The organism is Pseudomonas sp. GV105, from assembly GCF_003058185.1.
Classification (GTDB): Bacteria; Pseudomonadota; Gammaproteobacteria; order Pseudomonadales; family Pseudomonadaceae; genus Aquipseudomonas; species Aquipseudomonas veronii.
Genome location: NZ_QBUF01000017.1, coordinates 1 through 115343, shown reverse-complemented (window position 1 = coordinate 115343; position 115343 = coordinate 1). Strand labels below are relative to the sequence as shown.

The following is a 115343-nucleotide window of genomic DNA, read 5'->3' as shown; positions in this document are numbered from 1 at the left end:
AAGTGTGGGCGCCTTGGAATCTCGAGCTGGGTGACCATGTCGGCATTGCCGATGACACCAATATTTACAACATGGCGCTGATTTCTATCGGGCGTTACAGCGTGATTTCCCAGGGCGCGCATTTGTGCGGCGGGTCGCATGACTACAACAGTCGCAACTTTCAACTCTACGCCAAACCGATCGTGCTCGGAGAGCACGTATGGGTGTGTGCCGATGCCTTTATCACGCTGGGCGTGTGTATTGCCGATGGCGTCGTCGTGGGCGCCCGCGCGCTCGTCATCAAAAACATCGCGCAAGCGTGGACCGTGCATGCCGGGCATCCGACCCGGCTTATCGGCCAGCGTACCCAGCATCTGCAAGAGCCTGCACCACGACAAGGGAGTCAAGCCTGATGACCGCACCGCATAACCTGCCTCACCTGCACGGTGGCTGACATGAAACGCGAAACCGTCAGTGTGATCATCCTCACCTACAACGAAAGCCTGCATATCGCCCGCGCGATCGAGTCGGTGCGCGCCTTCAGCGACGAAGTGCTGGTGGTCGACTCGTTCTCCAGCGACGACACCTGCGAGATCGCCCGGCGCCACGGCGCCCTGGTGGTACAGCACGCGTTCGTCAACCAGGCCAAGCAGTTCCAGTGGGCGTTGGATAATTTGCCGATCACCGGTAACTGGACGATGCGCCTGGACGCCGATGAAATCATCGAGGCCGACCTGGCGGCGCAGATCAACACGCGGCTGCCGACGCTGGACCAGGGCATCACCGGCATCAACTTCAAGCGCAAGCATATTTTCATGGGCCGCTGGGTGCGCCATGGCGGCCGCTACCCGTTGAAGATGCTGCGGCTGTGGCGCACGGGGCAGGGGCGCATCGAAGATCGCTGGATGGACGAGCACATCTCGGTGGCCGAGGGTCGCACCATCACCCTGGAGGGCGGGTTTGCCGATCACAACCTGCACGACTTGACGTTCTTCACCCACAAGCACAACCAGTACGCGACCCGTGAAGCGATTGAGATCATCAACTCGCGCCTGGGGTTGTTTGCGGTGCGCCATGAATTGAATGAGGGCCACAGTTCGTTCCAGGCCAAGCTCAAGCGCCTGGTTAAAAACCGGGTGTATAACCGCGTGCCGTTTACCTTGAGTTCGACGGCGTACTTCCTCTGGCGCTACATCGTTCAACTGGGTTTTCTCGATGGCCGCAGCGGCCTGGTTTATCACTTGCTGCAAGGTTACTGGTACCGCTTTCTGGTGGGCGCCAAGGTGCTTGAACTGGAAACCGCGATCGCTCACTTAGACGATAAGGACTCAATCGTCCGCGAACTTTCAAAGTTGACCGGACATAACTTGACGCTGCCCATACCGAAATAACTGACCGTTTTTAACAAACACCCAAGTTCGGGTGTCGGCCTTCGCTCGCCTATTATTTGGGAGATAGACATGAAAAAAGTCGCGCTTATTACCGGGATTACCGGGCAGGATGGTTCTTACCTGGCGGAACTGTTGCTGGAAAAAGGCTACGTCGTGCATGGCTTGAAACGCCGCTCTTCGTCGTTCAATACCCAGCGCATCGATCACATTTACCAAGACCCCCAAGCCCTGCATAAAAACCTGATCCTGCATTATGGCGACCTGGCGGATTCGTCCAACCTGACGCGCATCATCCAGCAGATCCAGCCGGACGAGATCTATAACCTCGGCGCCCAATCCCACGTGGCCGTCAGCTTCGATTCGCCGGAATACACCGCCGACGTAGACGCCCTCGGCACCTTGCGCATCCTCGAGGCCATCCGTCTGCTTGGCCTGGAAAAGAAGACCCGCTTCTACCAGGCCTCCACGTCCGAGTTGTACGGGCTGGTGCAGGAAACCCCGCAAAAGGAAACCACGCCGTTCTATCCGCGCTCGCCCTATGCCGTGGCCAAGCTGTATGCCTACTGGATCACCGTGAATTTCCGCGAAGCCTACGGGCTGTATGCCTGCAACGGCATCCTGTTCAACCACGAGTCGCCCCGTCGTGGCGAAACCTTCGTCACCCGCAAGATCACCCGCGCCTTGACCAACATCGCCCTGGGCCTGGAGCAATGCCTGTACATGGGCAATATGGACGCCTTGCGCGACTGGGGCCATGCCAAGGACTACGTTCGCATGCAGTGGATGATGCTGCAGCAGGACAGTCCCGAAGACTTCGTGATTGCCACCGGGGTGCAGTATTCGGTGCGCGATTTCATTCGCTGGTCGGCGGCGGAACTGGGGCTGCGCTTGCGCTTTGTCGGCGAGGGCGTGGAGGAAGTCGGGGTGGTCGAGCACATCGACGGCGACCTGGCGCCCGGCATGCTGGTGGGTGACGTGATTGTGCGGGTGGACCCGCGCTACTTCCGCCCGGCGGAAGTCGAGACGCTGTTGGGCGACCCGTCCAAGGCCAAGCAGAAGCTGGGCTGGGTGCCGGAAATCAGCGCCCAGCAGATGTGTGCGGAGATGGTCCGCGAAGACCTGCAAATCGCGCGGCGCCACGCGTTGCTGCGCCTGCACGGCCACGATGCGCCGATTGCCGTGGAGAACTGAGCATGGCACGTGATCTGAACGCACGGATCTTTGTCGCCGGCCATCGCGGTATGGTCGGCTCGGCCATCGTGCGCCGCCTCTGGGCCTTGGGCTATACCCAGATCCTCACCGCCGGCCGCGATCGACTGGACCTGTTGGACCCCGCGGCCGTGCACGCGTATTTCGCCGAACAACGGGTCGACCAGGTGTACCTGGCGGCGGCCAGGGTCGGTGGGATTCACGCCAACGCCACGTACCCCGCCGATTTCATCTACCAGAACCTGATGATCCAGGCCAATGTGATCCACGCCGCCCACACTCATGGGGTGTTCAAGTTGTTGTTCCTCGGATCGTCGTGCATCTACCCGGTGCTCGCCGCCCAGCCGATGACCGAGCAGGCGCTGCTTGCCGGCTCGCTGGAACCGACCAACGAGCCCTACGCCGTGGCCAAGATCGCCGGCATCAAGTTGTGCGAAAGCTACAACCGCCAGCACGGGCGCGATTACCGCAGTGTGATGCCGACCAACCTGTACGGCCCGGGCGACAACTACCACCCGCACAACAGCCATGTGATCGCCGGCTTGCTGCGCCGTTTTCATGAGGCGGTACAGCGCGGTGACGAAGAAGTGCTGATCTGGGGCAGCGGCGCGCCACGGCGCGAGTTCCTGCATGTGGATGACATGGCGGCCGCCAGCGTGCATGTGATGGAACTCAGCCAGGAGGGCTATGGCGAACACACCGAGCCCATGCGTTCCCACGTCAACGTCGGCACCGGCGTGGATTGCACCATCCGCGAACTGGCCGAGGCGCTGGCCCGGGTCACGGGCTTCAAGGGCCGTTTGCGGTTCGATACCAGCAAACCCGACGGTGCGCCGCGCAAGTTGCTCGATGTCAGCCGTATCAACGCCCTCGGCTGGGAAGCCTACGTGCCGTTGGAGGAGGGGCTGCGCGATGCCTACAACGCGTATCTCGCGGCCCTCGAACAGCCTCGGGGCCATTAATGAAGATCCTTTTGTATGGCATCAACTACAGCCCCGAGCTGACCGGCATCGGCAAGTACAGCGGTGAACAGGCGCGCTGGCTCGCCAGCAAGGGCCACGCGGTGCGGGTAGTCACGGCGCCGCCGTATTACCCGCAATGGCAGGTCGGCGAGGGCTACTCGGCGTGGCGTTTTCGCACCGAACAGGTCGACGGCGTGACGGTGGTGCGCTGCCCGTTGTACGTGCCGCGCAAGCCCACGGCGCTGAAGCGCTTGCTGCACCTGATCAGCTTTTCCGCCAGCTCGTGCCTGGCGGTATTGGGGCAACTGCGCTGGAAGCCGGACCTGGTCATCCTGGTGGTGCCGACCTTGTTCTGCGCGCCCCAGGCCTTGTTGTTGGCCAGGCTGTGTGGCGCCAAGTCCGTGCTGCATATCCAGGATTATGAAGTCGATGCGATGTTCGGCCTGGGCCTGGGCGGCAGCCCGTTACTGCGGCGACTCGCGTGGGGTGTGGAGCGCGGCTTGCTGCGGCGCTTTGACCGGGTCTCGACGATATCCAGCGGCATGCTGGAGAAGGCGGCCGGCAAAGGCGTCGAGGCGCAGCGCCTGCTGTTCTTTCCCAACTGGTCGGAGACCGAGCGTTTCCTCGATGTACCGCGCAACAGCGGGCTGCTGGAACGGCTCGGCGTGCCGGCGGGAAAGCGGGTGCTGTTGTACTCGGGCAACATCGGCGAGAAGCAGGGGCTCGAACTGATCCTCGATGCCGCCCAGGCTCACGTCCATCGCCCGGAGCTGGTGTTTCTGATCGTCGGCCAGGGCGCCGGCCAGGCCCGCCTGCTGCAGCGCGCGCACAGCGAGGGCCTGCACAACGTGGTCTTCGCCCCGTTGCAGGCCTATGAAGACTTGCCTGCGCTGTTGGCCTCGGCGGACGTCCACCTGGTGATCCAGAAACGCGGCGCGGCGGATTCGGTATTGCCCTCCAAGTTGACCAACATTCTGGCCGTCGGCGGCAATGCGATCATCACCGCTGACCCCGACACCACCCTTGGCCGGCTGTGCGACGAGCATCCGGGCATTGCCGTGCGGGTCGAACCCGAATCGGTCAGCGCCCTGAATGCAGGGATCGAGCGGGTGCTGGCATTGCCTGTGCGCAACAGGGTGGCGTTGAACTACGCCGCGGATTTTCTCGATAAAGAGCGTGTCCTCCAACGCTTTATGGCACAGGTCTGACGCTTATGTGGCTTGATTTACCGACCTTCAATACGGTCGTGACGTCGACGCCGTTGGTGGCCATCGACTTGATCGTGAGGAAACCCAACGGCGATACGCTGCTGGGCTTGCGGATCAACCGGCCGGCCTATGGCTTCTGGTTCGTCCCCGGCGGGCGCATCCAGAAAAACGAAACCCTGGACGACGCCTTCCGCCGCCTGACCCACGAAGAACTCGGCCACACCTTCGAACGCGCCGATGCGCAGCTGCTGGGTGTGTTCGAGCACTTCTACGACGACAGCGTCTTCGCCAACGCCGGGAACGGCCCGGACACCCACTACGTGGTGCTGGGTTATTGCCTGACCCTTGCCGAGAATCAGGTCCTGGAACCGCCCACCGAGCAGCATCGGCATTACCGCTGGTGGCCGCTGGATGAGCTGCGCTACAGCCCACGTGTACACGAGAACACCCGTGCCTATTTCTGACCCTCTATCGAAGGACGCGTTCATGTTATTACCGGTGATCTTGGCGGGCGGTTCGGGTTCGCGCCTGTGGCCGCTCTCGCGGCAACTGAACCCCAAACAGTTCTTACGCCTGACCCATAAAAGCCTGTCGATGTTGCAGCAGACCATCGGTCGACTGGAGGGCGCGGATGTCGCCTTGCCGCAAGTGATCTGCAATGAGCAGCACCGTTTTCTGGTGGCCGAACAATTGCGTCAATTGGGCATGGAGCAGGCGAGCATCCTGCTCGAACCCATGGGGCGCAATACCGCGCCGGCGATTGCGCTGGCGGCCTGCAAGGCGCTCGACGAGTCCCGCGACCCGATCCTGCTGGTGCTGGCGGCGGATCATCTGATTGAAGATGTTCCCGCGTTTCATGCCAGCCTCGCGGTGGCGCTGCCGCTGGCCGAGGCCGGCAAGCTGGTGACGTTCGGCATCACGCCGACCAGCGCGCACACCGGGTACGGCTATATCGAGCAGGGCGAGGCGGTGGGCGAGGGCGGGTATGCGGTGAAGCGTTTCGTCGAGAAGCCGGATGCCGCCACCGCTGCCGACTACGTGGCGCGGGGCGATCATTACTGGAACAGCGGCATGTTCATGTTCCGTGCCAGCCGTTACCTGGACGCCTTGGCACGCTTGCAGCCGGCGATTCTCACGGCCTGCCGCGCGGCGTTGGCCGCGGGTAGCCAGGATCAGTTGTTCACCCGGGTCGATGAGGCGCTATTCGCCGCCTGCCCGGACGACTCCATCGATTATGCGGTGATGGAAAAAACCAGCGACGCGATCATGGTGCCGTTGCAGGCCGGTTGGAGTGATATCGGTTCCTGGTCGGCGTTATGGGAAGCCAGCGAGAAAACCGACGGCGGCAACGTGCTGCAGGGCGATGTGCTGCAACTGGATACCCGCGATACCTACGTGAACGCCGACAGCCGCCTGGTCGCCACGGTGGGCGTGCAGGACCTGATCATCGTCGAAACCAAGGACGCGGTGCTGGTGGCGCACAAGGACCAGGTGCAGCAGGTCAAGGGCATTGTCGACCAACTCAAGCGCGACGGGCGTCATGAGCACCTCAACCATCGTGAGGTCTACCGGCCCTGGGGCATGTATGACGCCATCGACAGCGGCCACCGCTACCAGGTCAAACGCATCACCGTGAAGCCCGGCGCCAAGCTGTCGGTGCAGATGCATCATCACCGTGCGGAGCACTGGATCGTGGTCAGCGGTACGGCCAAGGTCACCAATGGCGAACAGACGTACCTGGTCTCGGAGAACCAATCGACCTACATCCCCATTGGCCAGGTGCATGCCTTGGAGAACCCTGGCGTGATTGCACTGGAATTGATCGAAGTGCAGTCGGGTTCTTATCTGGGCGAGGACGATATTGTGCGTTTCGAAGACAAGTACGGCCGGGCCTGAGGTTTTCCGACAATTAATAACATTTGCTCCGATGTTAAACCGCCAGCCTTGTTAGTTTCGCGGCCTCAACGTGTTGATACACGGGGGCTGGCTTCGAGAAATGTTATTTTCGAACGAATACGTTCAACTTTCCGGGTAATGTCCGGGCTGGTGCGTTGTTTACTTGAGTGGCACTATCAAGGTGTATTTCAGCGGCACCCGCTCGTTTGCTAAATGCTCACTATCGATAAGGAGTCTGATATGAGAAAACAACTGGCTATTATTGTGCTCAGTCTCTTGAGTACTTCTGCCATGGCTGCCGAGTTGCCGCTTGGCCTGAGTACCGCGGTGGTCGGCTCTGTGACGGTGGGGGAAACCCTGCTGGTCGGCGCGGCCCTGGTCGCGGGCGTCGCCGCCGCGTCCAGCAGCGGTGGCAGCGCCAATGGAGGCACCACCACAGGCACCACTGGCACCACGGGTACCACCGGTACCGGCAACTAACAGAACGCCTTCCGCTTTATAAGACTGCTTGGAAACCCCTCCCAAGTAGTCTTTTTTTCTTGTCGTTTATCGCGAGTGTCTTAGCACTATGATGCGTATTTTTTCTGTGGCGGTCGTGGCCTCCGCATTGTTACAAGGCTGCATGTTTGCGCCCGGTCAATATATGGATACCGAGGCAATGACCAAGGAGGGCGGTGCTGAAAGCAGTCGCGTGGAGTTGATCCCGATTACTCCAAAGTTGCTGGCCATGGACGCGGCGACTCAAGTCTCTTATGCGCTTCCCAAAGAACTGCTCGATTATAAACCCGGGCCCTATTTGATCGGCCCAAATGATGCGTTGTACATCACGGTCTGGGACCATCCGGAATTGACTGCGCCTTCCGGTCCGCAGCAGCAAATCGATGCCAACGGGCGCCTGGTCAACCCCGACGGCAACCTGTTCTACCCCTACGTGGGCGAAGTGGTTGCCAAGGGCCGCACCCTCGCGGCGCTGCGCAGTGAAATCACCGATAAGCTCCGTCAGTACATCGACAGCCCCCAGGTGGATATCAGTGTGCTGCGTTTTGCCAGCCAGCGAGTGGTGATCACCGGGGCAGTGCTCAAGGCTGGGCCTGTACCGATCACCACCACCCCGATGAGCGTCATGGAGGCCATCGGTGCTTCCGGCGTCGATCCGATCAATGCCGACCTCTCGAACCTCACGCTGACCCGCGGCGGCAAGCGCTACACACTCGACCTGGACACGTTCAATCTCAACCCGTCGCGCTTGAACGATATCTACCTCAAGGACGGTGACCAGTTGTACCTGCCCTACAACGACCGCAAGCGCATCTATGTGATGGGCGAGGTCATGCAGCCCCGCGCATTGAGTTTCAAGACACGCAGCATGAACCTCACGGATGTGTTGGGCTCGGTGGGCGGCATCAACCAGAACACCTCGAACGCCGATGCGATCTACGTGATCCGCGGCGCACAGAACCTGGACACGCAACCGGCCAAGGTCTTCCATCTGCAAGCCGGCTCCCCGGCAGCCATGGCCCTGGCCACGCGCTTCGACGTGCAGCCCCAGGACGTGGTGTTCGTCGGCCCCGCCAATATCACCCGCTGGAACCGGGTCATCAGTCAGTTGATACCTTCCGCCTCGATCATCGGCACCGGTGCTTCCACCCAAAACAACCTGAGCGAAGCCAACAGCCGATAAGGGTGGAACCTGCGTGAACAGTGTGAAAACCGGTATTTACGTGTGCCTTGCGTGGCTGTTGTGCGGCTGTAATCCACTGATGCAGGCCTCGCTCGATACCTTCAAGGCGGCCGTCGTCGGACCTGCGCCATTGGTGCTGAGCCAGGCCCAGGTGGACGCCGTGCCGTTTCCCCAGATCAAAGTGACCACGGTGTCCAGCGAAGGCGTGATGGCGTTGATTCGTCAGCGCGACGACCTGCAGTTCTGGGTCGCCTCCGGCAAACAGGTGCTATTGATGCGCGATGGCCTGGTGGTGCGTACCGTTGGCCTCGGCACTGATCTGGATGGCACGCGCTGGCAAGGGCAGTCGCCGTTCCAGCAGGGGCTGCACCGCGTGCCGGACGGCTACCGCAGCAGCCGGCAGATCGACCTGGTGGATGGCTATCGCGTCGGCATCACCGTCACCAGCCGTCTGACCCGCGAGGGCATGGAGACGCTCGAGATCCTCGACAAGCCTTACACCTTGTTGCGCGTCGATGAGGACATCGAAGCCGAGGCCCTGGGGTTTCGTGCGCGCAACCGCTATTGGGTCGACCCCACTGACGGCTTCATTGTGCAAAGCGAACAGCACCTCAGCCCGCGCCTCACGTTGAAAATCACCCAACTGCAACCCGCCCGCAAGGAGGCCCGATGACCGCCCGCAAACGATGGGCGCTGGCGCTGTTGTGGAGTTGTGCCAGTGCATGCCACGCCGCCCTGACGGTGAGCGGCCAAGTCCTGCACCCCGGGCCGATCGCCCTGCCGCCCGAGGCGCGCTTGCTCGACGCGATCATTGCGTCACAACCGGATGCCCAGGGCTATTGGCTGGCGGCGGCTTGGCTGCACCAGCCATTGATCGAGCCCCAGGCCCGGCTCAAAGCCGGTGTGCTGTTTGACCTGGATACGTTGCGCCAGGCTGCCTTGGCCGCCGGGTACGACAGCCGGGCCGACTTGGCGGCGCGCGTTTATCGACAGGTGCAGGCCTTGCCGGTGACCGGCCGGCAACGCGCGATGCTGGACCCGGTGGCGGTGGAGGTCGGTTTTGCGCCCAATCTGCGGGTCAGCGACGGCGATCGACTGATCTACCCGCCCAGGCCGGCAGGTGTGCGCGTCCTGGGCGCGGTCGCGCAGCCTTGCACCCTGGCGTTCCTGCCGATGCGGGCGGCACGCGATTATCTCGACGAATGCCCGGCGGTGGCGGGGGCCGACGTCGACTACCTGTGGCTGATCCAGCCCGACGGCCTGGTCACGCGCCTGGGCATTGCCCCCTGGAACCGCGAGACGGCGGCCGCGCCTGCACCGGGCAGCACGCTGCTGGTGCCGCTGCGCAGCGACGACCTGGAACCGCCCACCCCTGAGCTGAACCAACAACTGGCCGAGTTTCTTGCCACCCAACCCCTGGCTGAGGTCACGCCTTGAAATTATGTATTGCAGCCGTGCTGCTGGTGCCCTGTGGCGTCGCGCACGGCGATCCGCGTTACACCCAGAGTGATTTTGGCGGGGTCGGGCTGTTGCAAACCCCGACCGCACGCATGGCCCCGGCCGGCGAACTCAGCGTCAATGCCAACCGCACCGAACCTTACAGTCGCTACAGTTTTTCCGCGCAACCGCTGGACTGGCTCGAAGGCACCTTTCGCTACACCGCCATCACCAACCGCCCCTATGGCCCCGAATCGTTCAGTGGCAGCCAGAGCTACAAGGACAAGGCCGTCGACGCCAAAGTGCGTCTCTACGAGGAAAGCCACTGGTTGCCCCAGGTCGCGCTGGGGATGCTCGACCTGGGCGGCACCGGGCTGTTTTCCAGCGAGTACCTGGTGGCCAACAAGCGTTATGGCGAATTCGATTTCAGTGCGGGCATCGCCTGGGGTTACCTGGGCAGCCGGGGCGATTTCGGCAACCCGCTGGGCGCGCTGAGTGATCGCTTCAACGAGCGGCCCACCGCCGAAGGTTCCGGCAATTTCTCCAACGGTTACTTCCGCGGCCGGCCCGCGCTGTTTGGCGGCGTCGCCTACCAGACACCCTGGGCGCCGTTGAGCCTCAAGCTGGAATACGAGGGCAACGACTACCAAAACGAGCCTCGAAACAACCATCTGCGCCAGGACTCGCCGGTCAACCTCGGGCTGGTTTACAAGGTGGCCGACTCCGTCGACCTGAGTGCCGCGTGGGAGCGCGGCAACACGGCGATGTTCGGTATCACCCTGCACACCAATTTCGTCAGCCGCAAGGCGCCGGTCAAAACCTACGACCCGCCGGCCCCCAAGCTGCCCGCCCAGGCGCCGAGCGTCGCGATGGATCAAGTGGATTGGGCCGCGGTGTCCAAGCGTTTGCAGGACAATGCCGGCTATAACGTGCAGCGGATTGCCCAGCGCGGCCCTGAGTTATTGGTGTATGGCGAGCAGCAGCGCTATCTCTACAGCGCCAAGGCCGTGGGGCGCGCCAGCCGTATCCTGGACGACAGCGTCAATGACCAGATCAGCTGGTTCACCCTGGTGAGCGAGCGGTACGCCATGCCGATCGAAGAAACCAGCGTGCCCCGCGAGACGTTCCGCGAGGTGGTCAACCAACGCGAGCCCCTGCAGACCCTGCATCGCCAGACCGAAGTCAACCCGCCCAGCGCCCAGGCGCAAACGCTGCTTTACACCCAAGCGCCCAAGCCCCTGAGCTACGGCGTCGGGCTGGGTTACAAGCAGAACGTCGGCGGGCCGGATGGCCTGCTGTATCAGATTTCCGCCGACCTCGACGCCGAATACCGCTTCACCCGCAACACCTGGTGGAGCGGCCTGCTCAGCGTCAACCTGCTGAACAACTACGATGGCTTCACCTACGACGCGCCCAGCGGCTTGCCGCGCGTGCGTACCGATCTGCGCAAGTACATGACCAGCTCTGACGTGACCGTGCCGACGTTCCAGCTCAACCACGCGGTGCGACTGGATCAGGACCTGTATGGCATGGTCTACGGCGGGTTGCTGGAATCGATGTACGCCGGTGTCGGCAGTGAGGTGCTGTACCGGCCGATGGGCCAGCGCTGGGCCTTGGGCGCCGACCTGAACTACGTGCGCCAGCGCGGGTTCGAACAGGACTTCAGCCTGCGCGACTACCGCACGGTCACGGGGCATATCACCGGCTACACCGACTTGCCGTTCAACACACAGGGTGCGCTGAGTGTCGGTCGCTACCTGGCCCGGGACTGGGGCGCCACCCTGGACTTGTCGCGCGAGTTCAACAATGGCGTGCGGATTGGCGCCTGGGTCACCCGCACCACCGCGTCAAAAGAAGCCTTTGGCGAAGGCAGCTTCGACAAAGGCCTTTACCTGTCAATTCCCTTTGATGAGCTGATGAGCCTGTCGACGATGCGCCGCGCCAATCTGGTGTGGGCGCCGCTGACCCGCGATGGCGGCGCGCGCCTCAATCGCGCGTATTCGCTGCATACGATGACCGATGGCCGTGACAGTGATCTGTTCTATCGGAACTTCGAGAAGATCACTGAATAGACAAGGAAAGGGGGACGTGAAGTCCCCCTTTGTTTGCCTCAGTAAATGTCTTTGGACAGCAGTGTGAACGGCGTTTTCAGCAGGATCTTGATGTCCAGCCACAGTGACCAGGTGTTGATGTAGCGCAGGTCGATGTCGACGCGCTTTTGCATCTTCTCCAGGGTCTCGGTCTCGCCCCGGCACCCATTGATCTGCGCCAGCCCCGTGATACCGGGCTTGATACGGTGGCGCGCCATGTACGCGTGAATCTTCCCTGAGTAGTAGTCGTTGTGCGCAACCGCATGGGGCCTTGGACCGACCAGGGCCATGTGCCCTTGCAGCACGTTGAACAACTGCGGCAGTTCATCGATGGACGTGCGGCGCATGAAACGCCCCACGGGGGTGATGCGTGAATCGTGGCGGCTGGCCTGGCGTACTTCGTGGTCGTCATGCACGCGCATCGAGCGGAACTTCCAGACCTTGATCACCTGACCGTTCCAGCCGTGACGGTCCTGCTTGAAGATCACCGGGCCGGGGGAGGTCAGTTTGATCAGCACGGCGAACAGCAACAGCAGCGGGCTCAGCAGGATGAGCGCGAGCAAGGCCACGCTTTTGTCCAGCAGCGACTTGCTCAGTGCGGCGGTCGGACGGCTGGTCAGCGGGCTTTCATTGAGGAAAATTGCCGGCAGGCCGTCCACCTCGGCCACGCAGTGATTGAGCAGCAGCATGTTGTTGAGGTCGGGGACCCAGATGACGTCGACGCTGATCTCCAGCAGGTTGATGTACAGCGCCTCGATATGGGTGGCTTCCTGCAGCGAATGGGTGATGTACAGCCTGCGGATGCCGTGCTGCCGGATCAACTGCGGGAGGTCCGGTAGCTCGCCGAGTATCTGCGATTGCACGCCCGGGGCTGCAGTCGCCGTGGCGCCGACGAGGCCGACCAACGGTGAGCGTTTTTGCCGGGAAAGTGTTTTCGCCAGGTCGGCAGCAAGTTTACCGGTACCCACGATCAGCGATTTATGTCGCTCGTGAAGTTGCCCGTGGTAATAGCGGGAAAGACTGTGGACCGGGATGTAACAGAGCGCCAGCACGGCATAACTAATCGCCGCCCACAGTAGCAGGATTTCGAGGGGGAACAACGCGTTAGCATTGCAGGCAATACCCACCGCAACCAGTATCAGCAGGGTAAGTAACCAACCCATGAAGAGTCGGCCCAGTCCCACCGCGTAATCATCTTTCTTGCTGTAGACGTCACATAACATATAGGCCGGGATCGAGGCCAATATGCTAAAGGCAGCCAATACCCGGTAGGGATATTCCAGCTGGCCAGTCTTTAAAATAACCAATGCAAATAACAGTGTGACGACCAAACTTGACGCCAGCGTCCACTGCCCCCAAAAGGTCAGACCTTTGGGTGTTAGGTTACGATGCATTCTCCGGTTATTCAGCATACTACTGCTCCCAGTGGTGACCACTCATGGTGGCAGGCTTAAGCGAGGCGTGGCATTGAAACAGCCAAATAGACAGGCACGCGTAGGCGCGCACAGATTGATATTAATCAACGGCAGGGGGCAGTAGCTGACGAGTTATAACAGGCACATAGCGATAGTTAAGTGGCTGTTGGGTGAGACGGATTGTTATAAAAAGGCAGAGAGTGGAGCGTGATCAACGCCAAGATTAACGACTCTGGAATTATTATATTTTTTTCAGCGAAGCTGCTGGGCGAGTTCCAGGGGGTTTTTTATCCTCTGGGTCAAGCAATAGCCCCGATTTCTCACCGAACGGAACAAACGCTCGCCATCGTTGACGCGCTTGAATTTTTCCTGAAGTCGGCTGAGGCACATTTCCAGGCCGCGATACAACTCGGGTTCGCGACCAATATTGCGAATAAGTTCTTCTTTACTCACCACGCGTTCTTCATGGTGTAACATTTTTTTGATAAGTGCTGACTCAATCGTGGTCAAGGAAATGCGTAAACCACCCTTGACCAGCATTCGATCATGTTGTGTAAAGGTCCAGTAGTCGGGTGCCTGTAGCGGAGGTTTTTCAGTGAGGGTTGCCAGCGCTTTTTGAGGCCTGTCGGTGCTGTGGAGTTGAACATTTAGTTCCAGTTTATTGTAGGGTTGCAATGTTTTGTAAATGACCGGCGTTGATGCGTTATTGGCGCTGTCGGGTTTTTCGATCGTTGAATTGTTAGTGTAGTGCGAATTGAAATACTGGTTGCCAAACAATGGCGTGCTGGTTGCCTGGGTTTCTGCTGTCTTGGTTCGCGGCGGGCAAGCGATATCGCCATAGAGTAACTCCGCATGCGACGCAAAGTCGGGCAGCGGAATAAAGGTGGGCGTAGTGGTGGATAGGTGTTTTTTGAGTGAGCTCATAGTGGTTACCATGGTCCTATGGGTTGAGTTTTATACATTTTCGGCCGGCGAGTAATAACCGCCCTGAAAGTAATTGAAAGGCAAGCGCTTAGCGAGTGTTGCACTGTCAGAGAATTCAACTTTGTCTGCAATGAATGAGGCTCGGCTGGTGCTTATCAGTTCTAACATGCGGTCGTAGAGCCGGTCGAACAGATCCGAGCGTATATTCAGGCTGAGTCTCAGGAGCACATCCGGAAATGGCATTTTTATATAGTCATAGAGTTTCAGTTCGATCAGCAGGTCAGTCTGCTTTGTATCCAGTGTGTAGTTATTGTAGGCAAGCTTGATACTGCTGCGGTCTTTGAGGTTATACAGTTGGCGCACCATCGCGCGGCGTTCTGTGGGGCCGGGAAGTGCGTCCAAGGGGTTTTCTATAGTGATAACGAGTTGCTGCTTATAGCTTTCCAAGACATGCGCGACCTGGATAAGTTCCTTGAGCGTGTCTTCGGACATAAGCGCTGATTGCTCGATGCGCAGAAATTTATGAGTCACCGGCTGTGCAGAAGCAAGTGGTAAATGGCTGAAATCGGCAGTCATGCGTGGGTCGATGCGCGACAGGGCGTCACGGTAGGCGCATTTAAGTTGAGCGCGATACAAAGGCTGCGAATGCTCTGGGAGATTGAGCAGATTATGTGCGCTGGTTACGCGAATCTCATTGCCCCAAAGTGCGCAACTGCGCTCAACTATCGCTTGTCTGAAGAGCTTGGGTTGGGCTATTGTGACAGGCGATATTTTCTCGTTATTCACGATGCTATCTCTCCTGGGTTGGGTGCAAATACTGGGCGGAAATAATCCCACGGCTCAACTTGTAACCGTAGCCACGGATGTTCTGAATGATATTTTCGCCATAGCGCGCCTTGATTTTGCTGCGCAGGCGGCTGATGGATTTTTCCAGGGCTCGGGAGTCGTAGAATTTGGTGTTGAGCCCCATAACATTGGCGATTTCATCGTGACTGAGCAGTCGGTTATAGATCAGCGCCTCGAGAACTTTCATTTCGATGAAGGAAATCTCAAGTTTCTGACCGTTGCCGTAAATGCACATCCGGTCCTGATCGAGAATAAGTTTGCAGCAGTCCAAGCGATACGTTTCATTGAGAAACGCCTCGACTAAACTCAACTTTTCTTCAGGGGAGGTTTCGGTGACTTTTAGGCAGTAGTCCGCGCCGGCCAAATAATATTTGGTTTTACTTTGAGTAGAGGCGAACGTGATGAAGACAACTATTAGGCCAGTCGGGTTTTTATGCCTGGTTTTTTTTATGATGTCCAGGGTTTGACTGCTGGCAGAAGGCGTGTCGATTTCTATGACGATGGCGCGATAATCGGCGTGATCTTCATGGTGACCGACTAGTTGACCGTAGCTGCGTGTATCGACTTTTAAATCATTCGGTACAGTGCGAACTATAAGTGCTCTGAAATCCTCAGTTTTAGACGTAGTCCGTGCAATAGCGAGGACGTTGGAAAAATGCATCACCTACTCCCTTTTCTGGCATGCAAGGCCGACAGTTCAATCGCTGCTAGCGTTAGATACTAATCGAATTGATTCCGCCAAAACGTGACAAATTTTAACATTCGTAGCTTTATTCTAAAGGCTGCAGCGGGGTGCGAGGGAGGTGTTGCGGGTGCGGCGTTTGCATGGGTGTACACATATGCTAGTGCAGATTGTTAGTGTGCGATAAGTATCTTAGGTCAATTGGTTTTTAGGCCAATGGCGATTTAATTTTTTCTATAAATGAGGCCAGGTGACGGGGCGACTAATTGCCTTAAATCGCCAGCAATTTGCCACCGACGCCTGCCCGGTGCTGTCGATTCTGCGCTTTACCTGCGCGGTCCTCCCGGATCCGACGACGGCTTAAGCTAATTCTAAAAAGGTATTTATTACCGTTTTTTAAGATCGTTTAGCTTGGTCGCTCCCCCAAGACGTTCATGGAGTGAGCCGCCGATGCTGCAATCAATCACCGCCTTGCCGCTGCTGGACCTGTCGCTGCTCGATGGCAGCCCGGCGCAGCGCAGCGCGTTTCTCGATGAGCTGCGTTTTGCCGCGCGGCATGTCGGCTTCTTCTACCTCACCGGTCACGGTATCGCCCCGGCGTTGCTGGCCGAGGTGCAGCAGCAGGCGCGGGCTTTTTTCGCCTTGCCCGAGGCAGACAAGCTGGCCGTCGGGATGATCAACTCTCCGCACTTTCGCGGCTATAACCGCGCGGCCTCGGAAATCACCCGGGGCCAGCCGGACCTGCGTGAGCAGTTCGACGTCGGTGCCGAGCGCGAACCCTTGGCCGTCGCGCAACACCCCGCGGCCTGGGCGCGCCTGCAAGGCCCCAATCAATGGCCGGCGGCGCTGCCCGAGCTCAAACCTCGGGTGTTGGCCTGGCAGCACGCGATGACCCGGATGTCGTTGCGCCTGCTGCGCGCGTTCGCCCAGGCCTTGTCCCTGCCCGAAAATGCGTTCGACGCGCTGTACGGCGACAAGCCCAACGAACATATCAAGCTGATCCGCTACCCCGGTCGCCACGCCGGGCAGAGTCGCCAGGGCGTTGGCGCGCACAAGGACTCCGGCTTCCTGAGTTTCCTGCTGCAAGACCAGCAGGCCGGTTTGCAGGTGGAAGTGGAGGAGGGGCGCTGGATCGACGCCGCGCCGCGGCCCGACACGCTGGTGGTGAACATCGGCGAATTGCTCGAGCTGGCCAGTAACGGCTATCTGCGCGCCACGGTCCACCGCGTGGTGTCGCCGCCGGTGGGCCGCGAGCGCGTGTCCCTGGCGTTTTTCCTCGGCGCGCAGCTGGATGCGGTGGTGCCGGTGTACCCGCTGGCGCCCGAACTGCTGCGCGATGCCCACGGCCCCACCAGCGACCCGCGCAACCCGTTGCTGCGCGACGTCGGCTGGAACTACCTCAAGGGCCGCCTGCGTTCCCACCCGGATGTGGCCCAGCGTTTCTACGCCGACGCCACACTGCCCCATGCACTGTCCGCCTGATCAGGAGATCACTCTGTTGAAGACCTTCACACTAACCCTGGCGGCCTTGCTGAGCGCTTTCAATGTGGCGGCCGCCGATGCCTTGCGCGTCGCCGCCGACCCGATTCCCCATGCGCAAATCCTCGAATACGTGCAGAAGCTCGACCCGGACCTGAAGCTGAACATCATCGAGATCCCCAGCGGCGTGAACTCCAATGAGTTGCTGGCCCATGGCGATGTCGACGCCAATTACTTCCAGCACCTGCCGTATCTCAAGGCCCAGGAACAGGCGCTCGGCCAGACGTTCGCGGTAGCCGCCACCGTGCATATCGAACCGTTGGGGATCTATTCGCACCGCCACACCCGCTTCGACCAGGTGCCGGACAAAGGCACCGTCGCCGTGCCGAATAACGTCACCAACCTCAGCCGCGCCCTGTACCTGTTGCAAGCCAATGGCCTGATCACCCTCAAGCCGGGCTTCAACGATGCGTCCAAGGACCAGGCCACCCCCAAGGATATCGCCGAGAACCCCAAGCACCTGAAGATCCTGGAAATCGAATCGCCGCAGATTCCCCGGGCGCTGGAGGATGTCGACCTGGCAGTGATCAATGGCAACTTCGCCCTGGAAGCCGGGCTGCAACCGGCCAAGGATGCGCTGGGGCTGGAGAAGGCTCAGGGCAACCCTTACGCAAATATTCTGGTGACCACGCCCAAACTGGCGCAGGACCCGCGCATCCAGCAACTGGCCAAAGACCTGCGCTCGCCGGCGGTGGCCAAGTTCATCAGCGAGAAATATGCCGGTTCGGTGATCCCGGTGGCGCTCGAATGATCGTCGTCGAGGGTGTCAGCAAAACCTACGCCGACGGCCAGCCGGCGGCGCTGGACAACGTGTCGTTGCAGATCGCCGATGGTTCGATCTTTGGCATCGTCGGCCGCAGCGGCGCCGGTAAAAGCACGTTGCTGCGCTGCCTTAATCTGTTGGAGCGGCCGACGTCCGGGCGCATCCTCATGGATGGCCAGGACCTGACCCGGTTAACCGGCAAGGCGCTGCGCCAGCAACGCCAGCGCATCGGCATGATCTTCCAGGGGTTCAACCTGCTGCACTCGCGCAACGTGGCGGATAACGTCGCGGTGCCGTTGGAGATTGCCGGGGTGCCCAAGGCCGAGCGCGTCGCGCGGGTGGCACAGTTGCTGGCGTTGGTTGGCTTGAGCGACAAGGCGGCGGCGTTTCCGTCGCAACTCTCCGGTGGGCAGAAGCAGCGTGTCGGCATCGCTCGCGCACTGGCCGCGCGCCCGGCGTATTTATTGTCGGATGAAGCCACCAGCGCCCTGGACCCGGAAACCACCGCTTCGATCCTGGCGCTGTTGCGCGATATCAACCGGCAACTGGGGGTGACCATCGTGTTGATCACCCATGAGCTGGACGTGGTCAAGGCGATCTGCGACAGCGCGGTTTCCCTGGCGGCGGGGCGCGTGGTGGAAAGCGGCACGCTGCTGCAACTGCAGGCCGACCCGTCCTCGCGCCTGGGCCGTGCGCTGGCGCCCAACCTGCAGGTGGTGAGGGCGGGATGAAAACCGACTGGGATGAAGTTCTCCAACTGCTGCTCAACGCCACCGGCGAAACCCTGTACATGGTGCTGCTGGCGGGGCTGTTCACCTTGTTGATCGGCCTGCCGTTGGGCGTGCTGCTGTTTATCAGCCGCGCGGGTGGGCTGTTCCCGCTGCCAAGGCTCAACCGTGCGTTGGGTGCGGTGATCAACCTCGGGCGTTCGCTGCCGTTTGTGGTGATGCTGATCGCGCTGATTCCGCTGACCCGCCTGATTGTCGGCACCACCCTGGGCAGCACGGCGGCGGTGGTGCCGATCACCATCGGTGCTTTTCCGTTTTTCGCACGCATCGTCGAGACCGCCCTGGATGACGTGGACAAGGGCCGCATCGAGGCGATCGTGGCCATGGGCGGCGATATCCGCCATGTGATTTTCAAGGTGCTGCTGCCCGAAGCCTTGCCGGCGCTGGTGGCCGGGGTCACGTTGACCCTGGTGATGCTGATCGGCTTTTCCTCCATGGCCGGGGTGATCGGCGGCGGTGGGTTGGGCGACTTGGCGATTCGCTACGGCTACCAGCGTTTCAACAACCAGATCATGGTGGTGACGGTGGTGGTGTTGGTGGTGCTCGTGCAGGGCGTGCAAAGCCTGGGCGATCGCTGCGTCAGGTCGTTGGCGCATCGCCGATGAGCCTTTATGTCGATAGTGATCGCGGCTCGCGCACAGCCTTGAGCAACAGCGTTTCGAAGGCTTGTTGCACCCCGGGCCCGTCACTGTGGGCCACATTGAAGCGCATCGAATCAGGCAGCGCCGGGTCGTAGCCGAACAATGCCCCCGGCGCCAGCACCATGTTCTGCTTCAACGCCTCCTGGGCCAACTGTTCGCCGTTCACCCCCGGCGGCAGGCGGGCCCAGATGAACATGCCGCCTTCATACGCCATCGGCAATTGGCAGCCGCAGCGCTTGAGCCATTGTTCGACACGCGCACCGGCTTCCAGCAAGCGCTGCACCATGCGCTTGCGGTGCCGGGCGTAACTGCCTTCGCTGAGCATGCGGTAGACGATCTGCTCGAACAGCTCCGAGGTCACGCCGCCGCTCATCAACTTCATATGGGTCAGGTTGGCCGCCAGTTGCGGCGCGGCCACCACGTAGCTGACGCGGGTGTTGGCGCTGAGGATTTTCGAGAAGCCCGACAGGTAGGTGACCTGGTCCAGGCCGGCGATGGTGGCCAGGCGCGGCGGCGGGTTGGGATGCAGGTCGCCGTAGAGGTCATCCTCGACGATATGGCAGTGGTACTGGCGGGTCAGTTGCAGCAGACGAAACGCCTGGCTGGGGCTGAAAGAGTGCCCGGTGGGGTTATGCAACACACTGGTAGTGAGGTACAGGCTGGGGCGATGTTCGGCCAGCAACTGTTCGAGGGCGTCGAAATCGAAGCCATCCGGGCGCCGCTCGATCGTCACCACCTTGACCCCGTGCAGAGCCAGATTGGCGTGGAAGTTGAAGTAGCAGGGCGCGTCGAGCAGCACCGTGTCGCCGGGGCGGGCGAGCAGGCGCATGAGCATGTCCAGGCCTTGCAGGGTGTTGGGCGTGGTGATGATTTGCTCCACCGGCACCGACAACCCTTCGGCATGCAGTTTGTGTTGCAATGCCTGGCGCAACGGCAGGAACCCGGCCGGCGTGCCCATCCCGGCAAGGCGCAGCGACGGCGCGCGCACCACGCTACGCATGGCTTGGCGAAGCGCCTCGCTGTTCAGCCACTCCTCCGGCAAATGCCCGCCACCGGGGCGCAGATCTCCATTGACGGTGACCAACGGCCGGCGTAACACGCTGAGCAAGTCCTGGGGCAACAGGTCGACCCAGCTCGTCGAGGCGGCGCGGATGATGTCTGTTGTCACAAAGTGGCCAAGGCCCTGGCTCGAGGTCAACAGGTTGCGCCCGCGCAGGCGGTCCAGCGCTTCGTTGAGGGTGAACTTGCTCACGCCCAGGGTCTGGGTCAGTTCACGCACCGACGGCAACTTGCTGCCGGGCGCCCATTCGCCGTTCTCGATGGCCTGGCTGAACGCCTCGACGATCTGTTGCACCTTGGGTGCGCCAGCCCGAAAGGCGATGGCGGATACAAACATGCGGCTTCCTTGTCTTTGCTGGTGATTTTACCGGTGAAGTAGGGCCGGATTAGGCCTTACTTTACCTGCCCTGCGCAATGCCGCGGCCCTAGACTGCCGGCTATCCCGCCACTTTTCGGCTGTCTTCCCAAGGTCCAAGGCTATGACAAGCGCGTTGACGCTCTCTTCGTTTCTCTACTTTCTGCTGTTTTGCGCCACCGTGACGTTCAGCCCCGGCCCCATGACCTTGCTGCTGTTGAGCCTGGGCTTGAAGGACGGCTTGCGCGGCTCGATCCCGGCGCAGCTCGGCGCCAGTGTGTCGTACCTGGTCTCTATTCTGATCTTTGCCGTGGGTTTCTCGGAATTGATCAAAGGCAACCTCGCCATCACCCAGGGTATCCAGATGGTCGGCGTCGCCTACATTCTTTACCTGGCCTACAAACAGTGGACCGGCAGCGGCGTGTCCATCGACGGGGTCGTTGCCGTGGAAGGCGCACGCAGTCTGTTCGGCAAGGGCTTGCTGACCGGGTTTTCCAACCCCAAGGCGATCATTATGTTCAGCGCCGTGTTCCCACAATTCGCCGGGGCCGGGGAGCACAACTCGATGGCGGACATCGCTATCCTCGGGCTGACCTTTCTGGTGCTGCAGTTCGCCAGCGGCTGCCTGTATGGCTATTTCGGCCAGCGCATCAAGCCGGTACTGGAAAACCCCCGGCGGCGGGTCTGGTTGCAACGGATCACGGCATTGTTGTTGCTGGGCGTCGCCGGGATGCTGGCGCGGGGCTTTTCCCACTGACGGCGCTGAGCTTACAAGGGGTAGTGGCGATATGCTGTTGCCCTGATAGACTCCAGGCACCTACCCAGGATCGCACCTCACCATGCCAGCCGCCGGAGGAAATGGAGTTCCGCTCGCTACCCGCTTGTACAAAACCCGCACGTTGGGGCTGACACTTGGCTTTGCCTGCGTGGCCTTCGGCATGTCTGCGTTGAACCCACCGCTTTGGGTGTGGGCGTTGATGCTGATCAACGGCTTTGTCTGGCCGCACCTGGCTTATCAATGGGCACGCCGCACCGCCAACACATTGCGTTGCGAGCGCCACAACCTGCTGTTCGATTCGTTTTGCGGTGGCTTCTGGGTCGGTGCCATGCACTTCAACCCACTGCCCAGCGTCACCACGTTGTCGATGATGACCATGAACAATGTGGCCATCGGTGGTCCCCGTTTCATGCTGGCGGGCTGGGTGGCGCAGGCGTTGGGCGTCGGCGTGTCGCTGCTGATCTTCACCCCGGCCTTCATCGGCATGACCAGCCAGGCGCAGTTGTATGCCTGTTTACCGATCCTGATGCTGTATCCGCTGGCCTTGGGCTGGATTTGCTATCGCCAGGCGGTGTCCCTGGCCGGGCACAAGCGTGAGCTGCTGGCCCTGAGTCGCACCGACAGCTTGTCCGGCTTGCTCAACCATGGCGCGTGGAAGGACCATCTGGACATCGAGTTCCAGCGCTGCCACGGCGGGCAGCAGGGCGCGGTGATTGCCCTGATCGACATCGATCATTTCAAAGTGATCAACGACACCTACGGCCATGTCACCGGCGATCTCGTCCTGCGCCAGCTCAGTAAAGTGCTGCGCCAGAACCTGCGCGCCACCGACCTGGCCGGACGCTACGGCGGTGACGAGTTCTGCGTGATCCTGCCGGACGTGCCGCTCAACCGCGCCACGCAAGTGATGGATACCCTGCGCGATCGCTTCAATGCGCTGGCCTATGCCCAGGACCCGACCCTGCGTGTCAGCTTGAGCATCGGCCTGGCGCCTTATCGGGTCGGGCATAGCGATTCGACCAGTTGGCTCAACGATGCCGACCAGGCGTTATATGACGCCAAGAGCAGCGGGCGCAATCGGGTCAGCGCGGTGCAGGGGCCTTGGTTGAGGTCGGTCTAGTGGGACGGCGTCCCCAGCCAGCAAAAACAAACTGAGGACGTGCTGATTGTCCTATGCATAGAACGAACAACGCCGCGTTTGCCGGCTAGTCCCCAAGGCCCGTGGGACTTATGGTGTAGGCACTTTGGAGGTACACCATGAAAAAACTCATCGGCATCTACACCAGCCCCCGCGCCCACTGGGTCGGCGACGGTTTTCCGGTACGCACGCTGTTTTCCTACGACACCCTGGGCAAGCACATCAGCCCCTTCCTGTTGTTGGACCACGCGGGCCCGGCCGATTTCACCCCGACCACACAGCGTCGCGGTGTCGGCCAGCACCCGCATCGCGGCTTTGAAACCGTGACCATCGTCTACGACGGCGAAGTCGAGCACCGCGACTCCACCGGGGCTGGCGGCACGATCGGCCCCGGCGACGTGCAATGGATGACCGCCGCCAAGGGCATCCTCCACGAAGAGTTCCACTCCGAAGCCTTCGCCCGTAGCGGCGGGGTGCTGGAGATGGTGCAACTGTGGGTCAACCTGCCGGCCAAGGACAAAATGGCCGACGCCGGTTACCAGACGATTGTCGACAGCGATATTCCGCTGCTGCCGCTGGCCAATGAGGCTGGCCAGCTGCGCCTGATTGCCGGTGAGTTCGCAGGCACCAAAGGCCCGGCGCGCACCTTCACGCCGATCGACGTGTGGGACCTGCGCCTCAACGCCGGCAAGGCGCTGACCCTGGACCTGCACGCCGGGCGGAACACGGCGCTGGTGATCTTGCGCGGCACGGTGCTGGTCAATGGCGCAGAAATCGCGCGCCAGGGGCAATTGGCACTGTTTGAGCGCGACGGCACGCAACTGTCTCTGGAGCCCAGCGACGACGCCAGGGTGCTGTTGCTCAGTGGCGAGCCGATCGACGAGCCGATCATCGGCCATGGTCCGTTCGTGATGAATACTGAGCAGGAAATCCATCAGGCGTTTGCTGATTTCCACTCCGGTCATTTCGGGCAGATGCAGCACTGAAAGGTTGACGCCAAGCCTAATGTGGGAGCGGGCAAGCCCCCACATGCGTAATTGCATGGACTTGACCCGTGAGGCCGAGAGTGGTCGTTATGCTGTAAACGTTCGGCGGCGATCATGAGTTCGAACCGGCAGACTCTTCTTTGCGGACATGATCCGTGTGCTTCCTTGGAAAATGCTTACAAGCCTGCCGACGCAACTTTCTTTTTTCCGGTTTCTTGGTCAGCTTCGAGAATCAAGCTCGGGGATGGGCCGCGAGCCTTTGCGAACCACCACAGGGCAAATGCCCCAAGAATAGTCGTTAACACGGCCAAAATCAGGATTACGGTCTGGGTGCCCAAGGGCGCAGCTAACAAAGCCACCAGTAAACCTGCCAGAGGCTGGGACATGTTGTTCAGCAGCGTGATCACACCTACCGTCTTACCGAAGTCCTGAGGCGGTATCACCCGCTGCCGGATAGTGCGTATGTAGACGTTGAACATTTTGTCGAAGCCTGCGATCAACAGGAAACCCAGCACATAGCCGAGCAGACTCGGACTCAGGGCGCTGATGAATGCCCCCGTTGCGATCATCGAATATCCGACACCCCCGAGGACTCGCAGAGGCAGCACCACCCGAGCGAGAAGGAACAGGATCACGATTGTTGTCACCGCACTCGCCGCCTGAAGCCCTGCATAGCTATCCTTGCCGGCGCTGTACTGGCCGATCACCATGGCCGCCGAAGTTGCCAAGGTGACACCAACGATCAGGTTGACGCCTACCGCCAGAATGATGATTTTTTTCAATTCCGCCAGGCTACGGATATGCCCAAAAGCGATCCTCAAGGGCTGCAGCCAGATGTCTTGATGCTGCTCGAACACCTCTAGCGTCATACGGCTAAGACGTTGCCACGCCAGCATGCTCATGTCTGCCAGCAGGAACAATCCGGCGATCCAAAGCACCACCCAGTGCCAAGCCCAAACCTCAAGCATCAGTGCCGCCACCAGAGGCCCGAGGACCAGTCCCGCCTGGTCGGCGATCTGGGAGTAGGACAACGTCTTGGTGTAGCTGTAGTGCTGGAAGATATGCGGCATCAGCACTTCGCGAGCCATGATGCCTTGAGTGGTCAGCACTCCGCACAGTGCCGACAGCACCACTACCCAACCGATGCCACCAAAGATTCCGTAGAGCACCACCCCCAGCACACAGAGCAATGCCCGGTAGACCTGACTGATATGCAGGATCTTAATAGGCGGGTACTTGTCGCACAGCGCGCCGCACAGCGGGAACGCGAGAAATCGCGGCAGCGATTCGACGAAAAACGCTAGCCCTGCCCATGAAGCGCTATTGGTGGTCTGGAACACCACCAGCGGCACAATAAACAACAGGATCTGATCCGCCAGCCTCGATAGAAAGAGCGAGATAAAAAAGGCGAGGTAATCCTTACGCATAGGGAACTCCTTTGTGTAAGCGACGAGGCATAGCGGTCTGAAGAAACATCAGTATGAGTTTACAAGGTGTCTAGATAATCCGGCGCGCTGCAAACGCCTGGTCGGTGCTGATGCAATCAGGTGCTCAGATACGGTGCAATTTCCCACCCGCATTTTGCTCCGCGCTATACCCCCACATCCCCATTTCATGCGATCTTCTCGGCATTCACCCTGGAGTCGCCTGGATGCCCTCATTTATCGCTGATCACCCCATGTTGTGCGCCCTGGCGCTGATCTTTATCGACATCGGTGTGTGGCGCTTGATTTCCGCTGAGCTGGCCAATTGGAAGCTGGCGGCGCGGTTGGTGATTTTTGCGGTGTTCAGCGCCGTGTTGTTCAACGACGGCATGAACCCGATGCTCGTCGCGCCGTATGCCGACAACACCGCGCTGCACCTGGCCGCCACCGCGTTGCAGATCGGTTGGTGGCTGTTCGCGGCGCGGACCCTGACAGTGTTGCTCGGCGCGGTGATGATGCAGCGCGTGGGCCACACCGGTCGGCTGTTGCAGGACCTGCTGGGCGCGGTGATTTTCCTGATTGCGATCATCGCCGCCATGGCCTACGTGCTCGACCTGCCGGTCAAGGGCGTGCTCGCCACCTCCGGTGCGGTGGCGATCATCGTCGGCCTGGCGCTGCAAAGCACCCTCAGCGATGTGTTTTCCGGGATCGTGCTTAACACCACCAAGCCGTACCAGCTCGATGACTGGATTTCCATCGACGGCACCGAGGGGCGCGTCACCGATATCGATTGGCGCGCTACGCGGTTGCAGACCTCCCAGGGCAGCATGGCGGTGATCCCCAATTCGTTGGCGGCCAAGGCCAAGATCGTCAACTTTTCGCGCCCGGCGGATATGTTCGGCCTGTCGGTCTGCCTGCAAGTCAGCCCCCACGCCCGCCCGCAGACGGTGATCGAGGCGCTGGAGCGGGCGATGCAAGGGTGCCGGCCGCTGCTGGCCAAACCGGCGCCGAGCGTGGCGTTCAAAACCTCGGCCAGCGACGGCGTGGAGTATGAAATCAGCGGCTTTGTGCCGTCGATGCCGCTCAAGCGCGAAGTGCGCAACCAGCTGTACGACCTGGCTTTCCGGCACTTGCAGGCGGCGGGCGTCGGTTTGCTGTCTGCCACCGAAAGCAGCGCGCCGCCGGCGCTGTCGGGGGCGCGGGCGTTGCTGGAGCGCTCGTCGATTTTCTCCACCTTGCGCCAGGAAGAGAAAGACACCTTCAGCCAGAACATGACCCTGCACAGCTACCGTGCCGGCGCGGTGATCCTGCCGGCGGGGGAGGTCAGCGATCATTTGTTTATCGTCGAATCCGGCGTGGTCTCGGTGATGCTGGACAAGGCTGGGCACATGTTCGAAGCCGGGCGCATGGGGCCGGGGGAGGTGATCGGCGAGGCTGGGATCTTGTCCGACGAGGCCACGCTGGCGGACTTTCGCGCCAAGACCTTCTGCACCCTCTATCGCATCGAGAAGGAATACCTCAAGCCGTGCCTGGATGCGCGGCATGACATCGGCGAAGCGATGAAAGCGCTGCTGGATTTCCGCATACATGCGGCGCAGACCCTGACCCAGGAAGCACCGGTGGTGCCGGTGAAGAAGGGGTTCCTGCAGTGGTTGCGCAAGCGCCGGCTGTAGTGCGATCAGGGTGCCGGGGCGAGGCGGCAACGCTCGTCGAAATCCTCGGCCAACTGCGCCAGCGTCACATCCCCCAGCCGCGCCAGTAACAGTGCCTGGGCCTGGTCGAACGCGTCGCTCAGTGCCGCGTTCACTGCCTGTTCCACCAGGCATTGCGGGTGGTCGGTGGACAAGCCGATGGCGAATATCGACGGCGTGCCCAAGGCATTGTGGATATCCAGCAAGGTGATTTCACTCAAGGGTTTGCCCAGGGTCCAGCCGCCCTGATGACCTTTTTCCGAGCGGACATAGCCTTTTTCCTTGAGCAGCCCCAGTGTGCGCCGCACCACCACCGGGTTGGTGCCGAGCATCTGCGCGATGGTCTCCGAGGTGGCGCGCGCTTCATGGCGGTCCATATGGATCAGCACGTGCAGCATGCGCGAGAGGCGGGTGTCGTTTCTCATCAAAAAACCTCAAGTCGATTCGGTCGAAAGTATCCTTCGTAACCCAAAAAGTTGCGAGACACTTGACGTGCTATTTTTACGTAACTTATGGTGTGTCGTGAAAGCGCGCGGATAACCGCGCGCACCTGACAAGGGGCACTTTCATGATGCATGACGTCATTATCGTGGGCGGCAGCTATGCCGGCTTGTCCGCCGGCCTGCAATTGGCGCGGGCGCGACGCAAGGTTCTGGTGATCGACGCGGGGCAGCGGCGCAATCGGTTTGCCGCCACCGCCCATGGCTTTCTCGGCCAGGACGGCCAGGCGCCGGACGTCATTGCCGCCGAAGGTCGCAGCCAACTGATGGAGTATCCGAGCGTCACCTGGGTGCAGGACAGCGTATTACAGGCGGCTACGGCGCCGGGCGGTTTCAGGGTGCACACGCAATACAACGGCGGATTCGAGGGGCGACGCCTGATCCTCGCCACCGGGGTGGTGGATGAATTGCCCGCCCTCGAAGGCTTGGCGGAGCGCTGGGGCAAGCACGTGTTTCATTGCCCTTACTGCCACGGCTATGAGCTGGATCAAGGCCGCATCGGTGTGTTGGCCACCTCGCCGCTGGCGATGCACCATGCGCTGATGTTGCCGGACTGGGGCACCACCACCTTGTTCACCAACGGCGTGTTCACCCCGGATGCCGAGCAACAGGCGCAGTTGGATCGGCGCGGGGTCCGCGTGGAGCGCACGGCGGTGACCCGGATCAGCGGTGAGCGCGTGGATCTGGAACTGGCCGATGGCCGTGTGATTCAGCTGGACGGCGTATTCACGATGTCCCGCACTCGCCTCAGCCCCTTGGCCGAGCAGTTGGGCTGTGTGCTGGCCGACGGCCCCACCGGCCCGTACCTGCACACCAACGAAACCCGCCAGACCTCCGTGGCTGGCGTGTTTGCCGGTGGCGATGCGTCCCTTGCCGCCGGTTCCGTGGCGCTGGCGGTGGCCGAGGGCGTGCGCGCCGGGGTGGGCGCGCACGTTTCGTTGATCCACGGTTGAGGCTGGCCGCGATCGGCGCTCAGCGCACCAGGCACGGGCGCTTGTTATCGAAACTCCAACCGGGGATCAGAAACTGCATGGCCACGCTGTCATTGCGCGCACCCAGGCCCATGTCTTTGTAGCGTTCGTGGGCCTGGGCCACCGCGTCCATGTCGATCTCGACACCCAGCCCCGGCTTGGTCGGCACCTGGATGTGACCGTCGACAATCTGCAACGGCGCCTTGGTCAGGCGCTGGCCGTCCTGCCAGATCCAGTGAGTGTCGATCGCGGTGATGTCGCCCGGTGCGGCGGCGGCTACCTGGGTGAACATCGCCAGGGAAATATCGAAGTGATTGTTGGAATGCGAGCCCCAGGTCAGGCCCCATTCATGGCACATCTGCGCCACGCGCACCGAGCCTTGCATCGTCCAGAAGTGCGGGTCGGCGAGGGGAATGTCCACCGATTGCAGCTGGATCGCGTGGCCCATTTCGCGCCAGTCGGTGGCGATCATATTGGTGGCGGTGGGCAGGCCGGTGGCGCGGCGGAATTCAGCCATGACTTCGCGGCCCGAATAGCCGTTTTCCGCGCCGCATGGGTCTTCGGCGTAGGCCAATACGTGATGCTGGTCGCGGCACAGGGCGATGGCTTCCTTGAGTGACCAGGCGCCGTTCGGGTCCAGGGTGATGCGTGCGTCGGGGAAGCGCTCGGCGAGGGCCGTGACCGCTTCGATTTCTTCGGCGCCGCGCAACACGCCGCCCTTGAGCTTGAAGTCGTTGAAGCCGTACTTGGCCTGGGCGGCTTCGGCCAGGCGCACGATGGCGTCCGGGGTCAGGGCCGGTTCATGGCGCAGGCGGCACCAATCGTCACCATCGGCTTCGCTGCGGTAGGCCAGGTCGGTCTGCTGGCGGTCGCCGATGTAGAACAGGTAGCCGAGCATCTTCACCGCGTCGCGCTGCTGACCTTCGCCGAGCAGGGCGGCCACCGGCACTTCAAGGAACTGGCCGAGCAGATCGAGCAGCGCCGCTTCCATCGCGGTGACGGCGTGGATGGTGATGCGCAGGTCGAACGTTTGCAGGCCACGGCCGCCGCTGTCGCGGGCGGCAAAGGTGCGGCGCATGGCATTGAGAATGCTCTGGTACGCGCCGATCGGCTTGCCGATCACCAGGCTGCGCGCGTCTTCCAGGGTTTCGCGGATGCGTTCGCCGCCCGGTACTTCGCCCACGCCGATGTGCCCGGCGCTGTCCTTGAGAATCACGATATTGCGCGTGAAAAACGGCCCGTGGGCGCCGCTGAGGTTGAGCAGCATGCTGTCGTGGCCGGCCACCGGGATCACTTGCAGGTGGGTAACGATGGGGGCATGGCTGGCGTGGTGCTGGTGTTCTGTATTCATCAAAATGCTTCCTTATTTGCTCAAGACGGGGGCGGGGTGCAGCACGCTCGGGCTCTGGGCGCCGGGCCGGGTCTTGGCGAAGAACACCAGGATCGCCGCGAGGATCGAGGTGCCGGCCAGCCCATACAAACCACCTTGGATCGACCCGGTGGTCTGCTCCAGAAAGCCGAAGGTAGTGGGCGCGACAAACCCGCCGAGGTTGCCGATGGAGTTGATCAGCGCGATCACCGCCGCGGCGATGCGCGCATCCAGGTAGCCCTGGGGGATCGGCCAGAACAGCGACGATGCCGACTTGAACCCGATCGCCGCAAAACAGATGGCGACAAAGGCAAAGATCGGCCCGCCGGTGGTGGAGAAAAACATTCCCGCCGCGGCAATCAACAGCGCCGTGGCCACCCACGCCTGTTGATGCTTGTACTTGCCGGCCAGGGCCGCGAACGAATACATGGCGATGATCGAAATCAGCCAGGGAATGGAATTGTAGAAACCCACCTGGATGTCACTCAGGTCGCCCATCTTCTTGATGATGCTCGGCAGCCAGAACGTGGCGGCGTAGATGGTCAGTTGGATGCAGAAATACAGGGCGCAGAACAGCATGATCTGGCGGTCCTTGAGCAGTGTGCCCAGGCTCGGCTTGACCGTGGTGGCGGCGTCACGCTCGCGTTGTTCGCGCTCGATCTCGCCCACCAGCGCGTCCTGTTCGGCGCCGCTGAGCCACTTGGCGTCATGGGGTTTGGAGTCGAGCCAGAACCACACGAAAAAGCACAACAGCACCGAGGCCATGCCTTCGATGATGTACATCCATTGCCAGCCGTGCAGGCCCAGCCCGCTGATTTGCAGCAGCACGCCGGACAGCGGGCCGGAGATCAGCGAGGCCAGGGCCGAGCCGCTGAGGAAGATCGCAATCGCCTTGCCGCGTTCCACCCCGGGCAGCCAGCGGGTGAAGTAGTAGATCACCCCCGGAAAGAACCCGGCCTCGGCCACGCCCAGCAGAAAACGCAGGATATAGAAGTGGGTTTCGTTCTGGATAAAGGCCATCAGCGTCGCGGTGATGCCCCAGGTGAACATGATGCGGGTCAGCCAGATACGCGCGCCGACTTTTTGCAGCAGCAGGTTGGAGGGCACTTCGAACAACGCATAACCGATGAAGAACAAGCCGGCGCCGAAACCGTAAGCGGCCGCGCCGATGCCCAGGTCGTGTTCCATGTGGGTGCGGACAAAGCCGATGTTGACGCGGTCGATGTAGTTGACGATGAACATGATCACGAACAGTGGCAGCACATGCTGCTTCACTTTCTTGATCGCGCGGGCCAGGACGGGGTCGAGGGCAGGCGCAGCTGTCGCAGGGTTGGAAGAGGTCACGGGGTAGAACTCCCACGGATTATTGTTGTGCGGGGATGGGTTCAGGGATGCCGGGGGTGTCTGGCAACTTGATAGACATCATACAACTGCTTTTTTCCGCGTCGCAACGTAAATTTTGGCTGTACGAGCACGCGACAGGGCTGGCAATCCTGTTTTACAGGCGTCATAGCGCATGAAATCAATCGCGCCGATACAATCGCAGGCAAATCGGCTCCCGTGAAAACGCGGCGCAGTTGTGGCTTAATTTGTTTGTTGTCATACAAGTAGGTGGTGCAAGGGGATGTTAGTATTGACCGGGCCCAACCGATGGAATGACCGATGCACAACGACACCCCCCGCAAGCGCTCCCAGGGCCTGGCCCATGACATCGTGACCACGCTGACCCAGCGCATTCTCCTCGGCCAAATGGCGCCGGGCGAGAAGCTGCCTTCCGAGTCGGCCATTGTCGGCGAGTACGGTGTCAGTCGCACGGTGGTGCGTGAGGCGCTGTCGAAGTTACAGGCGGCAGGGCTGGTGGAAACCCGGCACGGGGTGGGCACCTTTGTGCTGGCGCGGGACCAGCGCCAGGGCCTGCACCTGAACCACGACACTGCCGTCAGCGTGCGCGGCATCCTCGAGTTGCGCCTGGGCCTGGAAACCCAGGCCGCCGCCCTGGCCGCGCTGCGCCGCAGCGAGGTGCAGTTGCAGCACATGCGCGAGGCCCTCGACGACTACCAGGCCTCGCTGGCCAACAACGACAGCAGCGTCGAACCCGACGTGCGCTTCCATCAGTTGATTGCCCAGGCCACCGGCAACACCTACTTCACCGATGTGATCCAGCACCTGGGCAACTCGGTGATCCCGCGCACGCGCATCAACGCCGAAGAGCGCGGCAATACCGACCTGATGAAACTGGGCCAGTTGGCCAACCTGGAACACGAGGCGATCCTCAACGCCATCCGTCGCCAGGACCCCGACGCCGCCCGCGCCGCGATGTTGTTGCACCTGAGCAACAGCCTGGAACGCATGACCGGCGAGTAGCAGGGGCATTTTCTTCAATACCCGGCTCGCCGGGGTGTTTACCGTGGCCCCTGTTCATCACCACAACAGGGAACCGCAATGAGCTTGATCCTTTCCATGGCCGCCTTCGCGTTGGCCACCTCCATCACACCGGGCCCGGTGAATGTGGTCGCCCTCAGTTCGGGTGCGCGCTTCGGTTTTGTCGCCAGCCAGAAACACGTGTTCGGCGCCGCCACCGGCTTCACGCTGTTGCTGGTGCTGATCGGCCTGGGGTTGCATGAAGTGCTGCTGCGCTGGCCCATTCTGACCCAGTTGATCCAGTGGGGCGGGGTCGCCTTCCTGCTGTACATGGCCTGGAAACTTGCGGTGGACGATGGCCGGCTGGACGCCGAAGGCACCGCAACGGCGCCGTCGATGCTCTACGGCGCGATCATGCAATGGCTGAACCCCAAGGCCTGGCTGGCCTGCGTGGCGGGGATGGGGTTGTTTGTCGCGGATGGCGACGCCCGGCAAGTGTGGCTGTTTGCGGCGCTCTACCTGGTGATCTGCTACCTGTCGGTAGCCTGCTGGGCCTACGCCGGCACGTTTTTGCGCCGTTACCTCGGCAACGCGCAGGGCGTGCGGGTGTTCAACCGTTCGATGGCCGCGTTGCTGGTGGCCAGTGTGGGTTATTTGCTGATGGCTTGAGCAAGTCGCGGTACTGCCCCGGCGTGGCGGCGAAGTGCAGCTTGAAGGTGCGCTGGAAGTGCGCCTGGTCGGCAAAGCCGGCGGCCAGGGCGACGTCGGCGATCAGTTCGCCGTTGCGCAATTGGGTGCGGGCGAACTGGATGCGCCGGTTCACCAGAAACGCATGGGGCGTCAAGCCGTAATACTGCTTGAAGGCGCGGATCAGATAAGACGGCGACAGCTCGGCCGCCAGGCAGATGTCTTCGAGTTTCAAGGCCTGGGTGCAGTGTTCGCGGATGTATTCGGCGGCGCGTTCCAGCTTGTGATTGACCTCCCGCACCGGCGTGTTCGAAGGGTTCAGGCGCTGCTGCACCTCGCTGAAATAACTCACCAGCAGGCTCTGTTTTTGCAGGAGTTCGGCGTGCTCATCCAACAGCATCCGGTACAGCTCGATCAGGCCGTTGTACAGCACCGGGTCGCGGGTATAGGGCGTATTGAACGGTCGATAACCCTGGTCGGTGCTGAAGCCCAACTGGTATTGCAGGTCCGTCAGCCAGGGCGTGTCGAGGTAGAGCATGTGATACGACCAGGGTTGGTCGTGGATCGGGTTGCACGCATGCACATCGCCGGGGTTCATCAGCACCACCGTGCCGGCGCTGATCTGGAAGGTGTCCGCGCCGTAGTGGTAATAGCTGCGCCCGGTGGTGATCGCGCCGATGGAGAAATGCTCGTGGGCGTGGCGGGTGTAGGTGACCTTGCGCCCATCGGCGATGGTCCGCGCTTCGATGAACGGCAAGCGCTCGTCGCGCCAGAAGCGCGGCGCTTGCGCGGGGTGAGTGGCGGTGTTCAGCGACATGGCGGCGGCTCCATCCCTCGGGAGATCGAGGGAGGATCATTGCACAGACTGCCGGGGCCGTCAGCCTAGAAGTCCCATTTAGTCGCCAGTTGCAGGCTGCGCGGTTCGCCGTAGAAGCCGGTGCCGAAGTTGCCCAGGCCCGTGTAGTACTTTTTATCGAACAGGTTCTTCACGTTCAGCGTGGTGCTCAGGTGCTCGTTGAAGCGGTAGCGGGCCATCAGGTCGACCAGGTAGTAACTGTCCTGGGTGATGCGTGCGTTCTGGCCGAAGTTGAGCGTGTCGTTCGGGTCGGGTTGGAACACGTTGCCGAAGAACTCGCTCTGCCAATTCACGCCGCCGCCCACGGTGACATGCTCCAGCGCGCCGGGCAGGCGATAGCTACTGAACAGGCGCACCACCTGCTGCGGCGTGGTGGTTTGCAGCACCGAGCTGTACACATAACCGTTGTTGGCATCGCGGGTGTGCTGGTAGGTGTAGCCGGCCGAGATGTTCCAGCCGTCCAGCACTTCACCCGACAGTTGCGCCTCGAAGCCCTTGGTGGTGGCGCCGGCAATCGGGCGGTACACCGAATCGCTCTCGAAGCCCGACACGTACTCGGCGACATTGTCCTGCTCGATGCGGAACGCGGCAAAACTGGCATTCAGGCGGCCGTCGTAGAACGCTGCCTTGAGCCCGGCTTCATAGGTGGCGCCTTCGATCGGGTCGAGCAGTTTGCGGTCGGCGTCCTTGCTGCTTTGCGGGCGGTAGATCTGGGTGTAGCTGGTGTACACCGACCAGGTGTCGTTGAGGTCGTAGACGATCCCGGCATACGGCGTGACCACGCCGCTCTGGCGGTAGGTGGTGCGGTTGTCGGCCTTGGTCGGGTCATAGAAATCGGTGGTGTCGGTGCCGCTGAACGTGCTGACGCGCGTGCCGAGGATCACTGACAAATCGTCCGTGGGTTTCAAGCGCGTGGCCAGGTAGGCGCCGGTCTGGCGTTGCACGATATCGTTCTGGCCGCTGCGCGGGATATCCGGTTTGGCGTACTCGCCGTGCCAGTCGAAAATGCTGCCGCCCACGGCGGGGTAAATCGAACCGTAGACCGGCACGTCCTGCTTCGAGCGGGTGGCCATAAAGCCCATGATCAGCTCGTGCTCGCGGCCAAACAGGTTGAACGGCCCGCTGAGATTGACGTCCAGGGTGTTCTGTAACTGGTCGCCCTTGTATTTGCCCATGAACATGTACATGCCGTCGCCGCTGACCGGGTCCGGGTTGCCGCCGCTGGCGGAGGCGAGCAGGGTGTCGTGCTGACTGCGCTTGCGGTCGAGGCTGACCTTGAGCGACCAGTCGTTCGCCAACTGCTGTTGCACCGAGGCGAACAGCGTCTGGTTCTGGAAGTCGCGGCGGCTCCAGTCGGCCGCCGGGTTGAACGAGCGCGAGAAGTGCGTGCGCGAGCCGTCGCTGAAGAACATCGGGAAACCGGTCCAGCTGGCGCCACGGGAGCGGGTGTCTTGCTGGTCGATACCGAAGGTCAGCAGGGTGTCGGGCGTAAGGTCCGCTTCAAGGATGCCGTAGCCGATGTCCTTGGCGTGCTGGTAGTGATCGAGATACGACTGGCGGTCCTGATACACGCCGACAAAGCGTCCGCGCAGATTGCCCGACTCGGTCAAGGGGCCGGAAATATCGCCTTCGGTGCGGTAGTTGTCCCAGGAGCCGAACGTCTGGGTGACCGAGGCCTTGAATTCCCGCGTGGGCTTTTTGCGGATCAGGTTGACCGTGGCCGACGGGTCGCCGGAACCGCTGAGCAGGCCGGCCGAGCCCTTGATGATTTCCAGGTGGTCGTACACTGCCATGTCGGTGCTGGTGGTGCCGTAGTCGTACACGCCGTCATAGGTGGCGTTGACGCCGTCGTACTGGAAATTGGTGATCGGCAGGCCACGGCTGGAGAACTCCCAGCGTTCGCTGTCGTAGTTCTGCACGCTCACGCCGGGGGCGCGGCGCAGGGTGTCGGCGATGCTGTTGGAGCCCTGGTCGTCCATCTGCTGGCGGGTGATCACCGTGACCGACTGCGGGGTGTCGCGCATCGACAGCGGCAGGCCGGTGGCCGAGGCCATGACACCGGTAGTGTAGGCATGGGTGTCTTCGATGATAGCGCCCAGGCCCTGGCCGGAAATCGTCGTGGCGCCCAGCTCCAGCGCGCCGCTGTGGGCGGGGATCAGCTCCAGCACGTAACCGTTGTTGCCTTGGGGCAGCGCCTGCAAACCGCTGCCCTGCAACAGGTGCTGCAAACCGCTGGTCGGGGTGTAGCTGCCGTTCAGGCCGGGGCTGGTTTTACCGGCAGCGAGGCTGTTATGGCCGGCGATGAACATTCCGGACTGTTCGGCGAAGCTGTTCAGCACGGCGACCAGGGCGCCGCCCGCGATGCGATAACTGCGCGCGGCTTCCTGGGTCGAGGTCGGCTCGGCGGCGTACAGCGTCGGTGCGCCGAGGCAAAGCAGGGAGGTGGCCAGCGCCAGTGGGCGCAGCGCGAAGCGAGCAGGTTGCGGCATGGAGGTGTCCCTTTGGATCAAGTCGATCGGCGAGTTGAAAGCGTCTGCAGGGTTAACCGAACGAGTGTCGAAAAAGGGAACTGGCGGGTGAAGTTTTTTACTGCGGCCCCACGCTGACCCACCACGGCATCGGCCGCTCGACCCGAATCGGCAGCGCGGCTTGCAGCAGGTGCAGGGCCTGGTCGCTGTCCTTGAGCGGGAACGAACCCATCACCGGCAACTGCGCCACGGCCGGGTCGCAGCCCAGGTGGCCGGGGCTATAGCGGTTGAGTTCGGCGATCAACTCGCCGAGCGGCAGGTTGTCCGCCAGCAGCACGCCACGGCTCCAGGCTTCACGGGCCGGGGAGGCGACGCTGGCGGTGTTGAAGTGGTTGCGGGTAAACGTCAGCTGTTGGCCGGTGTCGACAATCCGTGGGTGCGGGTTGAGCGTACTCACCCGCACCCGGCCCTTGAATACCGTGAGCTGGGTATGCTCATCACCTTGCACCACGCTGAAGCGCGTGCCCAGCGCCTGCAGCCGGCCTTGTTCGGTGTCCACCAGGAACGGACGGTTGGGGTCCTTGGCGGTGTCGATCAACACTTCGCCAAAACGCAGGCGCAGCAAGCGTTGCGCGGCATCGAAGCGCACATCCAGCGCGCTCTGTGTGTTCAGCCACACGTGGCTGCCATCGGTCAGCAGCGCGTCGCGGGTCTCGCCGTTGGCGGTCGCATAGTCGGCACTCCAGCCGCTTGCCAGGCGGGGCAGGGGGCTGTGGCGCCAGGTGCCCCAGGCCAGTGTCGAGCCGACACCCAGCACCAGCAGGGTCTTGAGCGTCTGGCGCCGCGAGCTGCGCAAGGCCCGGCTGGCGCCATGGGGTTGCTCCAGCAACGGCGCAAAACGCTGGCTGACGCGCTGCACGTACTGCCAGGCCGCCAGGTGCTCGGGGCTTTGCGCGACCCAGGTTTGCCAGCGCAACTGTTCGAGCGCACCGCCTGGGGCCTGCAGGCGCACGTACCAGTGCGCAGCCTGCTCCAGGCTGGCGTGGCTGAGCTGGCCGGGGCGGCTCATTGCACCAGCATCCCGTCGAGTTCGGCTTCCAGAATCGCGCAGTGCAGCAGGGCCTGGGCCATGTACTTCTTGACCATGCGCTCGCACACGCCAAGCTGTACGGCGATCTGCTTGTAGGGCAGACCGTGCAAGTGCGCGAGTAAAAAGGCCTCGCTGACCTTCTTCGGCAGGCGCGCGAGCATCGTGTCCACTTCGTAGAGGGTTTCGACGATGATCGCCCGTTGCTCCGGCGACGGCTGCTGCGCTTCCGGGCGCTCGGCCAGGGTTTGCAGCCAGGCGCGTTCCAGTTGGCGGCGGCGCCAGTGGTCGATGCACAGGCCACGGGCGATGGTGGCCAGGTAGGAGCGTTGGCCGACGTGATCGGTTTCGGCCAACGGGCGGCCGAGGATGCGGATAAACGTGTCGTGGGCCAGGTCGGCGGCATCCCAGCGGTCGTTCAGGCGCCGCCGCAGCAGGCCGAGCAGCCAGCTGTGGTGGGTGCCATAGAGGTGGGTGAAGGAGGTCGACACACTGTCCATCCAGCGCAAAGGCTTTGGCGTAAATAAGAATTTGTCGCGATTAAACCAAAGCGTCGGGTTGTGCGCAAATGATATTGGTTTGCTTTTGGGAGGCTGTATCGATGGATTGAAGAAATCAGCTCGGGCATCAAGAACCTGGATACCCAGGCCATCATCTATTCACTCGTCGGTACCGGCACGTTGATCTCCAACGAGTGAACGCCTGAATCTCACAGCTGTTTCGACAGAAACACCCGGCTGTTGCCCTCGGGTTCACAGGCGATTTCGCCAAACCGCACCCAGCCGTTCTTCTCATAGAACCCCGGCGCCTGGAAGCTGATGGTGTAGAGCACCGCATTGCGACAACCGCGGCGTCGGGCTTCGTCTTCGAAGGCGCGCAGCAATCGGCTGCCGATACCGGAACCGCGCAGGGTCTCGGGCAAGTGGAAGAGGTCGAGGAAGGCCATGCCGAATGCGCTCCGGCCGGTGATGCCGCCGAGCACCTGCTGGGTGTGCGGGTCTTTGACCAGCACGCTCAGCGGGCGCCGGTCATGGTAGCCGGTGGCTTGTTCGTTGAACGCCGCCAGGCCGTTGCCGAGGATGCGTTCGGCGTCGGGGTTGGGCTGGTCGCTGATTTCAATGAGAGGAGGCTGCATCGCGCTGGGTTCCTTGTGGCCCGTTGTCCGACAAGCGTCTAGACAGTTCTTTATACGATTGAGTGTGGGCGTGATCAGGGTTTTTCGACCAATAAAGCGCGTACCTCCTCTTCCTGCAACTGCTTTTCCCTGGCTTCCTGGCGCGCCTGCTCCTCGGCGCGTTGCTTGGCCTCCCGGCGGAACTGGTCGACGGATAAGTTTCGGAGGTGCTCGATGTCCTGCGCAGTGGCACCGAATGCAACCGGCACCATGGCCATCAACGGGGCTGCGATCAAAGAGGAGGTCAACAAGCGGCTGATACGTGCCCTGGACATCAAAGCAGTCCGAGTCAATTCGTGGTGCCTTGTTGGGCGCTGCAACAGGGATAAGTTCCCAGGGTGGCTATTAAAAGGCCATTACCATCTCGTGCCACGCCATCCCGCCATGATCCGACGCCGACGGCTGCACATAGCGGTAGCCCAGGCGCGTGTACAACGCCACATGGCGGTCCTTGCACATCAAGTGAATCGTCTGCTTGCCCAGCGCGCGCATGCGCTGCACAAACTCGCGCATCAACGCGGTGGAATAGCCCTTGCCCTGGTGCGCCGGGGCGACCACCACCGACATGATCACCACATTCGGCGCCTCGGCCGCATGGCCGACCAACTCCTTGAACGCCTCATCCGACATCACCACCTTGTGGGCGCAGCCGCTGTTGATGAAGCCCACCACCTCGCCATCTGCCTCCAGGATCAAAAAGCCTTGCGGGTATTGCGCAATGCGCGTGGCGATCTTTTCCAGGGTCGCGGCTTCGTCGCCTTCGTAGGCAGTGGTTTCGATGTCGAAGCAATGGGCGGCGTCGCTGGGGAGGGCGTTGCGAAAGGAGAGGGCGGGCATGCGGTTTCCTCGGGGGGTAAGCGAAAGGCCACATGATAGCCGGGTGTCTATAGCGCCGCCATTGTGGCCTCTGGGTCGACCAGGATGTTCGGCCAGCGTGGTTTAACGGGGCCAAGTGACGGGGCTTGGTGACCGTCCAACTGCTGGAGGCCGGACTCGGTCAACGGTGGGAGCTGTCGAGCCCCAGCGAGGCTGCGATGGCGGCGGTACAAACACCATCAAGTCCACTTCACGCGCCAACTTCCAGTTCACCAGAAACCAGAAAACCCGCCAAAGCGGGTTTCCTCAGCACTTACATCACGTCAACTCACCGCAGGCGAATCAAACCCACGCCGCTCCATCACCGTAAACACATCCGCCACATCCTGGACCATGATCCGGGCGGTGTTGGCGACGGTATTGATGTCGTGCTCGGCATAGTCGGACACTTTGGAACAGGCCATCAGGTGCAGGTAGGCGAGCGCGGCATTGAGGCGCTCGCTGGCGCAGGCGTGCAACTCGCTGAGCGGGGCGTCGCTGTCGATCAGCAGGACCGGGTAGTCGGTTGCGGTTTGGGACATGGGGGTGAAGCGGCGGGGCGGATTTTGATTGGTCATGAGGTTCGATTCTATTTGGGTAAAAAGAATCACCACCTTGCTGCTGCGAAACAGATTGGGTGGCAACTGTGCGCGGGTTCGCAGACCAGGAAGAATCACCCCCGGCAGACCCGAAGGTCTCCCACGCACAGCCGCCATAAACGAGGCGCAGACGGACACCGCCTGAGGGTCTGATGACTGTGCAGGTTGATTCTATTGTGTAGGGCTGCGAAACCCTGTCGCCGACCAATGCCAGCGACGGGGCGAACTATAAGGTGCGGTTAATCGAGGCGCAACCGACAGGCTGTTTCAAACTCCACCCACCAGCGTCCCTTCCGCCATCCGCCGCTTATACGCACTGTCCCGACTCGCCAACCAGAAATACAACGGCGACGTCACCACCAACCCCACCACCCACGACAAATCCGCGCCGTTGATGTGCTGCGAAATCGGCCCCACGTACAACGGTGTGTTCATGAACGGAATCTGCACCGCGATCCCCACCGCATAGGCCAGCAGCGCCTGGGGGTTGTAGCGCCCGTAGATCCCGCCGTCCACGCGGAAGATCGATGCAATGTCGTACTTGCCTTTATGGATCGCGTAGAAGTCGATCAGGTTGATCGCCGTCCACGGCACCAGTACCACCAGCAGCACCAGGACCATGTCGACGAAGTGGCCGATAAAGTCTTTCGAGGCAAATACCGCGGCCACCGAACAGGCCGCGAGTACGATGATCGAGATCACGGCGCGGCTTTTCGCGGTGGGGATCCAGCGGTAGGCGAAGGTCTGCACCAGGGTGATGATCGACAGCACCGCGCCGTACAGGTTGAGGGCGTTGTGGCTGATCACGCTGAGCAAGAACAGCACCAGCATCAACGGGCCGATGGCGCCGGTGGCGAGTTTGACCGCGTCCATGGTGTCCATGCCCACCGGGGTGGCGAGCACCGCGACGGCGCCGAAGATGAACGACAGGCTCGAGCCCAGCGCCGAGCCCAGGTAGGTGGTCCAGAAGGTCGACGCGACGGGTACGTCGGCCGGCAGGTAGCGCGAATAGTCGGAGACGTAGGGCGCGAACGCGATCTGCCACAGCGCCGCCAGGGACACGGTGGCCAGCCAGCCGGAGAGGTTGAAGCTGCCGCGGGTCAGAAAGTCGCTGGTCTGTATATGGCTGAAGATGTAGCCGAAACCCAGCACGATCCCCGCGCCCAGTACCCAGGTGCCGATGCGGTTGAGTACGTGGATGAAGCGATAGCCGATGATGCCGATGATCCCGGAACCGATGGCGCCGATCACGATGCCCACCGGCACGGGCACGCTGTCGACCACGCCGTGCAGGGATTTACCGGCCAGCACGATGTTGGAGGCGAAGAAGCCGATGTACATCACCCCGGCGATCACCACCACCAGCAACGCGCCGAGGGAGCCGAATTGTGCGCGGCTCTGGATCATTTGCGGGATGCCCATCTGCGGGCCCTGGGCCGAGTGCAATGCCATCAGCACGCCGCCGACCAGGTGGCCGACGAGGATGGCGACGATGCCCCAGATCAGATTGAGATGGAACAGTTGCACGCCCAGCGCACCCGTGACGATCGGCAACGGCGCGATGTTGCCGCCGAACCACAGGGTGAACAGGTCTCTTACCTTTCCGTGGCGATCTTCCGGGGGCACGTATCCAATCGTGTGTTTTTCGATAAGCGGGGCGCTGGATGTTGCAGTGGTAACCATGACGAACTCCAAGGCAAGGTGAGTACGTTGACGTACTTCGCTGTGCGCCGCTCAGCGGCGCTTTGTTGTTGGAGCGATCATCTGCAATGGGGGCGGGGAGGTAAATTAGTAAGTTTGTTGCTATAGACCTTAAAAAAAGTATCTCGCGTGGCCACGCGCTCCGGTATGTTGCCCGCTTGTGTCCTGGGGCGAAGTCCCACATTTGCGGAGGGCCCGATGGCTGCCTATAACCTGCGCCAGCTCAGATATTTCGTCACCACGGCCGAGTGCGGCAGCGTCGCCGAGGCGTCGCGCAAGCTGTATATCGCGCAACCGTCGGTGTCCACCGCGATCAAGCAACTGGAAGACAGCTTTGGCGTGCAGTTGTTTATCCGCCATCATGCCCAGGGCGTGTCGCTCACCCCCAGCGGCGCGCGCTTTTATCGCAAGGCGCTGGAGCTGCTGCGGGTGGCCCACGAGTTCGAGCAGAATGCCCTGGCCGACAATGACGTGGTGGCGGGGCAGATCGATATCGGCTGCTTCGAAACCGTCGCGCCGCTGTACCTGCCGCGTTTGATCGCCGGTTTCAAGGCGCGCTGGCCGGGGGTGGAAATCCGCATGCGCGATGGCGAGCAGCAGGAGTTGGTGCAGGCGCTGACGGCCGGCAGTATCGACGTGGCGATGCTGTTCGAGCATGACCTGGGCGCGACCATCGAGACCACGCCGTTGATGCCGCCGCAGCAGCCGTATGCGCTGTTGCCGGCCGATCACCGCTTTGCGCAGCAGGCCAAGGTGTCGCTGGCGGACCTGGTGCTGGAGCCGATGATCCTGCTGGATGTACTGCCGAGCCGCACGTACTTCGTGAGCATCTTTGAAGAGCGCGGCTTGACGCCGAACATCGTGTTCAGCTCGCCGTCGATCGAGATGGTGCGGGGCATGGTGGGGCGCGGGTTTGGCTTTTCGATCCTGGTGACCAGGCCGTTTACCGAGTACACCTATGACGGCCAGAAAGTCGTGTGCCTGCCGCTGGCGGAAACCGTCACCGGCTCGGGCTTGTCGGCCGTGTGGTTGCGCCGCGCACCGTTGACCAAGCCGGTGCAGTTGTTCGTCGATTACTGCCGCGAGGAGCTGGCGCGTTTGCTCGCCTGATCGGCGCGCTCAAGCCTGGGCCAACAACGCATCGGCCCGGCTGTCCTGGGTCACGCAGGCGTCAACTCTGATCGGCGCTGGGATTACTCCTCGGGCCCGACATTCCGGATGTTCAGTTGCTTCAACCGTGCGTCGAGTTGTGTGCCGAAGTTGTTGACCGCCTTCAAGTGCCCCGGGCTGTAAGTGTCATCCGGACGGTCCGGGCGGAAGTGGACGGACAGCGGCACCACGTTGCCCGGCGGGTTCAAGTTGTTATCGAGGTAGGGCCTGCCGTGGCTCGGGTTCAGATCCTTGATGCCGTTAGCTTCTGCCACGTCAAAAAAGGCATCTAGCGTGCGGTATGCATCCTCTTCTCTTACGGCCATGCGTATGCTTTCCCTGTCAGGTACACCCGCTTCGGGGCGCTGACGCAACTCTTCAGGCGGCGCAGCGTTGAGCGGGTTGTTCAACGGCGAGTGCGGTGGAATTCCTATCATGGTCAATACTCAAAGGCTGTTGAAGTGAAAACGGCTATTAGCCGTTTTCCTATGTGGGCCGCCTTCAAGTACGGTTCCATCAGCTGCGGGTAGCGATTGATGCAGGGTATGTCGCCGGCACAGCCGAGGGCTGTCAACGCAGCGCGTTCAGCATGCTGTGCAACATCTGATCGCACTGTGCCAACTGCGCCACACTCACAAACTCGTCCGGCTTATGCCCCTGGTCCATGCTGCCGGGCCCGCACACCACCGTGGGAATGCCCACCGCGTCGAACAACCCGCCCTCGGTGCCGAACGCTACCGTGCCGAACGCCCGCGAGCCACAAAATGCCGCGATCAACTCGGCCGCCTCGCTCTGCTGATCGGTCATCAGCCCCGGATACGCCGACAGCTGGGTAAAGCGAATCGCACTCTGCGCGCTCACCGCCTGCATGCGCGGCAATACCTGCTGCTCGGCGTAGGCGCGCAATTCATCCGCCACCGCTTGTGGGGCCTGGCCCGGCAGCGCGCGGACCTCAAAATCAAACCGGCAGTCGGCGGGCACGATGTTCAGCGCCTTGCCCCCGCCAATCACCCCGGTTTGCACCGTACTGAACGGCGGATCAAAGCGCGCATCCTGCTTATCGCGCAGCCGTTGGCCGATGCGTCCCAGTTCGCCGATCAATTCGGCGGCATGCTCGATCGCATTCACGCCATGGGGCGCATACGCCGAATGACAGGCCGCGCCATGCACATCGCAGCGCATCGCCAGCTTGCCTTTATGGCCGAGCACCGGTTTGAGTTCGGTCGGTTCACCGATGATGCACAGCATCGGCTTCACCGGCCGCTGCGCCAGCACGCTGAGCAACGAGCGCACGCCCAGGCAACCGACTTCCTCGTCGTAGGAGAGGGCGATATGCACCGGCCGGCGCAACGTCGCCGCGACCAGCGCCGGCACCAGGGCCAGCACACAGGCGATGTAGCCCTTCATGTCCGCCGTGCCCCGGCCGAACAGCCGGCCGTCGCGTTCGGTCAGTTCAAACGGCGGCATGCTCCACGGCTGCCCATCCACCGGTACGACATCGGTATGCCCGGACAGCACAATCCCGGGCACCTCCACCGGGCCGATGCTGGCAAACAGGTTGGCCTTGGTGCGGGCCTCGTTGTAGATCAGTTCGCTGGCCACGCCGTGACTCGCCAGGTAATCGCGCACAAAGGCGATCAACTGCAGGTTGGACTCGCGGCTGGTGGTATCGAACCCCACCAGCGTCTGCAGCAATGCGCGGCTGCGGCTCATCGCTCGTCCCCGGCGACGCCATAGCCGGGCGCGTGGTCGGGGGCCAGGGCGCGGTCGATGTAGGCCTGCACTTGTGGGCGATAGGCATCCCACAGCGTGTGCAGTTGGCCGATCGGGTTGGCGTCGGCCCAATCCACCCGCAGGTCGATGATCGGCCAGGTCAGCTCGCCCACCACCTGCAACGCGGCCGAATGCACCGGGCCGGCTTCGCCACCGGCGGCGATGGCGGCATGCATCGCGGCCAAGAGTCGCTCGGCCAGTTGGCCTTCGCCTTGCTCGAAGGCCTGGACCATCGCCTCGATCACTGCGCGGTCGGCGAGCATATTGCCGGCCGCGACGCACTGTTCGCCCGACACCGCGTGGTGCTTGCCGAGGGTTTGGCTGCCGCTGAAATGCACGCTGCGGCCCAGGTGATCGATCGCGGTCAGTTGGCGGTATTGGCTGTAGCCGTTGCGGGTCAGCGCCTGGTCGATTGCGGCGGCGGGGGCCAGGCCTTGTTGCAGCAGGTCGAGCACGTCCGGGCCGAGGGCCGGCAGCGTGATGTTCTGGGTCGCGACTGCACCGACACCCGGCCGCAGCCAGGGGCAGCGTGCGCCGACGGCGATGCTCGAAGAGCTGATGGCGATGCCCAGTTGGCCGGTGTCGGCGCAACGGCCGACGATTGAAAAGGTCATGTACGGCTCCTTACTCGGGAATCACGGCGATCACATCGATTTCCATCAGCCACTGCGGCTGGCCCAGGGCCGATACCACCAGCCCGGTGGAAATCGGGAACACGCCCTTGAGCCATTTGCCGACTTCCTGGTACACCGGCTCGCGGTAGCGCGGGTCGATCAGGTAGGTGGTGGTCTTGACGATATGGCTGAGGTCGCTGCCGGCTTCTTCCAGCAGTTGCTTGACGTTGCGCATGGCCTGCTCGGCCTGGGCACGCGGGTCGCCGAGGCCCACCAGGTTGCCGTCGAAATCGCTGCCGACCTGGCCGCGCACATACACGGTGTTGCCGGCGCGCACGGCCTGGCACAGGTCATTGTCCAGGCTCTGGTTGGGGTAGGTTTGTTTAGTGTTGAACATGCGGATGCGCGTGTGGGTAGGCATCAAAAAACTCCGGGAAAAATGATCAGGCGCTGACAGGGGACGGGCGCACGAGCGGGGCCGCGACGCGATATTCGAGGTACTGACGCTGGGTGGCGATATGGTCGGCGAGGTATTTGGCGTCATGCCACACGCCCCAGATAAACGACGAGCCACGGCGCGACTGCCAGGGCAAACCGAGGAAGTAGATGCCGGCCTCGCTGGACACGCCGCGCTGGTGCTGCGGCTTGCCGGCGGCGTCGAACGCATCGACCTTCAGCCAGCGGTAATCCACGGTAAAGCCGGTGGCCCAGATGATCGAGGTGATGCCGGCGCGGGCCAGGTCCAGTTGCAGGATCGGCTGTTTCACGCACTCGGCATCGGCGAAGACGCGCCGGGCTTCGGGCTCCACGGGCAGGTCGAGGCCGTTGCGTTCGATATACGCATCCGCCGCGTCCAGCAGGGCCAGGTAGTTTTCGTCGCCGCGTGCGAGGTTCTCCAGCAGGGTGGGTTGGAAGGTGGCCACGCCGCCATGGAAAGACTCGGTGGGCCCGACCAGGGTCATGCCGCGCAGGGCCAACTCGCGGAAGTCGATGGTCTTGCCGCCGTGGGCGCCGCTCACGGCAATGGTCACGTGTTCGCGGCCGGGCTTGATCGCGGCCTGGTCCCATTCGCCCAGCACACCGAGCCACCAGCAGAAATCACGCTGGCGATAGGCACGCGGCGGGCGGTCGTGGGCGCCGACCGACAGGTACACCTGACGGCCGCTGCGCTGCAGTTCATCGGCGATCTGCACCCCCGACGAGCCGGCACCCACCACCAGCACCGCGCCTTGGGGCAGTTGGCCGGGGTTGCGATAGTCGGCGGAATGGATCTGATGCAGCGCTGTGTCTGTCGGCGCGATCGCCGGGATCACCGGCGTCTGGAACGGCCCGGTCGCCGCCACCACGCGGTTGGCTTCGATCACGCCGTCGCTGGTGTGTACGGTAAAACCGGGGCGGCCGACATTGCGCAGCACCGAGGTGACTTCCACGCCGGTGCGGATCGGCGCATTGAACTGGCGTGCATAGGCTTCGAAGTAATCCGCCACGCGCTCTTTCGGCGCGAAGGCATCCGGGGCGAGCCCTTCGAAGGCGAGGCCGGGAAAGCGGTCGTGCCAGGCCGGCCCGTTGGCCACCAACGAATCCCAGCGGCTGCTGCGCCAGCGCTCGGCGATCCGGCTGCGTTCCAGCACCAGGTGCGGCACGCCGTGCTTGCTCAAATGCTCGCTCATGGCCACGCCGGCCTGGCCGGCGCCTACCACCAGGGTGTCTGTTTGGGTGATTGCTTGCGTCATGTGTCTGTCCTTGCGTAATGCAGTTGGATTCAGCTTGGGCATGACTTCAAGGTAGGGGGCGGGCGGTTTTTAATAAAATATTATTAAGCTGGGAAGTGAGCATAAATATCGGATGCAAAGGGCCTCGGCAGGCGATGGCAAGGCGATGCTGGATCACCTCGAAGCGCTGGCGAGGACGCTCAGGATCGAGGAGTTGGTGCTGGATGCGAGGTTGAATGCGGCCACCCGTTACCGGCGGTGCGGGTAGGTGGGGCACGATGAGGCGATTCACCACTCGCCGTCGGGGTTGCAGTGGGCGTGTATCCCAAAAAAGCCGGCGATCTGTGTCTGTCGCGCAGCACTCCAGGTGGTTAGGGTCGGTTCACGTTAACTGACGACCGAGCCCACCATGGAACTCACTGCTGTCCCGTTTGGCATCACCGACTGGTCCACCCTCGAACCCGAGCTTCATCCAGGCATCACCGGCAGTGCCTGGTGGCGCACTGGCCACTTCGGCACCACCCGTGTACGCATGGTCGAATACACCCCCGGCTACCTGGCCGATCACTGGTGCTGGCGTGGGCATGTGCTGCTGTGCCTCGAAGGCGAGCTGCACACGGAACTGGAAGATGGCCGCCAATTCACGCTGACGGCCGGGATGAGTTATCAGGTGGGAAACAACATGGAAGGGCATCGCTCCTCGACGCGGGTTGGCGCCAAGCTGTTCATCGTGGATTGAACCGGCGCCAGCCCATCAATGCATCTTGCCAGGGGCCATGCCATCCAACCCACGGGCAGCGGCCTTGACCTCGACGGTCTGCCGCTCGCCCTTGGCGTTTTCCACGGTCAAGGTCAGCGGCACCTGGTCGCCTTCCTTGATCTGCCCGGTCAGGCCCATCAGCATCACGTGATAACCGTCCGGGTCGAGCTTGACCGGGGTGCCTGCGGGCAGGGTGATCGAGTCCACCGGGCCCATTCGCATCACGTCGTCCTTCATGCTCATTTCATGGATCTGCACGTCCTTGGCCACCGGCGAGGCGACGCGCAGCAGTTTGCTGTCGCTGTCGGCCGTCACGGTCATGAACGCGCCACTGGATGGCTGGCCCGGCACCGTGGCGCGCACCCACGCGTCGCTGACCTGGACCTGGGCGCTGGCGTGCGCGGCGAGGCCCAGCAGGGACAGGCCGATCAGGGTGCGCTTGAGGTGTTGAACGGCAGTCATTAGCAGACCTCCATGACGGTGAGCAGGTCTTCTGCACACTCTTTAGCGTTAAGGGATGCCGACAGGCCCAGGCGCAGGTTGCCGCGGGTGTCGAACACGAAACTGGTGGCGGTGTGGGACAGGGTGTAGGTGTCGCCGGCGGGGACCTTTTCATAAAAGATCCCGAATTCCTTGGCGGCCACGGCGATCTCTTCCGGGGTGCCGTACAGCGCTTCGAAGCTGGGGTCGAAGGCTTTGACGTAGCGGTCGAGGATCTCTGGCGTGTCGCGCTCGGGGTCGAGGGTGATAAAGATCACCTGCATGATCTCGCCGTCGCGGCCCATCAGTTTCTTGGCCTGGGCGGCGCGGGCGAGGGTGGTCGGGCACACGGCCGGGCACTGGGTGAAGCCGAAAAACACCACCGGCATCAGGCCACGGTACGAACTCAAGGTGACGGTTTCACCCTGGGTATTCTTGAGCTTGAAGGTGCGGCCCATGATCTTGTCGCTCAAGTCCTTGCCGTACTTGAAATTCAACTTGGGGCTGTTGTCACAACCGGCCAGCAGGCCCAGACCCAACAGGCCCATGCCGGTCAGGACCTTGCGGCGGGTGAATAACGTACTCATCAACTGTGCATCCTGTGAAGCGCCTGCCTTGCTCTGGATCTATACGCCAGGCGTTGAAAAGGAGTAAACGCGGAGGGCGCCAAGTCTACCAACCCTGGCCGATGCGCGTAATCTGCGACGTTCTGCCACAGGGGCGCGCCGCGCTTCATCCCTGCGGGGCTTCGATGGTAGAGTCGCCGCCATGAAACTGCGCCGCTCGGACCGTTCGCTGATCGCCTGGACCCTGTACTTCTGTGTCCTGCTGAACCTGTTCGTGTGCGGTTTGGGCCATGGCCAGATGCTCGGCCAGCAGCTCAATGGTGTCGGTGGCGCGTTCTGTTCGGTGGACAGCAACCAGGCGCCACTTTCCGACAAAGGGTTGGGTAGCCCGGCTTCCAGCGATATCTCGAACTACTTTGCCTGCCCGCTGTGCGCTGCCGCGAGCGTGGCCATCGTGTTCCTGATCGGCCTGGCTTGGCTGCTGGGCCTCGGCCAGACCCCACGACCGGCCCATGAACGGCGCAACAAGGCGCCGCCGCGTTATTCCTGGCCCTCGGCCAACCCCCGCGCATCCCCCGCATTCTGACGTGTGCCTTGGGCTTCCTGTGATCAGGAGGCGTTTTATCGTCACGACTGTGAGTGCGTTTTATGAAGCCTCTATTGCCTGCCGGCGCCAGCCGCCTGGTCAGCAAGGCGGCGCGCCGCCTGCACACGGAGCCGGCGCGGCCGGAATACCCGAGCAATTCGCGTAGTTTCGTGCATCTGGATGCGCGCCTGTTGCCCTATTGGCACACCTTGTTCGACATCTGCCCGGCGCTGCTCAAGCTCGACCCGCCCGAGGGCTTGAACCTGTTTCGCAGCTTCATGACCTGGGCCTACCACAACCAGCTGGCGCAGGACTGGACCTGGCACCTGAACATCGGCCGTTGGCTGCTGGTCTCGCCGTACCGCGCGCAGATCGACGATGAACCGATCGACGCGTTCATGGCCGCGGCGGCGGCGCGGTGGGTCGATACCGATGACAGCCAGGCCCAGGGTGTGGTCCTGGCCTGGCAGGGTTCGGAAGTCTTCGATTGGAAGGGCAGCGCGTTTGCGCTTGATGAACAGCCGCCGTTGCCGCCTCCCGCCTGGGACTTCGCCTGGTGCCCGTTGACCCGGCGTGGCGGTTTCAGCGCTTGGTTGCCGGTGCCGTGAAGTGCCCGCCGCCGGCACCCCGTGAAGGCTTGCACGCCCCGGCGAGGCTCGCGGGCTCCGGCGATTGTTACAAAAAGTGAAAAACTGAATGACGGTTTTAGCGACTATTTCCCGGCCGCCCAACGCTATACCGTGCGCGCACCCGTTAGATGCAGCACCACCCGACTGACAAAGAACAGGGTTGGGCTGTGACGGGTCGCCTCAATTACTTTCAGGAGCCTTCATGAACCACAAGACTTGCATGGCGCTCGCCGTCTCCCTGGGCGCCGCGCAGCAGGTGGCTGCGTCGGGTTTTATCGACGACAGCAAAGCCACCCTCGACCTGCGCAATTTCTACTACAACCAGGACACCCGTAACGCCAAAGCCCCTACGGATAAGGAGTGGGGCCAGGCGTTCATGTTCAACTACCAGTCCGGTTTTACCGAGGGTCTGGTTGGTTTTGGCCTGGACCTGCAAGCCATGTACGGCCTGCGCCTGGACGCCTCGGGGCGCGCGGGCAAGGCTGGTGAAGACAACACCCCCGGCAGTGTTTTCCCGTTGTCCGATGGCAAGGCCGCCAACGACTTCAGCAAGACCGGCGCCACCGGCAAGATGCGTATCTCCCAGACCCAGCTCAAAGCCGGCACGCTGATGCCCAAGCTGCCCGTGCTGACGACTGAAGACGGCCGGCTGTTGCCGCAGACGTTCCGTGGCTATCAAGTGGACTCCAAGGACCTGCAGGGCTTCAACCTGATCGCCGGTAAAATCGAGCAGGTACTGGACCGTAACTCCAGTAACGGCCAGGGCATGTCCATTGCCGGTGCGAATGATCCGGTCAAGGGCAAGTCCAGCAACCAGTTCTACTACGGTGGGGTGGATTACGCCGTCAGCAAGCAACTGCAACTGCAGTACTACTACGCCAACCTGGAGAATTTTTACCAGCAGCACTTCTTGGGCCTGATCCACAACTGGCAGTTGCCGGTGGGGCAGTTCAAGACTGACCTGCGCTATTTCTACAGCACTGCCGACGGCAAGAACGCCAGCGCCGCCGGGCGTGGCGAAGGCTATGTCAGCTCGGGGTATTACGGCGCGGGCGTCAACGCCGGCAAGGTCGACAACCGTCTGTGGAGTGCGCTGTTCACCTACGGCCTGTACGGGCATTCGCTGAGCCTCGGTTATCAGAAGACCACCGGTGAAAGTGACTTTCCGCATATCAACCAGGGGCAGGGCCGTTCGCTGTACCTGATCACCAACTCCCAGTCGCTGAAGTTCGTCAATGCCGGGGAACAGGCCACGGTAGGCAGCTACGCCTACGACTTCAGCAGCCTTGGCCTTCCGGGCCTGCGCTCGAGCGTGACCTACATCCGCGGCAGCCACATCCAGACGGCAGGTCGCGACAACAGCGAGTGGGAGCGCGACCTGCGTGTCGATTACGTGATCCCCTCGGGCACGTTCAAGGGCCTGGGCCTGACCTGGCGCGGTGCGGTGTGGCGCGGTAACGACTCGGCCGACAAGGACGAGACGCGACTGATCGTCAGCTACAGCATCCCACTGCTGTAAGCCGCACTCTCGCAACGCTTGATCGGTATCAAGGCCTCGCGTTGCGCCAGGCCGCACACTGAAGTCCCAACGGCCGGTCCCCTTGAGAGGCCACCATGCTTTACCCCGTGTTTTTAGTGGCCCACCTGTTCGCCGCGCTGATCTTCATCGGCACGGTGTTTTTCGAGGTGCTGATCCTGGGGCACCTGCACCGGCAATTGCCGGCGCGGGTGATGGTGTTGGTGGAGCAGGGCGTCGGCCAGCGTGCCCGGGTATTGATGCCGTGGGTGTTGCTGGTGCTGTTCGGCGCAGGCCTGGGCATGGTCTGGCTGCGTTACCTGCCGGTGCTGGCTGCGCCGACGGCCTCGGCTTTCGGCACCTTGCTGACCCTCAAGCTGATCCTGGCGGCCAGCGTGCTCTTGCATTTTCTGCTGACCATGGCGCGCATGCGCTGGGGCTCGGTGAGTGCGCGTTATGTCCGCTGGGTGCATCTGAGCTTGTTCGCGCACATGGTCGCCATTGTGCTGCTGGCCAAGGGCATGTTTTACCTGAACTGGTAGACGGGCGGGGCTGCGACCTTGATGCACATCAAGGCGTGTGACCCAAGCGCACCGGACAATGCACCACCGCCGCCCGAACCGGAGTCCGTCATGCGTACCCTTCTTCATCCCGCTCGCTTTCGTCACGATCAAGGCGTGTTGGACTTGGCTTGCCAAACGGACACCCGTCGCTTCCATGCCGGTGTCGGCTCCCTTGACCTGTTGCGCGCCTTGCGCAACAGCCGCCAGTGCCAGCGGCCCCTGGCATTGAACCTGCACTGGCCGGCGGGCGACGTTGGCGCTGAGTATTTGCACAGCCTCACCCAGGAAATCCAACTGATCGGCTGCCAACTCGGCGGCCGCCAGCCGGTCGATCACTTTCACCTGCGCGGCACCACACCGGCGTTCGCCCAGGTGCAGCAGTTGATGGCGCAGTTGCACGAGCGCTTCAATTTTCTTGACCACGACCGGGGTGACTACTGCGTCGACCTCGACCCCGGGCACACGGACTGGGCCACCATGGGCCTGCTGCGCGAACAAGGCTTCAACCATGCAAGCATCGGCGTGCCGGACGCCAACCGCGAGGGGCCGCTGTGCCAGGCGCGGTATCAGGACCCGGCGCCGATCGAATCGCTGGTGGATGCGGCCCGCACCTTCGGGTTTCGCTCGGTGAACATCGACCTCGGCTACGGCCATGCCTGGCAGACCCCGGCCAGTATCGAGCTGAAACTGGCCAGCCTGATCGCCCTGGAGCCGGATCGCTTGCAGGTATTCGATTACGCCCATGCGCCTGTGCGCTATCAATCCCAACAACCCCAGGCGTTCAGCAGCGAGGCGGATAAGAGCGCGATGCGCCGTATTTGCTTCCAGCTCCTGGCCGCGGCGGGCTATCACTACATCGGCCTGGGGCAGTTCGCCCGGGCCGACGACGACCTCAAGCAAGCCCAGGAACGCGGGCGCCTGAGCCGTAACTGCGAAGGCTTCACCCTGCACGGTTACTGCGACCACATCGGTTTCGGCGTGGGCGCCATCAGCCAGATCGACACGTTGTGCGCGCAGAACACGGCCGATGCCCGCGAGTACCGTGAGCAATTGGGCAATGGTCAGCTCGCCACATGCCGGGGCTGGTTCCGCGAAACCTCTGACCCGGTGCGCCTGCACGTGGCCGAGCGCCTGGCCTGTGACCTGGAGCTGGATGTGCAGGCGGTGGAACGGCGCTACGGCCTGGTGTTCGCACGCTATTTCGCCTACCTCTGGCCGTTGCTGGAAGCGCTGCACCGCGACGGTCTGATCGAGCTGTCCCCGACGTTCATCTGGTTGCTGCCCGCCGGCCTGCCACAGGTGGACGGTATTTGCGCATTGTTTGAACGTGCCGTGCTCGCCACCCCGGTCAGCGCCAACGACGAGGTGATCGACACATGAGTGCTTTTGAATTCGACCGTGCCCTGGTCCACAAATACGACCGACCGGGGCCACGCTATACCTCGTACCCGACCGCGCCGCAGTTCAACAGCGCCTTTGCCCTGGATGACTATCACCAGGCGGTCCGCGCCAGCCATGAGGTGGCCGCGCCCAAGGCGTTGTCGGTGTACATCCACATCCCGTTTTGCCAGAGCCTTTGCTATTACTGCGGTTGCCACAAGATCATCACCCGCAAGACCCATCGGGCCGTGGAGTACCTGGCGTATCTCAAGCGTGAGATCCAGATGCAGGCGGCGCTGTTCGAGCGTTCCCGGCGCCTGACCCAGTTGCATCTGGGCGGCGGTACGCCGACCTATCTGGACGACGCGCAACTGGCCGAGCTGATGGCCTGCCTGGCCGAACACTTCACCCTGGATGACAGCGACGCCCATGAGTTCTCCATCGAGGTCGACCCGCGCACCATCAGCGTTGAGCGGATCAACACGCTGCGCGGCCTGGGCTTCAATCGCCTGAGCTTCGGCGTGCAGGACTTCGACCCCGACGTGCAGGCGGCGGTCAATCGCGTGCAAAGCGAAGCGCAGATCCTGCAACTGGTGGCCGCGGCGCGTGAGGCGCGCTTCAAGTCGGTGAGCGTCGACTTGATCTATGGCCTGCCGCTGCAAACCGTGGACAGCTTCGACGTGACCTTGAGCAAGCTGATCGCCCTGCGCCCTGATCGGGTGGCGGCTTACAGCTACGCGCACCTGCCGAGCCAGATCCGCGCCCAGCGCATGATCCGCCCCGAAGACATGCCGCCGCCGGCGCGCAAGCTGGAACTGCTGGAACTGACCATCCGCCGCCTGACCGAGGCCGGTTACGTCTACATCGGCATGGACCACTTCGCCTTGCCCGACGACGAGCTGGCGCTGGCCCGTGCCAACGGTACCTTGCAGCGCAACTTCCAGGGCTATTCGACCCATGCCGACTGCGACCTGATCGGCCTCGGCGTGTCGGCCATCGGCAAAGTCGGTGACAGCTACAGCCAGAGCGTCAAGGAACTGTCCCAGTACTACGCCCGACTCGACGCGGGGATGCTGCCGGTGCAGCGCGGCTATCGGCTCAACCCGGATGACGTACTGCGCCGCGAGGTGATCAATGGCCTGATGTGTGATGGTCGAGTCGACTTCCCACAGATCGAGGCCACCCATGGCGTGCGCTTCAACGACTATTTCGCCGAGGCACTGCTGCAATTGGACGAGCAGGTGGCGGACGGGTTATTGCTGATCCAGGCCGATGCGCTGCAACTGTTGCCCAAGGGCCAACTGATGGTGCGCAGCGTGGCGATGGCCTTTGACGCCTACCTGGGCGGCGCGCACAAAGGCCAGTTTTCCCGCACGGTTTAAGCGAAGAGGCCTGTATCCGCTGTGGGAGCTGTTGATCGCCATGTCCGCCCGCAGCGCGGTCTCCTTGTGGGCGCTGTCGAGCTTCCGCGAGGCTGCGATAGCGGACGGTCAGGCAGCAAAAGTGTCAGCAGGACCGGCCCCGTCGCAGCCTTGGATACTGGACTGCCCCCAGCATCGTAGACGTCTCCAGCCTATCCCTACCAAGCCGGTTTATATTTGTGTTAGCTACGTCATTCAAATAAAGCTACGGCGCGGACAAAACCTGCAGAAGCGTGCCGGATTTTGTAGGGGAAGCACGAAATCCAGAACCCAGATGCTGGAAGCAAATCCAGGTTGGCCAGTTTTTCCATTTGGCCGTAGCCGATGTCACGCCCGGCTTTATGCCCTTCCCAAATGATCGAGGCGTCACCTGATTTAGCGAATCTTTCTCTGGTGTACTTGAAGGGGGCATCCCAACTCCAAGCGTCAGTTCCCACCACTCGCACCCCTCGCTCCAGTAGATATAACGTCGCGTCACGCCCCATTCCGACGCCTGCATCGAGGTAGCCCGGCTGCCCAAATAGACTTCCGGCACGAGTGTTTATTACAACGATTTCCAAGGGCTTCAGATCGTGATTGATTCGGCGCAACTCAGCTTCCAAGTCCGTGACGGTCACGACGTGTCCATCGGGCAGGTGCCGAAAGTCGAGCTTCACGCCAGGCTGTAGGCACCATTCCAGCGGCAACTCATCAATACCAAATGCCGGCTTTCCACCATCCGTTGTGGATGCATAGTGCCAAGGTGCATCCATGTGAGTACCACTATGTGTAGTGATACTGAGCCGCTCAGCCGCCCATGACTCATTGCCAGGCAAGTCTTCTTTGCGCAGACCGGGGAACATGGCTGCCATTTCGGGCCAACCTTCCTGGTGATCCATGTAGTCGATCTTAGGGAGCAGAGGCGGGGGATCTGTATAGGGGTTGTTGTCCAGACAGACCGACAAATCGAGCATGCGACATTTATTGAGGTTCATGGACGACGGCTCCTGCTTTGGATTTTGTCGGTAGGGTGAGACTGGGAGCGTTTTTCAACGCATTGCGCAGCAGTGCAGCAACGGAGCCGTCATGACGAAACCCCATTGCGCGAGCTCGCGGGGTTCGAAGTGGTGGCTGGCGCCCGAACAAGACCTCTAGTTGAGGGTCGGGTTTGAATTTGATTTTTTCGCCATTAGCTTTGCCGAAGCGACCTGCGAGAGCATCGAGTACTTGGGCTATGGACAGTTGCAATACCGGCAACTGCCAGAGTCGATCCTCCGCCAGGTTTGTGATTTCTGCGGCATGTAGCAGGTTCTCCACGCAACAACGAGCCGACATCCACCATGCCGCTGCATGCGGTGAAACCGGGCAGTCATACGGCTCACCTGCAGCGTACGCATGCAAGAGGTCGCTCATGAAAGCGGACTTCAATCCGTTTGGTTCGGTTGGGCGAGCGACAATCCCGGGAAGTCGTAGCACACGTCCATCGACTTCGCCCCGACGAGCCAAGTCCTCAATGGCAATCTCGATCATGCGCTTGTGTGCTGCGTAGGAAAGCTGAGGGTGCGCAGCCTGCGTTTCATCCATTCTCGAAGGGAGTTCACCTCCGTATACGGCAACACTGCTTGCATAGACCAACACGGGGGGGCAGTCGTGGTTGCGCAATTGATGCAAGAGCTCCAGGCTGGCTTGTAAATTGACCTGGTAGCCCAACTCGTAATTCATCTCTGCAGCGCCGCCAGGGATGCTAACGAGGTGAAAAACCACATCGATGCCGTCAGCCAACACCCGCCGCAGCAGTGCCGGATCGGTAATGCTGCCGGAATGGCGGCGCAGGCGACTGTCTGCTGGCAGGTCATCCAGATGTTGGTCAAGCAGCAGAAGCGCTTCGATCTTTCGCCCGCGAATCTCACCCAGCTTCAGCAGGTGGGTGACCAGTTCGCGACCAACGAACCCATTGGCACCACTGACCATCACGCGCATGTCCAGCCTCCCTGCACCACACGCTGATCGATTGCGCCAAATAGCACATCATCATTGGGCCCTCTGACCTCCATTCGTATCCTGTCACCGAAGTGCATGAAGCCGGTGCGAGGTGCACCTTCAGCGATGGTCTCGATGGCTCGGCGCTCCGAAATGCAGGCAGACCCAACAGACCGGTCGGCATTTGAAACTGTGCCTGAGCCGATCAACGTACCGGCACTCAGTTTGCGCGTCAGCGCAGCGTGTGCAATTAACTGGTGGAAGCCAAAGTGCATGGCTCCTCCGTGCGGGTGACCAAACCACTCGCCATTCCACTCGACCTTCAACGGGAGATGTATACGGCCGTTAACCCACGCATCGCCCAGTTCGTCTGGGGTCACTGCTACAGGGGCGAAACTGGTAGTGGGCTTAGCTTGGAGGAAACCAAAGCCAGTCTTCATCTCTCGCGGTGCCAAGGCGCGAAGGCTAACGTCGTTTAACTGCAGTACCAGGCGAATATGTTTTAGTGCCTGCTCAGCAGGACAACCCATGGGGACGTCGTCTAGCAGTACAGCGAACTCGCCTTCGAAATCGATGCCATGAGCCTCGCTGGGCAAGGGTATTTCTGCGCGCGGGCCAAGAAAGTCGTCGCCGGCACCCTGGTAGATCAGGGGGATACGTTCGATGTTCTCGATGGGCTCCAGGTTGAAAGCTTTCTGCATCAATTCGCCATGGCTGAGGAAGCAGGAACCGTCCAGCCACTGCCATGCGCGCGGCAGTGGGGCCATCAACTGTTCAACGGCAAGCTCAAAGCTTCCAGCGACCTCACCGAGGTTCAAACTACGATAAAGAGTGTCCAGATCCGATTGCACGTTACCCCAGCTATCCAACGCAGCCTGCATTGTGGCGACAATCCCGCTGGCGTCTACAGCATGCTGTAGATCGCGCGAGACCACGAGCAGGCGTCCGTCCCGGGTACCGTCATTGAGTGTGGCAAGCTTCATGGCAGGAGCTCCTGCAGATCTGGAGCATAACGACCGTCCAGGAGGATGAAGACCATCCTCGCCATTTGCTCTGTGCGGTTGCTCCAAGCGTGGTTGGTGCCTCGCTGTACCACGATGTCGCCTTTTTTGAGGTGAACCTCTTCCCCGTCAAGCACTAACCAGATCTCACCTTCCGTGACGACTCCATAATCCAGTGTCTCGGTGCGGTGCATAAGTTTGTGTTTAGAGTCGGTCTTTCCAGTACCTGCATGGCTTTGGCCAATCTCTGCGAACGCAGCAGCTGCATCCTCTGCGCTGACCTGGTTCTGGATGCTGTCCGGCGGAATATCCACCACTCGAATCACGCTACCCAGCGGCCCAGGGCTAAGTTGCAGCGGCTGGGCAGTAGGGTCATCAGCGTTGTCCAGCGGGGCAGGGGTGGTTGCGCTGTTCCATACTTCGTAGAAGACGGTGCCTGGAATCGCTTTGAGCGGGAAGTTGTTCGGTGTAGCGCCGCAGCTAGCGACGACGGCATGCCCCTTGGCATCGTGACCCGTAACAATGCGTTTAAAATCTGGAAGTTTTTGCATAAGGTCTCCTTAGTTTCCATCACCGATGGTGGTACCACCATCGACTACAATGTTCTGTCCGGTGATGAACGCGCCGCCTGGTGCGGCCAGTAAAAGTGCCAAGGCAGCTACTTCCTCCGGGCGCCCAACACGACGCAATGGGGTGAGCGCCATGCGGCGCTGCATCACTTCAGGGTTATCTGTTAGTGGGCGTGCGAATTCGGTTTGAATCACGCCGGGGCTGATAGCATTGATGTGGATGTTCTTGGGGCCCCATTCCACAGCGAGATTGCGGGCGAGTTGTGCCAGGCCTGCCTTCGATATTCCGTAAAGCCCCAGTGCCTTGTTGCCGCGCACCCCGGCGATGCTGGCCATCAGCACCACGCTGCCGCCACCTCGCGCGGCCATGGCCGGTAGCACGGCACTGGTCAGCCATAATGCGCTGCGCAGGTTTACGGTCAGGGTGGTGTCCCAGTCGAGATCGCTGGCGGTTGCCAATGGCCCCATGTGCGGGGCGATGCCAGCGTTGCACACCAGCGCGTCGAGGTTGCCAAAGCGCGCGAGCACGGCCTCGGCCAGGATAACGACATCCTCCTGCTGGCTGAGGTCGGCGGCGATGGGCCAGGCGTCGATGCCCTCCCTGGCCAAGGTGGCGGCCACCCGAGTACAGTCTTCAAGACTCTCGCTACTAATGGCCAGGCGCGCCCCGGCACGACCATAAGCACGGGCGATGGCCAGACCGATGCCGCGGGTAGCGCCGGTGATCAACGCCACCTTGCCCGCCAGGTTGAACAGGTCAGCGTTCATGCGTGTTTTTCCAAGAGGGCAATGGTGGGGATGTGCAGGCAGCCAAGGGCTACCAGCCATTGCAGTCCGCCGACTACGGCCAGTGCGGTCGGCAAGGCTGAAGGAACGCCAGCGGTAATGGCCAGCACCACGAGGGGGCTGACAAACTCACCGGCGAAGATCGCTGAGGTAAACAAGCCGCTGGCTCGGCCGCGCTGGCTGAAATCGACCTGGGCCATGATCCGGGTGATCAAGGTGGGCAGCATCAGGCCGATGCCCAACCCGTTGATAAATACCGCCAACGAAACCAAGCCGTGACTGTCGGCCCCCGCCATCAATAACCCGCCGCTGCCGGCCAACACAAACGCAAGCAGCAACAGCCAGGAAGGCCGGGTGCGACCAATCAGTTTAAAGCTCAGGGCGCCCAGCACTACGCCCACCTGGTTACCGCCCATGGTCATGCCGATCTGCTGCGGTGCGTCCACGCCCAGCAGGTTAAGCAGGTAGCCAGCCTGCACCGGTACGATGAACAGGCTCATGCCCGCCAGCAACGCCAGCACCAGCAGCGGCAACAACCCTCGCCATGGCAAGCGGCGCTGGGCGACCTCCGCCGCCACCAGCCCCCGAGGTTCCCATAGCCACAGCGCCATCAACGGTAGAAGCACTAGACCCACGGCATACAAGGCGAACGGCGTGCGCCAGCTGTCCTGGCCCAACTGCCCGCCGATGGCCATAAACAACACCGCCGATAAGGAGGTCGCGACCATCTGCAAGGCAAACAGCCGCTCGCGGCGCCCGCCGCTGTAGTAGTCGCCCATCAGGGTGGTACAGCAGGTCATAATCGCCGCTTCGGCCAGGCCGATGCCGGCGCGGCTTAGGACAATGGCCTGCAGTGAATCGAGCCACAGAGGCAAAGTCCCGCACAGCGTGTAAATCAGCATCGCCACCAGCAACAGGGGCTTACGCCCGGTGCGGTCGGCGATCATCCCGGCGAACGGCGCCAGTAAGGCAATCATCAGGGCCGGTAGCGTCAGGGCCACCGGTACCAGCACGGCAGCCCCCGGTGTGTCGGCGAAATACACCTGCATGCGTGGCAGCACCGGGGCCAGCAGTACCGCGCCCAGTACCGGCAGGCAACTGCCGAGCAACAGCAATAAGGATTGCGGCGTACCGGCTTCGTATTCAGCCTTCATGACGAACCTCCAGAGCAACCGGGCGTTGGAAAGCCTTGTCCTGCGCTACCGGGTTGCGTGTGGCGACCGGGTTCAGCACTGCGGGTGTGTCTGCAACCCGGCGTTTCTGGGGCAAGAGGAAATACGCCAGCGCCGGCAACAAGATCAGCGCCCCGACCATGTTCCAGACAAACATGAAGGCCAGCAGCACGCCCATGTCTGCCTGGAATTTGATCGGAGAGAAGATCCAGGTGCCCACGCCGATAGCGAGTGTCACGCCTGTCAGCATGACGACCTTGCCGGTGAACAGAAGTGCCTGGTAATAGGCCCGGGACAGGCTTTCGCCTTGGCGAAGCTGGGCCAGCACGATGCTCATGACGTACAACGCATAGTCGACACCGATGCCTACACCAAGAGCGATAACGGGCAGGGTGGCGACCTTGACGCCCATGCCCAGCGCGACCATCAAGGCTTCACAAAGAATCGATGTGAGCATTAGAGGCAATACTGCACAGAGCACTGCGCGCCACGATCGGAACGTCACCAGGCAAAGCAGAATGACTGCGCCGTAGACCCACCAAAGCATGTCGTGATTCGCCTGTTTCACAACGATATTGGTGGCCGCTTCAATGCCTGCACTACCCGCTGCCAGAAGAAACGTGGCATCGCCGGAGTTATTGTTCCTGGCAAAACCTTCAACATTTTCGACAACGTTGTTGAGCGTGTCGGCCTTGTGGTCTTTGAGGTAGGCATAGAGCGTCAACAGGCTGCAGTCATCGTTGTACAAGCCACGTGGGGCTCCCGCGGTGACCATGTTCAAGGTCGCCTGGTTGTTCACTAACTCGTACCATTTGGGGTTGCCCTCGGAGAGGCCAACCAGCACGCGGCGATTTAACAAGGCCAAGGAGTTTGTCGAGTCGACACCCTCAAGTCCGCGAAGCTGCCAATCCAGATCATCAACTCGCTTCAGCGTGTTGTACGTCGAGCACTCCCCAGCGCGAGTCTTCACCATCACGGCAAATACGTCGCTGCTTGCACCGTAATGCTGTGTTATGAATCCATTGTCACGGTTGTAGCGAGAGTCAGGGCGAAGCTCTGGAGCGCCGGCATCAAGATCACCAACTTTTAGCTTCAGGCTTACTGCGTAGCCTGCGCAGGCCATGAGCGCAGCGACGATGACGCATAGCGTTGCCCAACGCTTGCGAGTGAAGAGATCCAGGAAACGCCATACAACGTGCTTCTCTTCGCCACACGCCTCAGCTTCTTCACCGCGAAGGCTGCGCCGAGCCGCTTTTTGGCTAACGCCCATGTAGGAGAGCAGGATTGGGAGCAGAATCAGGTTTGTGAAAATGAGGACGGCTACGCCGAGACTGGCGATTACTGCCAGATCCTGGATCACCTGTATCTTGATGATCATCAGAACTGCGAACCCCACCGCATCGCATAGCAACGCAGTCAGGCCGGCCAGGAACAACCGGCGGAATGTAAACCGCGCAGCCACCAGGCGATGCATCCCGCGCCCTATGTCCTGCATGATGCCATTCATTTTCTGTGCGCCATGGCTCATGCCTATTGCGAACACCAGAAATGGCACCAGCACCGAGTAAGGGTCAAGTTCGTACCCGAGCAATGGCAGTAAACCCAGCTGCCAAATCACTGCGACCAAAGAGCAGGTCACCACCAGAAAGGTGCTTCGTGCGCAACGGGTGTACCAGTAAAGTACTGCCGCGGTGATCAAGATGGCTGCAGCGAAGAACACTAGAATTTGTTTGAGACCATCGATCAGGTCACCTACAACTTTCGCAAAACCGGTGATGTGGATCTCAACACCTTGCGCTTGGTATTTAGTACGCAGCTTTTCCAGTTCATGAGCGAAGACGGTGTAATCCAGAGTCTGACCATCAGGTGTTCGTTCCAACAGCGGCACGTACACAATGCTGGAGCTTTGGTTGAAAGCCACCAACTGTCCGATCTCGTTGGAGCGCTCAACGTTGCGCTTGAGGGATTCCAGGCTTGCACTGCCGCCGTCGTAGCCATCGGGAATTACCGGGCCGCCTTCCAGCCCTTCCTCGGTGACACCAGTCCAGCGAGTAGATGGCGTCCACAGCGACTTCATTGCTGCACGGTCAACCCCCGCAAGCAGATACACCTCATCGCTGAGTTGCTGGAGAGTGTGCAAATATTTTTTGTCGTAGATACTCCCCTCTGGGTTCACTACGGCAATTCGCACAGCATTGCCAAGACCCGCCAGTTCCTGGCGGTGCTCCAGGTAGTTGACGATGTACGGATGCTCACGCGGAATCATCTTCTCGAAGCTTGCATTGAGTGTCACGCGTGTCGCCTGCCATGCCAGCAGAACTGTCACGACCAGGCAAAGCAGTACAACCAGGGCACGATGGTTAAAGAGTGCGCGCTCCAGTACGGAGCCAGAGGTGCTGTCGAAATCGTCGAGACTACCGGCAGACGGAGTAGGGGAGGTCTTTACGTGCATGGCTCAGTCCGCGATTTTGGAGGAAAAAGAAGGCGCTATGCGCCACGCGCCTGCCATACCAACAGCGACCAGGGCGCTATCAGATGTTTCACTGACAGAGGTCAAAGGAAGTCCTTCGGATACGGTGATGGGCTGAAAGTGCAGATCTGTAAGTCCGCTTCGCAGGAGGATGCCGGCCTGGTTGACGAGCAACAGGTTTTGACCGGCGATGCGAATGGCATTGAGGGAAGCAGCAAAGGGGTTGTCGACAGGCTGGAAGCTGATGCCACCATCCTCAGAGGAGAACAGCTTGCCTCGCAGGCCTCCGACCAGAATCTTCTTATTGGGAAGAATTGCAGCGGCAAAATAACTGCCTTCGTAAGGACTCTTAAGGGCTTCGAACGTGAGGCCGCTATCGATGGAGTGCAACAGCAGACCTTGCTCCCCCGCGATGATGATTTCATCGCCGTTGCGAGCCATCGCATAGAGATGCAGGCCTCTCGGATTTGGAAGGTCACCCATCCAGGATTGCCAGGTATTGCCTCCGTCCTTCGTCATCAGCGCAAGACCGTACGCCCCAAGGGCAACGCCATGCTTTGCATCAACGAAGTTCACTACCAACAGAGGCTTGTCGGCACCATCGGCCGACAATCTTTGCGCCACAGCGATTCGCTTTGAATCCCCAGAGTATTGGGCTGCTTGCAACTCAAGGGCAGCCGCTTGCTTTCCATCCAACTGCAATTGCCAGCTTTCCCCGCCATCGCTGCTATGCAGCACGACACCGGAGTGACCCACAGCCCAGCCGTTCCTCGAGTCAACGAATTGCACGCTGGTCAACGTTGTGCTGATGGGGCTGGCGGATTGTCGCCAATGTTGGCCGCCATCATCTGATAGCAGCACAACACCGCGTTCGCCGACTGCAACCAGCCGCGAACCGGCTTTGTTGACGTCCAGGAGCACCGCATGCAGTGCTTGAGATCCGAGTACTGCCTTTTGGGAAAGGACATCGACCGTATCTGCTGCCCAGGCAGGCAGCAACGAGCAGCCCGCTGCCATTAGCAAGCCGGAGATTATCTTTTTCATCGCACGCAACCCTTTTTGTTCTTATTTGATGCAGACGGGGCTTACGCCCCGCCAGAATCACCGGATGCCTTCACCCGCCATCGCGTCAGCGGTAAATACCGAGTCCTTGTAGGGCGGCACGATGCGGTATTGCTCGCTCTTCCCGGCAAAAACGTCACCGACGAACCATGCACCGGAAAGCAGGTCGTAAAAGCCGGTAGTGACTGACGCAGTGCCTGGGAGGTCGGGCAGAGCAACTGGCGAGGTCCACAACACTTTTGCGAGCTGCCCCCGGGCGTCGTAGCGATCACCAAGGACGGCTGTCCAGGTGTCCTCATCGAGGTAATAGGTGCTCTTGGGCATAACGTGTCGAGCACCGCTCTTCAGGGTCGCTTCAACTACCCAGACACGGTGCAGCTCCCAACGCACGGCGTCGGATTTCATATGGTGCGCGTCGAAGAGTGCTTCGGGGCTGGAGGCAGTGAATACCCGGTTCGAGTTGTACGGGATGTACAACTCTTTCTTGCCCACCAGCTTCCAGTCGAAGCGGTCAATTCGACCGGTAAACACATTGAGCTCGTCGAAGCTCATCACCCCAGCGGTCGCCGGAGTCGGGGTGTCGCAGCAGGCGTTGGGAAGGCGGCGAACTCGGCGCTGGCCAGGGAGGTACGTCCAGGCAGTGGTGTTGTCGGCGTTGATATTCTCAAGACCTGTGATTGCCTCTCCAGCGCGCAATGGTGGGCCGTCGTTCGTCATCCGGATTGACCAGAAGACGCCCTTGTCACTGCTGAAACCGGGCAGGTACCAAGGCATTTGAACATCTGCCCGGGAGTCGTTCGTCAGTACATGCTTTCCGTCCGCCGTGGTGAGGTACTGAGAGAAATTGGCGTGCCACGAAGCTCCGCGCCAACGCAACAGGTGGTTCCAGATTGCTTCTTCACCATTCTGGGGGATCGGGAACGGAATACCGCCTGCCGCGCCTAAAGGCATAGGCCCCGCCGGGCCGTTCGCCAGTTTGCCGCTGGTGGCATTCGCGAAAGTAGCGTCGTAAATGGACTGCGGGGCAGCGGCAGTGCGACGAGTTGGGTACACCACGACTTTGTAGCTGTCCGGGTACTTTTTCAGCATGGCTTGGGTGCCAGCCGACAGCTTATCGGCGTACTGAGCCATGTTCTGGGCGGTAATGGTGAGCAAAGCCTGGTCGGCCGCGAACGGATCATTGCGCTTGCCGCCTTCCTTGTTTGAGGGATCGGCCTGGGTGAAGCCTCCTTTCCACTCCGGAATACTGCCGTCGGCGTTGCCTGCGCGCTGCGCGCCAAATGGAGTCAGCGTCGACTTCAATTTGGCCGCCTCATCGGCGGAGACGGCTGCCATTGCCCCGTGCGCAAAAAACAGCGAGGCACTCAAGGTGGTGAGCAAAGAGACAAATTTTTTATTGTTTATCATCGAATAATCCCCGGTCAGAAGGTGCGGCTGACATTGAAGGCAAGGAAGTCGCGATCTTTGAGCGACTGTTCGAACGTGTAGTGGTTGGCGGCATCAAGGAAGGTATTTTCCGGGCCGTAGTAGTGCGTATACGTCAGGCCCAGACTCCAGGTGTTCAGATAGTTGCCTTTGAGCCCGATGTTGAGGTCACCGCCGTGATTGGCTCCGAAGCCCGCGCCCAGTGCCTCGGAGGCACCGTTTGTGTAGCTGGCGCCGATAGGCACGGATAAATCCAGACCCGGTAGGAACTGGCGATACATAGGTTCGTAAACAAGTCGCAGACTGGTCGCGTCGCGGTCTGCATTCGGGTCAATGGCGTCTTTGTTTTTGCTGACACTCATGACTCTGTTCCATGCAATCTCACCGATGAAACTGGCTTCCGGGGCGATGAAGTTCGGCTCGAGGCTCGACAGCCATGAGAGGTTGGCGTGTAGCGTCCTCCCCGTTGCGTACAGAGGGTCATCGTCATTTTTGATCGACTCGCCCGGTGCAAGAGTGCGCTGGTTGGTGGATGCCAGAGGCTGGTTCCAGCGAGTGGAGAGCTCGCCAGCGATGTTGTAGTTACCGAGCGTGGTGGAGAAGCTCGCGCCCAGAGCCTCGATACCTTCCGGATAGACCCAGTAGTACTCGCCGGCCTTGCCCGACTGAGGGTTCAGATTCGCGAAGTCCGGGCGCACGTTCAGTTGTGGATTTTTATCATGGAAGCGGATGGCGTAGACGCCCCAGTCGACTGTCTCGGTACGCCAGCGAAGTTGTACGCCGCCTTGCCCCGAGTCCTTCGCATCTTTGTCCTTACCGTGATAGAACGCCAGCGGTTGGGCCCCCGGAAACAGCGGAGCGCCAATGAACATGCGCTCGTTACCTTCACCGAAGCTATCACTGGTGGAAAAGTAGCTGCCTTCGGCTGGCAGGCGGTTTGCTTCCCATTCGAACTGGTAATAGGCGCCGATGGATACATCCGGAGTCAGTTGGAGCTGGCCAGAGAGCTGCTGGACTGGACGGATCAGCTCCTTGAACTGGGTATTGGGTACCGACAAGGCTTTGACTGCATCGACTGGCGCCATGCCGCCGGCGATACCATTCATGCCGTAGAAAAGACTTTCTCCCCACTGCATTGCGTACTGACCCACTCGACCCGAGGCTTGCATGTCGCCGACATCGGTCTTGCCAAACAGGAAGGCATCCAGAAGCTCACCTTTACGACCATGCAGGGTGCGGGTGTCATGGCTGAATTCGTCATAGGCTACTGAATGGCTATTGGCGCGGGACGGATCGTTATTGTCGCTGCCGCGGTTGTAGACGTCGTCGTACCATGCGGCTCCGCTCACACGAGCGCCGACGTTTTTGTACGTGATGTCCATTTCAGAGAGCAGATCTAGACGATTGGAGATCAGACCCTTGTTGAAGTTACGGTCGCCGTCATCCTGATTGAGCGAGGTTTGGCCATCGATCAATTTGTCGCTTTGACCTTTGGTGCGCCATGCCGAACTGTATTTCAGGGTGTTATCCCACCGTGCTCGAATATCGGGATTCCCCGTATCGAATTCGAATGCGTGGGCATCGGGTAGTCCTGCAGTGATCGCTAGCATGGAAACAGCGAATGCAAGAGGTTTGAGTGGCAGCGACGGCCGGGTGGATGCGTGCTTGCAAGACAGCATTTAAGTCACCTCGTTTTTGTTTTTCTTGTAGGTCAGTGTTGGCTTGCGAACGGGTGCGCAACAGGTTTGGCACCCGCCGCGATATCAGACTGGGCGTGCTGTGACCTCCAGCATTTGCTTAACCAGGGAGATGCGATCGAAGTCGCGATCCTGTTGCATCTCTTTTTCGCCAGCGAATAGAGACTTCTCACTGATGAACTTGCAGCGCTCGAATCGACGATCCATGAAACGTTGCAGTTGTTCAGCCAGGGTGCCGGCCGAGACGAGTTCCTCGCTCAGAACAACCGCGTCCTCAATCGCCATGCCCGCACCTTGGCCGAGGTGTGGAGTCGTAGCGTGAGCCGCATCTCCGATAAGCAGGACGCGCCCGTGATACCAACACTCATCGACGAACACAGCCTCAAGCGGCTTGTAGACAACCTGTGAGTTATCAGTGATCTGCTCACGCAATTTGCCGATCAGTCCACCAAAGCCGGAGAGGCGCTTGCGAAGCTCCTCCGCCAGGGTTCCTTCATCCATCCAGGGGTTGCCCGGCTCGTGAGACGTGGTGAAGAGATACATCAAGTCATCAGCCAGAGGGACGAGACCCGCGTTACCCGAAGGGCCTTGGTAGTTGGCGAGATGATCGATTTCGGGGGCGCGTGGAAAGTTGTAACGCCATACGGATTGGCCGGTGAAGCGAGGTTGGTACTTGTCGCCGAACATCAGGTTACGAACCTTGGAGAACAGGCCATCAGCGCCTACAACCAGAGAGTAGCGAGCTCGGCTTGCATCGTTGAACAGCACATCGATACCATCCTCGCTCTGTTCAAAACTCTCGATTGAAGTACCTAGTCGAACGTCGGTGCCGAGTTCGATAGCTGTTTCGCTAAGTACCTTATGAAGGGCTCTGCGGGAGATGCCAACGTTGGCTGGGTACTCCGGGCCGGCTAGGCGTTGCCCAGGAATCCGAACCAGAGGCAGGCCATCGGTGTTGTAGATACCAACGTCTTCGAATGCGTAAGCGGCATCCAGATAAGCATCGAGCAGGCCCAGCTTCGCCATTTCGCGGACTACGTTGCTTTGCTGGATGATGCCGACGCCGTAGACCGTCCATTCGGTCTTGATCTCGACCAGATCGACGTCAATCCCTTTACGGCGCAATGCGATGGCGGCACACAAACCACCAATACCACCACCGACTATCAGCACTTTTGCAATATTCATGAAGTGACTCACGTGTTGTTATTGTTCTCCGCATACTTGATAGATGCGGTCGTTGTTAGTGCGTGGGTTTGAGTTTCCCGAGTGCCGCAGGATTTGACTAATCGAGTCCTCAGATGTGACCTATCGCGCCGCGCGATACCTCAATGGGTTGGTCGAATGGGTCTATGCACAGAAGAAGCAAACCTTCCTCGCACCGGAACTTAAAAGCGGTTAACGATTGCCCTAGACACGGGCCAAATACGCACTCTCCGCTGTCCGGCATGAACTGCGCGCCATGTGCATAGCAAATGACGCGTTGTCCGTCGGCTGATAGGAATCGATTCTTTCGGTATTCCAGGCGCACATCGAGGTGAGGACAGCTATTGCGATAGACCCGTACCTCTCCTCGATGCAGTAAGGCAAACACGGTGTCGTTGCCTGACCTGAAGGGATCAAAACCTAGCGCGCGGCCTTCTTTGAGTTGATCGAGAGGGCAGAGCGCTACGCTACGATCCACCGCTTAGCCCTGCTTCGGCGGTGGGCCACCCGGAGCCCACTTCTCGCGAGAGGTAAACAGGAACAACTGCGAGTTGTCCGCAGACATGGGCGCCTGGCGAGCAGCCCAAGCGTCATCGTGCTTATCCATGTCAGCGTCGTATTCGATGTGACAACCCAATGGGCTGTTGAAATACCAGAACCAATTGGAGCCGTAGAGGTGACGCCCGGGGCCCCAGAAACTCGTCCAACCCTTCTGCTGAAAACGGGTACCCGCGAGAAGGACTTCTGTGCCACTGCCCATATGAAAGGTGAAATGCTCACACCCCTGCATGTGTGGAGGGGTCTGGATCATGAACAGGCAGTGATGGTCATCCATGCCTTTTGCCCGCATGAAGGGGCCGACACCCACGAATCTGTCGGTGGTGACGAATCCCAGTCGATCGCGATAGAAGGCTTCACCCTTTGCGGCATCGGGAACGAAATACACGACGTGCGAAAGCGTGCGAGGTAGAGCCGCCATCTCGGGAGTGATGCCCAGTTGGTTGATCGGGCGTTGTGGTGCGCTGCCCGGGGCGTTGGTCAGGTCTGCTGGCGCATCGAAGCGGCGACGCCAGGAAACCTGGAAGGCAATAGCAAAACCGAGGTCATCTACTGTATGCAGGGTGCCGTTCGCATCGCGACGTACCACGCGATCCCGGCTCAACTCATCCTCGATTGCGTCGAGATCGGTGGAGCTTGCAACGCCATAGATAGTCTCGCGCAGTGAAGGCGCGGGGCCCTTTGCCGCAGGTAGCTCTGGATCTTCTGGACGACGGATGATGATGGCCGATCCGTCCAACGACTCAAAGTGTCCTCTTTCGGCATCCAGGTGTATTGCAGTCAGTCCGTAATCACGAAGGCAATCAGCGCAGGCTTGCAGGTCATCGACGCCAAATACCAAGGCATCAAGGCCAAGAATGTTCATGGTTACCACTCCATTAAAATTATGATCCGGCAGAGGCGCCGGTGGTGGTGTCGCTGCGGTTGGCATGCCGCTCGACTGGAGGGGAGGGTGCTGTCTGAGGCAGTTGCTGACTAATCGCAACTTGAGATGCCTGCTATCCGAAAACTCGATACATGGCGGGAGAGCCGACCAGCAGAGGGCTGTCAGGCGACGGCGAGGAGGCTAGCTTGACGCATCGGAAATATCGGACGAAGGTATCTCAAAAATAACTACAAAAGCGGAGATGCATCGCCATGCGATTTCATCACTTGGATCTCAATCTTCTCGTGGCGCTAGACGTGCTCCTGCAAGAGCAGAACATTACCCGAGCTGCCGAACGCCTCCATATGACCCAGTCCGCAACAAGCGGCGTGCTCGGCAGACTCCGAAAGTACTTCGAGGACGAACTGCTTGTGCAGGTAGGTCGGTCAATGCAACCCACCCCCTATGCGCTTGAATTGGCAAAACCAGTCCGCGAGGTGCTACTGACGATCCGTTCCTCCATCACAGCAAAGCCGCTTTTTGATCCGGCATCCAGCAAGCGGCATTTTCGCTTAGTCACGTCGGACTACTTGATCAGCGTAGTCTTTGCGCAGGTCATTCAGCGCATATACAAGGCCGCACCAGGGATCACGTTTGAAATGCATCCTCCAGGGGATCAGGGCGTGGAGATGATCCTTCGTGGGGAAATCGACCTGATGATTGTTCCGGAGCGCTATCTGATTGACGGGCACCCCTCTCAATTGCTGTTTGAGGAGGAGCACGTATGCGTTATCTGGAGTGGCAACGACTCCGTGGGCGAGGTGTTGACGCTGGAGCAGTACGTAGAAATGGGGCATATTTCTGTCGGGTTTGGTCGGTCTCGACAGCTCAGTATTGAAGACTGGTTTATGAGTCAATACGGCTTCAAGCGTCGACTTGAAGTCATTACCAACGACTTCAACACGCTTCCACAATTGATCGTGGGCACTCATCGAGTCGCCACTATGCACCGCAGGCTGGCTGAGCTTTACTCACGATACCTGCCGCTTCGTATCCTTCCACCGCCGGTGAAGATCCCCGTTATGAGAGAGATCATGCAATGGCACCGCAGCATGGATGGTGATCCCATGCACCGCTGGCTCAGAGAGACTGTCCACGATTTTATTCAAACGCTGGAGGAAGGCGGCAGGTAATCCGATTACCCGCATTACTCAAGGGAGTCAGCAACTGCTGACGTTTATCTTGCGCCCATGATCGCAGAATTGTGGGGTGTTCTGCTTCCAGAACCCGAGTCAATTGGCGGCTCTTGTACGGTGTATCGTGTTTCGTGATACCTCGCATCCTTACTCGCGATTCGCCAAAACCGGTTGCGCTGAATAACGTCCTGCTCTGATCGTGCCCGGAGTGCCGGAAGTTCCCGGGCTCGCCTTCCGACCGCAAAAGGACAATAAAAAATGTTTCGCTATTTCCCCACTAATTATGTTTGGAACCTGTCGGTGGATCTCGCTATCGAAATGGGTGCTCGCATAGGCGAGATCGAAGAGATGTGCGCGCCTTTACAAGAGGCTGCGAAACAACCCGACGCGACTGGCACCTCAGCTTTCCGCGAAACGTGGTCAAAGATGGCCGACAAACTCTGCGGTCTTGCCGAGGAGGACGAGGTTGCTGGCCGGCGGCTCTCTGCAGGCGAAAAGTACAATCGTGCCGCTACCTACTACCTCACATGCGAACGCCTGCAGGCTCATGGTGCACCTGGGCGTAAAGAACTGTACCAGCGCTTTTTAGAAACCTTCGCCCGTGGCGTCGCCTTATCCAAAGAGAACTGTGAGCGTGTTGAAATCCCTTATGAGGGCAAGATCATCTCAGGGCTCTATGTGCGCGCAGAAGGCGTCGAGGGCCGGGCTCCGTTGCTGGTACAAGTCAACGGACTGGACTCCACCAAAGAAATGAAATACCGCGTTGGCTTGCCGGTATGGTTGGCCAAGCGCGGTGTATCTTCGCTTGTCGTCGATCAGCCAGGTACCGGCGAGGCACTGCGTCTGCATGGTCTTACTGCTCGCTATGACAGCGAGCATTGGGCCAGTCGAATCGTTGATTGGTTGGAAACTCGATCTGAAGTCGACGCCAAGCGTATCGGTCTGGAAGGCGTTTCCCTGGGCGGTTACTACTGCCCGCGCGCAGTTGCTTTTGAACCACGTTTCGCCTGTGGCGTTGTCTGGGGGGCCAACCACGACTGGCGGGATGTGCAGAAACGTCGACTCGACAAGGAAGGTAGCTTTCCCGTACCTCACTACTGGGAACATGTCAGTTGGGTTTGGGGGGCGAAGGACATCAATGACTTCATGCACATTTCAGAGAGCGTTCATTTGGACGGCATTCTCGATCGCATCAAAGTCCCTTTCCTGGTTACCCACGGAGAAAAAGACTCTCAGATCCCGCTCAAGTGGGCTCAGCGCTCGTTTGAGCAATTGGTAAACAGCCCCAAACGCGAATTGAAGGTCTTTACCGACCGAGAAGGCGGTGTTCAGCACTCAAGCTTCGACAATAGCATCAACGCTGGACAGTACATTGCGGATTGGGTAGCTGAAACACTGGGTGGGCATACCGCGTAACAACTGGCTCTGCCTGTGCCAGGCGCAGGCAGAGCCATCGGCTCACCCGATCTTAATCGTGTAATCGACGTTTATTTACGTTTCGTCGTTGCTTCGCAATGTTGAAGCAGTCCCTGGCTCATTTCGGTAGTAGAGACCCACGTGCGCCTGCTGGCTGATGCCCTCGGTGCCCCGGCGAATCTTGTGCACAAACAACCTACCGCCGACCTCGAAGAGCTGGCACCGGGCAAGCTGGATGAGCAGGCATACGGCTGCACTTATGAAGAGATCGACGCCTACCTGATGGGTGAGCCGGTGAGCGAACGGGTGCGAACGATTGTGGAGCAAGCCTATCTGAAGACCGCCCACAAACGCGCGCTACCCATCGCACCTCGGTAGGCGCCGAGCAGGCGGATGAAACGCTACCGCTCAATCGACCGACTCCACCGCGCATTCCACTCTGGCCGCGCCTGGTTCACCTGGTCCCAATCAATCGAAATCGCTGTCTGCAAATAACCCTGCATCGCCTCCACTCGGGCGCGGGTCTTGTCGCTGGTGGGCGTGGTCGGGTTTGACGGGATCTGATCACCTTCCTCCAGCGCCGGCGCCTGGGCTTCGGCGGTCAGCAGGAAGGCCGCGAGTTTCTGCGCCAGTTCCGGTTGGTCGTTGCGTGCGATCACGCATTCGGCCACGTTCAGCACCACGGCGCCTTCCTTGGGTTGCGCGTATTCCATCGGCACGCCGAGCAGTTTCTGGGTGGCGACCTGGGTCGGGGTGAGGGGGAAGATTGCCGCTTCGTCGGTTTGCACCATCTCGGAGATTTTCGCGGAGCTGGCGATGTACTCCAGCACGTTGGGGCCGACGGTTTTGGGCCAGGCCTTGAAGCCCGGTTCCACGTTGGTCTCTGAGCCACCCTGGAGGCGGTTGAACATCAGGAAACCGTGCAGGCCGAAGGTCGATGAGGCCAGGGACTGGAACACCACTTTGTCCTTGAAGCGCGGGTCGGCCAGGTCCATCCACGAGGTCGGCGCAGCCCAGCCTTTCTCTTTGAACAGCCTGGCGTTGTAGCCCAGGCCGGTGACGCCGAGGGTCACGGCCACGGCTTGGTCCTTGATTTTCGCCTTGGCCGGGATCTGCTCCAGGGTCGGGCTCGGCGCCAGTTTGTCGCACAGGCCCATGGAGATGGCGCGGTACATGATGCCGTCGTCGAGGAACATCACGTGCATCTGCGGGTTGTCTTTGTTGGCCTGGACCTTGGCGAGGATGTCCGACGACGTGCCGGGCACGATCACCACCTTGACGTTATTGGCCTTTTCGAACGCGGGCAGCACCTTGTCGGCATACACCCGTTCCATGGTGCCGCCGTTCATGCCCAGGTACAGCGTCGGGGCCGCATGAGCGGTGGAGGCGAGCAGAGCGAGGGACAAGCAGGACAGCGCAATACGAGTATTCATGGATGTTTTTCCTCTCAGGCTTGGAAACGACGGATGGAAAACGCTTCGATGGGTTGCCGGCTGGCCCCTGTGCAGACGATCTCTGCCAGGGCTTCACCGACCGCCGGGCCCAGCTGGAACCCGGCGCCGGCAAAGCCGAAACCGTGGAGCAGGCCAGGCTGGGTGCTGCTGGGGCCGATCACCGGTTCATGATCGGGTAGGTAACCTTCGGTGCCGCTCCAGGTGCGAATCGCCTGGGCACCCTTGAGAAACGGGTACAGCTCGCCGGCATGGCGCAGAATCTCCAGCACCGCCGCTTGCCCGGGCCGCGCCTGCCGGGGGCCAAGCGCAAAACCGCGACCGCCGCCGAGGATGCAATTGCCCCGGGCCACCTGGCGCGCATAAATCCCGCCGCCTTCGACACCGGTGCTGACGTTCATCACCACGGGCAGCGGCTCGGTGACCAGCATGGCCGGGTGCGCAGATGTCATGGGGACCGGCTCGCCGAATTGCGCGGCGACGGTCCCTGCCCAGGCGCCGGCGCAATTGAGCAGCCATGGCGCCTGCAGGTGCAGGCCGTTGGTGCAATCCACCTGGAACTGGCGGCTGTCATGTTCGATGCGGATCACCTCGGCCTGCTCGTAGACACACGCGCCAAGGCGTTGCGCGGCACGGGCGAAGGCGGGGGATACCAGGCGCGGGTTGGCATGGCCATCTTCGGGGCATAACGACGCACCCACTGCGATATCCCCGACCCACGGAAAACGTGCGCGGAGTTCGGCGTAATCGAGCAACTGCAAGCCCAGGTCAAAGCCCTGCGTGTGTTCGGCATACGCCTGCAACGCGGCAAAATCCCCATGACTGCGCGCCAGTTTCAAATGCCCGGAGCGCACGTATTCGCCGTCGATACCGATCAAGCCGGGCAGGTCGGCCCACAACTGATGGGCGCGCTGCGACAACGGCAGCTGATGCAACGGGCGTCCCTGGCGCCGCACGCCGCCATAGTTCACGCCACTGGAGTGCGAGCCGCAGAAGTCCCGGTCCACCAACGCCACACGCTGACCTTTGTGCGCCAGCATCAAGGCCGCCGACGCACCGACAATCCCGCCGCCGAGGACGATGACGTCGATCATGGCTGCACCTCCACGCCAAACGGCAGCGGCTTGATCGGGGCCTGGCCACGCAAACGCCCGACGTCTTCTATCCCGCGACCACTGCGCTCGGCGACGATTTCAGCCGCCGCCATCCCGCACATGCGCCCCTGGCAGCGGCCCATGCCCACCCGGCAATGGGCCTTGACCCGATTGATTTCCCAATGACCTTCATCCACCGCGGTGCGGATATCGCCAACCCGGACTTCTTCACAGCGACACAGCATCAAGTCGTCCGGCGCCTGCGCGGCCCAGTCTGCCGGGAAGGGAAACGCAGTCTCCAGGCCCTGGCGAAAGCGCTGGATGCGCGTCAATTGCCGCTCAAGCAGGGCCGGGCGCTGATGATCGATCGCGACGCCTGCATCCGCCAGCACCGCCAACGCCGCCCGCTCACCGGCCATCTGCGCGGCATCGGCACCCATGATCCCGGCACCGTCGCCCGCCAGGTACACACCGTCGACGCTGCTGCGCCCGGCACCGTCCCGTTGCGGTAGCCACGCACGGTTCAAGGCATTCCAGGCAAATTCACAACCGAGCAGGTCCGCCAACTGCGTTTCGCTGCGCAGCGCATGGGCGAAGGCCACGGCGTCGCAGGCCAGGGTGTGGTCGCGCCAACGTATGCCGCTGACCCGTTGTTCGCCGTCGATCTGCTGCAGCGTCACGCCCTGATGCACGGGAACGCCGTGGGCCGTGAGCCAGGCCCGGTAGTACAAGCCCTTGGCCAGGGTCGCCGGTTGCCCGAGCAGCGCCGGCAAGGCGCGGCATTGGGCGCTGAACGGCGCGCTGTCGAGCACGGCGACCACATTGGCGCCGGCCTTGGCGTATTGATACGCCACCAGATACAGCAACGGCCCGCTGCCACAAAACGCCACGCGTTCGCCAATGGCGCAACCTTGGTACTTCAAGGCGATTTGCGCCGCACCCAGGCTGTAGACACCGGGCAAGGTCCAGCCCGGCACCGGCAGGATACGGTCGGTGGCGCCGGTGGCGACGATGATTCGCGAATACTCGACGCTGGCTGCGTGACCATTGTTCAACAGGTCCAGGCGCCGATCCTCGGCATTCCACACCAGGGTTTCGGGCCGGTAGTCGATCAGCGGCGCCAGTTCATCCAGGGTGCGATGCACGGCCTCGGCCTTACCCGCCTCAAATCCGTATATTTGCCTGGCGGTGCGTTGGAAGCCTGGGGGTTGGCGGCGATAGATTTGCCCGCCGCCGCGCAGGCTTTCGTCCACCAGGCAAGGCGTTACGCCGTGGTCGAACAGGGTGCGCGCGGCACTGATTCCTGCCGGGCCTGCGCCCACGATCACCACCGGCTTCATAACTGGCGCCCCGGGTCGCGGCTGATCGCCTGGCCTTCTTCCAGCAGGGTCGAACAGGCGCGCACGCGTTGTCCGTCCGCCAGGCGCACCCAGCAGTCCTGGCAGGCGCCCATCAAGCAAAACCCGGCGCGGCGTTCGGCACTGAAATCGCTGCCGCGCAGGTGCTCGGCGCAGGTCAGTACCGCCGTCAGCAGGGTGTCGCCGAGCAAGCCTGTGGCCGGTTGCCCGTCGAGGGTAAACGCCAGGGCAGGGCGTGCGGTTTCGGTCAATCGTTTGAACAAGGCCATCAGTGTTTTCCCACCAGCACGCGATCCAGGCCGTAGACCCGGTCGAGCACAATCATGGCCGCCGCCGTGAGGGCAATCACCAGCGCCGACACTGCCGCCATCATCGGGTCGATGGATTCGGTGGCGTACACGTACATACGCACCGGCAAGGTTTGCGTGGCCGGCGAGCTGACGAAGATCGATAAGGTCACTTCGTCGAAACTGTTGATGAAGGCCAGCAACCAGCCGCCGGCCACGCCGGGCAGGATCATTGGCAACGTCACCAGGCGAAACAGCGTGAAGCGTCCGGCGCCGAGCGATTCGGCCGCCTGCTCGGCACTGCGATCGATCCCGATCGCTGCCGCCAATACCAGGCGCAGCACATAGGGCGTGATGATCACCACGTGCGCCAGCATCAGCCAGGTGAAGCTGCCGTTGACGCCCATCAAGGCGAACAACCGCAGCATCGCCACCCCCAACACCAGGTGCGGGATGATGATCGGCGACAGGAACAACGCACTGAAGAAGTTACGTCCCGGGAACTGATGCCGGCTGATCGCAAGCGCCGCAGGCACTGCAATCAGCGTCGCCAGGGTTGCGGCGGTAAATGCCAGGATCAGGCTGTTGTAGAACGCCTGGATAAAGTCGGCACGCTCGAACACCGCGCGAAACCAGCGCAGGGAGAAGCCCGACGTGGGCAGGCTCAAGGTATTTTCCGGGGTGAAGGCCACCAGGCACACCACCACCAGCGGCGCCATCATGAACACCACTACCAGGCCGTGGAAGCCAAGGGCCAAAGGACCGTTTCTGGACATGCGCTTAAACCCCCAGGGATTTTTTGTAGCGGCCTTCGACCATGCGGTTCCAGCTCAGCATGATCAGCAGATTGACCAACAGCAGGACCACCGCGATGGTCGCGCCCATGGGCCAGTTGAGTTCCGAGAGGTACTGGTCGTACACCACGGTAGCGACCATTTTCAGGCGCCGCCCACCGAGCAGGCCGGGGATCGCAAAGGAGCTGGCGGCCAGGCCGAACACGATCAGGGTGCCGGACAGCACGCCCGGCATTACCTGGGGCAACACGATCTTGCGCATCACCGTGGCCTGGCTCGCGCCCAGCGACAAAGCCGCCTGTTCGGCCGAGGGGTCGAGCTTTTGCAGGGAGGTCCACACTGGAATGATCATGAACGGCAGCATCACGTGTACCAGCGCAATGATCACCGCGAACGGCGTGTACAACAGCTTCACCGGGCGCCCGCCCAGTGCCTGGATCACCTGGTTGACCAGCCCGTCGGCGCCGAGCAGCAGGCTCCAGCCGAACGCTCGCACCACCACCGAAATCAACAACGGCGTGAGGATCAGGATCAGGAAGATCGAGCGCCACGGCGTACCCATGCGGCTGAGGATGTAGGCTTCGGGCACGCCAATCACCACGCAGAGCAGCGTCACTAGCGCGCTGATCCAGAAGGTGCGCCAGAAGATTTCGTAGAAGTACGCGTCGCTGAACAACGCCAGGTAATGAGCCAAGGTCCACTCATCGGCCTTCACCCCCACTTGGTAGTCGAACACGTTGAACGACAGCACCAGGGTCAGGCCCAGCGGCAGAATCAGCAGCCCGGCGAACAGCAGCAACGCCGGCAGCGAGAGTAGATAGCCGCGACTCATGGGTGCACCTCATCCGCCGTCAGCACCCGCAGCAACTCGGCTTGCCAGTCCAGGCCGACTGCCGCGCCGCAACTCAGCGGTGCGCTGCCGTCGTTGCTGCGCACCACGGTGATTTCGCCCAGCGCGGTATGGATTCGGTACAGCCACTGGCTGCCGAAGAAATAGCGGTCGAGCACCTGGCCTTGCAGGCGACCTTCGCTTGCGCCCACCAGCTGGATTTTTTCCGGGCGCAGGCTCAAGACCAGTTCGCCGTCACCCGCGGCGTGGCGCACCTGCGGGATGCCGCGTGCGTCGTAATCGCCGGCCAGCAGGTTAGCCTTGCCGACGAAGTCCGAGATAAAGCGCGTCCGCGGGTGTTCATACAGCTTGTAGGGCACGTCGATCTGCGTCACGCGCCCGGCCTGCATCACCACCACACGGTCGCTGATGGACAGCGCCTCGGCCTGGTCATGAGTGACCATCAGGGTGGTGATGCCCACCGCGTGCTGGATGCGGCGGATTTCAAACTGCATCTCTTCGCGCAGGTTCGCGTCGAGGTTGGACAGCGGCTCATCCAGCAACAATACCGGCGGCTCGATCACCAGCGCGCGCGCCAGGGCCACGCGTTGGCGCTGGCCGCCGGACAATTCCCGGGGGTAACGGTCGGCGTGGGGGGCCAGGCGCACCAGCTCCAGCACGGTCTTGACCTTGGCGGCGATCTCGGCGGCCGGCACTTTGCGCATCTTCAGGCCGAAGGCGATGTTGTCGCGCACGGTCATGTGCGGGAACAGCGCATAGCTTTGGAACACCACGCCCAGGCCACGGCTGGCGGGCTTGGCGTGGGTGATGTCGCGACCGTCGAGCAGGATCTGCCCAGCGCTCACGTCGACGAAGCCGGCGATCATTTGCAGGGTGGTGGTCTTGCCGCAGCCCGAGGGGCCGAGCAGGGAAACGAACTCGCCTTTTTCCACCGCAAGGTCAGTGGCGACCACCGCGTCGACGGCGCCGTAGCGTTTGCTCAAGGCGTTGAGTTGGAGAAATGCCATGTCTGCGTTCCACCTTTTTTGAGTCGCGTCGAAACGCGCTTTTTTGTTTTGGGCAGATGCGAAAAGGGTGTTGCGGGTGCGTTGGCGCTCGATCTTGAGTCGGCTGCCGGTTGTTGTTCATTTCGCCCCTGTGGACGCAGATTAGGACGAAGACTAGGATGGGCGAAAGATGGGATTTCACTGAATGGAGTGTTTTTTTCAGTTTTATTCACTGACAAGAATTATTGATGAGATAACACGCTATGAATTCTACTGAGCGGAATGAAAATACCAAGGAAGTGGGGGCGGGCGGCGTGTCTCGCTTGTTCGCATTGCTGCGTACCTTGGGCGGCGTGCCCGACGGCGGCGAACGCGTGACTCAGCTCGCACAACAGGTCGGCCTGTCCCAACCCACCACCCACCGCCTGCTGCGCAGCCTGATGGATGAAGGTATGGTCGAGCAGGACGCGCGCAGCAAACGCTATCGCCTGAGCCTGGAGTTCTTCGCTCTGGCGGCGAACGCGGGCAAGACCGGCAACCTGCGCGACCTGGTAAGGCCGAGCATGCTGCGCCTCAGTGCGTCCCTGGGGGATTCATTGTTTTTGCTGGCGCGCAGCGGCTTTGATGCGATCTGCCTGGACCGCAGCGAAGGCCCGTACCCGATTCGTACTTTCACGGGTGATATCGGCGGGCGCGTGGCATTGGGCGTGGGGCAGGGCAGCCTGGCGATCCTGGCCTTTTTGCCGGAGGAAGAGCGCGAGACGGTGATCCGCTACAACTTGCCAAGGCTCAAGGATTTTCACCTGTATGACGAGGTGCTGTTGCGTTCGGAAGTGGAGAACGTGCGCAATCTGGGTTATGCGGCGCGCAATACCGGCGTGCTGGAAGGCATGGCGGGATTGGCGGTGCCGATCCTGAACCGGGACGGCCATGCGGTGGCAGCATTGAGCGTGGCGACCATCAGTGACCGGTTGGGGCCGAGTCGCCTGCCGATGGTGGTGGAGTTGCTCAAGCGCGAAGCGGCGGCGATCGGGCCCCGGATCAATCCGTTTGATCCGACGCTGCGCCGGCCCTCACAGACCTTTGGTGGGTAGGTCATCCAGATACCGAGACCTGCAGCGCGCCAGCTCCAGAGCGTAGCGTCCAAGCCCCTTGACGCACATCCGTTTTCGGCAGCAAGAATCGGAGTGCGGGTACATTTCGAACACCCTTACGGTGAGACTCCAGACTTAGAGGCGTCCACCATGGCTTCCGTATAACTGGCCTTTTCCCCTTAACTACTGCAACAACTTTTTTACGGCGGCGGGCTTATTTGTTTAGCGGTGTGGTTCGTTCTCAGCAAGAGCCAACCGAAGCAAGAACCCGCACCTGCCTCGGATTGATCCAACCACTCAACTGCCCTCGACGATTTCTCATCTGATGGGCGGGTGACCACGTAAGTGAATACCGTGTCTTGGTTTTGCGCAGTCCGCTGGATGACTTGGCCGGGCGGACGCACTTCTTGAGTTTGATTTATGTACCGGGCTCTTTATTGTCTAAAAAACGATGCCTTTTCATCCGGTACATTTCATTATCCGAGTAGGTGAGCAGTGTGTCGGCATCCTTGCCGTCCTCGGGATAATAGGCAACGCCGATACTGCACGACGGCATCTTGAGTGCGCCGAATTCAGGCGGTAGTGGCGCAGCCATGACGTCGTGAATCTGTTCTAACTTCTTGGAAATGGCGTCTCTCGACTGGATATCGGTCAACAGCACCGTAAATTCATCGCCGCCCATCCGGGCCACGGTATCCGTCTCACGTATGCAGCTTTCTAGACGTCGGGCAATCATGCAAAGAATACGATCCCCCGCGGCGTGGCCATGGACGTCATTGATACTCTTGAAGTCATTGATATCCAGAAACAGCAAAGCCAACTGACTATTGTGACGGTGCGCGACGTGCAGGGCAGATTTCAGTCGATCACTGAAAATCGAGCGGTTGGTTAGTTTTGTCAGCGGATCATGATGCGCGAGGAAACGTAACTCCTCCTCGGCCTGAGTCAAAGCCGTCACGTTGCGTGCGACGCCAATCCTTGCACCAACCTCTTCCGACCAGAATGCCGCCCACAGGATGTACACGACGCCTCCATCCTTACGGATGTAACGGTTGCGGAAATCGAAGTGGAATTGACCATTCATGACGCGGGCAATCGAGTCCCGTGTGCTAGCCAGGTCTTCAGGATGCATATAGCGGGTGATAGGGGTGCCGTTCAGCTCGTCAGGACGGTAACCCAGCAGGGCCTCACAGGCATCACTCACAAAAACAATGTGGTCGTCTCTATCAACCACAAACACTGTATCCAACATCAGATGGATCAGTTTGGGGTAGAGCGCTTGTAGGTCAACGGCCATAAGTCATGGGGCATATCCGATTCATAGAGCGCGATCATAGCCTGATCGATAAGGCCAGCGGCGAGTAATCTTACCGGCAAGTATGGGAGCACGTATGCCAGGCGAATACGACCTCATGCCACTCTTGCTTGGTGCGATGGTCTCTCCCTAAACGCGGAAGCTGTTTGCCCTGGATTTATCCGCCTTGATGCGAGCCAAGCTCAGTCAGCAGACGATTGACCGCCGCGCTTGATTCTTCCATTTCGCTTGCGGCGCGCAGTACAGCGCTCCAGTCATTTTCAATGATTGCCCTCATAAAAAGTATGGAAACGCTTCACCGGATGAGCTATCGTTTTTTTGACATCGTATTGCCACTATTCAAATAACAGGCTGATGCCATTTGCAGGAGTGCTGGTAGTGAATGAAAGCTCTTCTCAAATAGGCTTGCGTCAGTGGATCTGGCGGGCGTTCATGCAGAGTGCATTAATCCCGTTGGTCCTGGTGGAGACGATTCTGATTGCTTGTTACCTGCTGACCAATCAGGCGATCCGTGTATCGCAACTCGATTATTTGGAACGCAGTGCAATTGAAAGCCTTGGCGCAACTGCCGACCAGAACACCCGAATCATTCAAGATCAATTAACCCACATCGCCGATGTCACTCAGCTATTTGCGGATATGACGGCTAACTCACTGCGTGCCGCTTCAACACCCTTGAGTGAAACATTAAGCACTTCTGCTGATGGGGCTCTTTACAGCGGAAAAGACCTGGGCGGAGCGGCGTCGTTCTACTCGTCGGTCACACCTGTCGCGCAACAGAACCTGGGTAAAGTGCAGAAGTTGTCCAGCCTCGACCCATTGATGCGTGCGATCAAAGATCATGAACCGATGGTCGCCAGTGTCTATTTCAATACGTGGGACAGTTACAACCGGATTTATCCGTGGATTCGTGCCGATGAACAATATCCGCATGATATGCAGATACCCGGTTATAACTTTTATTATCTGGCCGATGCCGAACATAACCCGCAGCGAGGGGTTCGCTGGACTGACGTCTACCTCGACCCGGCGGGTCATGGCTTGATGATGTCCGCGATCGCGCCTGTTTATGAGCGCAACTTTCTCGAAGGCGTGGTCGGGCTGGATATCACCGTGGGCGATCTGCTGAAAGAAATTTCCACGCTTAAGGTGCCGTGGGGCGGGTACTTGATGCTCGTCGGCGCGGACATGAAGATCATGGTGTTACCGCCCGAAGCCGAACATGACTTTGAAAAAGGCAACTGGAGTGGTTCGGGGTCGAAGGCCACGAATGAAGGCGCGGTCAACCTTGCGGGTTCAAATCTGATCGACGCGGTGGACCCTCGGGAGTTGGCGGCCGCTGTCGCGCGCAATAGTCGTGGCAGCGCCGAAGTCGTGCTCAACGGGCGCTCCCATCTGGTCGCATGGGCCGAAGTGAAGCCGGCGGGCTGGCGATTGCTGGCGGTCGCCGATGAAGAAGACGTCATGGCGGCCACGAACAGCTTGGCGCTCCATTACCGCAACATCGGCTATTTGATGATTGCCGGCCTGGTGATGTTTTACCTCGCATTCTTCAGTTACATGTGGATTCGTGCGCGCAAATTGAGCCATAGCCTGCGGCGGCCGATCCGCGATATCAGAGACATGCTGCAGCAAATTGGTAACGGCCAGTGGCTCCCGCAGCGCGCGCGTTCGAGCATTCGTGAGCTGGATGAAATGGCGGGCAACGTGCTGTCAATGGGCGCCCAACTGTCATCCAGTGAAGCACGGCGCAACGCGGCGCAGAACCGCCTCAATCTTGTCGTTGAAAGCATCACCGCCGGGCTCTGGGAATACCGCCTGGATACTGATCGCCTGTCGTTGAGCGAAGCGTTCTGCACGCGTTTCGGGGTGCCGGCGTGCCAACTGGAGCGCTTCTGTTTTTACGATCACGTCGACCCCGAAGATGTGCAGGCGCTTGATCGGGCGCTCAACGCGTTGCGCACCGGCGCCGCATCGGTGATCGACCTGGAGTTACGTTTATTGCGGCCCGATGGCTCGCCGATCTGGTTTTTGTGTCGTGGACGCCTGATCGAGTCTCTCGATGCGCGCATGCGTTTATCCGCAGGTACGTTTGTCGATATCGACACGCTTAAACAGGTTGAAGAGGATCTGCGTCGCCGTACCCTTGAAGCGCAAGGGGCGAGCAAGGCGAAGTCGCGTTTTATCTCCAGCATGAGCCACGAATTACGCACACCGCTGAATTCGATTCATGGATTCGCCCAGTTATTGCGCCTGCAAGTGGCCGATGGGCAGGAGGAGGCCAAATCCCTTGATGAGATCCTGGGCGCCAGCCAGCACCTGGCTCACCTGGTCGACGATTTGCTCGACTGGTCGAGCCTGCAGGCGGAGGCGCCGCGCTTGCAGATGCGTGTCCTGGAGGTCGACGGACTGATGCGCGAATGTGCCGAAATGGTCCGTTCCCAGGCCAAGGCTGCGGGTCTTGACCTTGAGTTGCAGTCGACGAGCCCCGCGCTGAGTGTGCTGGCCGATGCCAGGCGCCTGCGCCAGATCCTGTTGAACCTGCTGTCCAACGCCATCAAGTACAACCGCCCTCACGCTCGCTTGTTCATGGGGGCTGAACTCCATGACAAGGGGCGCGTGCGGGTGTTTGTCGAGGATGGCGGCGCAGGTATTTCCGCAGCCCTGCAAGGCGCGTTGTTCGAGCCGTTCCAGCGTTTGGGCCAGGAAAACACCGCAATCCAAGGCACCGGTATCGGCCTTGCGTTGTGCCGAGAACTCGCCACGTTGATGAACGGCAGCATGGGGCTCATCAGCGAAACGGGGGTCGGCAGTCGCTTTTGGGTCGATCTGCCCCAAGGCATCGCGGCACCCAAGGTCCACAAGCGCTTGCTCTCGCTGTGTTTCGTGGGGCAGGACGACGAGACGCTGCGCTGTCTTGAAGACACGTTGACGGGCATGGTGGACCTGCGCCACGGAACGCTTGCGCAGTGTCTGGAGCAGGTACGGCGCGACACGGCGCCGGACGTCATGCTGATTGACTGTGACTTACTGGGAAATGACTTGATCGATGTGCTGTCGCGGTTACGACGTTTACCAGGTGGCGATCAAATCCTTCTTATTCTGCTGTGTACATCACCACACCTGCTCGCGACGTTGGGGTGTGAGTTTCAAGCAGTGCTTAAACAACCGCTGGAACCCAATGAGCTACGCGAACTCATACGCGCGATGATGCAAGTGGAGAAACCGAATGTTCAGTGATATCCCCGCCGATACCCGAATTGTGATTATCGATGATGTGGCTGCGAACCTGCGCTTGCTGGAGTCCAGCCTGAAAGCCTTTGGTTTGCGCAACGTCTTGAGTTTCGCCGACTCGGCCAGCGGGCTGGTTTGGCTCAAAGAGCAACCGTGGGATCTGCTGCTATTGGATCTGGATATGCCCGCGCCCGATGGGTTTGAGATTCTGCGCCAACTCAGCGATCGCAATCGCTCAAGGTCTCCCGTGATTATCTTGACGGCATTGAGCGAGCCGCAAAGCCGGCGTCTCGGCCTTGAACTGGGGGCCAACGATTATCTGACCAAACCGTTGGATTTGCCTGAGCTGCTATTGCGCATACGCAACGCTCTGCGCTTGTCCCATGCCACCCGCCAACTGCAAGACCTGAACAGCGAGTTGGAGCAAAGGGTGTTTGAGCGCACCGCTCAGTTGCAGGAAAGTTATTGCGCCATGATCCGCGCATTGAGTCGCGCGGCCTGCTATCGCGATGATGAAACGGGCGCCCATGTATTGCGCATTGGCGAAACCGCGGCCTTGATGGCCGAAGCAATCGGTATGCCGCAGAGGTGGTGCGAGCTGATTCGATTGGCGGCGCCGATGCATGACTTGGGGAAAATCGGCATTCCTGATCGGATCTTGCACAAGGAAGGCCCATTAACCGTGCCGGAACGCCAGCAGATGATGGAGCATCCGCGCATCGGCCATGCAATCCTGCAAGATGCACACGCCACGGACCTGACCGATATGGCCGCGGACATTGCCTACGGTCACCATGAAAAATGGGACGGCAGCGGCTATCCGCAAGGGCTTGCCGGAAAGGACATTCCGCTGTCGGCAAGGATTGTCGCGTTGTGTGATGTCTATGATGCGTTGCGTATGGAACGTCCCTATAAGCGGGCCTGGAGCCCTGAACGGGCGCAGGCCTATATTCTTGAGCAATCGGGCGTGCATTTTGATCCGGAGCTGGTGACGGTGATGCGCCGCTGTTTCGGCCCGGTTGAACAACTCATCGAGGATGACGCCGAACTGGCTGGCGTACACAAGCAACGACAAGCCGATGCGGGCACTGGCCAGCCCCCACATTAAAACGTCGCCAACATGGGCGCCCGGCTCGGGCTCATCGCGGCCAAGGCCACCGACGTCGCCGCCGTGCGCGTCTCCACACCCAACTTCACATACACATGTTCCAGGTGCTTGTTCACCGTCCGCGGGCTCAGCCCCAAGATATCGCCGATGTCCCGATTGGTCTTGCCGCACGCCACCCAGCGCAGCACCTCGACCTCGCGCTCGGTCAGTTGAAAGCGTGCCGACAACAGCTTGTGCGCCGGCTCATCCTCCAGGGTCAACACACTCGGTTGCGTCGCCGCCCGCGCCGACAGCAGGATGCGCGAGGTGCGTAAATGCGCCGCCACCCGCGCCAGCACCTCGTCGGTCTGGATCGGCTTGGTCACGTAGTCGCTGCCGCCCACTTCAAAGCCTTGCACCACATGCTTGCTGTCGGTCAGCCCGGTCATGAACACCACCGGGATGTCCGCGCTGGCAGGTAACGCCTTGAGCCGGCGGCAGGTCTCGAAACCGTCCAGGCCCGGCATCATCGCGTCCAGCAGGATCAGGTCCGGGCGCCGGCGTTGCACGCGGTTCAGCGCGCTGAGCCCGTCGAGCGCCACCAGCACCATGTAGCCGGCGTCGTCGAGGGCGTCGGAGAGCATGGCCAGGTTGTCCGGGGTGTCGTCGACGATCAGTACCACGCCGGGTTCAGTGCTACGGGTGAGTACATTCATCTTCGGCCTCCTTGAGGGTTCGGTTGAGTTCATCCAGGCGGAAACCCTTGAGCAACCCGCGCACTTTGCTGATGAACGGTGCGGCGTCCGGGCGGCGTTCGAGGATCGTGTCGAGTTTTTCGTGCAGGCCCCGCACGTAGCCGATCGCGCTGAGTTCGGCGAGCACGGCGAGGTCGTCGGCGCTCGGCAGCACGCTGGGCGGTGGCGGCGCGACGAAGGTTTTGGTGCGCCGCAGCCATTGCAGGCCGAGGTGTTGTTGCAGGCGTCCGAGCAGCTCCGGGGTACGCACCGGCTTGGCCAGGTAGTCGTTGCAGGCGGCGGCGATGCTGCGTTCGCGGTCGTCGGTAAAGGCGTTGGCCGAGATCACGATGATCGGCGCGGTGGACAGTGCATTGCGGCGGATCAGCCGGCTGGTTTCCAGGCCGTCCAGGGTCGGCATCGACAGGTCCATCAGGATCAGGTCCGGCGCCAGCAGCGCGACCTGGCGAATCGCATCCTGGCCGTTGCTCGCCTGGATCACCTCAAAGCCCAGAGGCGTGAGCATGCCGCTGAGCACCTTGCGGTGGTCCACATGGTCGTCCACCACCAGAATGCGTCGGCGTGCGCCCTGGTAGCCGATGATGTCGTGTTCCACATGCACCACCGCCTGCGGCGCACGCACCTGGGACAGGAACAGGCGCACCTGGAAACAGGTGCCCTTGTCCAGCTCGCTGGTAACGCGTAGTTCGCCGCCCATCAGCGCGGTGAGCATGCGCGTGATGGTCAGCCCCAGGCCTACGCCCTTGTCCTGGCGCATCAGGTCGCCGCGCTCGAACGGTTGGAAGATCCGCTCGATCTGCCCGGGGTCGATGCCGATGCCAGTGTCGATGATTTCAAAGTTGGCGGTCTCGCGCATGTAGCTGACCCGCAGGCACACTTCGCCGCTGTCGGTGAAGTTCACCGCATTGCCGAGCAGGTTGATCAGGATCTGGCGCACGCGTTTTTCATCACCGCGCACCACTGCGGGGATCTTGCCGACGCAGTCCAGGCGAAAGCGCAGGCCCTTGTCCTGGGCTTGGGGGGTGAACATCTGCTCCAGGTCGTGGATCAGTTCGGGGAAGGGGATTTCGGTGAGTTCCAGGCGCAATTTGCCGGCCTCGATCTTGGCCACGTCGAGCAGGCCGTCGATCAATGACAGCAAGTGCGAGCCGCTGCGCAGGATGGTCGCCAGTGCGTCCTGGTGCTGCTCGGGCATGGCGCTGTCGCGCTGCAGGATCTGGGTGAAACCGAGGATGCTGTTCAGCGGTGTGCGCAGCTCGTGGGACAGCCCGGTGACGTAGCGGCTCTTGGCGGCGTTGGCGGCTTCCGAGGCTTCCTTGGCCTGTTGCAGGGCCTGGTCGGTGAGGCTGTGGGCGTCGATTTCCTGCATCAGCAGCAGGGTCTGGCGGTCGGATTCCTGCTGGGCGACGCGGCGGCTTTCGCGGGTCAGCACCACCCACCAGGCGAGCACGGCGGCCAGCACCGACAGGGTCAGGAACGCTTTGAAGAACGCCTGGTACAGGGTTTGCGAATGCGGCAAACCCTGGGCCGCCTGCACGTAGATCAAGGCCAGGGCGCCGGCGAGCAGCAGCACCAGCACCGATAACAGCCCCAGGTAATGGGCCAGCCGTGTATGCAGGCGCGGCATCAGGCTGTTGGGCAGCAACCGGCGCAGCACGCCTTCAAACTGGCTGACCAGCCGCGCATGGGGTTTGCAACGGTCGCCGCAGCGCGCATCCAACGAGCAACACAACGAACAGATGGGCGTGCTGTAGGCCGGGCAGAACGCCATGTCCGCCGTCTCGAACGGGTTGCTGCACAGCCCGCAGACCGCATGAGTGGCGGGTGCCACCGGGTGAATCAATTGGGCGTCGCTGGTGCGCGCGATGTAGTACTTGCCCTGGGTCATCCAGGCCAACAGCGGCGCCATCACCAGCGCTGTGCCGAGGGCGACGAAGGGCGGCGCGGCCTGGGCCAGGGCGCCAAACAGGCCGAAGTGGGCGAGGATCGACAGCAGCGAGGCAATCAGCATCGAGCCGACACCCACCGGATTGATGTCGTAGAGGTGCGCGCGCTTGAACTCGATGTGTTTGGGCGACAGTCCCAGGGGCTTGTTGATCACCAGGTCGGCGACCAATGTACCGATCCAGGCAATCGCAATATTCGCGTACAGCCCCAGCACCTGATCGATCACGTCGAACACGCCCAGCTCCATCAGCATCAACGCAATGGCCACGTTGAACACCAGCCACACCACGCGCCCGGGGTGACTGTGGGTGACGCGGGCGAAGAAGTTCGACCAGGCCAGGGAGCCGGCGTAGGCGTTGGTCAGGTTGATCTTCATCTGCGAGATGAACACGAACAGCACCATGGCGCCGAGGGCCCATTCCGGCGAGCTGAACACATAACGGAAGGCGACCAGGTACATCTGGGTCGGCTCGGCGGCGCGTTCCATGGGGATTTCATGTTGCAGGGCAAGGAACGCCAGGAACGCGCCGCCAAACATCTTCAACGCGCCGGGGATAATCCAGCCGGGGCCGGAGCAGAGCAGGGCGGCCCACCAGCGCTTGCGGTTGGCGGCGGTCTTTTCCGGGAGAAAGCGCAGGTAGTCCACTTGCTCGCCGATCTGCGTCACCAGCGACAGCGCCACGGTACAGGCGGCGCAGAACGCCAGCAGGTTGAAACCGCCGCCGTCGCCGCTGCGCCCGACAAAGCTGGTCCAGTCGCTGAACGCGTCGGGGTTTTTCCACCACACGAAACCATAGGGCAACACCAGCAAAAACAGCCACAGCGGTTGGGTCCACAGTTGCAGGCGACTGATCAGCGTGACGCCGTAGGCCACCAGCGGAATCACCAGCAGCGAGCAGATCACATAGGCGAAGGCCAGCGGGATATGGAAATACAACTCCAGTGCCAGCGCCATGATCGCCGCTTCCAGGGCGAAGAACAGGAAGGTGAAGCTGGCGTAGATCAGCGAGGTGATGGTTGAACCGATATAGCCGAAGCCGGCGCCACGGGTCAGCAAGTCCATGTCCACGCCATAGCGGGCGGCGTAATAGCTGATGGGCAGGCCGGTGAGGAAGATCACCAGGCTGATGGCCAGGATCGCCCAGAAGGTGTTGGTGAAGCCGTAACTCAGCACCAAGACGCCGCCGATCGCCTCCAGCGCCAGGAACGACACCGCGCCCAGGGCGGTGTTGGCGATGCGCAGCTCCGACCACTTGCGAAAGGATTTGGGGGTGTAGCGCAGGGCGTAGTCTTCCATGGTCTCGTCGGCGACCCAAGAGTTGTAGTCGCGGCGGATCTTGACGATGCGCTGGGTGCCGGGAGGGGATTGCACGATGGTGAGGCTCCGCAGAGTGGACGAAGGGAGTGAGCAAGTTCCATGCCCTCGACTGCGCTGATATCCAAATGTGGGAGGGAGCTTGCTCCCGATGACGCTGTGTCAGTCGCTAATCAGTTGACTGACACAGCGCCATCGGGAGCAAGCTCCCTCCCACATGGGTCAGCGGTGGCTGGGCGGACGCGATCCTGCCCTGCATTGGTGCGCAACGGCATACGTCAAATGACGTACTGCGTTACGTCAGGCTGCGTATACCCGCGCTGGCCCGCTGCCGCCATGCTGGAGCCCTCATTGCAGAGGAGTCGCCCCATGGAACCACGATTGATCCGCTCCAAACCGTTGTTGGCCCTGTCGTTGCTGGCGGCCGCGCTGTTCAGCCAGGGCGTGCTGGCCGACAACGAAGGCCTGGCCGTGACGCCGACCGAAGTCACCGTCGGCCAGTTGCACTCGGCCACCGGCACCATGGCTATCTCCGAGACCGGCTCGATCCAGGCCGAACGCCTGGCCATCGAGCAAATCAACGCCTCGGGCGGGATTCTGGGACGCCAGATCAAAGTGATCCAGGAGGACGGCGCCTCCGACTGGCCGACCTTCGCCGAAAAGGCCAAGAAGCTGTTGGTCAACGACAAAGTCGCCGCCGTGTTCGGCTGCTGGACCTCGGCCTCGCGTAAAGCCGTGCTGCCGATCTTCGAGAAAGAAAACGGCCTGCTCTACTACCCGACCTTCTACGAAGGCCTGGAACAGTCGAAAAACGTGATCTACACCGGGCAGGAAGCCACCCAACAGATCCTCGCCAGCCTGGATTGGATCGCCAAGACCAAAGGCGCCAAGACTTTCTACCTGGTCGGCTCCGATTACATCTGGCCGCGCACGTCGATGAAGATCGCGCGCAAGCACATTGAAAACGTACTGCACGGCACCGTGGTCGGCGAAGACTACTACCCGCTGGGCAACACCCAGTTCGGTTCGCTGATCAACAAGGTCAAGCTGAAAAAGCCTGACGTGGTCTTCGCCGCCGTGGTGGGCGGTTCCAACGTGGCGTTCTACAAACAGCTCAACGCGGCGGGCGTGAATGCGTCCAAGCAAACCCTGTTGACCCTGTCGGTGACCGAAGACGAACTGCTCGGCATCGGCGGCGAAAACATGGCCGGCTTCTATGCCTCGATGAAGTACTTCCAGAGCCTGGACAACCCGAACAACAAAGCCTTCGTCGAAGCCTTCAAGGCCAAGTACGGCAAGGATGCGGTGATCGGCGATGTGACCCAGGCGGCTTACCTCGGCCCATGGCTGTGGAAAGCGGCGGTGGAGAAGGCCGGCAGTTTCGACGTGGATAAAGTCGTCGCCGCCTCCCCGGGCATCGAACTGAAAACCGCGCCCGAAGGCTACGTGAAGATTCACGAGAACCACCACCTGTGGAGCAAGTCGCGCATCGGTGAAGTGCAGCCCAACGGCCAGTTCAAGGTGATCTACGAGTCGGATCTGATCGAACCGAATCCGTTTCCAAAGGGTTACCAATAAGCTTCAAGCACACCGATTCAAATGTGGGAGGGGGCTTGCCCCCGATGGCGGAGTGTCAGTCGACATTTCTATAACTGAACCACCGCTATCGGGGGCAAGCCCCCTCCCACATAGAGCAAAAGCACATCGCATTCCAACTATCACCTCCCGCTCTCAGGAGACCATCATCATGGAATGGCTATCGGAATTTGGAGCCATCGCGGCGATGCAGGGGTTCAACGGCTTGTCCGTGTTCTGCGTGCTGTTGCTGATGGCGTTGGGGCTGGCGATCATTTTCGGCCAGATGGGCGTGATCAACATGGCCCACGGAGAATTCCTGACCATCGGCGCCTACACCACCTACGTGTGTTCCAGCCTCACCGCGCACTTTGCGCCGAGTTTTCAACCCTATTACTTCTTCTTCGCCATTGCCTTGTCGTTCCTCGTTGCCGGCGCGGTGGGCTGGTTGGTGGAATGGGCGATGATCAGCCGCTTGTACAAGCGGCCGCTGGATACCTTGCTGGCAACCTGGGGCCTGTCCCTGGTGATGCAGCAAACCTTCCGCTCGGTGTTCGGCGCTCGGGAGGTCAGCGCCGAGCCGCCGGCCTGGCTGATGGGCTCGGTGAACTTCACCGACGCGATTGAAATCCCGCGTAACGGCCTGTTCATGATGGCCCTGACCGTGCTGCTGACGGCGGCGATCTTCCTGATGCTGTACCGCTCGCGTTGGGGCCTGCAGGTGCGTGCGACGGTGCAGAATCGCCTGATGAGCCGCGCGGTCGGGATCAATACGCGCAAGGTCGACCGCATGACCTTCGCCCTCGGTTGCGGCGTGGCCGGGGTGGCCGGTGCGGCGTTCACCACCATCGGTTCCACCGGGCCGACGGCGGGTTCGCAGTACATCGTCGACACCTTTCTGGTGGTGGTGTTCGGCGGTGCGCAAAGCCTGTTCGGCACCATTGCCTCGGCGTTCGTGATCGCCCAGACGCAATCGCTGTCGGAGTTTTTCCTCAGTGGCTCGATGGCCAAGGTGCTGACCTTGTCCTCGGTGATTCTGATCCTGATGCTGCGCCCGCAAGGGTTGTTCTCCATCAAAGTGCGCAAGTAGAGGCGAGCAGATGAAGGCTTTAGACAAGCTGCTGGGCGGCCAGCAAAACCTGATCGGCATCGCGCTGCTGGCGCTGCTGATTCTCGTGGTGTTCCCCCTGACCCTGGATGCGTTCCGGCTGAACATGGTCGGCAAGTACCTGACCTACGCGTTTGTCGCGGTGGGGCTGGTGCTGTGCTGGGGCTATGGCGGCATTCTCAGCCTGGGGCAGGGCGTGTTCTTCGGCGTCGGCGGCTACTGCATGGCGATGTTCCTCAAGCTGGAAGCGTCCGACCCGGAAAGTACCAAGATCCAGTCCACGCCGGGCATCCCGGACTTCATGGATTGGAACCAGATCACCGAACTGCCCTGGTTGTGGCAACCGTTTCACAGTTTCAGCTTTACCCTGGTGGCGGTGATTGCGGTGCCGGTGCTGCTCGCATTCATTATCGGCATGGCCTTGTTCAAGCGGCGCGTGGGCGATGTGTACTTCTCCATCGTCACGCAGGCGATTGCGCTGATCCTCACGGTATTGATCGTCGGCCAGCAAGGGCTGACCGGCGGCGTCAATGGCATCACCGACCTCAAGACCCTGCTCGGCTGGGACCTGCGCACCGACAGCGCGAAGCTGCTCCTGTACTTCATCAATGCCGGGTTGTTGTTCGGTTGCATTTTCATCGGCCGCTTCATCCTCGCGTCCAAGCTTGGCCGGTTGTTGATGGCGATGCGCGACAAGGAGGAGCGCGTGCGCTTTTCCGGGTATGACGTGGCCAGCTTCAAGATCTTCGTGTTCTGCGTGGCCGCGGCGTTCTCGGCGATTGGCGGGGCCATGTTCGCGTTGCAGGTGGGCTTTATGTCGCCGTCGTTCGTGGGCATCGTGCCGTCGATCGAGATGGTGATCTTTGCCGCCGTGGGCGGGCGCATGTCACTGCTCGGCGCGGTGTACGGCGCGCTGCTGGTGAACTATGGCAAGACCTACTTTTCCGAGTCCTTTCCCGAGCTGTGGCTGTACCTGATGGGCGGGCTGTTCATCGCCGTGGTCATGTACTTCCCCAATGGCCTGGCCGGCTTGTGGGACAGCCATGGTCGGCAGGCATTGGCCCGGCTGCTGCGCCGTCAACCACCGGTGAAAGCCGTGGCGCCGCTGGTCAAGCCCAAGACTGAAAGCAAAATCCTGGAGACCCAGCCATGACCGCCGTCGGCTTTGAAATGAACAAACCGGTGCTGGCTATCGAAGGTCTTACCGTGTCATTCGACGGCTTCAAGGCGGTCGACAACCTCAACCTGTATATCGACCGCAACGAAGTGCGCGTGGTCATCGGCCCCAACGGTGCCGGCAAGACCACGGTGCTCGACCTGATCTGCGGCAAGACCCGCGCCACCAGCGGCAGCATCCAGTTCGACGGGCAGGAACTGACCACGATGCGCGAGTACAACATCGTGCGCGCTGGGGTCGGGCGCAAGTTCCAGAACCCGTCGATCTACGAAAACCTCACGGTGTTCGAGAACCTCGAGATGTCCTACCCGGCGGGCCGCAAGGTCTGGGGTGCGCTGTTTTTCAAGCGCAATGCCCAGGTGATCGCACGGGTGGAAGAGGTAGCGCGGGAGATTTTCCTTGGCGATTTGCTGCAACAACAGGCGGACTTGCTGTCCCACGGGCAAAAGCAGTGGCTGGAGATCGGCATGCTGTTGATGCAGGACCCCGAGCTGCTGATGCTAGACGAACCGGTGGCCGGCATGAGCGTCAACGAACGCGCGCAAACCGCCGAGCTGCTCAAACGCATCAGCCAGGGCCGCTCGGTGCTGGTGATCGAGCACGACATGGAGTTTGTCAAAAGCATCGCCCACAAGGTCACGGTGCTGCACCAGGGCAAGGTACTCGCCGAGGGCAGCATGGAGTCGGTGCAAAGTAATCCGAAAGTCATCGAAGTGTATTTGGGCCACTGAGGAGTCCGGCATGTTCAAGATCGACCAGTTGTCCTGCGGCTACGGGCAGAGCCAGATCCTCCACGACCTGGACCTGAACGTGGCCAAGCGCGAGATCGTCGCGGTGATGGGCCGCAACGGCATGGGCAAGACCACGTTGTTCAAGAGCTTGATGGGCATCCTGCCGCAGTGGAAAGGCCAGGTCAGCGTGGACGGGCACGATGTGTCCGCGCTGGAAACCCATGAGCGGGTTGAGCGCGGGATTGCCTACGTCCCCCAGGGCCGTATGATCTTTCCGAGCATGACGGTGCTGGAAAACATCCAGACCGGCCTGCCGGCCTCGGCGCGGGGCAAGGTGCCGGAGGACTTGTACGCGCTGTTCCCGGTGCTCTACGACATGCAGTCGCGCAAGGGCGGCAACCTGTCCGGCGGGCAACAGCAACAGTTGGCGATTGCGCGGGCGCTGGCGACCAACCCCAAGGTGCTGCTGCTGGATGAACCGACGGAGGGCATCCAGCCGTCGATCATCAAGGACATCGCACGCACGCTGAAGGAGATTCGCAACTTAAGGGACCTGACCATCGTGGTCTCGGAGCAGGTGCTGTCGTTCACCCTGGAAATCGCCGACCGCTTTTTGGTGATCGAAAAGGGCCGCTTCGTGATCGAAGAAACCCGGGACCGGGTGGACGAGGCAACCATCAGCCGCTACTTGTCCGTCTAGCCGCGACCGATTGTAGGAGCCGGCTTGCCGGCGAAAAACGCCCAGGCGCCGCGTTCATCCTGGCGACGCGCGTCATTGTTAACGACCTTCGCTGGCAAGCCAGCTCCTACAGAAAAGCACACCTGCGAACCTGCCGGCGAAAAACGCCCAGGCGCTGCGTTCATCCTGGCGACGTGCGTCATCGTTAACGACCTTCGCTGGCAAGCCAGCTCCTACAGAAAAGCGCACCTGCGAATCCACCTGTAGGAGCCGGCTTGCCGGCGAAAAACGCCCAGGCGCCGGGTTCATCCTGGCGATGCGCGTCATTGTTAACGACCTTCGCTGGCAAGCCAGCTCCTACAGAAAAGCACACCTGCGAATCCACCTGTAGGAGCCGGCTTGCCGGCGAAAAACGCCCAGGCGCCGCGTTCATCCTGGCGATGCGCGTCATCGTTAGCGACCTTCGCTGGCAAGCCAGCTCCTACAGAAAAGCGCACCTGCGAACCCACCTGTAGGAGCCGGCTTGCCGGCGAAAAACGTCCAGGCGCCGGGTTCATCCTGGCGATGCGCGTCATCGTTAACGACCTTCGCTGGCAAGCCAGCTTCTACAGAAAAGCGCACCTGCGAACCTGCCGGCGAAAAACGCCCAGGCGCCGGGTTCATCCTGGCGATGCGCGTCATCGTTAGCGACCTTCGCTGGCAAGCCAGCTCCTACAGAAAAGCGCACCTGCGAACCCACCTGTAGGAGCCGGCTTGCCGGCGAAAAATGTCCAGGCGCCGCGTTCATCCTGGCGACGCGCGTCATTGTTAACGACCTTCGCTGGCAAGCCAGCTCCTACAGAAAAACAGGGCTGCGAACCCACCTGTAGGAGCCGGCTTGCCGGCGAAAAACGCCCAGGCGCCGCGTTCATCCTGGCGATGCGCGTCATCGTTAACGACCTTCGCTGGCAAGCCAGCTCCTACAGAAAAGCGCACCTGCGAACCCATCTGTAGGAGCCGGCTTGCCGGCGAAAAACGTTCAGGCACCGCGTTCATCCTGGCGATGCGCGTCATTGTTAACGACCTTCGCGGGCAAGCCAGCTCCTACATTTTTGTTTGGGTTTCACTCTCTGGCAGAGCCATACGTCATCCAACGTATTTCCCGTTTTACCTCGCTCCACGAGACTGGTTTCAACGCCACAAGCCATCCGTCCAGGAGCCAGTCCATGACCGAAACGCTGATCAAAGTCGACCTCAACCAACCCGTCACCGAAAACGAGCAGATCCACAACCGTTGGCACCCGGATATCCCGATGGCCTGCTGGGTCAAGCCGGGCGATGACTTCATCCTCGAAACCTACGACTGGACCGCCGGCGCGATCAAGAACAACGACGACGCCAGCGACGTGCGCGATGTGGACCTGTCCACCGTGCATTACCTGTCCGGCCCGGTGGGTGTACACGGCGCCGAGCCGGGCGATTTGCTGGTGGTGGACCTGCTCGACATCGGCGCCAAGGCCGATTCGCAGTGGGGCTTCAACGGCTTTTTCTCGCGGCAGAACGGCGGTGGCTTTCTCACCGATCACTTCCCCAGTGCGCAAAAGGCGATCTGGGATTTCAAGGGCATGTTCACCAGCTCGCGGCACATTCCAGGGGTGAACTTCGCCGGCCTGATCCACCCTGGCCTGATCGGCTGCCTGCCGGACCCGGTGATGCTCGCCGACTGGAACCGTCGCGAACAGGAACTGATCGACACCAACCCGACCCGTGTCCCGCCGCTGGCCAACGCGCCGCTGGCCGCCACCGCGCACATGGGCAAGCTCAAGGGCCAGGCCCGCGACGATGCCGCCGCCACCGGCGCGCGCACCGTGCCGCCGCGTGAGCATGGCGGTAACTGCGATATCAAGGATTTGTCCCGCGGCTCGAAGATCTTCTTCCCGGTCTATGTCAAGGGCGCCGGGCTGTCGGTGGGCGACTTGCACTTCAGCCAGGGCGACGGCGAAATCACCTTTTGCGGCGCCATCGAAATGGCCGGCTGGGTGCATATGAAGGTCGAGCTGATCAAGGGCGGCATGGCCAAGTACGGGATCAAGAACCCGGTGTTCAAGCCGAGCCCGATCACGCCGAACTACAAGAATTACCTGATCTTCGAAGGCATCTCGGTGGACGAGCAGGGCCAGCAGCACTACCTGGACGTCAACATCGCCTACCGCCAGGCGTGCCTGAATGCGATCAACTACCTGACCAAGTTCGGCTACTCACCGGCCCAGGGCTATGCGCTGCTCGGCTCGGCACCGGTACAAGGGCATATCAGCGGTGTGGTGGATATTCCGAATGCGTGCGCGACCTTGTGGCTGCCTACGGAAATCTTCGAGTTCGACATCAACCCCAACGCCAACGGCCCCACCAAGTTCCTCGACGGCAGCGTCGACCTGCCCATCGCACCGGACCTGTAGCCATGCCGACCTACGAATACGCCTGCGAGGCGTGCGGCACGTTCACGATGTTGCGGCCGATCGCCCAGCGCAACGAACCCAGCCAGTGCCCGTACTGCGCCGGGCCGGGAGGGCCGTTGCAGGTGTCGGCCCCGGCCTTGCAGTTGCTGTCGACCAACCAGCGCAAGGCCATCGCCGGCAACGAGCGCAGCGCCAACGCGCCGCAAACGGTCGGCGAGTACCAGGAAAACCGTCGCCATCCGGCCGGTTGCAGTTGCTGCGGCACCAGCAAAAAGGTGCTGCCGAGCAAGGCCAACCCGCTGGGCCTCAAGACCAAGACCGGTCCACGGCCGTGGATGATCAGTCACTAGACCAGGAGCATTGCAATGCGTCATGGCGATATTTCCAGCAGCCCGGACACCGTCGGTGTCGCGGTGGTGAACTACAAGATGCCGCGCCTGCACAGCAAGGCCGAGGTCATCGAGAATGCGAAGAAGATTGCCGAGATGATCCTCGGCATGAAGCAGGGCCTGCCGGGCATGGACCTGGTGGTGTTCCCGGAATACAGCACCATGGGCATCATGTACGACCACGACGAGATGATGGCCACCGCCGCAAGCATCCCCGGCGAAGAGACCGCGATCTTTTCCGCCGCCTGTCGCCAGGCCAACACCTGGGGCGTGTTTTCGCTGACCGGCGAGCGCCACGAAGAGCATCCGCACAAGGCGCCCTATAACACCCTGGTGCTGATCAATAACCTCGGCGAGATCGTGCAGCGTTATCGCAAGTGCATTCCCTGGTGCCCCATCGAAGGCTGGTACCCGGGCGACCGCACCTACGTCTGCGATGGGCCCAAAGGCATGCAGATCAGCCTGATCATCTGCGATGACGGCAACTATCCGGAGATCTGGCGCGATTGCGCGATGAAGGGCGCCGAGTTGATCGTGCGCTGCCAGGGCTATATGTACCCGGCCAAGGAGCAGCAGGTGCTGATGTCCAAGAGCATGGCCTGGGCCAATAACTGCTACGTGGCGGTGGCCAACGCCGCCGGGTTCGATGGCGTGTATTCGTACTTCGGTCACTCGGCGATCATCGGTTTTGACGGGCGCACGCTAGGCGAATGCGGCGAAGAGGAGATGGGCATCCAGTACGCCCAGCTATCGGTGTCGCAGATCCGCGATGCGCGGGCCAATGATCAGTCGCAAAACCACCTGTTCAAGCTGCTGCACCGCGGCTACACCGGTATGCATGCTTCGGGCGATGGCGACAAGGGCGTGGCCGATTGCCCGTTCGAGTTCTACCGCACCTGGGTGCTCGATGCGCAAAAAGCCCAGGAGAACGTGGAGAAAATCACCCGCGGCACCGTGGGCGTCGCCGCCTGCCCGGTCGGGCAATTGCCCCATGACGGCCACGGAAAAACCGCGAGGTAACGCATACGCTGGGTAGTTCTGCGCAATAAGACTTGCAGTCTGAAAATTCCCCTCTAATATAACCCGGGTAAAACAAATACTACCCGGGTATAAATCATGGATTCTCAACATCCCCCTCGTTGCACCGCTTTCGTTCACCACCGACGTGTGGCGGACGGTCCCTATGCCCACGTTGCCCAGGCGTTGGCAGACCTTGATCTGCCGGCCGGCAGCTTCCTGGTATTCGACGATGCCACCGGCACCCAGGTCGATTACCCTTGGCCCCCGGGTTATGCACCCGAGCTGCCCGCGCCCGCAGAGGCACCAGATGAGCCGCCGACGTCCCCTGCGGTCGGGCGCCCCAAGCTGGGCGTGGTCGCCCGCGAAGTGACTTTGCTACCGCGCCATTGGGAGTGGTTGAGCCAGCAGCGTGGCGGTGCGTCGGCTGCGTTGCGGCGCTTGGTGGATGAAGCGCGCAATGCCCATGCCAGTCGTGATCAAATGCGCCAGGCCAAAGAGGCCAGCTATCGCTTCATGAGCGCCATCGGCGGTGACCTGCCGGGTTTCGAAGAGGCCTCGCGGGCGCTGTTTGCCCACAACGCCGCAGACTTTTCCAACAAGATCGCGCTCTGGCCGGTGGACGTGCAGACGTACCTGGCCTGGCTGTCGCGCAACGCTTTCACTGCCTGATCATCATCCAGGGACTCGAACTACCATGGAAGTGACCCAACAACGCCCGCTGTGGCAGATCTACCTGATCTTCCTCGCACCGATGGTGCTGTCCAACTTTCTGCAGAGCTTTTCCGGCACGCTCAATGGCATCTATGTCGGGCAAATGCTCGGTACCCAGGCGTTGGCGGCGGTGTCGGGGATGTTCCCCATCGTGTTTTTCTTTATCGCCCTGGTGATCGGCCTGGGGGCGGGGGCCTCGGTGTTGATCGGCCAGGCCTGGGGAGCCCGGGAAACCTCGATGGTCAAGGCGATCACCGGCGCCACCCTGACCCTTGGCGCGCTGGTGGGTTTGGTGGCAGCGGTGCTTGGCAGCCTGTTTGCGCGTCCGGCGTTACTGGCGCTGGGCACGCCGCTGGATGTGCTGGATGACGCGGTAGGTTATGCCCAGGTGATGATGCTGATCATGCCGCTGTTGTTGGTGTTTATCCTCTATACCCAGTTGCTGCGCGGCGTCAGCGACACGATTTCGCCGCTGCTGGCGCTGATGGTCTCGACATTCGTCGGTCTGCTGCTGACGCCGGCGCTGATCCGCGGCTGGATCGGCCTGCCGCCCATGGGCATCCAGAGTGCGGTGTATGCCGGCCTGGTGGGCAACGCCGCGGCGATGCTGTTTCTGGTGCTGCGCCTGCGGCATAAAAACCACGTGATGGCGCCGGACCGCGCATTGCTCGCGGCCTTGCGGCTGGACCGGGTGATTCTCGGCAAAGTCCTGCGCATCGGGCTGCCCACCGGGCTACAGATGGTGGTGCTGTCATTATCCGAATTGGTCATCCTGGCCTTGGTCAACCACCACGGTTCCCAGGCAACGGCGGCCTATGGCGCGGTGACGCAGATCGTCAACTACGTGCAGTTTCCGGCACTGTCGATTGCCATCACCGCGTCGATCCTCGGCGCCCAGGCCATCGGTGCCGGGCGCCTGGAACGGATCGGGCCGATCCTGCGCACCGGGTTGCTGATCAATACCTGCCTGACCGGCGGCCTGATCCTGCTCGGCTACCTGTTGTCGCCCTGGTTGCTCGGCCTGTTCATCACCGACGACGCCGCGCGGATCAAGGCCGAACACCTGCTGCATATCATGCTGTGGAGCATCCTGGTGTTCGGCTTCCAGGCCGTGATAGGCGGGATCATGCGCGCCAGCGGCGTGGTGCTGATCCCGGTGGCGATTTCGATCTTCTGTGTGCTCGGCGTGGAATTGCCGGTGGCCTACCTGCTCAATGCGCGGTACGGCCTGGAAGGGGTGTGGATGGCATTTCCGGTGACATACCTGGCGATGCTGGCGTTGCAGACCGCGTACTACCGGATGGTGTGGCGGCACAAGCCGATCACACGGTTGGTGTGATAAAAGGTTGCGCAAATCAAGGAAAGAAGGCGTTTCAATCATGGCAAACCCCTACGCCGAGTTGTTCCAGGCGCCCGGCGCCCGGGCGTTCGTACTGGCCGGCATGCTCGCGCGCATGCCCATCTCCATGACTGGCATCGGCTTGATCACCATGCTCTCGCAGGTGCATGGCGGCTACGGTCTGGCCGGCTCGGTGGCGGCGGTGTTTGCCTTGGCTACGGCATTTTGCGCGCCGCAGGTATCGCGGCTGGTTGACCGCTACAGCCAGGGCAGGGTACTGCCGATCGCCGCGCTGATCGGCGGCGGTGCGTTGTTGTTGCTGTTGTTGTGTACGCGTTTGCAGGCGCCGAACTGGGCGTTGTTCGTGTTCGCCGCGCTGGCCGGTTGCATGCCCAACATGTCAGCCATGGTCCGGGCGCGCTGGACCGAGCTGTACCGCGGCCAGCCCAAGCTCCAGACCGCGTTTGCCCTGGAGTCGGTGCTCGATGAGGTGTGCTTTATCATCGGCCCGCCGATTTCGGTGGGGTTGTGCGTGGTGCTGTTTCCCGAGGCCGGGCCTTTGCTGGCGGCGTTGCTGTTGGCGGTCGGTGTCACGGTGTTCGTGATGCAACGCCAGACCGAGCCGCCCGTGCATGAGCGCCATGATCATCACGGACGCTGGCTGATCGCTTCGCCCTCGGTGTTGATCCTGATGATCCTGCTGCTGGCCATGGGCGTGATTGTCGGGGTGGTGGATGTGGTCAGCGTCGCTTTCGCCCAGCACCAGGGCCAACCGGCGGCGGCGAGCATTGTGTTGTCGGTGTATGCCATCGGTTCGTGCCTGGCGGGGTTGGCGTTCGGTACGTTGAAACTCAAGGCGCCGTTGCCCCGGCAGTTCCTGTGCTGTGGTGTCGCCACGGCGCTGACCACCTTGCCATTGCTGCTGGTCACCAACATCCCCGGCCTGGCCGTGGCGATCTTCATCTCCGGGCTGTTCTTCGCCCCGACCCTGATCGTGTCCATGGCCCTGGTGGAGCGGATCGTGCCACCGAGCCGCTTGACCGAAGGCATGACCTGGCTGATCACCGGCCTGAGCATCGGCGTGGCCATCGGCGCCGCCAGCTCCGGCTGGATGATCGACCACTTCGGCGCGGCCAGCGGGTTCTGGGTGGCGCTGGCGGCGGGGGCGGTGGTGTTGGGTTCGGCGGTGTTGGGGTATCGGCGGTTAGGGTGACGGATGAGCGATGCACTCACCGCTGAGGAGGTCATCCACCGCCTGGCGAAAGGCGGCCTCCAGTTCCTCTTCGGTTTGCCCTTCATAACTGACCAGTGAGTCGATGTTCAAAAGCCTCCCAAACAGGCAGTTGTCTTCGACGCTGGTTTCTATTGAGCCGGTATGACCCTTGTATTTAAGTCGGCGATTCATTGAGCCGCTGCTCCTGTGCGTAATGGTTCTTAGGATCTGGCGCCGTTTAACCTAGGCCCGAAGCGCTTCAAGAAGTATCAGTTGCATACGGGTTTCGTGTAGGGCATTTCCCGGCAGCCCGTATTCCTCGCAGTCAACAGCCTCCCATCCCCCCGCTAATTTTTCCCTCTCCGGTTCGTTTTATAGGGACGACGTGCCTTTGTGCTTCCCGCCTATTGCTCCGGACTCCAAGAAATGAATGCTGAAGACTCCTTGAAACTTGCTCGCCGGTTTATCGGGTTGCCCCTGGAAAAACGCCAGCTGTTCCTCCAGGCGTTGCAGAAGGAAGGGGTGGATTTTTCGCGGTTTCCGATTCCTGCCGGGGTGGATGTGGAGGACCGCGATGCGCTGTCCTACGCACAGCAACGCATGTGGTTTCTCTGGCAGTTGGACCCGGCCAGCGGCGCCTACAACCTGCCGGGCGCCGTGCGGCTCAAGGGCGCGCTGAACCTTGGCGCGATGCAGCAGGCGTTCGCCAGCCTGGTCGAGCGTCACGAAACCCTGCGCACGGTGTTCCAGCGCCAGGCCGACGAGCGCCTGGCGCAGGTGGCGGCACAGCCGGCGCTGGCGATCGAGCAGCACGACCTGAGCGACCTGGCCCCCGCCGAGCGCGAGCAGGCCGTCAACGCCGCGGCCACCCGCCAGTCGCTGCTGCCGTTCGATCTGGAGCACGGTCCGCTGCTGCGCGTGCAGCTGTTGAAACTCGACGAGCAGGAACACGTGCTGCTGCTGACCCTGCACCACATCGTCTCCGATGGCTGGTCGATGAACGTCTTGATCGACGAGTTCATCCGTTTCTACGACGCGCATGAGCGCAACGAGGCGCCGCAACTGCCGGCGCTGCCGATCCAGTACAGCGACTATGCCCTGTGGCAACGCCGCTGGCTGGAAGCTGGGGAGCAGGCGCGTCAGCTGGAATACTGGCAAGCGCGGCTGGGTGATGAGCATCCGGTTCTGGAATTGCCCAGCGACCGCCCACGCCCGGCCATGCCCAGCTACAGGGGCACGCGCCACACCTTCGCGATCGATCCGGATCTGGCCGCGCAACTGCGCAGCTGCGCGCAAACACACAACGTCACGCTGTTCATGCTGCTGCTCGGTGCGTTCAATGTGCTGCTGCATCGCTACACCGGCCAGGGCGACATCCGCGTCGGCGTGCCGATCGCCAACCGCAACCGGACCGAAGTCGAAGGGCTGATCGGTTTCTTCGTCAACACCCAAGTGCTGCGCACCGAACTGACCGGGCAAACCCGCGTCAGCGAGCTGCTGCATGCCATCAAGGAGCATGCCCTGGGCGCCCAGGCCCATCAGGACTTGCCCTTCGAACGCCTGGTGGAAGCGCTGAACGTCGAGCGCAGCCTGAGCCATACGCCGTTGTTCCAGGTGATGTACAACCACCAGCCGGTGGTGGCCGACATCGCCTCGATCCGCACGGCCTCCGGCCTGGAACTGGCCGCGGTGGAGTGGCAGGGCCGCACCACCCAGTTCGACCTGACCCTCGACACCTACGAACAGTCCGGCACCCTGCATGCCGCGCTGACCTATGCCAACGACCTGTTCGACGCGCCATCCATCGCACGCATGGCACGGCACTGGATCAGCCTGTTGCAGGCCATGGTCGCCGATGGCGAGCAGCGCGTCGGTGAGTTGCCGATGCTCGCCGCCGATGAACAGCAGGTCCTGGTGAGCGCCTGGAACCAGACCGCGCAGGCCTATCCGAGCGAGCGCGGCATTCATCAGTTGATCGAAGACCAGGTGCGCGCCACGCCGGAGGCGCCGGCGCTGGTGTTCGGTGCGACCACGCTGACCTACGCCCAGCTCGACGCCCGCGCCAACCAACTGGCCCATGCCTTGCGCGAACAGGGGGTTGGCCCCGATGCCTTGGTGGGTCTTTGCATCGAGCGCTCGATCGAAATGGTGGTCGGCCTGCTGGGGATTCTCAAAGCCGGCGCTGCCTATGTCCCGCTCGACCCCGAATATCCCCCGGAACGCCTGGCCTACATGATCGAAGACAGCGGCATCCAGCTGCTGCTCAGCCAGCAAAGCCTGCTGCCGTCGCTGCCGGTCGCGGCTGTCCAGGTGATTGCCCTGGACGCGCCCGCGCTGTGGCTCGATGGCTACAGCTGCGAAGCGCCCGCCGTGGCGATTCACGGGCTGAACCTCGCGTATGTGATCTACACCTCCGGCTCCACCGGCCAACCCAAGGGCGCCGGCAACAGCCATCGCGCGCTGGTCAACCGCCTGTGCTGGATGCAACAGGCCTACACGCTGGAGGCCAGCGATGCGGTGCTGCAGAAAACCCCGTTCAGCTTCGACGTGTCGGTGTGGGAGTTCTTCTGGCCGTTGATGACCGGTGCGCGCCTGGTGGTCGCGGCCCCTGGCGAACACCGCGAGCCGGCGCGCCTGATTGCGACCATTGGCCGACACGCGATCACCACCGTGCATTTCGTGCCATCGATGCTCCAGGCGTTTATCCATGAGCCGGGCGTGCAGGCCTGCACTGGCCTCAAGCGCATCGTCTGCAGCGGCGAGGCCTTGCCGTTGGATGCGCAGAGCCAAGTGTTCGCCAAACTGCCACGGGCCGCTCTGTTCAACCTCTATGGCCCGACCGAAGCGGCCATCGACGTGACCCACTGGAGCTGTGTCGATGAAGGCGCCGACAGCGTGCCCATCGGCCGCCCGATCGCCAACCTCCACACCTACGTGCTCGACGCCCAGCTCAACCCGGTGCCGGCCGGCGTCTCCGGCGAGCTCTACCTGGGCGGCAGCGGCCTGGCGCGCAGTTACCACCGGCGTGCGGCCCTGACCGCCGAGCGTTTCGTGCCCAGCCCGTTCGCTGACGGCGCACGTGTGTACCGCACTGGCGACCGCGTGCGCCAGCGGGCCGACGGCGTGATCGAGTACCTCGGCCGTCTCGATCATCAGGTCAAACTGCGCGGTCTGCGCATCGAACTGGGCGAAATCGAGACGCGCCTGCTGCAGCATCCCGGCGTGCGTGAGGCGGTGGTGCTGGTGCAGGGCGGCAAGCACCTGGTGGCCTACCTGGTGTTGGAAGGCGAAGCGCCCACCGACCTCAAGGCGTGGCTGCTCGGCAGCCTGCCGGAGTACATGGTGCCGACCCATATGCTGCACCTGGATCAATTGCCGGTGACCGCCAATGGCAAGCTGGATCGCAAAGCGCTGCCAGTGCCGGACGCCGCCGCGCAGCAGGCCTATAGCGCCCCGCAAAGCCCCGTGCAGCAGGCGCTGGCCGCAATCTGGGGCGATGTGCTCGGCATCCCGCAGGTCGGCCTGGACGACAATTTTTTCGAGCTGGGCGGCGATTCGATCATCTCCATCCAAGTGGTCAGCCGCGCGCGCCAGGCAGGCATTCGCCTCAGCCCGCGCGACCTGTTCCAGTACCAGAGCGTGCGCAGCCTGGCGTTGGTGGCGACCTTCGAGCAGGCCGCGAGCGTCGACCAGGGCCCGGTCAGCGGTGAGGTGATGCTGACTCCGGTGCAGCAGAGCTTCTTCGCCCAGGCCATCCCGGTGCGCGAACATTGGAACCAGTCGTTGCTGTTGATCCCGCGTGAAGCCCTGGAGCCTGCGCGTCTCGACGCGGCCTTGACCCAGGTGATCAATCATCACGACGCTTTGCGCCTGCGTTTTGTCGAGCAGGCCGAAGGCTGGCAGCAAACCCATGCCGCGCCGATCGCCGCGCCCGGATTGTGGCAATCCCACGCCAGCGACGACACAGAACTGGCCGCACTCTGCGAGGCGGCCCAGCGCAGCCTCGATCTTGAACAAGGCCCGCTGCTGCGCGCCGTTCTGGTGAGCATGGCCGACGGCACCCAGCGCCTGTTGCTGGTGGTCCATCACCTGGTGGTGGACGGCGTGTCCTGGCGCATCCTGCTCGAAGACCTGCAACAGGCCTACGGCGCTGCGCCGCTGCCGGCCAAGACCTGCGCCTACCAAGTGTGGGCCCGGCAGTTGCAGGCCCATGCACAGACCCTCAACGCGCAACTGGCGTACTGGCAGGCGCAGACGGCCGACGCCGATTTGCCTTGCGACAACCCGCAAGGCGGCCTGCAAAATCGCCTGGGCGCCAAGCTGGAAATCCGCCTTGACGCCGAACACACCCGTCAACTGCTGCAAGACGCCCCGGCCGCCTATCGCACCCAGGTCAACGACCTGCTGCTGAGCGCATTGGTGCGGGTGATCTGCCGGTGGAGCGGCCAGACGGCTGCGCTGATCCAGCTGGAAGGCCATGGCCGTGAAGACCTGTTCGACAATGTCGACCTGAGCCGTACCGTCGGTTGGTTCACCAGCCTGTTCCCGCTGCGCCTGCAGGCCGAGGGCGGGTTGGCGGATGCGATCAAGTCGGTCAAGGAGCAACTGCGGGGCGTGCCCGATAAAGGCATCGGCTACGGCCTGTTGCGTTACCTCGGCACACCGGACGCCCGCGAAGCCCTATCAAGCCTTGCCGCGCCGCGCATCACCTTCAACTACCTGGGCCAATTCGATCGCCAGTTCAACCAATCGGCGCTGTTCGTGCCGGCCACCGGGGGCAGCGGTCAGGCCCAGGACCCCGAAGCGCCGCTGGCCAACTGGTTGACGCTGGAAGGCCAGGTGTACGGTGGGGAATTGACCCTGCAGTGGGGCTTCAGCCGTGAGATGTTCGAGGTGTCGACGATCCAGCGCCTGGCGGATGACTATGCGGCGGAACTCAAGGCCCTGATCGTGCATTGTTGTGCCACGCCGGCAGGGCAGGTCACCCCGTCGGACTTCCCGTTGGCGCGTCTGACCCAGCGCCAGTTGGATGGGCTGCCCGTCGCGGGACCGGCCATTGCCGATCTCTACCCGCTGTCGCCGATGCAGCAGGGCATGCTGTTCCACAGCCTGTACGAGCCCGAGGCCCAGGCCTATATCAACCAGTTGCGCCTGGACATCGGCGGCCTCGATCTTTTGGCGTTCGGTCGCGCCTGGCAGGCCGCGCTGCAGCGGCATGACATCCTGCGCAGCAGCTTCCACTGGCTGGGCCTGGACAGTGCCCATCAGTTGATCCAGCGGCAGGTCGACTTGCCGTTGCAAGTCATCGAAGACCCCGACGCCGACGTCGAGGCCCTCGCCGCAGCCGAGCGCGACAAGGGCTTCGCGCTCGACGCGGCGCCGCTGTTTCGCCTGTTGCTGGTACGCGGTGCCGGCGCGACCTGGCAGCTGATTTTCACCAGCCACCACATCCTGATGGATGGCTGGAGCAACGCCCAATTGCTGGGCGAAGTCATCGCCCACTATGCCGGCCATACCGTGCCGGCACCGCTGGGACAGTTCCGCGATTATCTGGGTTGGCTGCAACAACAAGGGTCGGGCGAAGCCTTCTGGAAAGCCACGCTGGCGCCGTTGCAAGCGCCCACCTTGCTGGCGGAGGCGCTGCGTGTGCCGGCCCACGCCACAGGGATGGCCGACCATCAGGTGGTGCTCGACAGCGACTTCACCCAAGCGCTCGGCGAGTTTGCCCGCCGCCAGAAAATCACCCTCAACACCTTGCTGCAAGGGGCGTGGAGCCTGTTGCTGCAGCGCTACACCGGCCAGGATTGCGTGGCGTTCGGTGCCACCGTCGCCGGGCGTTCGGCGCCGCTGCCGGGGATCGAGCAGCAACTGGGCCTGTTTATCAACACCTTGCCGCTCGTCTGCGTGGCCGCGCCGGCCCAATCGGCCGCGTGCTGGCTCAGCGAGCTGCAAGCGCTGAACCTGAGCCTGCGCGATCACGAACATGTGCCGCTCTACGACATCCAGGGCTGGGCGGGCCAGCAGGGCGCGTTGTTCGACACCTTGCTGGTGTTCGAAAACTTCCCGGTGGCCGAAGCCCTGAAACAGGGCGCGCCCGCAGGCCTGACCTTTGGCCGCTTGCACAACCATGAACGCACCCACTACCCGCTGACCCTGGGGATTGAGCTGGGGGCCAGCCTGCGCCTGGAATGGAGCTACGACCGCGCGCGTTTCAGTGCCGATCAGGTCGCGCGATTGAGCGCCAACCTGCAGCACCTGCTGGTGCAACTGCTCGTCGATGCGCAGGCGCCGCTCGGCAACTTGCGCCTGCTCGACCCCACCACGCAGCGCGACATGCTCGCCCTGGGCCGGGCACCCGGCGCGGCCCTACGTGAGCTGCACGTGCATCAACGCATTGCCGCCCAGGCCGCCGCCACCCCGGATGCGCTGGCGGTGCAGGCCGGCGAAGCGCGCTTGAGCTATGCCCAGCTCAACGACCACGCCAACCGCCTGGCCCATCGCCTGCTGGCGCTGGGCGTGGGGCCTGGGCAGCGCGTGGGCCTGGCCTGCCGACGTGGCCCGCAGTTGATCGTCAGTCTGCTGGCGGTACTTAAAAGCGGCGCCGCCTATGTGCCGCTGGACCCGAAATACCCCAACGAACGCCTGGCCTACATGCTGGCGGACAGTCGTGTGGACCTGCTGCTCAGCGAAACCGGGCTGCTCGCCGACCTGCCGCTGCCGCAAGGTCTGATCCGTGTGGACTTCAGCGCATCCGGCGCTGAGTTGGCCGCTTACCCGCGCGCCAATCCGCCCAGCCACGTGGGCGCCGCCGACCTGGCCTACGTGATCTACACCTCCGGCTCCACCGGCCAACCCAAGGGCGTGGCCATCGATCACGCCGCCCTCGGCCAGTTCTGCGACAGCGCCGCGGTCTACAGCCGGCTGTGTGCAGCGGACCGTGTACTGCAGTTCGCCACGTTCAGCTTCGACGGCTTTGTCGAGCAGTGCTACCCGCCGCTGTGTATAGGCGCTGCGTTGATCATGCGTGGCGATGAACTGTGGGACGCCGGGCAACTGGCGCGGGAAATCGTCGAGCAGGGCGTGACCCTCGCTGACTTGCCGGCGGCGTACTGGTACCTGCTGGCCAAGGAATGTGCGGTCGAACACCGCGCCCTGGGCAATCTGCGCCAGGTGCATGTGGGCGGCGAAGCCATGTCGGTGGAAGGCCTGCGCGCCTGGCACGCCGCCGGCCTGGGCCACGTGCGGCTGGTCAACACCTATGGGCCGACCGAGGCCACGGTGGTGTCCAGCGTGCATGACTGCCAGTTGCTGGATGCCAGTGACGCGTTCGGCGTGCCCATCGGCCAGGCCATCGAAGGCCGTTCGCTGTATGTGCTCGACAGTGCGTTCGAGCTGCTGGCCACCGAGGGCGTCGGCGAGCTGTGCATCGGTGCCGAGTACGGCCTGGCCCAGCGTTATTTCGACCGCCCGGCGCTGACGGCCGAGCGCTTCCTGCCGGACCCGTTTTCCGCCGTGCCGGGGGCGCGGCTCTACCGCAGTGGCGACCTGGCCCGTTACAACCAGGCCGGTGCGTTGGAGTACGTCGGGCGCATCGATCATCAGGTGAAGATTCGCGGTTTCCGTATCGAAATCGGCGAAATCGAGGCCAGCCTGCAAGGCTTGCCGCAGGTGCGTGAGGCGGCAGTCATCGCGCAGCCGGGCGCTGTGGGTGCGCAATTGGTGGCCTACGTGGTGCCGACCCAGGGCCAGCGCCTGGACACCCAGGCGCTGGCGGCGACCTTGCACCGTGTGTTGCCCGACTACATGGTGCCGGTGCAGTGGGTGGTGCTCGATGCCTTGCCGTTGAACAACAACGGCAAGCTGGACCGCCGCGCACTGCCGGCACCGGACCTGAACCAGCCCCGACAGGCCCACCGCGCCCCGCACAGCCCGCTGGCGATCCGGTTGGCAGCGATCTGGCAAGCGGTGTTGCAGGTCGAGCGCGTGGGGCTCGATGACCATTTCTTCGAGCGCGGCGGCCATTCGTTGCTGGCCACCCAGGTGATCTCCCGCGTGCGCCATGACCTCAAGCTGGAAGTGCCGTTGCGCGCGCTGTTCGAGCAGCCGACGCTGGAGGCCTTCGCGGCCGCGTGCGCCGGCGTGCAGGGCGACACGGCACCGACGCTGCAGGCGGCCGGGCGTGACCGGCCGTTGGCGTTGTCGTTCGCCCAGGAGCGCCAATGGTTCCTCTGGCAACTGGACCCGACCAGCGCCGCCTATCACGTCCCCGCCGCACTGCACCTGCGCGGCCCGTTGGATATCGCTGCGCTGGAACACGCTTTCCACGCCCTGGTGCAGCGCCATGAACCGCTGCGCACCACCTTCGTGGAGGAGGGCGAGCAGACCTGGCAGGTGATCCACCCCCACCTGGCGATTGCACTGGCGCATCAGCACATCGCCGCAGCCGCGATCGAAGCGACGGTGGCGCAGGAGATCCAGCGCCCGTTCGACCTGGTCAACGGCCCGCTGATGCGCGTCACGTTGCTGCACGTCGAAGCGGAGCACCACGTGCTGGTAATCACCCAGCACCACATCATCTCCGATGGTGGGTCGATGCAGGTGATGGTCGACGAACTGCTGGCCCTGTATCAGGGCCAGGCGCCGTTGCCGGCGTTGCCGCTGCACTATGCCGACTATGCCCTGTGGCAACGCGAGTGGATGGCCTCCGGGGAGAAACAGCGCCAACTCGATTATTGGTGCGCCCGCCTGGGCAGCGAACATCCGCTGCTGGAGCTGCCCCTGGACCACCCGCGTCCGGCGCTGCAAAGCCATCGCGGCGCGCGCCGACAACTGCATCTGGACGCCGCGCTGGTCGCTGAACTCAAGGCCCTCGCCCAGCGTCAGGACGTGACCCTGTTCATGCTGCTGCTCGCCGCGTTCCAGACCTTGCTGTTTCGCTACAGCGGCCAGTCCGCGATCCGTGTCGGGGTGCCGATCGCCAACCGCAATCGCCTGGAAACCGAGCGGCTGATCGGCTTCTTCGTCAACACCCAGGTGCTGCAGGCCGAGCTGCATGGGCAGATGGGCTTCGACCGCTTGCTGGCCCAGGTCAAGCAACGTGCGGTGGAGGCCCAGGCCCATCAGGACTTGCCCTTCGAACAACTGGTGGAAGCGCTGCAACCGGAACGCAGCCTCAGCCATAACCCGTTGTTCCAAGTGATGTTCAATCATCAGGACAACCTGCGCGCCGGCCCGCTGCAGTTGCCTGGCCTGGACCTGCAACCGGTGGATTGGGCCGGCCACAGCACCCAGTTCGACCTCAACCTGGAAACCGAGGAGTCGGCCGATGGCCTCTGGGCTGCACTGACCTACGCCACCGACCTGTTCGAACCGGCGACCATCGAGCGCTTGGCCGAGCATTGGCAGAACCTGCTGCGCGCCGTGGTGCGCGATGCCTCCCAACCCCTGGACGAGCTGGCGCTGCTCAGCGCGCCGCAGTGGCGGCAGATGCTCGAAGCGTGGAACCACACGGCCTTCGATTACCCCCGCGAGCGCTGTGTGCATCAGCTGTTCGAAGCGCAGGCCCTGGCCCAGCCCGACGCCATCGCTGTGCAATTCAACGACGACGCCTTGAGTTATGCCGAACTCAACCGCCGCGCCAATCGCCTGGCCCATCGCCTGATCGCGGCGGGTGTCGGCCCGGACGTGCTGGTGGCGGTGCATGTGGAGCGTTCCCTGGACATGGCGGTCGGCCTGCTGGCGACCCTCAAGGCCGGTGGCGCCTACGTGCCGCTCGACCCGCAGTTCCCGGCGGAGCGCCTGGCGTTCATGCTCGAAGACAGCCGCGCCCGGGTGCTGCTGACCCAGCCAGCGCTGATCGGCCGACTGGCGCAACCGCAAGGCCTGCACGTGCTGCTGGTCGATGACAGCGACGCTGGCGAACACAACCCGCAAGTGGACGTCAGTCCGGAACACCTGGCCTACGTGATCTACACCTCCGGCTCCACCGGCCAGCCCAAGGGCGTGATGGTGCGCCACCGCGGGCTGTGCAGCTTCACCAGCGGCATGGCCACCAGCCTGGACATCGGCCGGGAGGCGCGGGTGCTGTCGCTGACCACGTTCTCGTTCGACATCTTCGCCCTGGAGCTGTACGTGCCGCTGACGGTTGGCGCCACGGTGTTGCTGAGCGAGCAGGCCCTGGCCCTCGACCCGGAGGCGATTATCGACCTGGCGCACCACCAGCGCGCCAACGTGCTGCAAGCCACGCCGTCAACCTGGCGCATGCTGCTGGACAGCCCGCGTGCCGAGCGGCTGCATGGCATCAAGGCACTGTGCGGCGGCGAAGCGCTGCCGGCCGACCTGGCCCAGCGTCTGCTCGATCTGCAAGGCCCGGTGTGGAACCTGTATGGCCCCACGGAAACCACCATCTGGTCGGCGGCCCATCGGCTGTTGGCGCCGCAGCCTTTTGTCGGGCGGCCGATTGCCAATACCGCGTTGTTCATCCTCAACGCCGGGCTCAGCCCATGCCCGTTGGGCGCGGCCGGTGAGCTGCTGATCGGCGGTGTCGGCCTGGCGCGCGGTTACCACGCACGGCCGGCGCTCACTGCCGAACGCTTCGTGCCCAACCCTTATGGCGCACCGGGCGAACGCCTGTACCGTACCGGTGACCTGGCGCGCTACCGCGACCACGGCGTGGTGGAGTACATCGGCCGGGTCGACCAGCAGGTCAAGGTGCGCGGGTTCCGTATCGAACTGGGCGAAATCGAAGCCTGCCTGCGCGAACACCCCGGCGTGCGCGAAGCCGTGGTGCTGGCCGACAACGACCGCTTGATCGCCTATCTGGTGACCTCCGCCCCACAGACGCCGCAGGTCTACCAAGCCGCCTTGCGCGAGCGTTTGCCGGACTACATGGTGCCGGCGTACCTGATGTGCCTCGACAGCCTGCCCTTGACCCCCAACGGCAAGCTCGACCGCAAGGCTCTGCCCAGCGTGGACGCCAGCCTGTTGCTCAAAGGCCATGTTGCCCCCGTCACACTGCGCCAACAGCAGGTGGCGGCGATCTGGGCCGAGGTGCTGGGCGTACCTCAGGTCGGCCTTGACGACCACTTCTTCGAGCTGGGCGGGCATTCGCTGCTGGCCACCCGCGTGGTGTCGCGGGTCCGCCAGGCGCTGGCGCTGGAAGTGGCGCTCAAGACCCTGTTCGAACACCCGGCGCTGGGTGACTTCGTCGCGGCGCTGGGCGAGGAGGGCATGGTTGCGCCGGCGATGCTCAAGGCCGACCGCACCCAACCGTTGCCACTGTCCTATGCCCAGGAACGCCAATGGTTCCTCTGGCAACTCGACCCGCACAGCGCCGCGTACCACATCCCCAGCGCCCTGCGCCTGAAAGGCACGCTGGACCTGGCGGCGCTGCAACGCAGTTTCGACACCTTGCTGGCGCGCCACGAAAGCCTGCGCACCCATCTGCATCAGGACGCCAGCGGCACACGGCAAGTGATTGAAGAATCGGGCCTGATCGACGTCGACCAGGCCGACAGCGACGAAGCCGGGCTCAAGGCGCAGGTCGCTGCCGAGGTCGCGCGTCCGTTCGACCTGCTGCGCGGGCCGTTGCTGCGGGTCACGTTGCTGCGCCTGGCTGAGGATGACCACGTGCTGGTGCTGGTGCAGCACCATATCGTCTCGGATGGCTGGTCGATGCAACTGATGGTCGAAGAACTGGTGCAGCTCTACGCCGCGTTCAGCCAGGGAACCACGCCGCACCTGCCGGCCTTGCCGATCCAGTACGCCGACTACGCCCTGTGGCAGCGTCAATGGATGGAGGCCGGTGAGACCGCGCGTCAACTGGCTTACTGGCGTGAGCAACTGGGCGGTGTGCAACCGGTGCTGGAATTGCCGGTCGACTACCCGCGCCCAGCGCTGCAAAGCCACCGTGGCGCGCGCCTGGGTATTGAGCTGGCGGCGCCGTTGCTCGCCGGTTTGCGCAGCCTGGCGCAGCGCACCGGGGTGACGTTGCCGATGGTGTTGCTGGCGTCGTACCAGGCCTTGCTGCACCGCTACAGCGGTCAGGAGGACGTGCGCGTCGGCGTGCCGATTGCCAACCGCAATCGCCTGGAAACCGAAGGGCTGATCGGCTTCTTCGTCAACACCCAGGTGCTCAAGGCCGATATCCACGGGCAGATGAGTGTCGAGCATTTGCTGCACCAGACGCGTCAACGCTCCCTTGAGGCCCAGGCCCATCAGGACCTGCCGTTCGAGCAGTTGGTGGAGGCCTTGCAGCCCGAGCGCAGCCTGAGCCTCAGCCCGCTGTTCCAGGTGTTGTTCAACCACCGCGTGACGTCGGTCGATAGCCATTGGCAGCGCCTCACCGAGCTTGACGTCGAGGTCCTGAGTTGGGATGAAGGCGTCGCCCAATTCGACCTGGCGCTGGACGTCGAGGAAAGCCAGACGCTGTTGCGTGCGTCCCTGAGCTACGCCACCGACCTGTTCGCCCCGGCGACCATCGCACGCATGGCCGGCCACTGGCAGAACCTGTTGCAGGCGATGGTCGCCGATCCGCAGCAGACCCTCGGCCAGTTGAACCTGCTGGATGAGGATGAACAGCGGCACATCCTGCAGTTGTGGAATCAATCCGACGCCGGCTTCCCGGCCCAGCGCCTGGTACACGAGTTGGTCGCCGAGCGTGCGCGGGAAAACCCGCAGGCAGTCGCGATCAAGTTCGACGCACAAACCCTGACCTACGGCGAGCTGGACCGCCAGGCCAACCAGTTGGCCCACGCGTTGATCGCCCGGGGTGTTGGCCCGGAAGTGCGCGTGGCGATTGCCATGCCGCGCAGTGCGGAGATCATGGTGGCGTTCCTTGCGGTGCTGAAAGCTGGCGGCGTGTATGTGCCGCTGGACGTCGAATACCCGCGTGATCGCCTGCTGTACATGATGCAGGACAGCCGCGCCAAGCTGCTGTTGACCCATACCGCCGTGCAGCAGCAACTGCCGATTGCCGAAGGCCTGGATACGCTCGCCATCGACCGCACCGAAACCTGGAGCGGCTTCAGCGACACTGCGCCGTCGGTTGATCTCGACGGCGACAACCTCGCCTACGTGATCTACACCTCGGGCTCTACGGGCATGCCGAAAGGCGTGGCGGTGGCCCACGGTCCGCTGGTGGCGCATATCATCGCCACCGGCGAACGCTACGAAACCGGCCCGGCCGATTGCGAATTGCACTTCATGTCCTTCGCTTTCGACGGCTCCCACGAAGGCTGGATGCACCCGCTGATCAACGGCGCGAGCGTGCTGATCCGCGATGACAGCCTGTGGCTGCCGGAATACACCTACGCGCAAATGCACCGTCACAACGTGACCATGGCCGTGTTCCCGCCGGT

At 61.8% G+C, this 115343-nt stretch carries 99 protein-coding genes and 2 pseudogenes (1 of these 101 running past the window's edge); 50 read left to right on the top strand and 51 right to left on the bottom strand.

The features are described 5' to 3' along the window. The 12 genes from C8K66_RS27075 to C8K66_RS27020 all read left to right on the top strand — a co-directional run. Window positions 1-392, top strand: the 3' portion of a protein-coding gene (locus tag C8K66_RS27075; protein WP_046383836.1) for an acetyltransferase. It extends 196 nt beyond the left edge of the window; only the last 392 of its 588 coding nucleotides appear in the window; the start codon falls outside the window, past its left edge; the stop codon is at window positions 390-392. 42 nt (window positions 393-434) lie between these two features. Beyond that, entirely contained in the window at window positions 435-1370 is a 936-nt protein-coding gene (locus tag C8K66_RS27070) for a glycosyltransferase family 2 protein (protein WP_046488486.1), read from the top strand. A 69-nt stretch (window positions 1371-1439) separates the two neighbouring features. Beyond that, entirely contained in the window at window positions 1440-2561 is a 1122-nt protein-coding gene (gene gmd, locus C8K66_RS27065; protein ID WP_046383834.1) for a GDP-mannose 4,6-dehydratase, read from the top strand. 2 nt (window positions 2562-2563) lie between these two features. Continuing rightward, a complete protein-coding gene (locus C8K66_RS27060) occupies window positions 2564-3541 on the top strand; it encodes a GDP-L-fucose synthase (RefSeq protein ID WP_079443577.1) in 978 nt (325 codons plus the stop codon). Further along, on the top strand, window positions 3541-4749 hold the full coding sequence (locus tag C8K66_RS27055) for a glycosyltransferase WbuB (protein ID WP_108526500.1): 1209 nt from the start codon (window positions 3541-3543) through the stop codon (window positions 4747-4749). Before C8K66_RS27060 ends, C8K66_RS27055 begins: the two co-directional genes overlap by 1 nt. A 5-nt stretch (window positions 4750-4754) precedes the next feature. Continuing rightward, the gene (locus C8K66_RS27050) at window positions 4755-5213 is read left to right on the top strand and encodes a GDP-mannose mannosyl hydrolase (protein WP_046383831.1); all 459 of its coding nucleotides are present in this window, start codon (window positions 4755-4757) and stop codon (window positions 5211-5213) included. A gap of 22 nt (window positions 5214-5235) precedes the next feature. Further along, on the top strand, window positions 5236-6645 hold the full coding sequence (locus C8K66_RS27045; RefSeq protein ID WP_046383830.1) for a mannose-1-phosphate guanylyltransferase/mannose-6-phosphate isomerase: 1410 nt from the start codon (window positions 5236-5238) through the stop codon (window positions 6643-6645). Window positions 6646-6885: 240 nt separating this feature from the next. After that, the gene (locus tag C8K66_RS27040) at window positions 6886-7125 is read left to right on the top strand and encodes a hypothetical protein (protein ID WP_046383829.1); all 240 of its coding nucleotides are present in this window, start codon (window positions 6886-6888) and stop codon (window positions 7123-7125) included. An 88-nt stretch (window positions 7126-7213) separates the two neighbouring features. Further along, window positions 7214-8326 (top strand): polysaccharide biosynthesis/export family protein, encoded by a 1113-nt coding sequence (locus C8K66_RS27035; RefSeq protein WP_079443579.1) that lies wholly within the window; start codon window positions 7214-7216, stop codon window positions 8324-8326. A 13-nt stretch (window positions 8327-8339) separates the two neighbouring features. Further along, window positions 8340-8999, top strand: coding sequence for a YjbF family lipoprotein (locus C8K66_RS27030; RefSeq protein WP_046383827.1), 660 nt, complete (start codon window positions 8340-8342; stop codon window positions 8997-8999). Continuing rightward, complete coding sequence (locus C8K66_RS27025; protein ID WP_108526498.1) at window positions 8996-9763, top strand: capsule biosynthesis GfcC family protein; 768 nt, start codon at window positions 8996-8998, stop codon at window positions 9761-9763. Before C8K66_RS27030 ends, C8K66_RS27025 begins: the two co-directional genes overlap by 4 nt. Beyond that, window positions 9760-11835 carry a YjbH domain-containing protein gene (locus C8K66_RS27020; RefSeq protein ID WP_057004819.1) on the top strand — a complete coding sequence of 692 codons (2076 nt, stop codon included), beginning with the start codon at window positions 9760-9762 and terminating at the stop codon, window positions 11833-11835. Before C8K66_RS27025 ends, C8K66_RS27020 begins: the two co-directional genes overlap by 4 nt. Before the next feature lie 38 nt (window positions 11836-11873). Here the strand turns inward: C8K66_RS27020 and C8K66_RS27015 are convergent, their stop codons facing one another. From C8K66_RS27015 to C8K66_RS27000, 4 genes are all read right to left on the bottom strand, one after another. Beyond that, window positions 11874-13265: an undecaprenyl-phosphate glucose phosphotransferase gene (locus C8K66_RS27015; RefSeq protein ID WP_108526496.1), complete on the bottom strand. Its 1392-nt coding sequence runs from the start codon at window positions 13263-13265 to the stop codon at window positions 11874-11876. Between the two features lie 255 nt (window positions 13266-13520). Beyond that, window positions 13521-14192 (bottom strand): helix-turn-helix domain-containing protein, encoded by a 672-nt coding sequence (locus tag C8K66_RS27010; protein WP_108526493.1) that lies wholly within the window; start codon window positions 14190-14192, stop codon window positions 13521-13523. 30 nt (window positions 14193-14222) lie between these two features. Further along, a complete protein-coding gene (locus tag C8K66_RS27005; protein WP_108526491.1) occupies window positions 14223-14978 on the bottom strand; it encodes a hypothetical protein in 756 nt (251 codons plus the stop codon). A 4-nt stretch (window positions 14979-14982) separates the two neighbouring features. Continuing rightward, the gene (locus C8K66_RS27000; protein ID WP_046383821.1) at window positions 14983-15699 is read right to left on the bottom strand and encodes a winged helix-turn-helix domain-containing protein; all 717 of its coding nucleotides are present in this window, start codon (window positions 15697-15699) and stop codon (window positions 14983-14985) included. 471 nt (window positions 15700-16170) lie between these two features. On the opposite strand from C8K66_RS27000, the gene C8K66_RS26995 reads away from it, so the two are divergent. From C8K66_RS26995 to C8K66_RS26980, 4 genes are read left to right on the top strand one after another with little or no spacing between them, the layout of a single operon-like run. Continuing rightward, the gene (locus tag C8K66_RS26995) at window positions 16171-17202 is read left to right on the top strand and encodes an isopenicillin N synthase family oxygenase (RefSeq protein ID WP_046383820.1); all 1032 of its coding nucleotides are present in this window, start codon (window positions 16171-16173) and stop codon (window positions 17200-17202) included. A gap of 13 nt (window positions 17203-17215) precedes the next feature. Beyond that, window positions 17216-18010: a MetQ/NlpA family ABC transporter substrate-binding protein gene (locus C8K66_RS26990; RefSeq protein WP_057004850.1), complete on the top strand. Its 795-nt coding sequence runs from the start codon at window positions 17216-17218 to the stop codon at window positions 18008-18010. Further along, on the top strand, window positions 18007-18753 hold the full coding sequence (locus C8K66_RS26985; RefSeq protein WP_079443584.1) for a methionine ABC transporter ATP-binding protein: 747 nt from the start codon (window positions 18007-18009) through the stop codon (window positions 18751-18753). The genes C8K66_RS26990 and C8K66_RS26985 overlap by 4 nt, the downstream gene beginning before the upstream one ends. Then, window positions 18750-19415, top strand: coding sequence for a methionine ABC transporter permease (locus tag C8K66_RS26980; protein ID WP_057004814.1), 666 nt, complete (start codon window positions 18750-18752; stop codon window positions 19413-19415). Before C8K66_RS26985 ends, C8K66_RS26980 begins: the two co-directional genes overlap by 4 nt. A 4-nt stretch (window positions 19416-19419) precedes the next feature. Here the strand turns inward: C8K66_RS26980 and C8K66_RS26975 are convergent, their stop codons facing one another. After that, window positions 19420-20847 (bottom strand): PLP-dependent aminotransferase family protein, encoded by a 1428-nt coding sequence (locus tag C8K66_RS26975; protein ID WP_046383818.1) that lies wholly within the window; start codon window positions 20845-20847, stop codon window positions 19420-19422. 142 nt (window positions 20848-20989) lie between these two features. Between C8K66_RS26975 and C8K66_RS26970 the strand changes: the two genes are divergently transcribed. The 3 genes from C8K66_RS26970 (at window position 20990) to C8K66_RS26960 (ending at window position 23767) form a co-directional block, all read left to right on the top strand. Next, window positions 20990-21622, top strand: a complete 633-nt coding sequence (locus tag C8K66_RS26970) for a LysE family translocator (protein WP_046383817.1) — start codon at window positions 20990-20992, stop codon at window positions 21620-21622. Window positions 21623-21704: 82 nt separating this feature from the next. Further along, window positions 21705-22763, top strand: a complete 1059-nt coding sequence (locus tag C8K66_RS26965; protein WP_057004812.1) for a diguanylate cyclase — start codon at window positions 21705-21707, stop codon at window positions 22761-22763. A 137-nt stretch (window positions 22764-22900) separates the two neighbouring features. Beyond that, window positions 22901-23767 carry a pirin family protein gene (locus C8K66_RS26960; protein WP_108526489.1) on the top strand — a complete coding sequence of 289 codons (867 nt, stop codon included), beginning with the start codon at window positions 22901-22903 and terminating at the stop codon, window positions 23765-23767. A gap of 176 nt (window positions 23768-23943) precedes the next feature. Here the strand turns inward: C8K66_RS26960 and C8K66_RS26955 are convergent, their stop codons facing one another. After that, the gene (locus C8K66_RS26955) at window positions 23944-25194 is read right to left on the bottom strand and encodes an MFS transporter (protein ID WP_108526487.1); all 1251 of its coding nucleotides are present in this window, start codon (window positions 25192-25194) and stop codon (window positions 23944-23946) included. A 224-nt stretch (window positions 25195-25418) separates the two neighbouring features. Between C8K66_RS26955 and C8K66_RS26950 the strand changes: the two genes are divergently transcribed. After that, window positions 25419-26864 (top strand): mechanosensitive ion channel family protein, encoded by a 1446-nt coding sequence (locus C8K66_RS26950; RefSeq protein ID WP_108526485.1) that lies wholly within the window; start codon window positions 25419-25421, stop codon window positions 26862-26864. A gap of 5 nt (window positions 26865-26869) precedes the next feature. Here the strand turns inward: C8K66_RS26950 and C8K66_RS26945 are convergent, their stop codons facing one another. Then, a complete protein-coding gene (locus tag C8K66_RS26945) occupies window positions 26870-27307 on the bottom strand; it encodes an Rrf2 family transcriptional regulator (RefSeq protein ID WP_046383812.1) in 438 nt (145 codons plus the stop codon). A gap of 143 nt (window positions 27308-27450) precedes the next feature. On the opposite strand from C8K66_RS26945, the gene C8K66_RS26940 reads away from it, so the two are divergent. After that, entirely contained in the window at window positions 27451-28335 is an 885-nt protein-coding gene (locus tag C8K66_RS26940) for an NAD(P)/FAD-dependent oxidoreductase (protein WP_108526483.1), read from the top strand. 19 nt (window positions 28336-28354) lie between these two features. On the opposite strand, the gene gudD is transcribed toward C8K66_RS26940, so the two are convergent. Then, the gene (gene gudD / locus C8K66_RS26935; protein ID WP_046383810.1) at window positions 28355-29704 is read right to left on the bottom strand and encodes a glucarate dehydratase; all 1350 of its coding nucleotides are present in this window, start codon (window positions 29702-29704) and stop codon (window positions 28355-28357) included. A gap of 12 nt (window positions 29705-29716) precedes the next feature. Then, window positions 29717-31066, bottom strand: coding sequence for an MFS transporter (locus tag C8K66_RS26930; protein WP_079443591.1), 1350 nt, complete (start codon window positions 31064-31066; stop codon window positions 29717-29719). Between the two features lie 318 nt (window positions 31067-31384). Between C8K66_RS26930 and C8K66_RS26925 the strand changes: the two genes are divergently transcribed. Together C8K66_RS26925 and C8K66_RS26920 are read left to right on the top strand one after the other, a co-directional pair. Further along, window positions 31385-32086 carry a FadR/GntR family transcriptional regulator gene (locus tag C8K66_RS26925; protein ID WP_102617921.1) on the top strand — a complete coding sequence of 234 codons (702 nt, stop codon included), beginning with the start codon at window positions 31385-31387 and terminating at the stop codon, window positions 32084-32086. Between the two features lie 78 nt (window positions 32087-32164). After that, window positions 32165-32752, top strand: coding sequence for a LysE family translocator (locus C8K66_RS26920; RefSeq protein WP_046383807.1), 588 nt, complete (start codon window positions 32165-32167; stop codon window positions 32750-32752). Here the strand turns inward: C8K66_RS26920 and C8K66_RS26915 are convergent. The 9 genes from C8K66_RS26915 to C8K66_RS26875 all read right to left on the bottom strand — a co-directional run bounded on the left by C8K66_RS26915 (window position 32694) and on the right by C8K66_RS26875 (window position 41492). Beyond that, window positions 32694-33587, bottom strand: coding sequence for an AraC family transcriptional regulator (locus C8K66_RS26915; protein WP_046383806.1), 894 nt, complete (start codon window positions 33585-33587; stop codon window positions 32694-32696). The two genes, C8K66_RS26920 and C8K66_RS26915, sit on opposite strands and share 59 nt — an antisense overlap. A gap of 65 nt (window positions 33588-33652) precedes the next feature. Further along, window positions 33653-36115 carry a TonB-dependent receptor gene (locus tag C8K66_RS26910; RefSeq protein ID WP_108526481.1) on the bottom strand — a complete coding sequence of 821 codons (2463 nt, stop codon included), beginning with the start codon at window positions 36113-36115 and terminating at the stop codon, window positions 33653-33655. 97 nt (window positions 36116-36212) lie between these two features. Continuing rightward, window positions 36213-37163: a FecR domain-containing protein gene (locus C8K66_RS26905; RefSeq protein WP_108526479.1), complete on the bottom strand. Its 951-nt coding sequence runs from the start codon at window positions 37161-37163 to the stop codon at window positions 36213-36215. Then, on the bottom strand, window positions 37160-37681 hold the full coding sequence (locus tag C8K66_RS26900) for a sigma-70 family RNA polymerase sigma factor (RefSeq protein WP_046383803.1): 522 nt from the start codon (window positions 37679-37681) through the stop codon (window positions 37160-37162). The genes C8K66_RS26905 and C8K66_RS26900 overlap by 4 nt, the downstream gene beginning before the upstream one ends. A gap of 209 nt (window positions 37682-37890) precedes the next feature. Next, window positions 37891-38316 carry a GNAT family N-acetyltransferase gene (locus C8K66_RS26895; RefSeq protein ID WP_046383802.1) on the bottom strand — a complete coding sequence of 142 codons (426 nt, stop codon included), beginning with the start codon at window positions 38314-38316 and terminating at the stop codon, window positions 37891-37893. Window positions 38317-38390: 74 nt separating this feature from the next. Next, window positions 38391-38630: a hypothetical protein gene (locus C8K66_RS26890; RefSeq protein WP_046383801.1), complete on the bottom strand. Its 240-nt coding sequence runs from the start codon at window positions 38628-38630 to the stop codon at window positions 38391-38393. 70 nt (window positions 38631-38700) lie between these two features. Continuing rightward, window positions 38701-39192, bottom strand: coding sequence for a GNAT family N-acetyltransferase (locus C8K66_RS26885; protein WP_102617916.1), 492 nt, complete (start codon window positions 39190-39192; stop codon window positions 38701-38703). Window positions 39193-39494: 302 nt separating this feature from the next. Continuing rightward, a complete protein-coding gene (locus C8K66_RS26880) occupies window positions 39495-39788 on the bottom strand; it encodes a hypothetical protein (protein ID WP_046383799.1) in 294 nt (97 codons plus the stop codon). 288 nt (window positions 39789-40076) lie between these two features. After that, the gene (locus tag C8K66_RS26875; protein ID WP_046488423.1) at window positions 40077-41492 is read right to left on the bottom strand and encodes a cytosine permease; all 1416 of its coding nucleotides are present in this window, start codon (window positions 41490-41492) and stop codon (window positions 40077-40079) included. A gap of 216 nt (window positions 41493-41708) precedes the next feature. Between C8K66_RS26875 and C8K66_RS26870 the strand changes: the two genes are divergently transcribed. Continuing rightward, window positions 41709-42620 (top strand): LysR substrate-binding domain-containing protein, encoded by a 912-nt coding sequence (locus C8K66_RS26870; protein ID WP_046383797.1) that lies wholly within the window; start codon window positions 41709-41711, stop codon window positions 42618-42620. Between the two features lie 83 nt (window positions 42621-42703). On the opposite strand, the gene C8K66_RS26865 is transcribed toward C8K66_RS26870, so the two are convergent. The 5 genes from C8K66_RS26865 to C8K66_RS26845 all read right to left on the bottom strand — a co-directional run bounded on the left by C8K66_RS26865 (window position 42704) and on the right by C8K66_RS26845 (window position 46821). Beyond that, a complete protein-coding gene (locus tag C8K66_RS26865; RefSeq protein WP_126589010.1) occupies window positions 42704-43096 on the bottom strand; it encodes a hypothetical protein in 393 nt (130 codons plus the stop codon). A 133-nt stretch (window positions 43097-43229) separates the two neighbouring features. Continuing rightward, entirely contained in the window at window positions 43230-44372 is a 1143-nt protein-coding gene (gene argE / locus C8K66_RS26860) for an acetylornithine deacetylase (protein WP_108526477.1), read from the bottom strand. Continuing rightward, a complete protein-coding gene (locus C8K66_RS26855) occupies window positions 44369-45046 on the bottom strand; it encodes a DUF1028 domain-containing protein (RefSeq protein ID WP_046488416.1) in 678 nt (225 codons plus the stop codon). Before C8K66_RS26855 ends, argE begins: the two co-directional genes overlap by 4 nt. Before the next feature lie 10 nt (window positions 45047-45056). Next, complete coding sequence (locus C8K66_RS26850) at window positions 45057-45467, bottom strand: RidA family protein (protein ID WP_046383793.1); 411 nt, start codon at window positions 45465-45467, stop codon at window positions 45057-45059. 22 nt (window positions 45468-45489) lie between these two features. Continuing rightward, window positions 45490-46821 carry a flavin-containing monooxygenase gene (locus tag C8K66_RS26845; RefSeq protein WP_371928171.1) on the bottom strand — a complete coding sequence of 444 codons (1332 nt, stop codon included), beginning with the start codon at window positions 46819-46821 and terminating at the stop codon, window positions 45490-45492. 88 nt (window positions 46822-46909) lie between these two features. Here C8K66_RS26845 and C8K66_RS31405 point away from each other — a divergent pair. Further along, window positions 46910-47149, top strand: a pseudogene (locus C8K66_RS31405) (GNAT family N-acetyltransferase); the annotation flags it as partial. Between the two features lie 18 nt (window positions 47150-47167). Then, on the top strand, window positions 47168-47497 hold the full coding sequence (locus C8K66_RS26835; RefSeq protein ID WP_046383791.1) for a DHCW motif cupin fold protein: 330 nt from the start codon (window positions 47168-47170) through the stop codon (window positions 47495-47497). A gap of 15 nt (window positions 47498-47512) precedes the next feature. Here C8K66_RS26835 and C8K66_RS26830 read toward each other — a convergent pair whose 3' ends face one another. After that, window positions 47513-47980: a copper chaperone PCu(A)C gene (locus tag C8K66_RS26830; RefSeq protein WP_046383790.1), complete on the bottom strand. Its 468-nt coding sequence runs from the start codon at window positions 47978-47980 to the stop codon at window positions 47513-47515. After that, the gene (locus C8K66_RS26825) at window positions 47980-48585 is read right to left on the bottom strand and encodes an SCO family protein (protein ID WP_046383789.1); all 606 of its coding nucleotides are present in this window, start codon (window positions 48583-48585) and stop codon (window positions 47980-47982) included. The genes C8K66_RS26830 and C8K66_RS26825 overlap by 1 nt, the downstream gene beginning before the upstream one ends. Before the next feature lie 181 nt (window positions 48586-48766). On the opposite strand from C8K66_RS26825, the gene C8K66_RS26820 reads away from it, so the two are divergent. The 6 genes from C8K66_RS26820 to hemN all read left to right on the top strand — a co-directional run bounded on the left by C8K66_RS26820 (window position 48767) and on the right by hemN (window position 54620). After that, window positions 48767-49150, top strand: coding sequence for a DUF2946 domain-containing protein (locus C8K66_RS26820; RefSeq protein WP_057004801.1), 384 nt, complete (start codon window positions 48767-48769; stop codon window positions 49148-49150). Between the two features lie 62 nt (window positions 49151-49212). Continuing rightward, entirely contained in the window at window positions 49213-49758 is a 546-nt protein-coding gene (locus C8K66_RS26815; protein WP_079443602.1) for a putative natural product biosynthesis protein, read from the top strand. Window positions 49759-49981: 223 nt separating this feature from the next. Further along, entirely contained in the window at window positions 49982-51298 is a 1317-nt protein-coding gene (locus C8K66_RS26810) for an OprD family porin (protein WP_108526473.1), read from the top strand. A gap of 95 nt (window positions 51299-51393) precedes the next feature. Next, window positions 51394-51837: a CopD family copper resistance protein gene (locus C8K66_RS26805; protein WP_108526471.1), complete on the top strand. Its 444-nt coding sequence runs from the start codon at window positions 51394-51396 to the stop codon at window positions 51835-51837. A gap of 90 nt (window positions 51838-51927) precedes the next feature. Further along, window positions 51928-53238, top strand: coding sequence for a coproporphyrinogen III oxidase (locus C8K66_RS26800; protein ID WP_046488404.1), 1311 nt, complete (start codon window positions 51928-51930; stop codon window positions 53236-53238). Further along, window positions 53235-54620: an oxygen-independent coproporphyrinogen III oxidase gene (gene hemN / locus C8K66_RS26795; RefSeq protein ID WP_046383783.1), complete on the top strand. Its 1386-nt coding sequence runs from the start codon at window positions 53235-53237 to the stop codon at window positions 54618-54620. The genes C8K66_RS26800 and hemN overlap by 4 nt, the downstream gene beginning before the upstream one ends. A 230-nt stretch (window positions 54621-54850) precedes the next feature. Here hemN and C8K66_RS26790 read toward each other — a convergent pair whose 3' ends face one another. The 13 genes from C8K66_RS26790 to C8K66_RS26730 all read right to left on the bottom strand — a co-directional run bounded on the left by C8K66_RS26790 (window position 54851) and on the right by C8K66_RS26730 (window position 69429). Further along, window positions 54851-55633 (bottom strand): cyclase family protein, encoded by a 783-nt coding sequence (locus tag C8K66_RS26790; protein ID WP_108526469.1) that lies wholly within the window; start codon window positions 55631-55633, stop codon window positions 54851-54853. After that, a complete protein-coding gene (locus C8K66_RS26785; protein ID WP_046383781.1) occupies window positions 55620-56618 on the bottom strand; it encodes an NAD-dependent epimerase/dehydratase family protein in 999 nt (332 codons plus the stop codon). Before C8K66_RS26785 ends, C8K66_RS26790 begins: the two co-directional genes overlap by 14 nt. Beyond that, window positions 56609-57601, bottom strand: a complete 993-nt coding sequence (locus C8K66_RS26780) for a fumarylacetoacetate hydrolase family protein (RefSeq protein WP_046383780.1) — start codon at window positions 57599-57601, stop codon at window positions 56609-56611. The genes C8K66_RS26785 and C8K66_RS26780 overlap by 10 nt, the downstream gene beginning before the upstream one ends. Next, window positions 57598-58170 carry a cupin domain-containing protein gene (locus C8K66_RS26775; RefSeq protein WP_046383779.1) on the bottom strand — a complete coding sequence of 191 codons (573 nt, stop codon included), beginning with the start codon at window positions 58168-58170 and terminating at the stop codon, window positions 57598-57600. The genes C8K66_RS26780 and C8K66_RS26775 overlap by 4 nt, the downstream gene beginning before the upstream one ends. 9 nt (window positions 58171-58179) lie before the next feature. Beyond that, a complete protein-coding gene (locus C8K66_RS26770) occupies window positions 58180-58956 on the bottom strand; it encodes an SDR family NAD(P)-dependent oxidoreductase (protein WP_108526467.1) in 777 nt (258 codons plus the stop codon). Next, window positions 58953-60128: an MFS transporter gene (locus C8K66_RS26765; RefSeq protein WP_046383777.1), complete on the bottom strand. Its 1176-nt coding sequence runs from the start codon at window positions 60126-60128 to the stop codon at window positions 58953-58955. Before C8K66_RS26765 ends, C8K66_RS26770 begins: the two co-directional genes overlap by 4 nt. After that, on the bottom strand, window positions 60118-62598 hold the full coding sequence (locus tag C8K66_RS26760; RefSeq protein WP_046383776.1) for an RND family transporter: 2481 nt from the start codon (window positions 62596-62598) through the stop codon (window positions 60118-60120). Before C8K66_RS26760 ends, C8K66_RS26765 begins: the two co-directional genes overlap by 11 nt. Window positions 62599-62601: 3 nt before the next feature. Further along, window positions 62602-63660: a YCF48-related protein gene (locus tag C8K66_RS26755; RefSeq protein WP_046383775.1), complete on the bottom strand. Its 1059-nt coding sequence runs from the start codon at window positions 63658-63660 to the stop codon at window positions 62602-62604. 57 nt (window positions 63661-63717) lie between these two features. Next, window positions 63718-65085 carry a DUF1329 domain-containing protein gene (locus tag C8K66_RS26750; RefSeq protein ID WP_052735804.1) on the bottom strand — a complete coding sequence of 456 codons (1368 nt, stop codon included), beginning with the start codon at window positions 65083-65085 and terminating at the stop codon, window positions 63718-63720. Between the two features lie 14 nt (window positions 65086-65099). Next, the gene (locus C8K66_RS26745; protein ID WP_046383774.1) at window positions 65100-66782 is read right to left on the bottom strand and encodes a DUF1302 domain-containing protein; all 1683 of its coding nucleotides are present in this window, start codon (window positions 66780-66782) and stop codon (window positions 65100-65102) included. 84 nt (window positions 66783-66866) lie between these two features. After that, on the bottom strand, window positions 66867-67988 hold the full coding sequence (locus C8K66_RS26740; RefSeq protein WP_046383773.1) for an FAD-dependent oxidoreductase: 1122 nt from the start codon (window positions 67986-67988) through the stop codon (window positions 66867-66869). A 109-nt stretch (window positions 67989-68097) separates the two neighbouring features. Continuing rightward, complete coding sequence (locus C8K66_RS26735) at window positions 68098-68484, bottom strand: Rieske 2Fe-2S domain-containing protein (protein WP_082107771.1); 387 nt, start codon at window positions 68482-68484, stop codon at window positions 68098-68100. A gap of 3 nt (window positions 68485-68487) precedes the next feature. Then, a complete protein-coding gene (locus C8K66_RS26730; RefSeq protein WP_046383772.1) occupies window positions 68488-69429 on the bottom strand; it encodes a VOC family protein in 942 nt (313 codons plus the stop codon). A gap of 272 nt (window positions 69430-69701) precedes the next feature. On the opposite strand from C8K66_RS26730, the gene C8K66_RS26725 reads away from it, so the two are divergent. From C8K66_RS26725 to nadE, 3 genes and pseudogenes are all read left to right on the top strand, one after another. Next, entirely contained in the window at window positions 69702-70622 is a 921-nt protein-coding gene (locus tag C8K66_RS26725; protein WP_108526465.1) for a LysR family transcriptional regulator, read from the top strand. Between the two features lie 261 nt (window positions 70623-70883). Next, window positions 70884-72041 carry a S9 family peptidase gene (locus tag C8K66_RS26720; protein ID WP_046383770.1) on the top strand — a complete coding sequence of 386 codons (1158 nt, stop codon included), beginning with the start codon at window positions 70884-70886 and terminating at the stop codon, window positions 72039-72041. A gap of 135 nt (window positions 72042-72176) precedes the next feature. Then, window positions 72177-72419, top strand: a pseudogene (gene nadE / locus C8K66_RS26715) (NAD(+) synthase); the annotation flags it as partial. A gap of 23 nt (window positions 72420-72442) precedes the next feature. On the opposite strand, the gene C8K66_RS26710 reads toward nadE, so the two are convergent. From C8K66_RS26710 to C8K66_RS26680, 7 genes are read right to left on the bottom strand one after another with little or no spacing between them, the layout of a single operon-like run. Further along, a complete protein-coding gene (locus tag C8K66_RS26710; RefSeq protein ID WP_079443607.1) occupies window positions 72443-73474 on the bottom strand; it encodes an ABC transporter substrate-binding protein in 1032 nt (343 codons plus the stop codon). A gap of 14 nt (window positions 73475-73488) precedes the next feature. Further along, window positions 73489-74586: an FAD-binding oxidoreductase gene (locus C8K66_RS26705; RefSeq protein ID WP_108526463.1), complete on the bottom strand. Its 1098-nt coding sequence runs from the start codon at window positions 74584-74586 to the stop codon at window positions 73489-73491. Further along, complete coding sequence (locus C8K66_RS26700) at window positions 74583-75926, bottom strand: NAD(P)/FAD-dependent oxidoreductase (protein ID WP_108526461.1); 1344 nt, start codon at window positions 75924-75926, stop codon at window positions 74583-74585. Before C8K66_RS26700 ends, C8K66_RS26705 begins: the two co-directional genes overlap by 4 nt. Then, complete coding sequence (locus C8K66_RS26695) at window positions 75923-76213, bottom strand: (2Fe-2S)-binding protein (protein ID WP_046383765.1); 291 nt, start codon at window positions 76211-76213, stop codon at window positions 75923-75925. Before C8K66_RS26695 ends, C8K66_RS26700 begins: the two co-directional genes overlap by 4 nt. Beyond that, entirely contained in the window at window positions 76213-77007 is a 795-nt protein-coding gene (locus tag C8K66_RS26690) for an ABC transporter permease (RefSeq protein ID WP_046383764.1), read from the bottom strand. The genes C8K66_RS26695 and C8K66_RS26690 overlap by 1 nt, the downstream gene beginning before the upstream one ends. Before the next feature lie 4 nt (window positions 77008-77011). Continuing rightward, the gene (locus tag C8K66_RS26685; protein ID WP_046383763.1) at window positions 77012-77857 is read right to left on the bottom strand and encodes an ABC transporter permease; all 846 of its coding nucleotides are present in this window, start codon (window positions 77855-77857) and stop codon (window positions 77012-77014) included. Further along, complete coding sequence (locus C8K66_RS26680; RefSeq protein WP_046383762.1) at window positions 77854-78882, bottom strand: ABC transporter ATP-binding protein; 1029 nt, start codon at window positions 78880-78882, stop codon at window positions 77854-77856. Before C8K66_RS26680 ends, C8K66_RS26685 begins: the two co-directional genes overlap by 4 nt. Before the next feature lie 242 nt (window positions 78883-79124). On the opposite strand from C8K66_RS26680, the gene C8K66_RS26675 reads away from it, so the two are divergent. Beyond that, window positions 79125-79955 (top strand): IclR family transcriptional regulator, encoded by an 831-nt coding sequence (locus C8K66_RS26675; protein ID WP_046383761.1) that lies wholly within the window; start codon window positions 79125-79127, stop codon window positions 79953-79955. Window positions 79956-80373: 418 nt separating this feature from the next. Here the strand turns inward: C8K66_RS26675 and C8K66_RS26670 are convergent, their stop codons facing one another. Continuing rightward, complete coding sequence (locus C8K66_RS26670) at window positions 80374-81252, bottom strand: GGDEF domain-containing protein (protein ID WP_057004789.1); 879 nt, start codon at window positions 81250-81252, stop codon at window positions 80374-80376. Window positions 81253-81648: 396 nt separating this feature from the next. Here C8K66_RS26670 and C8K66_RS26665 point away from each other — a divergent pair, with 396 nt between their 5' ends. Together C8K66_RS26665 and C8K66_RS26660 are read left to right on the top strand one after the other, a co-directional pair. Next, window positions 81649-84510, top strand: coding sequence for an ATP-binding protein (locus C8K66_RS26665; RefSeq protein WP_371928170.1), 2862 nt, complete (start codon window positions 81649-81651; stop codon window positions 84508-84510). Further along, complete coding sequence (locus C8K66_RS26660; RefSeq protein ID WP_079443613.1) at window positions 84500-85612, top strand: HD domain-containing phosphohydrolase; 1113 nt, start codon at window positions 84500-84502, stop codon at window positions 85610-85612. The genes C8K66_RS26665 and C8K66_RS26660 overlap by 11 nt, the downstream gene beginning before the upstream one ends. On the opposite strand, the gene C8K66_RS26655 is transcribed toward C8K66_RS26660, so the two are convergent. Beyond that, a complete protein-coding gene (locus C8K66_RS26655) occupies window positions 85609-86307 on the bottom strand; it encodes a response regulator (protein ID WP_079443614.1) in 699 nt (232 codons plus the stop codon). The two genes, C8K66_RS26660 and C8K66_RS26655, sit on opposite strands and share 4 nt — an antisense overlap. Further along, a complete protein-coding gene (locus C8K66_RS26650) occupies window positions 86288-89665 on the bottom strand; it encodes an ATP-binding protein (protein WP_108526457.1) in 3378 nt (1125 codons plus the stop codon). The genes C8K66_RS26655 and C8K66_RS26650 overlap by 20 nt, the downstream gene beginning before the upstream one ends. 312 nt (window positions 89666-89977) lie before the next feature. Here C8K66_RS26650 and urtA point away from each other — a divergent pair, with 312 nt between their 5' ends. The 5 genes from urtA to urtE all read left to right on the top strand — a co-directional run bounded on the left by urtA (window position 89978) and on the right by urtE (window position 94899). Then, window positions 89978-91186, top strand: a complete 1209-nt coding sequence (gene urtA, locus C8K66_RS26645) for an urea ABC transporter substrate-binding protein (protein ID WP_024074866.1) — start codon at window positions 89978-89980, stop codon at window positions 91184-91186. Window positions 91187-91355: 169 nt separating this feature from the next. Continuing rightward, window positions 91356-92273: an urea ABC transporter permease subunit UrtB gene (gene urtB / locus C8K66_RS26640; RefSeq protein WP_010564283.1), complete on the top strand. Its 918-nt coding sequence runs from the start codon at window positions 91356-91358 to the stop codon at window positions 92271-92273. A gap of 10 nt (window positions 92274-92283) precedes the next feature. Continuing rightward, window positions 92284-93444: an urea ABC transporter permease subunit UrtC gene (gene urtC, locus C8K66_RS26635; protein ID WP_046488364.1), complete on the top strand. Its 1161-nt coding sequence runs from the start codon at window positions 92284-92286 to the stop codon at window positions 93442-93444. Continuing rightward, on the top strand, window positions 93441-94199 hold the full coding sequence (gene urtD, locus C8K66_RS26630; RefSeq protein WP_046383754.1) for an urea ABC transporter ATP-binding protein UrtD: 759 nt from the start codon (window positions 93441-93443) through the stop codon (window positions 94197-94199). The genes urtC and urtD overlap by 4 nt, the downstream gene beginning before the upstream one ends. A gap of 10 nt (window positions 94200-94209) precedes the next feature. After that, a complete protein-coding gene (gene urtE / locus C8K66_RS26625; protein ID WP_046383753.1) occupies window positions 94210-94899 on the top strand; it encodes an urea ABC transporter ATP-binding subunit UrtE in 690 nt (229 codons plus the stop codon). Window positions 94900-95331: 432 nt separating this feature from the next. Here the strand turns inward: urtE and C8K66_RS26605 are convergent, their stop codons facing one another. Beyond that, entirely contained in the window at window positions 95332-95559 is a 228-nt protein-coding gene (locus C8K66_RS26605) for a hypothetical protein (protein ID WP_108526445.1), read from the bottom strand. 126 nt (window positions 95560-95685) lie between these two features. Then, the gene (locus C8K66_RS26595) at window positions 95686-95931 is read right to left on the bottom strand and encodes a hypothetical protein (RefSeq protein WP_256591074.1); all 246 of its coding nucleotides are present in this window, start codon (window positions 95929-95931) and stop codon (window positions 95686-95688) included. A 152-nt stretch (window positions 95932-96083) separates the two neighbouring features. Here C8K66_RS26595 and fmdA point away from each other — a divergent pair, with 152 nt between their 5' ends. The 6 genes from fmdA to C8K66_RS26565 all read left to right on the top strand — a co-directional run bounded on the left by fmdA (window position 96084) and on the right by C8K66_RS26565 (window position 101985). Further along, complete coding sequence (gene fmdA, locus C8K66_RS26590; RefSeq protein WP_046383752.1) at window positions 96084-97313, top strand: formamidase; 1230 nt, start codon at window positions 96084-96086, stop codon at window positions 97311-97313. A gap of 2 nt (window positions 97314-97315) precedes the next feature. Continuing rightward, entirely contained in the window at window positions 97316-97663 is a 348-nt protein-coding gene (locus C8K66_RS26585; RefSeq protein ID WP_046383751.1) for a zinc ribbon domain-containing protein, read from the top strand. Window positions 97664-97678: 15 nt separating this feature from the next. Then, entirely contained in the window at window positions 97679-98722 is a 1044-nt protein-coding gene (locus C8K66_RS26580; RefSeq protein WP_046383750.1) for an aliphatic amidase, read from the top strand. A 96-nt stretch (window positions 98723-98818) separates the two neighbouring features. After that, window positions 98819-99391, top strand: coding sequence for a DUF2239 family protein (locus tag C8K66_RS26575; protein WP_057004783.1), 573 nt, complete (start codon window positions 98819-98821; stop codon window positions 99389-99391). Window positions 99392-99416: 25 nt separating this feature from the next. Beyond that, a complete protein-coding gene (locus C8K66_RS26570) occupies window positions 99417-100772 on the top strand; it encodes an MATE family efflux transporter (RefSeq protein ID WP_108526441.1) in 1356 nt (451 codons plus the stop codon). Window positions 100773-100812: 40 nt separating this feature from the next. Then, window positions 100813-101985, top strand: coding sequence for an MFS transporter (locus tag C8K66_RS26565; protein WP_046383747.1), 1173 nt, complete (start codon window positions 100813-100815; stop codon window positions 101983-101985). Here the strand turns inward: C8K66_RS26565 and C8K66_RS26560 are convergent. Beyond that, window positions 101977-102177, bottom strand: a complete 201-nt coding sequence (locus C8K66_RS26560; protein ID WP_108526439.1) for a hypothetical protein — start codon at window positions 102175-102177, stop codon at window positions 101977-101979. The genes C8K66_RS26565 and C8K66_RS26560 overlap by 9 nt on opposite strands. 234 nt (window positions 102178-102411) lie before the next feature. Here C8K66_RS26560 and C8K66_RS26555 point away from each other — a divergent pair. Beyond that, window positions 102412-115343, top strand: a 12932-nt coding sequence (locus C8K66_RS26555) for a non-ribosomal peptide synthase/polyketide synthase (RefSeq protein WP_108526437.1), incomplete at its 3' end; no start/stop codon positions are given.

Coding starts and splice junctions, on each gene's coding strand:
- C8K66_RS27070 (WP_046488486.1), top strand. CDS start 435: ATGAAACGCGAAACCGTCAGTGTGATCATCCTCACCTACAACGAAAGC.
- gmd (WP_046383834.1), top strand. CDS start 1,440: ATGAAAAAAGTCGCGCTTATTACCGGGATTACCGGGCAGGATGGTTCT.
- C8K66_RS27060 (WP_079443577.1), top strand. CDS start 2,564: ATGGCACGTGATCTGAACGCACGGATCTTTGTCGCCGGCCATCGCGGT.
- C8K66_RS27055 (WP_108526500.1), top strand. CDS start 3,541: ATGAAGATCCTTTTGTATGGCATCAACTACAGCCCCGAGCTGACCGGC.
- C8K66_RS27050 (WP_046383831.1), top strand. CDS start 4,755: ATGTGGCTTGATTTACCGACCTTCAATACGGTCGTGACGTCGACGCCG.
- C8K66_RS27045 (WP_046383830.1), top strand. CDS start 5,236: ATGTTATTACCGGTGATCTTGGCGGGCGGTTCGGGTTCGCGCCTGTGG.
- C8K66_RS27040 (WP_046383829.1), top strand. CDS start 6,886: ATGAGAAAACAACTGGCTATTATTGTGCTCAGTCTCTTGAGTACTTCT.
- C8K66_RS27035 (WP_079443579.1), top strand. CDS start 7,214: ATGATGCGTATTTTTTCTGTGGCGGTCGTGGCCTCCGCATTGTTACAA.
- C8K66_RS27025 (WP_108526498.1), top strand. CDS start 8,996: ATGACCGCCCGCAAACGATGGGCGCTGGCGCTGTTGTGGAGTTGTGCC.
- C8K66_RS27015 (WP_108526496.1), bottom strand. CDS start 13,265: ATGCTGAATAACCGGAGAATGCATCGTAACCTAACACCCAAAGGTCTG.
- C8K66_RS27010 (WP_108526493.1), bottom strand. CDS start 14,192: ATGAGCTCACTCAAAAAACACCTATCCACCACTACGCCCACCTTTATT.
- C8K66_RS27000 (WP_046383821.1), bottom strand. CDS start 15,699: ATGCATTTTTCCAACGTCCTCGCTATTGCACGGACTACGTCTAAAACT.
- C8K66_RS26995 (WP_046383820.1), top strand. CDS start 16,171: ATGCTGCAATCAATCACCGCCTTGCCGCTGCTGGACCTGTCGCTGCTC.
- C8K66_RS26985 (WP_079443584.1), top strand. CDS start 18,007: ATGATCGTCGTCGAGGGTGTCAGCAAAACCTACGCCGACGGCCAGCCG.
- C8K66_RS26980 (WP_057004814.1), top strand. CDS start 18,750: ATGAAAACCGACTGGGATGAAGTTCTCCAACTGCTGCTCAACGCCACC.
- C8K66_RS26975 (WP_046383818.1), bottom strand. CDS start 20,847: ATGTTTGTATCCGCCATCGCCTTTCGGGCTGGCGCACCCAAGGTGCAA.
- C8K66_RS26970 (WP_046383817.1), top strand. CDS start 20,990: ATGACAAGCGCGTTGACGCTCTCTTCGTTTCTCTACTTTCTGCTGTTT.
- C8K66_RS26965 (WP_057004812.1), top strand. CDS start 21,705: ATGCCAGCCGCCGGAGGAAATGGAGTTCCGCTCGCTACCCGCTTGTAC.
- C8K66_RS26960 (WP_108526489.1), top strand. CDS start 22,901: ATGAAAAAACTCATCGGCATCTACACCAGCCCCCGCGCCCACTGGGTC.
- C8K66_RS26955 (WP_108526487.1), bottom strand. CDS start 25,194: ATGCGTAAGGATTACCTCGCCTTTTTTATCTCGCTCTTTCTATCGAGG.
- C8K66_RS26950 (WP_108526485.1), top strand. CDS start 25,419: ATGCCCTCATTTATCGCTGATCACCCCATGTTGTGCGCCCTGGCGCTG.
- C8K66_RS26945 (WP_046383812.1), bottom strand. CDS start 27,307: ATGAGAAACGACACCCGCCTCTCGCGCATGCTGCACGTGCTGATCCAT.
- C8K66_RS26940 (WP_108526483.1), top strand. CDS start 27,451: ATGATGCATGACGTCATTATCGTGGGCGGCAGCTATGCCGGCTTGTCC.
- gudD (WP_046383810.1), bottom strand. CDS start 29,704: ATGAATACAGAACACCAGCACCACGCCAGCCATGCCCCCATCGTTACC.
- C8K66_RS26925 (WP_102617921.1), top strand. CDS start 31,385: ATGCACAACGACACCCCCCGCAAGCGCTCCCAGGGCCTGGCCCATGAC.
- C8K66_RS26920 (WP_046383807.1), top strand. CDS start 32,165: ATGAGCTTGATCCTTTCCATGGCCGCCTTCGCGTTGGCCACCTCCATC.
- C8K66_RS26915 (WP_046383806.1), bottom strand. CDS start 33,587: ATGTCGCTGAACACCGCCACTCACCCCGCGCAAGCGCCGCGCTTCTGG.
- C8K66_RS26910 (WP_108526481.1), bottom strand. CDS start 36,115: ATGCCGCAACCTGCTCGCTTCGCGCTGCGCCCACTGGCGCTGGCCACC.
- C8K66_RS26905 (WP_108526479.1), bottom strand. CDS start 37,163: ATGAGCCGCCCCGGCCAGCTCAGCCACGCCAGCCTGGAGCAGGCTGCG.
- C8K66_RS26900 (WP_046383803.1), bottom strand. CDS start 37,681: ATGGACAGTGTGTCGACCTCCTTCACCCACCTCTATGGCACCCACCAC.
- C8K66_RS26895 (WP_046383802.1), bottom strand. CDS start 38,316: ATGCAGCCTCCTCTCATTGAAATCAGCGACCAGCCCAACCCCGACGCC.
- C8K66_RS26890 (WP_046383801.1), bottom strand. CDS start 38,630: ATGTCCAGGGCACGTATCAGCCGCTTGTTGACCTCCTCTTTGATCGCA.
- C8K66_RS26885 (WP_102617916.1), bottom strand. CDS start 39,192: ATGCCCGCCCTCTCCTTTCGCAACGCCCTCCCCAGCGACGCCGCCCAT.
- C8K66_RS26880 (WP_046383799.1), bottom strand. CDS start 39,788: ATGACCAATCAAAATCCGCCCCGCCGCTTCACCCCCATGTCCCAAACC.
- C8K66_RS26875 (WP_046488423.1), bottom strand. CDS start 41,492: ATGGTTACCACTGCAACATCCAGCGCCCCGCTTATCGAAAAACACACG.
- C8K66_RS26870 (WP_046383797.1), top strand. CDS start 41,709: ATGGCTGCCTATAACCTGCGCCAGCTCAGATATTTCGTCACCACGGCC.
- C8K66_RS26865 (WP_126589010.1), bottom strand. CDS start 43,096: ATGATAGGAATTCCACCGCACTCGCCGTTGAACAACCCGCTCAACGCT.
- argE (WP_108526477.1), bottom strand. CDS start 44,372: ATGAGCCGCAGCCGCGCATTGCTGCAGACGCTGGTGGGGTTCGATACC.
- C8K66_RS26855 (WP_046488416.1), bottom strand. CDS start 45,046: ATGACCTTTTCAATCGTCGGCCGTTGCGCCGACACCGGCCAACTGGGC.
- C8K66_RS26850 (WP_046383793.1), bottom strand. CDS start 45,467: ATGCCTACCCACACGCGCATCCGCATGTTCAACACTAAACAAACCTAC.
- C8K66_RS26845 (WP_371928171.1), bottom strand. CDS start 46,821: ATGCCCAAGCTGAATCCAACTGCATTACGCAAGGACAGACACATGACG.
- C8K66_RS26835 (WP_046383791.1), top strand. CDS start 47,168: ATGGAACTCACTGCTGTCCCGTTTGGCATCACCGACTGGTCCACCCTC.
- C8K66_RS26830 (WP_046383790.1), bottom strand. CDS start 47,980: ATGACTGCCGTTCAACACCTCAAGCGCACCCTGATCGGCCTGTCCCTG.
- C8K66_RS26825 (WP_046383789.1), bottom strand. CDS start 48,585: ATGAGTACGTTATTCACCCGCCGCAAGGTCCTGACCGGCATGGGCCTG.
- C8K66_RS26820 (WP_057004801.1), top strand. CDS start 48,767: ATGAAACTGCGCCGCTCGGACCGTTCGCTGATCGCCTGGACCCTGTAC.
- C8K66_RS26815 (WP_079443602.1), top strand. CDS start 49,213: ATGAAGCCTCTATTGCCTGCCGGCGCCAGCCGCCTGGTCAGCAAGGCG.
- C8K66_RS26810 (WP_108526473.1), top strand. CDS start 49,982: ATGAACCACAAGACTTGCATGGCGCTCGCCGTCTCCCTGGGCGCCGCG.
- C8K66_RS26805 (WP_108526471.1), top strand. CDS start 51,394: ATGCTTTACCCCGTGTTTTTAGTGGCCCACCTGTTCGCCGCGCTGATC.
- C8K66_RS26800 (WP_046488404.1), top strand. CDS start 51,928: ATGCGTACCCTTCTTCATCCCGCTCGCTTTCGTCACGATCAAGGCGTG.
- hemN (WP_046383783.1), top strand. CDS start 53,235: ATGAGTGCTTTTGAATTCGACCGTGCCCTGGTCCACAAATACGACCGA.
- C8K66_RS26790 (WP_108526469.1), bottom strand. CDS start 55,633: ATGAACCTCAATAAATGTCGCATGCTCGATTTGTCGGTCTGTCTGGAC.
- C8K66_RS26785 (WP_046383781.1), bottom strand. CDS start 56,618: ATGCGCGTGATGGTCAGTGGTGCCAATGGGTTCGTTGGTCGCGAACTG.
- C8K66_RS26780 (WP_046383780.1), bottom strand. CDS start 57,601: ATGAAGCTTGCCACACTCAATGACGGTACCCGGGACGGACGCCTGCTC.
- C8K66_RS26775 (WP_046383779.1), bottom strand. CDS start 58,170: ATGCAAAAACTTCCAGATTTTAAACGCATTGTTACGGGTCACGATGCC.
- C8K66_RS26770 (WP_108526467.1), bottom strand. CDS start 58,956: ATGAACGCTGACCTGTTCAACCTGGCGGGCAAGGTGGCGTTGATCACC.
- C8K66_RS26765 (WP_046383777.1), bottom strand. CDS start 60,128: ATGAAGGCTGAATACGAAGCCGGTACGCCGCAATCCTTATTGCTGTTG.
- C8K66_RS26760 (WP_046383776.1), bottom strand. CDS start 62,598: ATGCACGTAAAGACCTCCCCTACTCCGTCTGCCGGTAGTCTCGACGAT.
- C8K66_RS26755 (WP_046383775.1), bottom strand. CDS start 63,660: ATGAAAAAGATAATCTCCGGCTTGCTAATGGCAGCGGGCTGCTCGTTG.
- C8K66_RS26750 (WP_052735804.1), bottom strand. CDS start 65,085: ATGATAAACAATAAAAAATTTGTCTCTTTGCTCACCACCTTGAGTGCC.
- C8K66_RS26745 (WP_046383774.1), bottom strand. CDS start 66,782: ATGCTGTCTTGCAAGCACGCATCCACCCGGCCGTCGCTGCCACTCAAA.
- C8K66_RS26740 (WP_046383773.1), bottom strand. CDS start 67,988: ATGAATATTGCAAAAGTGCTGATAGTCGGTGGTGGTATTGGTGGTTTG.
- C8K66_RS26730 (WP_046383772.1), bottom strand. CDS start 69,429: ATGAACATTCTTGGCCTTGATGCCTTGGTATTTGGCGTCGATGACCTG.
- C8K66_RS26725 (WP_108526465.1), top strand. CDS start 69,702: ATGCGATTTCATCACTTGGATCTCAATCTTCTCGTGGCGCTAGACGTG.
- C8K66_RS26720 (WP_046383770.1), top strand. CDS start 70,884: ATGTTTCGCTATTTCCCCACTAATTATGTTTGGAACCTGTCGGTGGAT.
- C8K66_RS26710 (WP_079443607.1), bottom strand. CDS start 73,474: ATGAATACTCGTATTGCGCTGTCCTGCTTGTCCCTCGCTCTGCTCGCC.
- C8K66_RS26705 (WP_108526463.1), bottom strand. CDS start 74,586: ATGATCGACGTCATCGTCCTCGGCGGCGGGATTGTCGGTGCGTCGGCG.
- C8K66_RS26700 (WP_108526461.1), bottom strand. CDS start 75,926: ATGAAGCCGGTGGTGATCGTGGGCGCAGGCCCGGCAGGAATCAGTGCC.
- C8K66_RS26695 (WP_046383765.1), bottom strand. CDS start 76,213: ATGGCCTTGTTCAAACGATTGACCGAAACCGCACGCCCTGCCCTGGCG.
- C8K66_RS26690 (WP_046383764.1), bottom strand. CDS start 77,007: ATGTCCAGAAACGGTCCTTTGGCCCTTGGCTTCCACGGCCTGGTAGTG.
- C8K66_RS26685 (WP_046383763.1), bottom strand. CDS start 77,857: ATGAGTCGCGGCTATCTACTCTCGCTGCCGGCGTTGCTGCTGTTCGCC.
- C8K66_RS26680 (WP_046383762.1), bottom strand. CDS start 78,882: ATGGCATTTCTCCAACTCAACGCCTTGAGCAAACGCTACGGCGCCGTC.
- C8K66_RS26675 (WP_046383761.1), top strand. CDS start 79,125: ATGAATTCTACTGAGCGGAATGAAAATACCAAGGAAGTGGGGGCGGGC.
- C8K66_RS26670 (WP_057004789.1), bottom strand. CDS start 81,252: ATGGCCGTTGACCTACAAGCGCTCTACCCCAAACTGATCCATCTGATG.
- C8K66_RS26660 (WP_079443613.1), top strand. CDS start 84,500: ATGTTCAGTGATATCCCCGCCGATACCCGAATTGTGATTATCGATGAT.
- C8K66_RS26655 (WP_079443614.1), bottom strand. CDS start 86,307: ATGAATGTACTCACCCGTAGCACTGAACCCGGCGTGGTACTGATCGTC.
- urtA (WP_024074866.1), top strand. CDS start 89,978: ATGGAACCACGATTGATCCGCTCCAAACCGTTGTTGGCCCTGTCGTTG.
- urtB (WP_010564283.1), top strand. CDS start 91,356: ATGGAATGGCTATCGGAATTTGGAGCCATCGCGGCGATGCAGGGGTTC.
- urtC (WP_046488364.1), top strand. CDS start 92,284: ATGAAGGCTTTAGACAAGCTGCTGGGCGGCCAGCAAAACCTGATCGGC.
- urtD (WP_046383754.1), top strand. CDS start 93,441: ATGACCGCCGTCGGCTTTGAAATGAACAAACCGGTGCTGGCTATCGAA.
- urtE (WP_046383753.1), top strand. CDS start 94,210: ATGTTCAAGATCGACCAGTTGTCCTGCGGCTACGGGCAGAGCCAGATC.
- C8K66_RS26605 (WP_108526445.1), bottom strand. CDS start 95,559: ATGACGCGCATCGCCAGGATGAACCCGGCGCCTGGGCGTTTTTCGCCG.
- C8K66_RS26595 (WP_256591074.1), bottom strand. CDS start 95,931: ATGACGCGCATCGCCAGGATGAACGCGGTGCCTGAACGTTTTTCGCCG.
- fmdA (WP_046383752.1), top strand. CDS start 96,084: ATGACCGAAACGCTGATCAAAGTCGACCTCAACCAACCCGTCACCGAA.
- C8K66_RS26585 (WP_046383751.1), top strand. CDS start 97,316: ATGCCGACCTACGAATACGCCTGCGAGGCGTGCGGCACGTTCACGATG.
- C8K66_RS26580 (WP_046383750.1), top strand. CDS start 97,679: ATGCGTCATGGCGATATTTCCAGCAGCCCGGACACCGTCGGTGTCGCG.
- C8K66_RS26575 (WP_057004783.1), top strand. CDS start 98,819: ATGGATTCTCAACATCCCCCTCGTTGCACCGCTTTCGTTCACCACCGA.
- C8K66_RS26570 (WP_108526441.1), top strand. CDS start 99,417: ATGGAAGTGACCCAACAACGCCCGCTGTGGCAGATCTACCTGATCTTC.
- C8K66_RS26565 (WP_046383747.1), top strand. CDS start 100,813: ATGGCAAACCCCTACGCCGAGTTGTTCCAGGCGCCCGGCGCCCGGGCG.
- C8K66_RS26560 (WP_108526439.1), bottom strand. CDS start 102,177: ATGAATCGCCGACTTAAATACAAGGGTCATACCGGCTCAATAGAAACC.